The sequence below is a fragment of the Cupriavidus gilardii genome (assembly GCF_013314895.1).
Taxonomy (GTDB): Bacteria; Pseudomonadota; Gammaproteobacteria; order Burkholderiales; family Burkholderiaceae; genus Cupriavidus; species Cupriavidus gilardii_C.
The window spans coordinates 172382-284899 of sequence record NZ_JABTYE010000003.1 but is presented as its reverse complement, the minus strand read 5'-3'; the positions used below and the strand labels follow the sequence as shown (position 1 = coordinate 284899).

The 112518-nt window shown below is 67.3% G+C and carries 107 protein-coding genes and 2 tRNA genes (2 of these 109 only partly in view); 49 read left to right on the top strand and 60 right to left on the bottom strand.

What is annotated here, in order from left to right:
- Window positions 1-216 carry the end of a LysR substrate-binding domain-containing protein gene (locus HTY53_RS04640; RefSeq protein ID WP_174105268.1) on the top strand. The gene continues 705 nt to the left of window position 1, outside the view, so 216 of the gene's 921 nt are visible here — the last part of the coding sequence; its start codon lies beyond the left edge, outside the window; the stop codon is at window positions 214-216.
- Window positions 217-260: 44 nt separating this feature from the next.
- On the opposite strand, the gene HTY53_RS04635 is transcribed toward HTY53_RS04640, so the two are convergent.
- Window positions 261-1337, bottom strand: a complete 1077-nt coding sequence (locus HTY53_RS04635) for a porin (protein WP_174105267.1) — start codon at window positions 1335-1337, stop codon at window positions 261-263.
- 276 nt (window positions 1338-1613) lie between these two features.
- Complete coding sequence (locus HTY53_RS04630; RefSeq protein ID WP_174105266.1) at window positions 1614-2537, bottom strand: LysR family transcriptional regulator; 924 nt, start codon at window positions 2535-2537, stop codon at window positions 1614-1616.
- A gap of 214 nt (window positions 2538-2751) precedes the next feature.
- Here HTY53_RS04630 and HTY53_RS04625 point away from each other — a divergent pair, with 214 nt between their 5' ends.
- Together HTY53_RS04625 and HTY53_RS04620 are read left to right on the top strand one after the other, a co-directional pair.
- Window positions 2752-3177 carry an OsmC family protein gene (locus HTY53_RS04625; protein WP_274383336.1) on the top strand — a complete coding sequence of 142 codons (426 nt, stop codon included), beginning with the start codon at window positions 2752-2754 and terminating at the stop codon, window positions 3175-3177.
- Window positions 3178-3320: 143 nt separating this feature from the next.
- A complete protein-coding gene (locus tag HTY53_RS04620) occupies window positions 3321-4058 on the top strand; it encodes a BON domain-containing protein (protein WP_174105264.1) in 738 nt (245 codons plus the stop codon).
- A gap of 46 nt (window positions 4059-4104) precedes the next feature.
- Here HTY53_RS04620 and HTY53_RS24890 read toward each other — a convergent pair whose 3' ends face one another.
- Window positions 4105-4233, bottom strand: coding sequence for a hypothetical protein (locus HTY53_RS24890; protein ID WP_302480468.1), 129 nt, complete (start codon window positions 4231-4233; stop codon window positions 4105-4107).
- A gap of 300 nt (window positions 4234-4533) precedes the next feature.
- Between HTY53_RS24890 and HTY53_RS04615 the strand changes: the two genes are divergently transcribed.
- From HTY53_RS04615 to HTY53_RS04600, 4 genes are all read left to right on the top strand, one after another.
- Window positions 4534-5709 carry a hypothetical protein gene (locus HTY53_RS04615; RefSeq protein ID WP_174105263.1) on the top strand — a complete coding sequence of 392 codons (1176 nt, stop codon included), beginning with the start codon at window positions 4534-4536 and terminating at the stop codon, window positions 5707-5709.
- Window positions 5710-5768: 59 nt separating this feature from the next.
- Window positions 5769-6518, top strand: a complete 750-nt coding sequence (locus HTY53_RS04610; RefSeq protein WP_174105262.1) for a DUF892 family protein — start codon at window positions 5769-5771, stop codon at window positions 6516-6518.
- 91 nt (window positions 6519-6609) lie between these two features.
- Window positions 6610-6930 carry a hypothetical protein gene (locus tag HTY53_RS04605; protein WP_174105261.1) on the top strand — a complete coding sequence of 107 codons (321 nt, stop codon included), beginning with the start codon at window positions 6610-6612 and terminating at the stop codon, window positions 6928-6930.
- A complete protein-coding gene (locus HTY53_RS04600; protein ID WP_174105260.1) occupies window positions 6927-7202 on the top strand; it encodes a DUF2795 domain-containing protein in 276 nt (91 codons plus the stop codon). Before HTY53_RS04605 ends, HTY53_RS04600 begins: the two co-directional genes overlap by 4 nt.
- 147 nt (window positions 7203-7349) lie before the next feature.
- Here HTY53_RS04600 and HTY53_RS04595 read toward each other — a convergent pair whose 3' ends face one another.
- Window positions 7350-8315 carry a LysR family transcriptional regulator gene (locus tag HTY53_RS04595; protein ID WP_174105259.1) on the bottom strand — a complete coding sequence of 322 codons (966 nt, stop codon included), beginning with the start codon at window positions 8313-8315 and terminating at the stop codon, window positions 7350-7352.
- A 316-nt stretch (window positions 8316-8631) separates the two neighbouring features.
- Here HTY53_RS04595 and HTY53_RS04590 point away from each other — a divergent pair, with 316 nt between their 5' ends.
- The 4 genes from HTY53_RS04590 to HTY53_RS04575 all read left to right on the top strand — a co-directional run bounded on the left by HTY53_RS04590 (window position 8632) and on the right by HTY53_RS04575 (window position 16121).
- Window positions 8632-9552, top strand: coding sequence for an alpha/beta hydrolase (locus HTY53_RS04590; protein WP_174105258.1), 921 nt, complete (start codon window positions 8632-8634; stop codon window positions 9550-9552).
- A 194-nt stretch (window positions 9553-9746) separates the two neighbouring features.
- Complete coding sequence (locus HTY53_RS04585; protein ID WP_174105257.1) at window positions 9747-10994, top strand: efflux RND transporter periplasmic adaptor subunit; 1248 nt, start codon at window positions 9747-9749, stop codon at window positions 10992-10994.
- 250 nt (window positions 10995-11244) lie between these two features.
- Complete coding sequence (locus HTY53_RS04580; RefSeq protein WP_174105256.1) at window positions 11245-14445, top strand: efflux RND transporter permease subunit; 3201 nt, start codon at window positions 11245-11247, stop codon at window positions 14443-14445.
- A 188-nt stretch (window positions 14446-14633) separates the two neighbouring features.
- Window positions 14634-16121: an efflux transporter outer membrane subunit gene (locus HTY53_RS04575; RefSeq protein ID WP_174105255.1), complete on the top strand. Its 1488-nt coding sequence runs from the start codon at window positions 14634-14636 to the stop codon at window positions 16119-16121.
- A 128-nt stretch (window positions 16122-16249) separates the two neighbouring features.
- Here HTY53_RS04575 and HTY53_RS04570 read toward each other — a convergent pair whose 3' ends face one another.
- Window positions 16250-17011 carry an SDR family NAD(P)-dependent oxidoreductase gene (locus HTY53_RS04570; RefSeq protein ID WP_217435497.1) on the bottom strand — a complete coding sequence of 254 codons (762 nt, stop codon included), beginning with the start codon at window positions 17009-17011 and terminating at the stop codon, window positions 16250-16252.
- Window positions 17012-17158: 147 nt separating this feature from the next.
- Between HTY53_RS04570 and HTY53_RS04565 the strand changes: the two genes are divergently transcribed.
- Both HTY53_RS04565 and HTY53_RS04560 read left to right on the top strand, forming a co-directional pair.
- On the top strand, window positions 17159-18067 hold the full coding sequence (locus tag HTY53_RS04565) for a LysR family transcriptional regulator (protein WP_174105254.1): 909 nt from the start codon (window positions 17159-17161) through the stop codon (window positions 18065-18067).
- Window positions 18068-18162: 95 nt separating this feature from the next.
- Window positions 18163-19107 (top strand): cation diffusion facilitator family transporter, encoded by a 945-nt coding sequence (locus HTY53_RS04560; RefSeq protein WP_174105253.1) that lies wholly within the window; start codon window positions 18163-18165, stop codon window positions 19105-19107.
- Here HTY53_RS04560 and HTY53_RS04555 read toward each other — a convergent pair.
- Entirely contained in the window at window positions 19104-19316 is a 213-nt protein-coding gene (locus HTY53_RS04555; protein ID WP_006576618.1) for a DUF3820 family protein, read from the bottom strand. The two genes, HTY53_RS04560 and HTY53_RS04555, sit on opposite strands and share 4 nt — an antisense overlap.
- Before the next feature lie 83 nt (window positions 19317-19399).
- Here HTY53_RS04555 and HTY53_RS04550 point away from each other — a divergent pair, with 83 nt between their 5' ends.
- Window positions 19400-19585, top strand: coding sequence for a hypothetical protein (locus HTY53_RS04550; protein ID WP_174105252.1), 186 nt, complete (start codon window positions 19400-19402; stop codon window positions 19583-19585).
- A gap of 34 nt (window positions 19586-19619) precedes the next feature.
- Here HTY53_RS04550 and HTY53_RS04545 read toward each other — a convergent pair whose 3' ends face one another.
- Window positions 19620-20855, bottom strand: coding sequence for an MFS transporter (locus HTY53_RS04545; protein ID WP_238512181.1), 1236 nt, complete (start codon window positions 20853-20855; stop codon window positions 19620-19622).
- 97 nt (window positions 20856-20952) lie between these two features.
- On the opposite strand from HTY53_RS04545, the gene HTY53_RS04540 reads away from it, so the two are divergent.
- Window positions 20953-21876: a LysR family transcriptional regulator gene (locus HTY53_RS04540; protein WP_174105251.1), complete on the top strand. Its 924-nt coding sequence runs from the start codon at window positions 20953-20955 to the stop codon at window positions 21874-21876.
- On the opposite strand, the gene HTY53_RS04535 is transcribed toward HTY53_RS04540, so the two are convergent.
- From HTY53_RS04535 to HTY53_RS04500, 8 genes are all read right to left on the bottom strand, one after another.
- Window positions 21869-22489: an AAA family ATPase gene (locus HTY53_RS04535; RefSeq protein WP_174105250.1), complete on the bottom strand. Its 621-nt coding sequence runs from the start codon at window positions 22487-22489 to the stop codon at window positions 21869-21871. The genes HTY53_RS04540 and HTY53_RS04535 overlap by 8 nt on opposite strands.
- 142 nt (window positions 22490-22631) lie before the next feature.
- On the bottom strand, window positions 22632-23084 hold the full coding sequence (locus tag HTY53_RS04530) for a M23 family metallopeptidase (RefSeq protein WP_254599815.1): 453 nt from the start codon (window positions 23082-23084) through the stop codon (window positions 22632-22634).
- 140 nt (window positions 23085-23224) lie between these two features.
- Window positions 23225-23626 carry an OsmC family protein gene (locus tag HTY53_RS04525; RefSeq protein ID WP_174105249.1) on the bottom strand — a complete coding sequence of 134 codons (402 nt, stop codon included), beginning with the start codon at window positions 23624-23626 and terminating at the stop codon, window positions 23225-23227.
- Between the two features lie 173 nt (window positions 23627-23799).
- Window positions 23800-26016, bottom strand: a complete 2217-nt coding sequence (locus HTY53_RS04520; RefSeq protein ID WP_174105248.1) for an amylo-alpha-1,6-glucosidase — start codon at window positions 26014-26016, stop codon at window positions 23800-23802.
- Between the two features lie 18 nt (window positions 26017-26034).
- On the bottom strand, window positions 26035-27129 hold the full coding sequence (locus HTY53_RS04515; protein WP_174105247.1) for a glycosyltransferase family 4 protein: 1095 nt from the start codon (window positions 27127-27129) through the stop codon (window positions 26035-26037).
- 252 nt (window positions 27130-27381) lie between these two features.
- Window positions 27382-27876, bottom strand: coding sequence for a GFA family protein (locus HTY53_RS04510; protein WP_174105246.1), 495 nt, complete (start codon window positions 27874-27876; stop codon window positions 27382-27384).
- A gap of 152 nt (window positions 27877-28028) precedes the next feature.
- Window positions 28029-28105, bottom strand: a tRNA-Asp gene (locus tag HTY53_RS04505).
- Window positions 28106-28140: 35 nt separating this feature from the next.
- A tRNA-Glu gene (locus HTY53_RS04500) sits at window positions 28141-28216 on the bottom strand.
- 155 nt (window positions 28217-28371) lie between these two features.
- Here HTY53_RS04500 and HTY53_RS04495 point away from each other — a divergent pair.
- The 3 genes from HTY53_RS04495 to HTY53_RS04485 all read left to right on the top strand — a co-directional run bounded on the left by HTY53_RS04495 (window position 28372) and on the right by HTY53_RS04485 (window position 30036).
- A complete protein-coding gene (locus HTY53_RS04495; protein ID WP_217435508.1) occupies window positions 28372-28767 on the top strand; it encodes an NINE protein in 396 nt (131 codons plus the stop codon).
- A 25-nt stretch (window positions 28768-28792) separates the two neighbouring features.
- The gene (locus HTY53_RS04490; RefSeq protein WP_174105245.1) at window positions 28793-29260 is read left to right on the top strand and encodes a DUF2127 domain-containing protein; all 468 of its coding nucleotides are present in this window, start codon (window positions 28793-28795) and stop codon (window positions 29258-29260) included.
- A gap of 179 nt (window positions 29261-29439) precedes the next feature.
- The gene (locus tag HTY53_RS04485; protein ID WP_174105343.1) at window positions 29440-30036 is read left to right on the top strand and encodes a CDP-alcohol phosphatidyltransferase family protein; all 597 of its coding nucleotides are present in this window, start codon (window positions 29440-29442) and stop codon (window positions 30034-30036) included.
- A gap of 35 nt (window positions 30037-30071) precedes the next feature.
- Here the strand turns inward: HTY53_RS04485 and HTY53_RS04480 are convergent, their stop codons facing one another.
- The 4 genes from HTY53_RS04480 to HTY53_RS04465 all read right to left on the bottom strand — a co-directional run bounded on the left by HTY53_RS04480 (window position 30072) and on the right by HTY53_RS04465 (window position 35131).
- The gene (locus tag HTY53_RS04480) at window positions 30072-31565 is read right to left on the bottom strand and encodes an aldehyde dehydrogenase family protein (RefSeq protein WP_174105244.1); all 1494 of its coding nucleotides are present in this window, start codon (window positions 31563-31565) and stop codon (window positions 30072-30074) included.
- A 117-nt stretch (window positions 31566-31682) separates the two neighbouring features.
- Window positions 31683-33527: a hybrid sensor histidine kinase/response regulator gene (locus HTY53_RS04475; RefSeq protein ID WP_174105243.1), complete on the bottom strand. Its 1845-nt coding sequence runs from the start codon at window positions 33525-33527 to the stop codon at window positions 31683-31685.
- Window positions 33524-34168 (bottom strand): response regulator transcription factor, encoded by a 645-nt coding sequence (locus HTY53_RS04470; RefSeq protein WP_174105242.1) that lies wholly within the window; start codon window positions 34166-34168, stop codon window positions 33524-33526. The genes HTY53_RS04475 and HTY53_RS04470 overlap by 4 nt, the downstream gene beginning before the upstream one ends.
- 282 nt (window positions 34169-34450) lie before the next feature.
- A complete protein-coding gene (locus HTY53_RS04465; RefSeq protein WP_174105241.1) occupies window positions 34451-35131 on the bottom strand; it encodes a flavodoxin family protein in 681 nt (226 codons plus the stop codon).
- 133 nt (window positions 35132-35264) lie between these two features.
- Here HTY53_RS04465 and HTY53_RS04460 point away from each other — a divergent pair, with 133 nt between their 5' ends.
- The 5 genes from HTY53_RS04460 (at window position 35265) to HTY53_RS04440 (ending at window position 40557) form a co-directional block, all read left to right on the top strand.
- The gene (locus tag HTY53_RS04460) at window positions 35265-36155 is read left to right on the top strand and encodes a LysR substrate-binding domain-containing protein (protein ID WP_174105240.1); all 891 of its coding nucleotides are present in this window, start codon (window positions 35265-35267) and stop codon (window positions 36153-36155) included.
- 397 nt (window positions 36156-36552) lie between these two features.
- Window positions 36553-37341 carry an alpha/beta hydrolase gene (locus HTY53_RS04455; RefSeq protein ID WP_174105342.1) on the top strand — a complete coding sequence of 263 codons (789 nt, stop codon included), beginning with the start codon at window positions 36553-36555 and terminating at the stop codon, window positions 37339-37341.
- Window positions 37342-37443: 102 nt separating this feature from the next.
- Window positions 37444-37809: a glyoxalase superfamily protein gene (locus tag HTY53_RS04450; protein ID WP_174105239.1), complete on the top strand. Its 366-nt coding sequence runs from the start codon at window positions 37444-37446 to the stop codon at window positions 37807-37809.
- A 124-nt stretch (window positions 37810-37933) separates the two neighbouring features.
- Window positions 37934-38611: a LuxR C-terminal-related transcriptional regulator gene (locus HTY53_RS04445; RefSeq protein ID WP_368040907.1), complete on the top strand. Its 678-nt coding sequence runs from the start codon at window positions 37934-37936 to the stop codon at window positions 38609-38611.
- A complete protein-coding gene (locus tag HTY53_RS04440) occupies window positions 38608-40557 on the top strand; it encodes a hybrid sensor histidine kinase/response regulator (protein WP_368040905.1) in 1950 nt (649 codons plus the stop codon). Before HTY53_RS04445 ends, HTY53_RS04440 begins: the two co-directional genes overlap by 4 nt.
- On the opposite strand, the gene HTY53_RS04435 is transcribed toward HTY53_RS04440, so the two are convergent.
- Window positions 40460-41143 (bottom strand): tetratricopeptide repeat protein, encoded by a 684-nt coding sequence (locus tag HTY53_RS04435; protein WP_174105340.1) that lies wholly within the window; start codon window positions 41141-41143, stop codon window positions 40460-40462. The two genes, HTY53_RS04440 and HTY53_RS04435, sit on opposite strands and share 98 nt — an antisense overlap.
- Window positions 41144-41344: 201 nt before the next feature.
- On the opposite strand from HTY53_RS04435, the gene HTY53_RS04430 reads away from it, so the two are divergent.
- From HTY53_RS04430 to HTY53_RS04420, 3 genes are all read left to right on the top strand, one after another.
- Entirely contained in the window at window positions 41345-41851 is a 507-nt protein-coding gene (locus HTY53_RS04430) for a GNAT family N-acetyltransferase (RefSeq protein WP_174105238.1), read from the top strand.
- Window positions 41852-41923: 72 nt separating this feature from the next.
- Window positions 41924-42214, top strand: coding sequence for a hypothetical protein (locus tag HTY53_RS04425; protein ID WP_174105237.1), 291 nt, complete (start codon window positions 41924-41926; stop codon window positions 42212-42214).
- An 83-nt stretch (window positions 42215-42297) separates the two neighbouring features.
- Window positions 42298-42492 (top strand): hypothetical protein, encoded by a 195-nt coding sequence (locus HTY53_RS04420; protein ID WP_174105236.1) that lies wholly within the window; start codon window positions 42298-42300, stop codon window positions 42490-42492.
- Between the two features lie 118 nt (window positions 42493-42610).
- On the opposite strand, the gene HTY53_RS04415 is transcribed toward HTY53_RS04420, so the two are convergent.
- The 5 genes from HTY53_RS04415 to HTY53_RS04395 form a co-directional block, all read right to left on the bottom strand.
- Complete coding sequence (locus HTY53_RS04415; protein WP_174105235.1) at window positions 42611-43234, bottom strand: hypothetical protein; 624 nt, start codon at window positions 43232-43234, stop codon at window positions 42611-42613.
- Window positions 43235-43389: 155 nt separating this feature from the next.
- Window positions 43390-44292, bottom strand: coding sequence for an NAD(P)/FAD-dependent oxidoreductase (locus HTY53_RS04410; RefSeq protein WP_174105234.1), 903 nt, complete (start codon window positions 44290-44292; stop codon window positions 43390-43392).
- Window positions 44282-44746, bottom strand: coding sequence for an Rrf2 family transcriptional regulator (locus tag HTY53_RS04405; protein ID WP_174105339.1), 465 nt, complete (start codon window positions 44744-44746; stop codon window positions 44282-44284). Before HTY53_RS04405 ends, HTY53_RS04410 begins: the two co-directional genes overlap by 11 nt.
- 61 nt (window positions 44747-44807) lie before the next feature.
- Window positions 44808-45209 (bottom strand): cupin domain-containing protein, encoded by a 402-nt coding sequence (locus HTY53_RS04400; RefSeq protein WP_174105233.1) that lies wholly within the window; start codon window positions 45207-45209, stop codon window positions 44808-44810.
- A 78-nt stretch (window positions 45210-45287) separates the two neighbouring features.
- Window positions 45288-46112, bottom strand: a complete 825-nt coding sequence (locus HTY53_RS04395) for a helix-turn-helix domain-containing protein (RefSeq protein WP_174105232.1) — start codon at window positions 46110-46112, stop codon at window positions 45288-45290.
- A 160-nt stretch (window positions 46113-46272) separates the two neighbouring features.
- On the opposite strand from HTY53_RS04395, the gene HTY53_RS04390 reads away from it, so the two are divergent.
- Window positions 46273-47775 (top strand): argininosuccinate lyase, encoded by a 1503-nt coding sequence (locus tag HTY53_RS04390; RefSeq protein ID WP_174105231.1) that lies wholly within the window; start codon window positions 46273-46275, stop codon window positions 47773-47775.
- Window positions 47776-47809: 34 nt separating this feature from the next.
- Here HTY53_RS04390 and HTY53_RS04385 read toward each other — a convergent pair whose 3' ends face one another.
- Window positions 47810-48682: a DUF72 domain-containing protein gene (locus HTY53_RS04385; RefSeq protein ID WP_174105230.1), complete on the bottom strand. Its 873-nt coding sequence runs from the start codon at window positions 48680-48682 to the stop codon at window positions 47810-47812.
- Window positions 48683-48924: 242 nt separating this feature from the next.
- On the opposite strand from HTY53_RS04385, the gene HTY53_RS04380 reads away from it, so the two are divergent.
- The gene (locus HTY53_RS04380; protein ID WP_006576660.1) at window positions 48925-49095 is read left to right on the top strand and encodes a hypothetical protein; all 171 of its coding nucleotides are present in this window, start codon (window positions 48925-48927) and stop codon (window positions 49093-49095) included.
- Window positions 49096-49111: 16 nt separating this feature from the next.
- Here the strand turns inward: HTY53_RS04380 and HTY53_RS04375 are convergent, their stop codons facing one another.
- A complete protein-coding gene (locus tag HTY53_RS04375) occupies window positions 49112-50044 on the bottom strand; it encodes an EamA family transporter (protein ID WP_174105229.1) in 933 nt (310 codons plus the stop codon).
- A gap of 10 nt (window positions 50045-50054) precedes the next feature.
- A complete protein-coding gene (locus HTY53_RS04370) occupies window positions 50055-50672 on the bottom strand; it encodes a nitroreductase family protein (protein WP_174105228.1) in 618 nt (205 codons plus the stop codon).
- A gap of 150 nt (window positions 50673-50822) precedes the next feature.
- Here HTY53_RS04370 and HTY53_RS04365 point away from each other — a divergent pair, with 150 nt between their 5' ends.
- The 3 genes from HTY53_RS04365 to HTY53_RS04355 all read left to right on the top strand — a co-directional run bounded on the left by HTY53_RS04365 (window position 50823) and on the right by HTY53_RS04355 (window position 53600).
- Window positions 50823-51707, top strand: coding sequence for a LysR family transcriptional regulator (locus tag HTY53_RS04365; RefSeq protein ID WP_174105227.1), 885 nt, complete (start codon window positions 50823-50825; stop codon window positions 51705-51707).
- Window positions 51708-51820: 113 nt separating this feature from the next.
- On the top strand, window positions 51821-52822 hold the full coding sequence (locus HTY53_RS04360; protein WP_174105226.1) for a tripartite tricarboxylate transporter substrate-binding protein: 1002 nt from the start codon (window positions 51821-51823) through the stop codon (window positions 52820-52822).
- Between the two features lie 43 nt (window positions 52823-52865).
- Window positions 52866-53600 carry an aldolase gene (locus HTY53_RS04355; protein ID WP_174105225.1) on the top strand — a complete coding sequence of 245 codons (735 nt, stop codon included), beginning with the start codon at window positions 52866-52868 and terminating at the stop codon, window positions 53598-53600.
- Between the two features lie 6 nt (window positions 53601-53606).
- Here the strand turns inward: HTY53_RS04355 and HTY53_RS04350 are convergent, their stop codons facing one another.
- Window positions 53607-54503, bottom strand: a complete 897-nt coding sequence (locus HTY53_RS04350) for a LysR family transcriptional regulator (RefSeq protein WP_174105224.1) — start codon at window positions 54501-54503, stop codon at window positions 53607-53609.
- A gap of 122 nt (window positions 54504-54625) precedes the next feature.
- Here HTY53_RS04350 and HTY53_RS04345 point away from each other — a divergent pair, with 122 nt between their 5' ends.
- Window positions 54626-55450, top strand: a complete 825-nt coding sequence (locus HTY53_RS04345) for an AraC family transcriptional regulator (RefSeq protein ID WP_174105223.1) — start codon at window positions 54626-54628, stop codon at window positions 55448-55450.
- Between the two features lie 39 nt (window positions 55451-55489).
- Here HTY53_RS04345 and HTY53_RS04340 read toward each other — a convergent pair whose 3' ends face one another.
- Window positions 55490-56128, bottom strand: coding sequence for a LysE family translocator (locus HTY53_RS04340; RefSeq protein ID WP_174105222.1), 639 nt, complete (start codon window positions 56126-56128; stop codon window positions 55490-55492).
- Between the two features lie 238 nt (window positions 56129-56366).
- Between HTY53_RS04340 and HTY53_RS04335 the strand changes: the two genes are divergently transcribed.
- Window positions 56367-57314, top strand: a complete 948-nt coding sequence (locus tag HTY53_RS04335) for a DMT family transporter (RefSeq protein ID WP_174105221.1) — start codon at window positions 56367-56369, stop codon at window positions 57312-57314.
- On the opposite strand, the gene HTY53_RS04330 is transcribed toward HTY53_RS04335, so the two are convergent.
- On the bottom strand, window positions 57297-58055 hold the full coding sequence (locus HTY53_RS04330; protein ID WP_174105220.1) for a helix-turn-helix transcriptional regulator: 759 nt from the start codon (window positions 58053-58055) through the stop codon (window positions 57297-57299). The genes HTY53_RS04335 and HTY53_RS04330 overlap by 18 nt on opposite strands.
- Window positions 58056-58227: 172 nt before the next feature.
- On the opposite strand from HTY53_RS04330, the gene HTY53_RS04325 reads away from it, so the two are divergent.
- Window positions 58228-58491 carry a hypothetical protein gene (locus tag HTY53_RS04325; RefSeq protein WP_174105219.1) on the top strand — a complete coding sequence of 88 codons (264 nt, stop codon included), beginning with the start codon at window positions 58228-58230 and terminating at the stop codon, window positions 58489-58491.
- A 47-nt stretch (window positions 58492-58538) separates the two neighbouring features.
- On the opposite strand, the gene HTY53_RS04320 is transcribed toward HTY53_RS04325, so the two are convergent.
- From HTY53_RS04320 to HTY53_RS04250, 15 genes are all read right to left on the bottom strand, one after another.
- On the bottom strand, window positions 58539-58964 hold the full coding sequence (locus HTY53_RS04320; protein ID WP_149316340.1) for an organic hydroperoxide resistance protein: 426 nt from the start codon (window positions 58962-58964) through the stop codon (window positions 58539-58541).
- Between the two features lie 113 nt (window positions 58965-59077).
- The gene (locus tag HTY53_RS04315) at window positions 59078-59548 is read right to left on the bottom strand and encodes a MarR family winged helix-turn-helix transcriptional regulator (RefSeq protein ID WP_174105218.1); all 471 of its coding nucleotides are present in this window, start codon (window positions 59546-59548) and stop codon (window positions 59078-59080) included.
- 90 nt (window positions 59549-59638) lie between these two features.
- Window positions 59639-61735, bottom strand: a complete 2097-nt coding sequence (locus tag HTY53_RS04310; protein ID WP_174105217.1) for an acetate--CoA ligase family protein — start codon at window positions 61733-61735, stop codon at window positions 59639-59641.
- A gap of 42 nt (window positions 61736-61777) precedes the next feature.
- Window positions 61778-62815, bottom strand: a complete 1038-nt coding sequence (locus HTY53_RS04305) for a tripartite tricarboxylate transporter substrate binding protein (RefSeq protein WP_254599803.1) — start codon at window positions 62813-62815, stop codon at window positions 61778-61780.
- Window positions 62816-62893: 78 nt separating this feature from the next.
- On the bottom strand, window positions 62894-63289 hold the full coding sequence (locus tag HTY53_RS04300; RefSeq protein ID WP_174105216.1) for a Zn-ribbon domain-containing OB-fold protein: 396 nt from the start codon (window positions 63287-63289) through the stop codon (window positions 62894-62896).
- Window positions 63289-64431: a thiolase family protein gene (locus HTY53_RS04295; protein ID WP_174105337.1), complete on the bottom strand. Its 1143-nt coding sequence runs from the start codon at window positions 64429-64431 to the stop codon at window positions 63289-63291. The genes HTY53_RS04300 and HTY53_RS04295 overlap by 1 nt, the downstream gene beginning before the upstream one ends.
- A gap of 57 nt (window positions 64432-64488) precedes the next feature.
- A complete protein-coding gene (locus tag HTY53_RS04290) occupies window positions 64489-65697 on the bottom strand; it encodes an ABC transporter substrate-binding protein (RefSeq protein ID WP_238512223.1) in 1209 nt (402 codons plus the stop codon).
- A gap of 94 nt (window positions 65698-65791) precedes the next feature.
- A complete protein-coding gene (locus HTY53_RS04285; protein ID WP_174105214.1) occupies window positions 65792-66844 on the bottom strand; it encodes a cyclase family protein in 1053 nt (350 codons plus the stop codon).
- Between the two features lie 108 nt (window positions 66845-66952).
- A complete protein-coding gene (locus HTY53_RS04280) occupies window positions 66953-67789 on the bottom strand; it encodes an IclR family transcriptional regulator (RefSeq protein WP_174105213.1) in 837 nt (278 codons plus the stop codon).
- 160 nt (window positions 67790-67949) lie between these two features.
- A complete protein-coding gene (locus tag HTY53_RS04275) occupies window positions 67950-70733 on the bottom strand; it encodes a molybdopterin-dependent oxidoreductase (RefSeq protein ID WP_438820926.1) in 2784 nt (927 codons plus the stop codon).
- A 49-nt stretch (window positions 70734-70782) separates the two neighbouring features.
- Window positions 70783-72012, bottom strand: a complete 1230-nt coding sequence (locus HTY53_RS04270; protein ID WP_174105212.1) for an NAD(P)/FAD-dependent oxidoreductase — start codon at window positions 72010-72012, stop codon at window positions 70783-70785.
- Entirely contained in the window at window positions 72009-72359 is a 351-nt protein-coding gene (nirD, locus tag HTY53_RS04265) for a nitrite reductase small subunit NirD (RefSeq protein WP_174105211.1), read from the bottom strand. Before nirD ends, HTY53_RS04270 begins: the two co-directional genes overlap by 4 nt.
- A gap of 76 nt (window positions 72360-72435) precedes the next feature.
- Window positions 72436-75039: a nitrite reductase large subunit NirB gene (gene nirB / locus HTY53_RS04260; protein ID WP_174105210.1), complete on the bottom strand. Its 2604-nt coding sequence runs from the start codon at window positions 75037-75039 to the stop codon at window positions 72436-72438.
- Window positions 75040-75118: 79 nt separating this feature from the next.
- On the bottom strand, window positions 75119-76471 hold the full coding sequence (locus HTY53_RS04255; protein WP_174105209.1) for an MFS transporter: 1353 nt from the start codon (window positions 76469-76471) through the stop codon (window positions 75119-75121).
- A gap of 294 nt (window positions 76472-76765) precedes the next feature.
- Complete coding sequence (locus tag HTY53_RS04250; protein WP_174105208.1) at window positions 76766-77332, bottom strand: winged helix-turn-helix transcriptional regulator; 567 nt, start codon at window positions 77330-77332, stop codon at window positions 76766-76768.
- 61 nt (window positions 77333-77393) lie between these two features.
- Here HTY53_RS04250 and HTY53_RS04245 point away from each other — a divergent pair, with 61 nt between their 5' ends.
- On the top strand, window positions 77394-78011 hold the full coding sequence (locus HTY53_RS04245; RefSeq protein ID WP_174105207.1) for a GNAT family N-acetyltransferase: 618 nt from the start codon (window positions 77394-77396) through the stop codon (window positions 78009-78011).
- 28 nt (window positions 78012-78039) lie between these two features.
- Here the strand turns inward: HTY53_RS04245 and HTY53_RS04240 are convergent, their stop codons facing one another.
- Complete coding sequence (locus HTY53_RS04240) at window positions 78040-78711, bottom strand: DsbA family oxidoreductase (protein WP_174105206.1); 672 nt, start codon at window positions 78709-78711, stop codon at window positions 78040-78042.
- A 348-nt stretch (window positions 78712-79059) separates the two neighbouring features.
- Window positions 79060-79515 carry a DUF6932 family protein gene (locus tag HTY53_RS04235; protein ID WP_174105205.1) on the bottom strand — a complete coding sequence of 152 codons (456 nt, stop codon included), beginning with the start codon at window positions 79513-79515 and terminating at the stop codon, window positions 79060-79062.
- A gap of 253 nt (window positions 79516-79768) precedes the next feature.
- Between HTY53_RS04235 and HTY53_RS04230 the strand changes: the two genes are divergently transcribed.
- From HTY53_RS04230 to HTY53_RS04220, 3 genes are all read left to right on the top strand, one after another.
- Complete coding sequence (locus tag HTY53_RS04230; protein WP_174105204.1) at window positions 79769-80362, top strand: TetR/AcrR family transcriptional regulator; 594 nt, start codon at window positions 79769-79771, stop codon at window positions 80360-80362.
- A gap of 126 nt (window positions 80363-80488) precedes the next feature.
- Window positions 80489-81178 (top strand): type 1 glutamine amidotransferase domain-containing protein, encoded by a 690-nt coding sequence (locus HTY53_RS04225; RefSeq protein ID WP_174105203.1) that lies wholly within the window; start codon window positions 80489-80491, stop codon window positions 81176-81178.
- Window positions 81179-81245: 67 nt separating this feature from the next.
- On the top strand, window positions 81246-82343 hold the full coding sequence (locus HTY53_RS04220) for an NADH:flavin oxidoreductase/NADH oxidase (protein ID WP_174105202.1): 1098 nt from the start codon (window positions 81246-81248) through the stop codon (window positions 82341-82343).
- A 73-nt stretch (window positions 82344-82416) separates the two neighbouring features.
- Here the strand turns inward: HTY53_RS04220 and HTY53_RS04215 are convergent, their stop codons facing one another.
- From HTY53_RS04215 to HTY53_RS04205, 3 genes are all read right to left on the bottom strand, one after another.
- Window positions 82417-83268: an EamA family transporter gene (locus tag HTY53_RS04215; protein WP_174105335.1), complete on the bottom strand. Its 852-nt coding sequence runs from the start codon at window positions 83266-83268 to the stop codon at window positions 82417-82419.
- Window positions 83269-83531: 263 nt separating this feature from the next.
- Window positions 83532-83816 carry a hypothetical protein gene (locus HTY53_RS04210; RefSeq protein WP_174105201.1) on the bottom strand — a complete coding sequence of 95 codons (285 nt, stop codon included), beginning with the start codon at window positions 83814-83816 and terminating at the stop codon, window positions 83532-83534.
- A gap of 135 nt (window positions 83817-83951) precedes the next feature.
- Window positions 83952-84458: a VOC family protein gene (locus HTY53_RS04205; protein WP_254599802.1), complete on the bottom strand. Its 507-nt coding sequence runs from the start codon at window positions 84456-84458 to the stop codon at window positions 83952-83954.
- 428 nt (window positions 84459-84886) lie between these two features.
- On the opposite strand from HTY53_RS04205, the gene HTY53_RS04200 reads away from it, so the two are divergent.
- Window positions 84887-86275 (top strand): FAD-binding oxidoreductase, encoded by a 1389-nt coding sequence (locus HTY53_RS04200; protein WP_174105200.1) that lies wholly within the window; start codon window positions 84887-84889, stop codon window positions 86273-86275.
- 54 nt (window positions 86276-86329) lie between these two features.
- On the opposite strand, the gene HTY53_RS04195 is transcribed toward HTY53_RS04200, so the two are convergent.
- Window positions 86330-87499, bottom strand: a complete 1170-nt coding sequence (locus tag HTY53_RS04195) for an MFS transporter (RefSeq protein WP_238512221.1) — start codon at window positions 87497-87499, stop codon at window positions 86330-86332.
- 311 nt (window positions 87500-87810) lie between these two features.
- Between HTY53_RS04195 and HTY53_RS04190 the strand changes: the two genes are divergently transcribed.
- The 6 genes from HTY53_RS04190 (at window position 87811) to HTY53_RS04165 (ending at window position 96108) form a co-directional block, all read left to right on the top strand.
- Complete coding sequence (locus HTY53_RS04190) at window positions 87811-89466, top strand: RecQ family ATP-dependent DNA helicase (protein WP_174105199.1); 1656 nt, start codon at window positions 87811-87813, stop codon at window positions 89464-89466.
- 162 nt (window positions 89467-89628) lie between these two features.
- Window positions 89629-90804 carry an efflux RND transporter periplasmic adaptor subunit gene (locus HTY53_RS04185; RefSeq protein WP_174105198.1) on the top strand — a complete coding sequence of 392 codons (1176 nt, stop codon included), beginning with the start codon at window positions 89629-89631 and terminating at the stop codon, window positions 90802-90804.
- A 13-nt stretch (window positions 90805-90817) separates the two neighbouring features.
- A complete protein-coding gene (locus tag HTY53_RS04180; RefSeq protein WP_174105197.1) occupies window positions 90818-93961 on the top strand; it encodes an efflux RND transporter permease subunit in 3144 nt (1047 codons plus the stop codon).
- A gap of 194 nt (window positions 93962-94155) precedes the next feature.
- Entirely contained in the window at window positions 94156-94515 is a 360-nt protein-coding gene (locus tag HTY53_RS04175; RefSeq protein ID WP_174105196.1) for a hypothetical protein, read from the top strand.
- A gap of 75 nt (window positions 94516-94590) precedes the next feature.
- Window positions 94591-95115, top strand: a complete 525-nt coding sequence (locus tag HTY53_RS04170; RefSeq protein WP_174105195.1) for a host attachment protein — start codon at window positions 94591-94593, stop codon at window positions 95113-95115.
- Between the two features lie 15 nt (window positions 95116-95130).
- Window positions 95131-96108 carry a YihY/virulence factor BrkB family protein gene (locus tag HTY53_RS04165; protein ID WP_174105194.1) on the top strand — a complete coding sequence of 326 codons (978 nt, stop codon included), beginning with the start codon at window positions 95131-95133 and terminating at the stop codon, window positions 96106-96108.
- A 32-nt stretch (window positions 96109-96140) separates the two neighbouring features.
- Here HTY53_RS04165 and HTY53_RS04160 read toward each other — a convergent pair whose 3' ends face one another.
- From HTY53_RS04160 to HTY53_RS04145, 4 genes are all read right to left on the bottom strand, one after another.
- Window positions 96141-97019, bottom strand: coding sequence for a DUF3626 domain-containing protein (locus tag HTY53_RS04160; RefSeq protein ID WP_174105193.1), 879 nt, complete (start codon window positions 97017-97019; stop codon window positions 96141-96143).
- A gap of 187 nt (window positions 97020-97206) precedes the next feature.
- Complete coding sequence (locus tag HTY53_RS04155; protein WP_254599801.1) at window positions 97207-99498, bottom strand: xanthine dehydrogenase family protein molybdopterin-binding subunit; 2292 nt, start codon at window positions 99496-99498, stop codon at window positions 97207-97209.
- Complete coding sequence (locus HTY53_RS04150) at window positions 99491-100489, bottom strand: FAD binding domain-containing protein (protein ID WP_174105192.1); 999 nt, start codon at window positions 100487-100489, stop codon at window positions 99491-99493. The genes HTY53_RS04155 and HTY53_RS04150 overlap by 8 nt, the downstream gene beginning before the upstream one ends.
- Window positions 100486-101178, bottom strand: coding sequence for a 2Fe-2S iron-sulfur cluster-binding protein (locus HTY53_RS04145; RefSeq protein ID WP_174105191.1), 693 nt, complete (start codon window positions 101176-101178; stop codon window positions 100486-100488). Before HTY53_RS04145 ends, HTY53_RS04150 begins: the two co-directional genes overlap by 4 nt.
- Window positions 101179-101534: 356 nt before the next feature.
- Here HTY53_RS04145 and HTY53_RS04140 point away from each other — a divergent pair, with 356 nt between their 5' ends.
- Window positions 101535-102482, top strand: a complete 948-nt coding sequence (locus HTY53_RS04140; protein WP_174105190.1) for a LysR family transcriptional regulator — start codon at window positions 101535-101537, stop codon at window positions 102480-102482.
- A 178-nt stretch (window positions 102483-102660) separates the two neighbouring features.
- Here the strand turns inward: HTY53_RS04140 and HTY53_RS04135 are convergent, their stop codons facing one another.
- From HTY53_RS04135 to HTY53_RS04125, 3 genes are all read right to left on the bottom strand, one after another.
- Entirely contained in the window at window positions 102661-104097 is a 1437-nt protein-coding gene (locus tag HTY53_RS04135) for an alpha/beta hydrolase family protein (RefSeq protein ID WP_174105189.1), read from the bottom strand.
- Between the two features lie 177 nt (window positions 104098-104274).
- Entirely contained in the window at window positions 104275-104979 is a 705-nt protein-coding gene (locus HTY53_RS04130) for a glutathione binding-like protein (protein WP_174105188.1), read from the bottom strand.
- Between the two features lie 150 nt (window positions 104980-105129).
- Complete coding sequence (locus tag HTY53_RS04125; protein WP_174105187.1) at window positions 105130-106044, bottom strand: DMT family transporter; 915 nt, start codon at window positions 106042-106044, stop codon at window positions 105130-105132.
- Between the two features lie 259 nt (window positions 106045-106303).
- Between HTY53_RS04125 and HTY53_RS04120 the strand changes: the two genes are divergently transcribed.
- Both HTY53_RS04120 and HTY53_RS04115 read left to right on the top strand, forming a co-directional pair.
- Window positions 106304-108937: a penicillin-binding protein 1A gene (locus HTY53_RS04120; protein ID WP_174105186.1), complete on the top strand. Its 2634-nt coding sequence runs from the start codon at window positions 106304-106306 to the stop codon at window positions 108935-108937.
- A 269-nt stretch (window positions 108938-109206) separates the two neighbouring features.
- Window positions 109207-109878 carry a MarC family protein gene (locus HTY53_RS04115; RefSeq protein ID WP_149316305.1) on the top strand — a complete coding sequence of 224 codons (672 nt, stop codon included), beginning with the start codon at window positions 109207-109209 and terminating at the stop codon, window positions 109876-109878.
- A gap of 51 nt (window positions 109879-109929) precedes the next feature.
- Here the strand turns inward: HTY53_RS04115 and HTY53_RS04110 are convergent, their stop codons facing one another.
- Window positions 109930-111363, bottom strand: a complete 1434-nt coding sequence (locus HTY53_RS04110) for a methyl-accepting chemotaxis protein (protein WP_174105185.1) — start codon at window positions 111361-111363, stop codon at window positions 109930-109932.
- Between the two features lie 437 nt (window positions 111364-111800).
- On the opposite strand from HTY53_RS04110, the gene HTY53_RS04105 reads away from it, so the two are divergent.
- Window positions 111801-112518 carry the 5' portion of an SDR family oxidoreductase gene (locus tag HTY53_RS04105; RefSeq protein WP_174105184.1) on the top strand. The gene runs 140 nt beyond the window's last position, so the window shows 718 of its 858 coding nt (coding positions 1-718); the start codon lies at window positions 111801-111803; the stop codon falls past the right edge of the window.

The window sequence follows — 112518 nt, the reverse complement described above, 5'->3', positions numbered from 1 at the left end:
GCCGCGGCGGCGGAAGGGGCGGGCGTGGCGATCGGCCGTACGCCGCTGATCCTGCCGTTGTTGGCCGGCGGCGAATTGCAGGTGGTACTGCCGGACGCGGGAATCGACGGGATGGAATATCAGGTCGTCATGTCGGAGCATGCCCAGGCACGCCCCGCGGTGCACCGCTTCCAGGCCTGGTTGACGCGCGAATTGGCGCGCGACGTCACCGGTTGAGTTCAAGCGCCACGCGCTCGAGCCGAGACCGGCGACGCCGGCCATCAGAATCGATGGCGCACGCCGACCCCGTAGTTGTTGCCGTGCGAAAGCCCGCCGACCTTGTCGTAGTAGTAGGCGACATAGACGTCGGTGCGCTTGGACAGGTTGTAGTCGTAGGCCACCGCCGCGGTATTGCGCTCGACATCGGCCACTTCGTTCTTGACCTTGCCGTAGGCATACGACAGCAGCAGGCTGCCCGCGCCGATGGGCACGGAAGCGCCGACCTGTCCGTTGGTGTGCCGGATGTCGCCAGTCGCACTGTCGATATCCGACTTGATGTACTGGCCCTGCGCGAACAGCTTGACCACCTTGAAGTCGTAGCTGACGCCCGCCTGCACCGCGTTCTGCTTGTTGAAGCCGACCATCGCGGCCGGCGCCGTCACGTCGCCGGGCGTGTTGTTGAACTTGACCTGCTGAAAGGCGACGGTCGCGGCAAACGGACCGTTGAAATACAGCACGTTGCCGCCCCACTTGTTCCTGCCGTTGTCGCCGGCCTGCTCGCCGAAGGCATAGATCGCGTTGAAGCTCAGCCCGCCGAACTTCGGCGACGAATAGACCAGCGAATTGCTCCAGCCCGAATCGCCGATGATGCCCGGGTCGTAGACCGCACCGCCGTTGCTGGTCACATAGGTATGGAAGATCGTCGGCGAGAAGTGGTACGAATCGACCAGCGGATTGAACAGGATCGTCGACAGGAAATAGGGCGTGGTATTGCGGCCCAGGCGGAAGGTGCCCGCGGTATCGCTCTGCAAGCCGACGTAGGCGCTGCGGGTCAACATGCCGTCCGCATCGAAACGGCCCGCACGGCCATTGTCGGCGCGATAGAAGCCATTCAGATCGAAGATCGCCTTCAGGCCATTGCCCAGGTCCTCGGTGCCCTTGATGCCCCAGTACGACGTCTGCATGCCGCCGGCGCCGAGCACATAGGCACGATCCCCACCGACCGCCTTGTTGCTGCCGACGTAGGTGTCGACCTGCCCGTACAGCGTCACGCTGGACTGCGCCAGCGCGCCCCCGCTTGCCAATGCCGTCATGGCGGCCGCCAGCGCGCGCGCCGGCTTGAACGTCGTTGTTGTCATGCGAACCTCCTTCGTTGACCCTGATTTCTCTCGTGCTTCTTTTTGATGGCGTTGTTGTTGTCCTGACGTCGTCGCGATCGCGCGCGTCGATCCCGGGCGGCTGGCTCGGCCGTTTGCCGGGGCGTTCGAAAGCAGTGTGCGGAAATCGGGCGATACCGACCACCATCATTTTTCGCGCGACGCGAGCACAAAATGTGTGCGGTGGCGGTGCGGATGCACGGGTGGAGCGGCACGCGATCGGTGCCGGGATCGGCTCTCCCTATCGACGTCCGTCCGCTACGCGGCCAGCGTCAACGGCGGATGCAGCGCCCCGATGGCGGTCTTCAAATGCTCCGCGAATGCGGCCGCCGCCGGCGGCAGCGCGCGGCCCTTGCGCGCGGCCAGAACCAGCCGGCCCAGCGCCAGTTCGGGATCGCTCAGCGGCACCGCCGTCAGCGTGCCCTCCCGCGTTTCGCGCAGCGTGCCGGCATGGAACTGGAAGCAGATCGCGTCGGTCTGGCGGACGAAGCCCTTCAGCGTCTCGACCGTGGTCGCTTCGAGCATTACGGACAGATGCAGGCGATTGCGCGCGGCGATGGCCTCGACCAACCGCCGGCTGGCGAACGTCGCGGGGCCGAGGGCGACCGGGAAGGCCGCGCAATCGGCCAGCCGCAGTGTCCGCCGGCCGGCAAGCGGATGGTCGGGCCGCATCATCGCGCAGAACGGCTGTGGCGCGGCCGCGAGCTGCTGCAGCAGCGGACTGGCGGGCGGATCGTGCGCCAGCAGCAGGTCGGCGTCGTCCTGCTTCAGCGCATCCATCAATTGATCGGTGCCGCCGATCGCGACATGAAATTGCACGCCGCGATGGCGCGTCTGATAGCGGCCGATCGCATCAGGCAGGAAATCGTTCGCTACCGATTCGGCCGCGGCGATCCGCACCGAGCCGCGTACCAGTCCGCGCAATTGCGCCATCTGCGCGGCAGCCGCGTCCAGATCGGCCAGGCTGCGCCGTATCGTCGCCACCAGGACCTCGCCAGCCGATGTCAGCCGGACGCCGCGCGGCAGCCGTTCGAACAGCGGCGTGCCGATCTGCTGTTCCACTTCGAGAATCTTGCGGTTCAGCGCGGTCGAGGCGACATGCAGCTGCTCGGCCGCCTTGCGGATCGAGCCGCAGCGGGCCACGGTGTCGAGATACAGATAGACGCGGGGAGGGTGAAGCATCGGCTTGGGGCACGGCGCAGCGGCAGGAATCGGAACGATCACCTACCTAGCAAAGATCGTGCGCGGCTGCCCGCGGGCTGCATACGGGGGGGGCATTGCCGCCCCTGCGCTGGCCGATCGCCTATTCGCATCCTATTGTGGGACGTGGTTGGGTCGGTCCGGACGTGGTGCGGCCGGCCCGCAATTTGTGACAACACCGACGGAGCGCATGACCATGCAGAAGATTGGATCGGCAAGATGGCAAGGCGGCATCAAGGATGGCGGCGGCACGATTTCGACCCAGAGCGGCGTGCTGAAGGATGCGCCATACGGCTTCAAGGCCCGCTTCGAGGGCGGCCCGGGCACCAATCCGGAGGAACTGATCGGCGCCGCGCATGCCGGCTGCTTCTCGATGGCCCTGTCGCTGATCCTCGGCGAGGCGGGCATGGTGCCGGAGAGCATCGACACCAAGGCCACCGTGACGCTGGAAAAGGAAGGCGGCGGCTTCAGTATCACGGCTGTCCATCTCGACGTGGCGGTGCGCATCCCCGGCGCGGACCAGGCCGCCTTCGACAAGTGCGCGCAGACCGCCAAGGAGAATTGCCCGGTGTCCAAGCTGCTGAAGGCACCGATCACGATGAATGCCACCCTGAATGCCTGAGGCCGGGTCCGCCGCCGTGCCGCGCCAAAACGGTCCGGCGGCGAGATTGGCGGGAACCGGGCGCGAAACGCGCTTTCTATAATGGACAGGGCGCAGCGCCCCGCCATCCGGCGCTGCCGCCCGCCACCTCAGGAGGCAACATCATGCAGAGCAGCGAAGCGGTGCTCACGCAGGCCCGCGCGGCGCTGGCCAATCTGCCGTTCCACGGCCAGCATCTCCATCCCACCATCAACTTGCGCCTGTCCGACGGCGCACTGATCCTCGAAGGCGACGTACCGGATATCGTTGCCAAGACCCGGGCAGCGGCCCGGATGCGCAAGATCGACGGCGTATCGTGCGTGATCGACCATCTGCGCGTGGCCAACGGCGCCGCGCCCGCCGGCGATGGCGAACTGCGCAACGCGGTTTGCGAGCGGCTGCTGCAGGCGGTGGATTTCCGCAGTTGCAAGATCTGCGTGCATGCCAAGGGCCGGCTGGAAACGCTGCGCGAGGCAGTCGGCGAGCGCAGCGGCTGGATCGAGATCAATACGGTCGATGGCATCGTGACCCTGCGCGGACAGGTGATCAGCCTGTCCCATATGCGGCTGGCCGGCGTGCTGGCCTGGTGGTCGCCCGGCTGCCAGTGCGTGGTCAATGAGCTGGAGATCGCGCCGGCCGAGAGGGACAACGACGAGGAGATCACCGAGGCGCTGCGTCTGGTGCTCGAGTCCGATCCGCTGGTGAATGCCGATCAGATCGTCATCCGCACCGAGAACCGCGTGGTCACGCTGGAGGGCTATGCGGGCGAGGGCGCACGCCGCCAGGCCGAACGCGATGCCTGGTATCTGCATGGCGTCGAGGACGTGATCAACCGGATCGAACGCCGGCCCGATAGCGTCTGAAACCGCGGCCCAGCGCTGCCGAAGGAAGAGTCATGACGCCGGCCGCTCAGGCCGGCTGTCCTTCGCGCAGCGCGTCCTCCACGTGCCAATAACGACGTCGCGCCCGCAACGCGTAGCGGGCGCGATAGGGCGACGTCGACTCGATCGTGCCGCGCTTGTATCTGATGACGCGCATGTTGCAGGAAATCGGCCGGCAATAGCACGGACGCATTTAAAAAAATAGCGCGCGACAAGACACGTCGCCGCCTTGAAACGCGCCCGCCGGTGAATTCCGGCCGGCGCGTTTTTTGTTGCGCAATGCGGCAATTGCCGCCAGCGCAAGTTTTGCAAGGCGTGCAGGGATTGTCTGTCGGATTCACAACGTGGGCCGCGTGCAGGCGCGCAACGCGATCGGCACGGCCGTTGCTACAGCTAGAAACGCGTCGCCGGCGGCTCGCCGCACGGCGTCTTTCGCTCACCCCACAATGGAGCTTTCATGGACACCTTGACCGATCTGCTGGATGCCAAGGGCTGCCCGCTGGGCCAGCAACATTTCACTTGGAAGGACCTGGTCCAGGCGCCGATCAGCAAGCTGGACGACGACGCATTCACGCGCGTCCGCATCATCCTGATGAATGGCATCGAATCCGATGCGCTGCGGCTCAAGCACATCATGTCGCGCTGCAATCGGGAATTGCGCATTCCGCTGGCGCAAATCCGCCGCGTCGAACATCACCAGGCGACGATGATCAATTGGCTGATCGGGGCCGACCATTCCCCGCTGGAAACCACGATCGCCTACGAGCAGGTAGCCATCGAGGTCACCGCGGCGGTCGCTCAGACCGAGCCGGATCCGTACCAGGCGCAGGCCTATCGCTTCGGTCTGCTGGAGGATTTCGACCACCTGTACCGCTATAGCGCGCTGCTCGACCGCCTCGAAGGCAAGGACGCGAATTCGATCACGCAGGGCCATACCGACATCGTGCCGGGCCGCTCGACCTGGGTCGAACACCGCGCGCCGCAGGACGATGTGCGCGAGAGCTACGACCGTGCCAACGCCGCGCTGATCACCAAGATCCACGCCGCGATGATTACCGCGGCCGAGTACCAGACCCACGACTACTACATGAACATCGGGCCGCTGTTCACCGACCCGCTGGCGCGCCAGCTGTACGCGGAGATCGCCTCCATCGAGGAACAGCACGTGACCCAGTACGGTTCGCTGATGGATCCCGACGAAAGCATGATCGAGAAGTGGGTGATCCACGAAGCGATGGAGGCCTACAACTATTACAGCTGCGTGCAGCAGGAGAGCAACCCGCGCATCAAGGCAATCTGGGAACGCTTCCTCGATTACGAACTGGGGCATCTGCATGTCGCCTGCGAAATGCTGAAGCGCCACGAGAATCGCGACCCGGCCGAGATTCTTGCCGGACCGCTGCCCAAGCCGATCGATTTCGCCAGCCAGCGCGACTTCGTGCGCAAGGTGCTCGCCGACGAGGTGGACCTGCGCGCCAACGGTACCGAGTTCGTGTCGCTCGACAAGGACAGCCCCGCCTCGATCGAATACCGCCGCGTGATGAATGCCGATGGCTCGCCGTCGCAGCTGGTCTCTGCCGGCTATGTGTGGTCGCCCGGCACCGAACTGGCGCGGATGCACACCGCCGCCTGAGGCGAACGGTGAAGCCACCGCGGCCAATTACGCTGGACAACCGAAACTGGAGAGAACGCATGGAACAGACCACCCAGATGGGCGTCAACCGAACCGGGGCGCAGATGTCGCCGATCGACACCGAGGCCATGGAGCGTTATGCCGAAAACATGGGGCCCGATAGCGGTATCGACGACATGAACGTGCCGGCCGAATCGCAGCCCGCCGCCGACATGCGCGCCCAATATATCGACGAGGCAGCGGCAGTCGGCTCCGTGCCGCTGCCCGGTACGCTCAAGGGCGCGATGAGCACGACCATGGACAAGCTGACCGGCAATCGCCCCGAGGTGCTGATCGACAAGCTCGGCGAGCGCCTGGCCTTCGAGCGTACCGGTACGCGCCTGTACGAACTGATGATCGCGAAATGCAAGGAAATGGATACCAGCGCGGTCGACCCCGACGTGCTCGGCACGCTGATGCATTTCCACGATGAGGAGGCCGAGCACTTCGCGATGGTCGACGAGGTCATGCGCGCGATCGGCGCGGACCCGACCGCGGTCACGCCGTGTGCCGACGTGGCTGGCGTCACCGCGATGGGCGTACTGCAAACCATTGCCGACCCTCGCACCAACTTCGCGCAATGCCTGAACGCGCTGCTGACGGCGGAGATGACCGATAACGCCGGTTGGGAGCTGCTGATCAAGCTCGCGACCGAGACCGGTCATACCGAGATGGCGCAGCGTTTCCAGCAGGCGCTGACGGAAGAAGAGCAGCACATGGCCACGATCCGGCAGTGGCTGGAGCGAGCCGTCATCACCGAAGCGTCGTAGCGTCGTCGGTTCGGACCGGCCAGGAGACCAGGGCCGGATCGCTGCGGTGGCGCTGCGCGCGCCGCAGCGCCGCCCGCCCGAAGGAGCGTGCATGAAGGAAATGTTCTATCGCGATCATCTGATCGCCGCCCACGCGGTGCCGGTCGGCGCCAGCGCGGGCGTGCGCTACGGCTACCAGGGCGAGATCCTGCCGGCGGGCGAGCGTGCCGCCACGGCGCAGGACCCGCCGACATCCTTTGCCTCCGATGTCGAAACGGCATTCGACAACGCCGCCACGGCGATCGAGGCCTGCCTGCTCGAAGGCCGGCGGCTGATCGATGCCCGGCTCGACGGCGCCGACACGCCGGCGGCATCTTCCGACCCGACCCGAGCCCCTGGCTCGGGCAACAGCAATCAGAGGAGCATGCAATGACCCAGAAGCAAAGCGACCAAGGCAAGAGCGGATCGAGCGGCAAGGGCGCCGAGCAGGGCGGCAAGGGCGGAGGCGGACGCGAGGAGCCCAGCCCGATCGATGTGCAGAAGTCCCTGAAGGGCATCGACTTTCCCGCCACCAAGGACGATATCCTGTCCCGCGCCCGTGACGGCGGCGCCAGCGAAGAGGTGATGGCGGAACTGGAGCAATTGCCGGAGCGCGACTACGATTCCCCGGCGGAGATCTCGCGGGAGTTGGGCAAGCTGCATTGATGGCCGGTGCGTCCGCGCGCGGCCATGGCCGGGCGCGGGCAAGCAGTGTGTCCCGCTGTGTGTGCGACGTTTCGCAAAAGCGCGCCGTAGACTTGCGGGGCGTTGGTACCTAATGGAAGGGGGAATTTCAAGCGCGGGCCGATTCTCTCAGGACACCGCCTCCAACACCGGCGCTACCACCGGCCGCGGTCCCGGGAACGACTCGCGATATCCCATCTCCGGATCGCGTGCGAATATCTCCGCGGCCCAATCGACGAATACGCGCACCTTGGCCGACAGATTCCGGTTCTGCGGATACATGGCCGAGATCGGCATGACTTCTTCCTGCCAGTCGCCCATGACTTCGATCAGCCGGCCGCTTTCGAGATAAGGTTGCGCCATTACGCGCGAGATAACGGCAATGCCGTGTCCCTCCAGCGCGCAGCCGATATAAACCTCGGGATCGTTGGTCGAGATTGCCGATGGCAGCAGCAATTCATGGCGCTCGTCGCCGCGCGTCAGAATCCATGGCATCTCGCGTCCGGTGCGCGTCGACAGGTAATTGATCGCCCGATGCTGCATCAGCTCTTCCGGCGTGGTCGGCGTGCCGTGTTGCTTCAGATAAATGGGCGAGGCATAGAAAGCCAGCCGCAATTGGCCGATGCGGCGGGCCACCATCGTATCGTCGACGATATCGCCGACGCGGATCACCACGTCGACGCCTTCCTTGACCAGATCGATTGGCTTGCCGTTGATCGTCAGTTCGACCTTCAGATCCGGATAGCGCGCGAAGAATTCGTGCAGATTGGGCACGAGCGCCAGGCGTGCCAGCCCGCCGACGGTATCGACGCGGAGCGTGCCGCGCGGCGTCTGGTTCTGGTGGGTCAGCGATTGCTCGGCTTCGTCGACATCGGCCAGGATCCGGACGCATCGTTCGTAATAGGCGGCGCCTTCGGAGGTGACGCTGATCCGGCGGGTGGTCCGGTGCAACAGCTTGACGCCCAGATGCGTTTCCAGATTCTGGATCAGCCGCGTCAACGTGGCCTTGGGCAGATTCAGCGATTCGGCCGCGCGGGCGAAGCTGCCGATATCCACGACGCGGGTAAAGGCTTGCATTGAGACGAAGCGGTCCATGGCGGCTGTCCAATTAGAAGCCATCGCGTGCGGACGGTGCCGCGCGGCTGGCGAGGGCGAATCTTACTCACTCTGCGGGTCGTATGCACGGTAGGGTTTTTCGTTGGCATAACCGCAACAGTGGAGCGGTTATTTATCCCCGGGGGACGATCCAGCGGAACAGACGCCAGCCCGACGCGATTATTCCATCCGCAGAATAGTGCGTTGGCAAACTGCGCCTTTATCCCGTCCACGTCAATCACCATAATTCGGTGCAACGCAACATGCAAACCAGGCGCCGAGCGGTTTTCTCCGGCGGGCGCCACGGGACCAGACCATGACCAAACTGACGCAAGGTACCGCATCCCAGGCCGCCAAGGCCGGCGCCGCGGCGCGCGTGGTGCGGCATGAAATTGCCAGCGGCGAGCGCACCATTGCTGTGCACGTGTGCTATCCCGCCGGATATCCGACCGCGTGGGCGTCGTCGCCGCTGCCGTGGCTGCTGTATCTGCACGCCGGCGGTTTTGTCGATGGCGGCATCGAGAAGGCCGCCCATCTGACCCGCCAGTTGGCCGGCGCGGTGCCGGCGGTGGTGGTGGCGCCCGAATATTCGCTGGCCCCGGATCATCCGTTCCCCGCCGCGCCGGAGGACGCCTTCAATACCGCCGAATGGGTATTGCGCCAGGCGCGCCGGCTCAAGGTCGACAAGATGCGTTTCTCGCTGGTCGGCGAGGAGGCCGGTGGCAACCTGGCGATTGCGGTGGCGCAGATGCTGCGCGATCGCGGCCTGCCTGCGCCGCGTGCGCAATGGCTGATCCGCCCGGTCACCGACCCTTGCCTGCAGCATGCGTCCTGCGTCGGCCAGGCCCACGTGCCGCTGGAAACGCTGCAGCGCATGGCCGTTTGCTATCGCGATTACCTGCCGACGCCCGCGGCGTCGGTCCATCCCTACGCCGCGCCGGCGCATGCCATGCGCCTGGCGGGCCTGCCGCCGACGCTGATCCAGGTGGCCGAACTCGATGCGCTGCGGCCCGAAGGCGAGGCCTTCGGCCGCAAGCTGCTCGACCGCGGCGTGGCGGCGGAAACCCGAATCATGCCCGGCGCCTGTGGCGCCGGTGTCGAAGCATCCCACGACCGATGTCAGGTATGGGTCGATGAAGGCGCGCGCTTTCTGCGAGAACGTTTCGCGGACAGCGACGAAGCCTCGCCACAGGCCGAACGCCGGCCGGCAGCCAAGCCTTCCGGTTGGGCGCCGTGACGTGCCTGCGGTCGCGCCGGTGTTTGCCACACTGACGCAGACCGCCATTCGAGAAGTCAGCCGCGTGTGAATGTCTCCGGACCCCGCGTCGGTGCCCCAAGGTGGATTCACCCGAAAGGCGTCGAACGGGCCCGGCGGGCGGCGTTCGTCCTTTTGCTTTTCCGGTTGAAGAAATCCCGAAACGGAGTGAAGAAATGAAGCTGCAATCCCGACGTAGCCTGATCGCCGTCGCCATCGTCATCGTGCTGGGCACGGGCCTGGCGACCTCGATCCTGCGCCCCTGGCATGCCGGCGAGGCGCAAGCCGTGCCGACGCCGACCGCCACCGCCCCGGCGGTCGACGTGGCCGCCGCCATCGGCAAGACCATCACCGAGTGGGACGAATTCTCGGGCCGGCTCGAGGCAATCGACCGCGTCGAGGTGCGACCGCGCGTCGGCGGCACCATCGACGCGGTGCACTTCCGCGAAGGCGAGATGGTCAAGAAGGGCGATCTGCTGTTCACCATCGATCCGCGTCCGTACGCGGCCGAGGTGGCACGTGCGGAAGCCGCGCTGGCCGCCGCGCAGGTGCGCGCCAGCCATGCGCAGAGCGAGCAGGTGCGGGCGCAGCGGCTGCTGGACGACAACGCGATCTCGCGTCGCGAATTCGACGAGCGCATCCACGCGGCGCGCGAAGCCAGCGCCAACGTGCGCGCGGCGCAGGCGGCGCTGGACTCGGCCAGGCTGAACCTGGCCTACACCCGCATCACCTCGCCGGTGACCGGCCGCGTCTCGCGCGCCGAGATCACGGTGGGCAATCTGGTTGCCCCGGGCGCGAATGCCCCGGCGCTGACGACGGTGGTGTCGGTGTCGCCGGTGTATGCCAGCTTCGAGATCGACGAGCAGAGCTATCTGCGCTACACCGCGCCTGGCGCCGCCGGCGGGTCCAACGGCAAGGGCATGGCGGTGTATCTCGGACTGGCGAACGAGGAAGGCCATCCGCACGAGGGCCGCATCCAGTCGGTCGACAACCGGCTCGATCCGCGCAGCGGCACGATCCGCGTACGGGCCGTATTCGACAACCCGGACGGACGCCTGCTGCCGGGCCTGTACGCCAAGGTCAAGCTCGGCGGCAACGCGCCGCACGACGCGGTGCTGATCAACGACCGTGCGATCGGCACCGACCAGGGCAAGAAGTTCGTGCTGGTGGTCGACAAGGACAACAAGCTGAACTATCGCGAAGTGCAGATGGGGCCTAACTACGACGGCCTGCGCGTGATCCGGTCCGGCCTGAAGGCGGGCGAGGTGATCGTGGTCAATGGGCTGCAGCGCGTGCGGCCGGGCGACACGGTCGCGCCGACGCCGGTGCGCATGGCGCTCAAGCGTGAGCTCGAACGTGGCAATGCCGCCGAAAAGAGCGCGGACAACCAGCCCGAGCAGGCGAAGAGGGAGACGGTCGGATGATAGAGAACTTGCCCGCCACCGGCGCCTGACGATCCGGTACTCCCCTCTCCCGCTTGCGGGAGAGGGGTTGGGGAGAGGGCAGGGCGGTCGATGAACCGACCGCGTCATTGCCAGCGCAAGACCTCTCCCCGGCCCTCTCCCGCGAGCGGGAGAGGGAGAACACCGATCGCCCGCCATTTCATCGCCCAAATGCTTTTCCATGGCGTCCACACGGACCGCCAGGGGGCTCCCTTTTTTATCGAGACCCGTCATGAACCTCTCGAAATTCTTTATCGACCGGCCAATCTTTGCCGGCGTGCTATCGGTGCTGATCTTCCTGGTCGGCGCGATCGCCATGTTCAAGCTGCCGATTTCGGAATACCCGGAAGTCGTGCCGCCGTCCGTCGTGGTGCGGGCGCAGTATCCGGGCGCCAACCCGAAGGTGATCGCCGAAACCGTGGCGTCGCCGCTGGAAGAGCAGATCAACGGCGTGGAGGACATGCTGTACATGTCCTCGCAGTCCAACAGCGACGGCCTGCTGACGCTGACGGTGACCTTCAAGCTGGGCACCGACCCGGACAAGGCCCAGCAGCTCGTGCAGAACCGCGTGTCGCAGGCCGAGCCGCGCCTGCCCGAGGACGTGCGCCGGCTCGGCATCACGACCGTCAAGAGCTCGCCCGACCTGACCATGGTGGTCCACCTGGTCTCGCCGAACGATCGCTATGACATGACCTACCTGCGCAACTACGCGGTGATCAACGTCAAGGATCGTCTGGCCCGCATCCAGGGCGTGGGCCAGGTGCAGCTGTTCGGCTCGGGCGACTACGCGATGCGCGTGTGGCTCGATCCGGAGAAGATGGCCGAGCGCCAGCTCGCCGCCAGCGATGTGGTGCGCGCGATCCGCGAGCAGAACGTGCAGGTGGCCGCCGGCGTGATCGGCGCCTCGCCGTCGCTGCCGGGCACCGACCTGCAGCTGTCGGTCAACGCGCAGGGCCGCCTGAACACCGAGGAAGAGTTCGGCGGCATCATCGTCCGCACTTCGCCGGACGGCGGCGTGACCTATCTGCGCGATGTCGCCCGTATCGAACTGGGCGCGTCCGAGTACGCGCTGCGCTCGCTGCTCGACAACAAGCCCGCAGTGGCGATTCCGATCTTCCAGGCGCCGGGCTCGAACGCGATCCAGATCTCGGACGACGTGCGCAAGACCATGGAAGAGCTCAAGGAGAACTTCCCGGACGGCGTCGACTACAGCATCGTCTACGACCCGACGCAGTTCGTGCGGCACAGTATCGAGGCGGTCACGCACACGCTGTTCGAGGCGATCGCGCTGGTGGTGCTGGTCGTGATCCTGTTCCTGCAGACCTGGCGCGCATCGATCATCCCGCTGCTGGCGGTGCCGGTGTCGATCGTCGGTACGTTCGGCCTGATGTACGCGTTCGGCTTCTCGATCAACGCGCTGTCGCTGTTTGGCCTGGTGCTGGCGATCGGTATCGTGGTCGACGATGCGATCGTGGTCGTCGAGAACGTCGAGCGCAACATCGAGCAGGGCCTGTCGCCGAAGGAAGCCACCTACCAGGCCATGCGCGAAGTCAGCGGCCCGATCATCGCGATCGCGCTGGTGCTGTGCGCCGTGTTCGTGCCGCTGGCCTTCATGACGGGCCTGACCGGACAGTTCTACAAGCAGTTCGCGCTGACGATCTCGATCTCGACGATCATTTCGGCGTTCAACTCGCTGACGCTGTCGCCCGCACTGTCGGCGCTGCTGCTGCGCAGCCATGATGCACCGAAGGACTGGCTGTCCCGCGCGATGGACCGCGTGCTTGGCGGCTTCTTCAAGCGCTTCAACCGCTTCTTCGGGGCCAGTTCCGAGCGCTACGGCAAGGGCGTCAAGGGCGTGGTGCGCCGCAAGGGCGCGGTGTTCGGCGTCTATGCCGTGATGCTGGCGCTGACCTGGGGCATCTTCCAGCTGGTGCCTAAGGGCTTCGTGCCGGCACAGGACAAGCAGTACCTGGTCAGCTTCGCCAAGCTGCCCGATGGTGCGACGCTGGACCGCACCGAGGACGTGATCCGCCGTATGTCGGAGATCGCGCTGAAGCATCCTGGCGTCGAATCGGCGGTGGCCTTCCCGGGCCTGTCGATCAACGGCTTCACCAACAGCCCGAGCGCCGGCATCGTGTTTGCCACGCTCAAGCCGTTCGACGAGCGCAAGTCGGACGACCTGAGCGGCAATGCCATCGCGGCGCAGCTGAACCAGCAGTACGCGGCCATCCAGGACGCCTTTATCGCGGTGTTCCCACCGCCTCCGGTGCAGGGTCTGGGCACGATCGGCGGCTTCAAGCTGATGATCGAGGACCGCGCCGCGCTCGGCTACGACGCGCTGTTCGCGGCGACCAACGCGTTCGCCACCAAGGCGCGCGCGACGCCGGAACTGGCGGGGATCTTCAGCAACTACCAGGTCAACGTGCCGCAGCTCGACGTGCAGCTCGACCGCGTCAAGGCCAAGCAGCTGGGCGTGCCGGTGACGGACGTGTTCGACACGCTGCAGACCTATCTCGGTTCGGCCTACGTCAACGACTTCAACAAGTTCGGCCGTACCTATCAGGTCAAGGTGCAGGCCGATGCCAGCTACCGTCAGCATGCCGAGGACATCCTGCAGCTGAAGACGCGCAACGCCGCCGGCGAGATGGTGCCGCTGTCGTCGCTGGTGCAGGTCAAGCAGGGCTTCGGTCCGGACAGCGTGGTGCGCTACAACGGCTTTACCGCCGCCGACATGAACGGCGGACCGGCGCCGGGCTTCTCGTCGGGCCAGGCGCAGGCCGCGGCCGAGCGCATCGCCGCCGAGACGCTGCCCAAGGGCATCAAGTTCGAGTGGACCGAGCTGACCTATCAGGACATCCTGGCCGGCAACGCGGGCGTGTGGATCTTCCCGCTGTGCGTGCTGCTGGTGTTCCTGGTGCTGGCCGCGCAGTACGAAAGCCTGACGCTGCCGCTGGCGGTGATCCTGATCGTGCCGCTGTCGCTGCTGGCCGCGCTGACCGGTGTGTGGCTCACGCGTGGGGACAACAACATCTTCACGCAGATCGGCTTCATCGTGCTGGTGGGGCTGTCGGCGAAGAACTCGATCCTGATCGTGGAGTTCGCCCGCGAGCTGGAGCATCAGGGCCGCACCATCGTGCAGGCCGCGATCGAAGCGAGCCGCCTGCGTCTGCGCCCGATCCTGATGACCTCGTTCGCTTTCATCATGGGCGTGGTGCCGCTGGTGGTGTCGACCGGCGCCGGCGCGGAGATGCGCCAGGCGATGGGCGTGGCGGTGTTCGCCGGCATGCTGGGCGTGACGTTCTTCGGCCTGTTCCTGACGCCGGTGTTCTACGTGGCACTGCGCAAGCTGGCCACGCGCGGCAAGGCCGAGCCCGAGCCGGCGCCGGAAGCGCAGCCCGACAACACCGTCGCATTGGCTGAACCGCAACATTGAGGATGGACTGTCGGCGTGCTCCCCTCTCCCGCCCAGCGGGAGAGGGGCTGGGGGAGAGGGCAGCAGCAGTCGATGAACGACAACGCAACGACGAGCGCCGCTTTCCCTCTCGCCAACCCTCTCCCGCACGCGGGACAGGGATAGCACCGCAGGCACATGCCAACGATATCGAATCAAGGAACAACGACATGACAGCAAACCTGCAATCGTGGATGCCGCGGCTGGCCACGCTGGCCGCCGCGCTGGTGCTGGCAGGCTGCTCGCTGGCGCCGACCTACAAGGTGCCGGAAACCGCGACCGTGCCGGCCTTCAAGGAAGCCGAGGCCGCGCAGGCCGAAGGCGCGCAATGGAAAGTGGCCACGCCGGCCGAGGGTGCCGAACGCGGCCAGTGGTGGAAGCTGTTCGGCGATGCGGAACTGGATCGGTTGATCGAGGCCGCCAACAGCAACAACCAGGACCTGGCCGCCGCCGCCGCGCGGGTCAAGCAGGCACGCGCGTTTACCGGCGTGGTCGAGGCCGACCAGTATCCGCAACTGAGCGTGGGCCTCGATCCGACCCGCACGCAACCGTCGGCGGCCTCGCTCGGCTTGCCCGATGGCACGCCGGTATCGCCCCGTACGGTGCTGCGCGCGCGCGCCATCGCGAGCTACGAGGTCGATCTGTTCGGCCGCGTGGCCGACAGCGTCCGCGCCGCACGGGCCGAGGGCGAGGCGGCCGAGGACCTGTTCCGGTCGGTGCAGCTGACCCTGCAGGCCGATGTCGCGCAGGCCTACTTCACGCTGCGCACGCTCGATGCGGAGCGCCAGCTGCTGCGCGCCACCATCGCGCTGCGTGAGGACGCCGTGCGGCTGCTCAAGCGCCGTTTCGATGCGGGCGAGACCACCGACCTGGATCCGGCGCGTGCCGAAGCCGAACTCGGTACCGCGCGTGCCGACCTGGCCGATGTCGAGCGCCGCCGCGCCAATCAGGAGCATGCGCTGGCGGTGCTGACCGGCGTGCCGCCGGCGCAGTTCGCGCTGGCCGAGCGCCCCTTCGACGCCGCGCCTGTCGCGATTCCGGCGGGGTTGCCGTCGGAACTGCTCGAGCGCCGGCCCGATATCGCGCAGGCCGAACGCCTGATGGCAGCGGCCAACGCGCGTATCGGCGTGGCCAAGTCGGCGTTCTTCCCGCGTATTTCGTTGACCGGCGTGTTCGGCTTCGAGTCCAGCGAGCTGTCCAATCTGTTCCGCTGGTCCTCGCGCGCCTGGATGCTGGGTCCGCTGATCGGCTCGACCATCGCGGCGCCGATCTTCGATGGCGGGCGCAATCGTGCCAATCTGGCGGCGGCGCGCGCGCAGCATGAGGAAGCGGTGGCTGCGTATCGGCAGACCGTGCTGGTCGCTTTCCGCGAGGTCGAAGATGGACTGGCCGATGTCCGCTGGCTGTCGCAGCAGGCGAACGCGCTCGACAGTGCGCTGGCCGGTGCCCGCCGCGCGCAGCGCATCTCGCGCAGCCGCTACGATGCGGGCGCGGTGGACTATCTGACCGTGATCGATGCGGACCGCACCGTGCTGCAATCGCAGCGCGCGGCCAATCAGGTGGCCGGCCTGCGCGCCGCGGCTACCGTTGCGCTGGTGCGCAGCCTGGGGGGCGGTTGGGGTCCGGTGCAGGCACCGAGCGACGCCGCGGCCCGCTGATCGGGCCCATCCTGTCGTTCCCGCGAAAGCGGGGATCCAGCGTCTTTTGAAGTCACTGGGCCCCCGCATTCGCGGGGACGACGACGTTCTGCAGAAACCGAGGCCGGCGTGACCGGCCTCTTTCCTTATCAAAGCAGCATGCCGCCCGAGGCCTCGACGCGTTGCGCGTTGATCCAGCCGGTGCCCGGTGCGAACAGCGCAGCCACAACCGGGCCGATATCGTCCGGCTTGCCCGGACGACCCAATGCGGTCACGGAGGCGACGAAGGCATTGACCTCGTCGTTGTCGCGTACGACGCCACCGCTGAAATCGGTCTCGATCGCCCCGGGTGCCAGCGTGTTGACGCTGATCCCGCGTTCGCCCAATTCCTTCGCCAGATAGCGTGTCAGCACTTCGACGCCGCCCTTCATCATGGCGTAGGCCGAGTAGCCCGGCAGCGCAAAGCGAGCCAGGCCGGTCGATACATTGAGAATGCGTCCGCCATCGGCGATCAGCCCGAGCAAGGCTTGCGTCAGGAAGAACGGCGCCTTCAGGTGAATGCGCATCAGTTGAACGAACTGTTCCTCGGTGGTCTCGGCAAAGCCCGCATGCAAACCGATGCCGGCGTTGTTCAGCAGAAAATCGAAGCGGTCGCGGCCCCAGCCGGCGAGCACCGACTGAACCTGCGCCGCGAAACCGCTGAAGGTGCGGCTGTCCGACACGTCAAGCTGCAGCGCGGCGGCGCGCCGGCCCAGCCGTTCGATCTCCGCGAGCGCGCTCTCGGCGTCGGCCCGCTGGCTCCGGTAGGTCAGGATCACGTCGGTGCCCTGGCGAGCCAGATGGATTGCGGCATTGCGGCCCAGACCGCGGCTGCCGCCGGTGATCACGGCGATGGTGGAAGGGGAGGTCATCAGATCGACTCCTGTCGAGGTGGATAGGCAGTTGGAATGCGGCCGAGCCGCACGAATGCACTTTATTGATTCGACCGCGCCGCATAAACTGCTGCGATATGACCGCTATGTTTGCGGCACGTAAACAATCGCTCTCGAATCCATCTTATGGACTCCCTTGACGCACTGCGCATCGTGGTCCGTGTCGCCGAATTCGGCGGCTTCGCGCGCGCGGCCGACAGCCTCGATCTGTCGAAAGCCGCGGTCTCGATCGCGGTGCAGCGGCTCGAAGCCAGCCTGGGCACTCAGCTGTTTCATCGGACCACGCGTCGCGTGCAGCTGACCGCCGACGGGCAGGCGTTCTACGAGCGTGCGCGGGATCTGCTCGACGACATGGACGAGCTGCACGGGATGTTCCAGGGCGACGGCGGCGCGCTGAAGGGCCGCCTGCGCGTCGACATGCCGGCGGGCATGGCTTCGATGTTCGTGATTCCGCAGCTGCCCGAATTCCTCGGCAGGCATCCCGATCTCTCCATCGAGATCAGCGGCACTGACCGTCGTGTCGATGTCGTGCGCGAAGGCTTCGACTGCGTGGTGCGCGTCGGCACGCTGGAAGACAGCAGTCTGGTGGCGCGGCCGTTGGGTGCCATCCGGCTGATCAACTGCGCCAGTCCCGACTATCTCCGTCGCCATGGCATCCCGCACACCGTCGAGGATCTTCGCCATCATCGGCTGGTGCACTACGCCGGCACGCTCGGGCAGCGTCCGAGCGGGTTCGAGTACCCGGATGGCCAAGGTCATGCGGCAGTGCCGATGGCCGGCAGCGTCACCGTCAACAACGGTGCCGCTTACGAAGCGGCGGCCGTCGCCGGGCTGGGCATCATCCAGGTGCCCGCCATGGCAATGCAGGCAAGGCTCGCGGCCGGCGAGCTGGTCGAAGTCCTGCCGGACTTTTCGCCGCCGCCGATGCCGGTCACGCTGCTCTATGCGCAGCGGCGCAATCTGCCACGGCGGGTGCGCGTGTTCATGGACTGGATCGCACAGGTCCTGGAACCCCATCTCGAACGGGTGTCGTAAGGCGGGCGCCGGGCCTTGTGGGGAAGCTCGGGGCATGACGCGCGAAGGCTGCCGGCGACGTGAATTGCCCACGCTGCTGCGGTACAGTCGAGGCCATGAGCAAGCCCCGTCCCACTGAGCCAACCCACGATCATGGCGATGCCGCGCTGCGGCAGCGCGCCGCGCGCCGCAGCACCATGGTCAGCGTGGCGGCCAATCTGGTGCTGACCATCGCCCAGGCCGTCACCGGCCTGCTGGCCGGCTCGCAGGCGCTGCTGGCCGATGCCGTCCATTCGCTGTCGGACATGCTGTCCGACTTCATCGTGCTGTTCGCCGGCATCCACAGCGGCAAGGGGCCAGACGAAGACCATCAGTACGGCCACCAACGCTTCGAGAACGCGGCATCGCTGGCGCTTGGCGTGCTGCTGCTGGCGGTTGGCGCCGGCATGCTGTGGTCGGCGGCAGGCAAGGTCGATGCCGCGGCCGACACGCCGCCGGTCGGCATGGTGGCGCTGTGGGTCGCGCTTGGCACGCTGGTGCTGAAGGAATCGCTGTTTCGCTATCTGCTGTCGGTGGCGCAGCGCGTGCGCTCCAGCATGTTGGCCGCCAACGCCTGGCATTCGCGTTCGGATGCCGCTTCCTCGCTGGTCGTCGCGCTCGGCATCGGCGGCAGCCTGCTCGGCTATCGCTGGCTCGATCCTGTGGCGGCGATGGTGGTCGGCCTGATGATCCTGCGCATGGGCTGGCGCTTTGGCTGGAACGCGATGCAGGACCTGATGGATCGCGGCGCCGACGCGCACACCGTCGAGGCGATCCGGCACAGCCTGCTATCGACGCCCGGCGTGCTCGGGGTGCACGACCTGCGCACGCGCAAGATGGGCGACCTGATCCTGGTCGACGTGCATCTGGAGATGGAGGCGATGCTGACCGTGGAGCAGGGCCATGCGATCGCGATGGAGGCTCGCCGGCGCGCGATGGAGAATCGCGACGTGCTGGACGTGATGACCCACATGGATCCGGTCCGCCGCGGCGGCGCTACGGCCGACCGCGCCCCCGGCTAGCGTTTGCGCAGCGGCGCGAGCAGATGCGACAGGCCGTTGTGGTCGAGCTCCTGCATCAACGCCAGCAGCCGCCCGATTTCCCCCGGCGGAAACCCTTCGCGCGCAAACCAGTTCAGATAGTTGCCCGGCAGATCGGCGATCAGCCTGCCCTTGTATTTGCCGAACGGCATGGTGCGGGTAACGAGGAGTTGGAGGTCTTCGGGTTGCATGGCGGCTGCGAGCAATTCGGCTTGGATGTCGACGCTTGTCGAACTGTTCGGGTTGGTCGGCGAGAACTACAATCGTAGCCGACATGGTTGGCCTGCCCGTCGAACGACTGATCGTGCTGGACACCTTGCGCAAGCAGCGCAATGCCACGGACTACTCGGGAGACACGTTGCCGCCCGGGCTCGTGGTCGAATGCACTGAGGCCGGCACAGCGCTGCTCGCTGATGTCCTGCGCTGGTTGCAGGCAGAAAAGGCGGAGCTGCTCGCCTAGGCCATCACGGCCAGCGGCGAGCCTGCACCGTCGATCAGCCCGCCTCTGCCCCCGCCGCGGCGGCCGGCAGCGACGGACGTGCCCGCTCCAGTCGCACACTCCACGCCGCAACCGCCAAGGCCGACAGCGGTGCCAGTGCGGCAACCCAGGGCAGGGCGGTCAGGCCCGGGCCGTGGTCGATCACCACGCCGCCGAGCCAGGCGCCCAGCGCGTTGCCGAGGTTGAAGGCGGCGATATTGAAGCTCGATGCCAGGTTCTGGCCCGGTCCGCGCGCGTGCCGCAGCACGCGCAGCTGCAGAGGCGATACCGTGGCGAAGGCCGCGATGCCGAGGATGCCGACGAAGGCGACGACTGCGATCTGGTTGTGAATGGCGAAGGTCATCAGCGCCAGCACGCAGGCCAGCGAGGTCAGCGTCGCGAGCACCGCGGCGACCGGTCTGCGGTCGGCCAGCCTGCCACCGAGCAGATTGCCGACGATCATGCCGGCGCCGAACAGCAGCAGGATCGGCGACACCGCCGCCTCGCCATAGCCGGCCACCTTTGTCAGCAGCGGCTGCACATAGGTGATCACCGCAAAGATGCCGATGGCCTGCAGGATCGTCATCGCCAGACCCAGTACCACCTGCGGCCGCACCATGGTCGCCAGTTCTTCCTTTAGCGAGGCCGGGGCGCTGTGGTCGCGGCCGGCCTTGACCAGCATGCCGATCACGACCAGCGATACCAGTCCGATCAGCGTCATCGCCCAGAACGTCGAACGCCAGCCCAGATGCAGACCGAGCCAGGCGCCGGCAGGCATGCCGAGCAGGGTGGCGAGCGTCAGGCCGGAGAACATCACGGAGATCGCCGAGGCGCGGCGGTCTTCCGGCACCAGGCCGGTTGCCACAACGGCACCGACGCCGAAGAAGGTCCCATGCGTCAGCGAGGTGATCACGCGGGCGATCATCAGCGTGGTGTAGTCCGGCGCCAGCGCGCAGGCCGCGTTGCCGACGGTGTAGATCACCATCAGCGCCAGCAGCACCGCCTTGCGCGGCATCCGGCGGGTCAGCAGCGTCAGGATCGGCGCGCCAGCGGCAACGCCGAAGGCGTAGCCGGACACCAGCATGCCGGCCGAGGCGATCGACACGTGGAGGTCGGCGCTGACCTGCAGCAGCAGGCCCATGATGACGAATTCGGCGCAGCCGATGCCGAAGGAGCCTGCGGTCAGGGCGTAGAGCGCCAGCGGCATGCCGGCGCGCGCGGGCCGAGTGGTTGAGGTAGGCGGGGAGGACATGACAATTCTCCTATTGGAAGGCCCGCAGTCTGCCCGCTCCCATCTTTTGGAAAAACCGGCGGTATCATGAATCAGTTTCAATATTCGATTGATAGTCATGGACCGCATCGGCGATATCGCCTTGTTTCTGCGCGTGCTGGATCTCGGCTCGATCAGCGCCGCCGCACGCAGTCTCGATCTGTCGGTCGCTGTGGCCAGCCAGCGCCTGAAGCGGCTGGAACAGGATCTGGGCGTACGCCTGCTGCACCGGACCACGCGCCGCCTGCATGCGACGCCGGAAGGCGCGGCGCTGGCAGAGCAGGGGCGAGGTCTGGTCGAGGAACTGGAGGCGCTCGGCAGTTCGTTGCGCCGTGCCGGCGGCGAGGTCACCGGCACCTTGCGTGTAACCACCGCGTCGTCGTTCGGCCGGCAGTACCTGTCGCCGCTGTTGCCAGAATTCATGGCCCGGCATCCGCAACTGCGGCTCAACATCCATCTGGACGATCGCGTGGTGGATCTCGTCAGCGCCGGCTTCGATCTGGCGGTACGCATCGGCGCGCTCGACGACTCGACGCTGGTCGCGCGCAAGCTGACCAACAACCGGCGGTTGTTGTGCGCCTCGCCTGACTATCTGCGCCGGCACGGCACCCCGCGCACGCCGGAGGACCTGGCGCGGCACGACTGCCTGGTGCTGGTGGGCAGCCAGGGGCGGCAGGATCTATGGCGACTGGAAGACCGCGACGGACGCGAGATCGCCGTGCGGGTACGCGGCCGGATCGAGGCCAATACCGGGGAATTGCTGTCGGACGCCGCGCTGGGCGGTCTGGGCATCGCGCTGCATTCGTACTGGCACGTGTGCCATATGCTGCGCGCCGGTACCCTGGTCCAGGTGTTGTCCGATTACCAGATTCCCGACACCGGCATCTATGCGGTGATGCCGCAGCGGCGCCTGGTTCCGCCGCGAGTGCGTGCGCTGGTCGATTTCCTGGCCGAGCGCCTGGGGGACAACCCGCCGTGGGAGCGCGACGACACCGTCAGGTGATCGCGCCAGGGCCGCCGATGTGCTCGATCACGAAGCGCGCACGCGCCGCCACGTCGGCACGCGGCAGTTCGATCAGGGCATAGTCGCAATCGCGATACGCCTGCGCAACGGCATCGAAGGTCCGTTCGGCCTCGTCCAGCGTCTGCTTGCGCTCGGCGTCCTGCCGATAGATCGCTGGCCACGGCGGCGCGATGAAGACCTGCGGCCGGTAGCGGAAGGCGGCCGCCGCGCGAAACAGGTGGTCGGGCACCGGCAGCTCGCATAGCCGCAGGTAACCGATGACGTCCGGCACGCCACGGTCGAACAGCACCGGACCCGGATGCCGCTGCGCCAGCCGGTAGGAACGCAGTTCCCAGCCGAGCATCGCTTCGGCGAAGGCCTGCCGGTCGCGCCACGGCAGCGCCGGACCGTCGATTGCAATCTGGTCCTGGATGATGGCGCGGCCGGCCTCCTGCGAGCGCGCGTAGCCTTGCTGTTCGAGCGCATCGATCAGCGTGCTTTTGCCCGAGCCGGGGCCGCCGGTGAAGACGATCAATCGGTCGTGCGTGTGATGACCGTTCGATCCGCCGGGCGCGGCATGGCCTTTTGTTAACCAGTTGTTCGGTACGGACATTTCCTTCCTCCACGAGGATTGCAGTGATCGCGCACGGGGGAATACCACGCGCGGACGCCAACATCGCATCGCTGCGCAGTTGGCGTAGAGCCATTGCTGAATGGGGGAACAAGCCGCTTGGGCTGTGGCTGCCGGCGCCGCCTTATTTCGACGTGGCGATCTTCGCGGTCAGCAGCGGATAGGGATTGATCGCGCCGGTGGGCGTATAGATGCCGTAGTGCAGATGCGGCGGCGTGCCGCGCGCATTGCCGGTATTGCCGACATAGCCGAGCACGGTGCCGGGCGTGACCCGATCGCCGGGCGCGATATCGCCATAGCGGTCGAGGTGGGCGTAGTAGTGCATCTGCCGGCCCGGTCCCATGACCCAGACGACCTGGCCGCCGAGATTGTTGGTGCCGACGCGGGACACGATGCCTTCGGTGGCCGACACCACTTCGCGTCCGCGCGGCGCGAAGATGTCGATGCCCTGATGCTGCCGACCGCCGGAGCGCGCGGCGTTCCAGGTATCGCGCAAGGCGTTGGCCGATACGCCGGCAACCGGCACAGGCAGCGTCTTCGGCGTCGGCATCGCAGCGAGGCGCATGCCGTAGAACATGCGGTCCAGCGCCGGTTGCACGCGTGGCCAGGCCCACCAGGCGGCCGCCGCGAAGGCGGCCACCCACAGCCACCCGGAACTTCTGCGCAGGAACGACACCGCAGTCAGCCTGTCGAGGCGATCGTGAAATCGCGCGCGGCTCAGGCCGCCCTGGTGGTAGCGATCGACACGCCGGCCTGCAGGGTCCGGGTGACCGGCGTCTTGCCGGCGATCTCCATCAAGCGTTCCCATTGCTCGTCGCTCAGCGAAGCCGAGGCGTGCAGCGTGCGTTCGATCCGCGTATCGCCGTCACGGTTCTTCAGCAAGGTAAGCTCGACGCGAAGCTCGCCCAGGTCCCAGCCCTTGCGGTCGGCATACATGCGCAGCGTGATCGCGGTGCAGGCACCGAGGCCGGTCAACACGTAATCGTAGGGTGCCGGCCCGGCATCCTGCCCGCCGGCCTTGACCGGCTCGTCGGCAACCAGCTGATGCGTGCCGGTGGTGATCTCGTGCCGGTAGTTCGGTCCGGCGGCGCGGACGCTGGCGTGGGAAACCGGGGTCATGACGGGCGGCTCCTTGGAGGGAAAGCGACAACAACGATGGGGCGGTACCGGCAATGCCGACAGACGGGCCGGGGCCGGGCCGGGCCGGGCCGGGGTCCGGCCGGAGCGGCTCACACTATCACTTCGGCGCTCGGACGTACAGCCAGCCGCGGCAGCCCGGCCCTGCCTTGCCCTCAGTTCGTCGTCAACACCCGGACCGGCCCGCGCCGCTCCAGCATGTCGACGACCACGTGCCGGCCGGAACGCCGCAGTGCGACGTCGGCCGAGCCGCCGCCGACCGCCAGATTGCGGAAGACCACCTCGTCGAGGAAGGCGGGCAGCGCCGGTTCGTCGAAGGTGATATGCACGCGCTCGGTATCGAAGCCGAGCCCCAGGCTGGCCTGCAGCATGTACAGCGGTGCGGCCGCGGCCCAGGCCTGGGGGGTGCAGGCGACCGGATAGAAAGTCGGGCCCTGCGTGCCCTGGCGCGGGAAGCCGCAGAACAGTTCCGGCAGCCGGCGCAGGTCGATATAGGTGGACGCGGCGAACAGGCCCTCGAAGATGCGTGCCGCTTCGCGATGGAAGCCGTAGCGCGCCATGCCGCCGGCGATCAGTGCATTGTCGTGCGGCCAGACCGAGCCGTTGTGATAGCTCATCGGGTTGTAGCGCGCCTCGGTCGACGCCACTGTGCGCACGCCCCATCCGCAGAACGACGTACCGGACATCAGTGTGCGCACCACCGCGGGCGCCCGCTCGGGCAGCGCGATGCCGGTCAGCAGCGCATGACCGGCGTTGGAGGTGCGCACGCGGCAGGGGCGCTTGTCGCCGTCGAGCGCCAGCACATAAGTGCCGAGTGCCGCGTCGAAGAACGCCGCATCGAAGGCCGCGCGCAGCGCCTCGGCGCGCGCGGCGCACTGCGTGGCACGCTCCGTCATGCCCAGTTGCGCGGCGATATCGGCGCCGGCCTGCCAGGCGCCGTAGACGTAGGCCTGTACCTCGGCCAGCGCGATGGGACCCTTGGCAAGCGTGCCGTCGGCATGGAAGACCGAATCGTGGCTGTCCTTCCAGCCCTGATTGACCAGCCCTTCGGTGGTCCGCCTGCCGTACTCGACAAAGCCGTCGCCATCGCGATCTCCATAACGCTCGATCCATTGCAGCGCGGCCTCGATGCTGGGCCACAGCCGCTGCAGCGTGCCGAGGTCGCCGGTGCGTTGCAGATAGGCGCCGGCCAGCATCACGAACAGCGGCGTCGAATCGATGCTGCCGTAGTAGCGGCGGAACGGCACCTCACCGAGTTCGGCCATCTCGCCGTGCCGCACCTCGTGCAGGATCTTGCCGGGCTCGGCATCGGCGGCCGCGTCGTTCCCGGTGGCCTGATTGGCGGCCAGATAGCCGAGCACGCCGCGCGCGATATTGGGGTCCAGCCACAGCGTCTCGAGCGCGGTGATCAGCGCATCGCGGCCGAACACGGTGCTGAACCACGGAATGCCGGCGTAAGGATAGGGGCCCTCCGGCGTATCGGTGATCAGCATGTACAGGTCCGACACGCTGCGCCGGACCGCTTCGTTGAAGATCTCGTTCGACGTCACGATCGAGGCGGCGCGCGAGGCCGACGTGCGCAGCGCCCGCCGGGCATCGCGCAGCGCGCTGAAGAACGCGCAGCGGGTCTGCTGCGGAATTTCGCCGATGCCGCAGCGGATCTCGACGAACAGCAGCCGCGCTTCCTTCGGCTGCAGATCCATGGTGAAGCGCGCGCAGTTGCCGGTCAGCCGGGTCGGCGCGGGATCGAACAGCAGCGCGGTGTGCCGGCTCTGCTGATCGAGTCCGGTGTAGCTGAGGATGATCCGATTGCTGCTGATGCGCGGCGGGTGATGTTCGCCGCGGCGCTCGCGGCGCGAGCCGCGGACTTCGAACAGGTCGGCGAAGTCCGCGGCGAACGCGAGTTCGAGCGTGATGCTGCGCGGCTTCTCGTCGAAGTTGCGTATCACCAGCCGCTCGTAGCAGGTCGCATTCCACAGGAAGCGGGAGCGGCGCAGATGCAGCAGGTCGTGTTCGATCTTCAACTGGCCTTCGCCGTCGAACAGATCGGGATTGGTGAGGTCGCAGGTCAGCGTCGCGTTGTCGTCGCGCAGCGTCGACGACAGCAGCATAGGCCGCGCGCCGTCGATGGACAGGAACAGGTGCGACAGGTGGCGCGTGTCCCGATGGAATACGCCTTCGGGACTGCCGGGGCCGGACAGCGCATCGCCATTGTGGTCGAACACCGCAAAGGTGTCGCCATGCTTGAGCGTGCGGGGTCTGCGCTCCTGCAGCGACGCGGCAGCGGGGATGAAGAACTGGGCGAGCTGTGGACCGCCGGGCCCGGTGGGCGCCGGCGCATGAGGGGCGGCAACAGTGCTGGCGGTTTGCATCGTCGCGATCCCTTTGGTTCAGGCCAGGGCGTGCAGGCCGACGCGGTCGCCGCCCATCGCACGGCGCAACAGCGCGCCCGTGCTGATCTCTGCCAGGCTCCGATAGATCTCGACATACTGTTGCGCCATTCGTTCCACCGTAAAGCGCTGCTCGAAGGTCGCGCGAATCCGGCCGCGGTCCAGTTCTTCGATCCGTCCCACCGCTTCCGTAGCCTGCTCGATGTCGTCGACGATAAAGCCGGTCACGCCTTGATCGATGACCTCGGGCACCGAGCCGCAGCGGTAGGCAATCACCGGCGTGCCGCAGGCCATTGCCTCGATCATCACCAGGCCGAACGGCTCCGGCCAATCGATCGGGAACAGCAGCGCGCGCGCGTTGCCCAGGAATTCGGCCTTCTGATGCTCGTTGATCTCGCCGATGAACTTGACCTTCGGATGCGCTGCAATCATTGGCGCGATGACTTCATCCCAATAGGCCTGGTCGGCCTTGTCGATCTTGGCGGCGATTTTCAGCGGCATGCCGGTGCGCGCCGCGATCTCGATCGCGCGGTCGGGACGCTTCTCCGGCGAGATGCGGCCGAGGAAGGCCAGATAGCCGCCCTTCGGCTCCTCGGTGAAAGGCAGCAGGTCGCTCGGCAGGCCATGATGGACCGTGCCGACCCAGTTGACGGGCGGCATCGGCCGGCGCTGGTCGTCGGAGATCGACACCAGCGGAAATTCGGGAAAGGCTTGATAGAAGGGTTTGAGGTCCGGCAGATCGAGCCGGCCGTGCAGCGTGGTGACGGTGCGCTCGGCAATATCGCGGATCAGCGGGAAATGCAGCAGGTCGATGTGGAAGTGCAGCACGTCGAAGTCGTCGGCGCGCCGACGTACCTCGTCCAGCATGATGATGTGATAGGGAATCGGGTCTTTCACCCTGGGATCGAGCCGTAGCGCGATATCGGAGCCGCGCACCAGCCTGGCGGCGGTTTTGGAGTCGCCGCTGGCGAACAGGGTCACGTCGTGGCCCTGACGGACAAGCTCTTCGGTCAGATAGGACACGATGCGCTCGGTGCCCCCGTAGAGCTTGGGCGGGCAACGCTCGGCAAGCGGGGCGATCTGGGCAATCTTCATCAGCAAACCTCCTCGTTCAAGCGAAGTTGACTGTCCGGAAGCCGCGCGGCCGCGATGGCCGACGCGGCGTGGGTGCCGTTCCAGAGAAGACGGGCCGACGCCAACATAAGGGCGGCCGTGTGACCTTCAAGATCCCGCCCGGCAAAAATTTTTTGGGCGGCGCGAGCCGGCGCCGCCCTTTCACCTAGTTATATGCGATGCCGAACCCGTGTGAAGAAGGGGCCGCACCATGGCCCTTGCCGACGAAGGGTGTCAGCGCTCGCCGTCGCCCACGCCATGCCGTGCATGCCATTGCGCCAGCGATTCCTCCGGCCACTGGCGGCAATGGACATGGCCCTTGCCGCGCGGCACGTCGACCCAGGGCGCGGCATAGTCCAGCGCCGCCTCGACGACCTCGGGCGGCCGCGGCAGCGGTGTGTCGATGGCGGACGCATGGGGATGGACCAGCTCCGGCCAGCGGGGGTCCCACAGCCACAGCGGGCTGCCGCATTGCAGGCAGAAATGGCGCGACGCCGGCGAGCGGGTCGCGCGCTTGCCCGGTTCGCGCATCACGGCGTGATAGATGCCCAGATGCTTGCGGCCCCGTACGCGCAGCGTGTTGGCGTCGGCGCCGAGATTGATCGCATAGCCGCCCGAGCCCGCCGTTTTGCGGCAGATCGAGCAATGGCAATGCATGAACGGGTAATACGAAGACGACTCGACGCTGAAACGCACCGCGCCGCAATGACAGGAGCCTTCCAGATGCATGGCGACCTCATGTTCCAGGAGTGGTGGATCGAGGTTCCTATTGTGGAAGCTGGCTGGCGGAATACAAATTCGCTTGCCGGGCGGAATGGAAGGCGCCGTGCCAAAACAAAAAGCCCGCCGATCTTGCGATCGGCGGGCTTTCTGCTTGTTGCTGGCGGAGTGGACGGGACTCGAACCCGCGACCCCCGGCGTGACAGGCCGGTATTCTAACCGACTGAACTACCACTCCTTGTCGGCATCCGGATGCAAGGCATCCGGTCAAGCTGGCGTCCCCTAGGGGATTCGAACCCCTGTACTCACCGTGAAAGGGTGATGTCCTAGGCCTCTAGACGAAGGGGACTGGAACTGTTTCGCTGACGCTGTGTTTTGCGTCGCGAGGGGCGCAAGTATAACGCCGTTTTTTTAGCGTGTGAAGCCTCTTCGATGCAGATGGCGAATCGGCAGGTTCGACAGATGCCTATGGCATCATTCCGGCACGACAAATTGAGGATGGACATGATTCAGGACACGCACAGCAAGCTGATCGGTTATTTGCTTTGGATCTTCGGTTTCACCGGATCGCACCGTTTCTACTATGGCAAACCGGTGACCGGGACGATCTGGTTCCTGACGCTCGGCCTGTTCGGCATCGGCTGGCTGATCGACCTGTTCCTGATTCCCGGCATGGACCGGGCCGCCGACCGCCGCTTTACCTCGGGCCGCGTCGATTTCAATATCGCCTGGATTCTGCTGACCTTCCTCGGCATCTTCGGCGTGCATCGGATGTATATGGGCAAATGGCTGACCGGCCTGCTGTATCTGGTGACCGGCGGCTTCTTCCTGATCGGCGTGCTGTACGACTTCTGGACGCTTAATGACCAGGTGTCCGACAAGAACCGCGTGTTCTCCTGAGCGATTCGCCACAGAGCGCTGAACCATGGCGGGCGGGCAAGGCACCCTCGGTCTGAAAGGCATCGCGCTGCTGGAGGCGACCAAGGGCGCGCTCGTGGTGCTGGCCGGCATCGGCCTGGCGGCGCTGCTGCATCGCGACGCGCAGGCGCTGGCCGAGGCCATCGTCGCGCGGCTGCACCTCAATCCCGGCAGCCGCTATCCGACGATTTTCCTGTCGCTGGCCGCGCATCCCGACGATCCGCGCCTGTGGGCCATTGGCGCGTCGGCGGCGATCTATGCCGCGATGCGCTTTGCCGAGGCCTATGGCCTGTGGCACGAGCGGGCCTGGGCCCAATGGCTGGGCGTCTGGTCCGGTGCGATCTATATTCCGGTGGAACTTTACGAAGCGGTGCGGCATCCGACCTGGATACACATTGGCGTGGCCGTGGCCAACGTGGCGATCGTCGCCTATCTGGCCGCGAGCCTGGCCCGCCGTCGCGGTACGTCGCGATGACGGACGCCTGATGCCGGCACGGCTTGTGCATCGGGGCGGACAGGGGAATCGCCAGGGATCGGGGGACCAGAAGACCAGGGGACGTCGAAGACTGACTACGCGAGGAGCCCGATATGCCTGAATCGAACGATCCGACCCGATCATCGGCCGACCCTTCCGCACGGCCGCGGCATTTCTCGATGATTCGCGAACTGGCGCTGGCCGATGTCTTCACGCTGGCCAACGCGGCCTGCGGCATGGCGTCGGTGTTCTTCGCGATGTTCTACATCGACAGCCAGTCGCTGCGGCATTTCCTGATTGCGGCGGCCTTCGCGCCCGCCGCCTTCTTCTTCGACGTGATCGACGGCCGCGTCGCGCGCTGGCGTCATGCCCATTCGGCGCTTGGTCGCGAACTCGATTCGCTGGCCGACATCATCTCGTTCGGCGTCGGTCCCGCGACCCTGGCCTTTGCCGCCGGCATGCGCGGCGGCTGGGATCTGCTGGCGCTGATCTATTTCGTCTGCTGCGGCGTCAGCCGGCTTGCGCGCTTCAATGTCACTGCCGAATCGCTGTCCGGGGCGAGCGGCAAGGTGTCCTATTTCGAGGGCACGCCGATCCCGACCAGCGTGGTGCTGACCGGCGTGCTCGCGCTGTGCGCCTGGCAGGGACGCATCGGCGATGCGTTGTTCGGCGGCGCCTGGACGCTCGGTCCCGCGGTGCTGCATCCGCTGGCGCTGCTGTTCGTGCTGTCCGGCTCGCTGATGATCAGCAAGACGCTGCGGATTCCGAAGTTCTGAGGGCCCTGGCGCGACAGGGCGTTTGCGCTCTTGTACTACCGCAGCGACAGCCACACCGTTTTCGGCTCGGTGAAGTTCTGCAGCGCGGCGTCGCCATGCTCTCGGCCCAGCCCCGAATCGCCGGCGCCGCCCCACGGGAGCCGGACATCGGTATAGCCATAGGTATTGATCCAGACCGTGCCGGCCTTCAATTCGCCGGCGACCCGGTGCACGCGGCCGATGTCCGCGCTCCATACGCCGGCCGCCAGACTGAAGGCGGTACCGTTGGCAATGCGGATCGCGTCCGCCTCGTCGTCGAACGGAATCACGCTGGCCACCGGACCGAAGATTTCCTCCTGCGAAATGCGCATTTCGTGCGCAACGTTGGCGAATACCGTAGGCGCGACGAAGTAGCCGCGCTCTCCGATCCGCACGCCACCGGCCACCGCGGACGCGCCTTCCTGTCTGCCGATCTCGATATAGTCCAGCACCGTCTTCAGCTGCGCAGCCGACACCAGCGGCCCCATCGTCGTATCGGGCAAGCCCGGATCCCCGACGCGGATCGCCCTCGCACGTTCGGCCAGTCGCTCGACCACCTCGTCGTAGATGGCCCGTTGCGCGAGGATGCGCGATCCCGCCGAGCAGACCTGGCCGGCGTTGAAGAAGATGCCCGATGCTGCGGCCCGGACCGCCGCGTCGAGATCCGCGTCGGCAAAGATCAGATTGGCCGATTTGCCGCCGAGCTCGAGCGTGACACGCTTGAAGTTGCCGGCCGCGCCCTGCATGATGCCGCGGCCCACGCCGGGCGAGCCGGTGAAGGTCACCTTGTCGACGCCGGGATGCCCGACCAGGGCGTCGCCGACCACGCTGCCCTTGCCGGTGACGATATTGAGCACGCCGGGCGGCAGGCCGGCCTCCAGCGCCAGTTCGCCCGCCCGCAGCGCGGACAGCGGCGTGATTTCCGCGGGCTTGACGATCACGGTGCAGCCGCATGCCAGCGCCGGCGCGATCTTCCACATGCCGATCATCAGCGGGAAGTTCCACGGCACGATCGCGGCCACCACGCCAACCGGCTCGCGCACGGTATAGGTCAGCGCGTCCGGGCGGGCCGGTATCACGTCGCCATGAATCTTGTCGGCCCAGCCCGCGTAGTAGCGCACGGTATCGATCACCGCCGGCATGTCCTGCCGTCGCACGGCGGCCAGCGGCTTGCCGGCGTCGAGGCTTTCCAGCGCGATCAACTCGTCGCGATGGGCGTCCAGCAGGTCGGCGAAGCGGTGCAGGATGCGGCCGCGTTCGGCGGCGCGCATGCGGCTCCAGCCCTTGAGGGCGCGGCGCGCGGTCTGGACTGCCAGATCGACCTCGGCCGGGCCGCCCTGTGCGACCAGCGCGATCGGGGCCTCGGTGGCGGGATCGATGTCGGTCGAATATCCGCCGGAGACGGGTGCCACGCGCTCGGCCCCAATCAGCAGGTCGTGCCGCGGCAGGCGGGAAGAGTTGGGCCAGATCGGCGAAGTCGGTGAAGTTGGCGATGGCAGAGACGACGGCATGATGGCTCCTCACGGGATCGACCCGAGGCAGTGTCGATTCAGTGTCCGCAAGGGAGGGCCCAAAGTCCAATTAATAGATCGGATCGATTTATCCGAAAACTTTATTTATTCGGCTCGTCAGGCCATCGTCTCTCCGCCGGCCGCATCGCCCGGTTCTCTCTCGGCATCAGGGATCAAGGCGGCGATCGCCGCATGCAGCTCCGCTGCCACCACCGGCTTGTGCAGCAGCACCGTGCCGCTCGCATGCACGCTGCGCAGCCGGTCCGCCGCGGTGTCGCCGGTGATGACGATTGCCGGTACCGCTTCCTTCAGCTGCTTGCGCAGCGCCGCCATCGCCTGCAAGCCGTCGCGGTTGCCGCGCAAGCGATAGTCCGCGACGATCAGGTTGGGCGGGAACGACGACAGGCAGGCCAGCGCCTCGCGCTCGGACTCCGCTGCCCGACATTCGCATTGCCACCCCGACAGCAGTTCGGTCATCGCCAGCCGGATATGCGGATCGTCGTCGATGACCAGCGCGCGCACGTCGGGCAGCGCCTTGAGCGGCGCCGGCGCGTCGGTCGGCCGGCGATGCACCAGCGCATCGATGCCGGCCGGCGGCAGCCAGACCCAGGGCAGCGCGATGCGGAACACCGAGCCGCGCTGCGGTGTCGAGGCCAGCGTAACCTCGGTCGACATCGTCCGGGCAAGGCCGCTGGCGATCGACAGACCCAGCCCCAGGCCCTTGCGCTGATCGCGCTCGGGATTGCCGAGCTGATGAAACTCCTGAAAGATCGCCGCGTGCTGCGACGCCGGGATGCCGATCCCCGTATCCCATACCTCGATCACCGCGTGTTCGCCGCGCCGGCGGCAACCGACCAGCACACCGCCGCGCTCGGTATAGCGGATCGCATTGGCGATCAGATTGCGCAGCACCAGCTCGACCAACGCCGGATCGGCGAACACCGCGCAGGTCGTCTCGCGCGTCCGGTAGACCAGGCCGCGTGCTTCCGCCAGCGGCGCAAACTCGTTCTCGAGCCGATAGAGCAGCGGCTGCAGGCGAAATGCCATCGGGCGGGCCTGCACCACGCCGGCTTCGAGCTTGGAAAAGTCCAGCAGCGTGTTCAGCATCTCGCGCGCGGCATCCGAGGCCGCCTCGATATGCGTCAGCAGCTGGCGCTGCTTGTCGTCGAGCGCGGTGCGGCTCAGCGAGACCAGAAACAGCCCCAGCGCATGCAGCGGCTGGCGCAGATCGTGGCTGGCGGAGGCGAGGAACACCGATTTCGCGCGGCTGGCCTGCTCGGCCTCGCGCTGGGCCGATTCGGCGCGCGCGGTCTGTTCGCGCAGCTGACCGATCAGTTCGATATTCTCGAAGCGCAGCGCGATCGAATGGCGCGCCACGCGCGCGTAGTTGCGCGCGAAGATGATCAGCACGATCAGGTAGAGCGGCGTCGCCAGGAACATCGGCAGATAGTCGGCGTCGCCGGTGGCCAGGAAGCTGATCCATACCGGCAGGATCGCCGGCACGAAGAAACCGACGGCGACCGGAAGGCAGGCTGAGAACACCGCAAGCGCAGCGGCGCTCATGCCCGCGATCAGGCACAGCACCGAAATGACGATGGGCGGCTCACGGACATCCAGATAGAGCAGCGCGATCAATCCCCACAGCGAGCCGATGCAGGTCAGCAGCATCGTCATCCAGCGCGCGTAGTACGGCGCGGCGTCCTCGATGGTGCGCGCCGGCATGCGTTGCCGGCCGAGCACGCCGTAGGCACAGGCCAGCGTCATCGCGGCGACCCATGGCCATGCCAGCGGACGATCGCCGGACAGCACCAGTCCGGCCGTCAGGAACCAGGATGCCAGCGCGCATCCGACCATGGCAACGTTAAAGCTCTGGTCCAGCAGCTCCATCTGAGCGGCGAGCAGCCGGCCCTCGTCGAAGCGCGGCAGCAATGGCAGCCGTCGACGGCCGCTGGCAGGCTTCACCGCGCGGCCTGTATCAGACCGCGCCGCTGCGCCTCGATGATGGCCTCGACGCGGCTGACCACGCTCAGGTGATCGAGGATGGCGGCGACATGTACCCGCACCGTGTTTTCCGACAGGCCGAGATGGTGCGCGATGATCTTGTTGGAACGCCCCAGCGCCAGCTGGCCCAGCACCTCGAGCTGGCGTGGCGTCAACGGGCTGGGCCGATAGCGCGCCGCGGCCATGCCGGATTGGCCCGCCATCGCGTCATCGGCCGCGCAGAAGTAGCGGCCGCCCTGCAGGCAATGGGCAATGGCCTGCTCGATCTGCGTGGCGTCCGCCGATTTGGGCAGAAAGCCGGCCACGTCCTTCAGCACGTCGGCGGGAATCGCTTCGCGGCCCGAGGTGCCGGAGACGATCAGGATGCGTGCGGCGGGGAAATGCCGGCGCAGCACGCGCACGCCCTCGATGCCGTTCAGCCCGGGCAACTGGATATCGAGCAGGATGATGTCGACCGCTGCGCCCGCATGAAGCTGCACCGCCTCCATCACCGTGCCGGCCTCGACGATTGCACAGACGCTGGCGCTGTCGGCCAGCAGCAGCCGCAGCCCGGTGCGAAACAGCGTATGGTCGTCGATCAGCAGCAGGCGGGCGTCGGGCATGGCGGTCGATATCGGCAGTCGTCGGCAAACATCGCCAGTGCTGGATTGGAATCGATTCCCGCTCGCTTGTCCATGCCTCCCGGCGGGGGGCGCCTAGTCCGGATGGATTATTGGCGTGGCGGCCGCGTAGTGCGACGATGCGCCGTGAGCGGAACCGCGACACGCTCATACCACTTTGAAGTACCCGCATCCTCCCGGCTGCGGGTATTTTTTTGCGCAATCGCCGCGCATCAAGATGGGCGCCATCGATGGCAGTCATTCACCGCCATGATGGCGCGGCGATCATGCCGCCTGGTCCAGCGGCCATACCCGCGTATCGCGCGGCGTATCGAAGCGGTAGTCGCTGTACGGCCGCGCGAACAACTCGGCGCCGAGCCGCTCGGCCTGCGCGATGGCATCGGTCGGATCGCGTACCACCTCGCCGCGGCGGTTGCCGGTACCACGCACCACGCCAGCCAATTGCGAATCGGTATAGCGCGCATATTCCTGGAATTGATGCATGATGCCGAGCGCCGCTCCGGCATAGCTTTCCTCGGATGCCAGCACCAGGCCGAGGCGCTTGCGGGCCAGCTTCGGCATCACGGTGGCGGAATCCGGATGGGAGGCGGCGTAATAGCAGAACATCCGGTCGAAGAAGGCCTTGGTCTGCGCCGACATGCCATACCAATAGATCGGCGAGCAGAACACCACGCCGGCCGCGGGCAGAAAGTCCTGCAGCAATAGTTCGCGATAGCCGTCGTCTATGCCGCAGCTGCCATCGGCGCGCCGGCATTGCCGACAGTCGCGCAGCAGCCCGCCGATATGGTCGTCGAGAAAGCGCAATTTGACCGGATGGCCGGCGCGCTCGGCGCCGCGCTGCACCGCCTGCGCCATCACGGCAGAATTGCCGTCGCGCCGAGGGCTGCCGACGAGGATCAATACCGGCCCGGAAGGAATGGCCTGAGAGAAAGTCGTGTCCGTCATGTGTTCCTTGCATTCGGTGGTAGGGACACGGCGACTGTAGGATGGCGGCTGCGGCGCGACAAACGAGCAATTCTCGCGTCGGACAAACTGGACTCACCTGTCGTTTCCCTGCGCATTTTTTGGAGCGCAATGCATGTTCGCTTCCTTGCCGATCACCGCCTTGCGGGTATTCGAATCCGCCGCGCGGCATCTGAGCTTCAAGGCCGCGGCGGCCGAACTGTCGGTAACGCCCGCTGCCGTCTCGCATCAGGTGCGCGCACTGGAGTCCTGCCTTGGCGTGGCCCTCTTCACCCGCTTGCCGCGCGGCGTGGCGCTGACGGTCGAAGGCGAGCGGCTGTTCCATCGGATGCATGGCGCGCTGCTCGACGTGGCACAAGCCATCGACGAACTGCTCCCGCAGCCGGCGGCCGGGTCGCTGACCGTCACCACGACCATGTCGTTCGCTGCGCTATGGCTGGTTCCGCGGCTAGGGCGCTTCTATCAGGCGCACCCGGATGTACATGTGCGGATCGACAGCGATGGCGCCCCGGTCGATCTGCACCAGGACGCGCGCATCGACGTGGCAATCCGCTATGGCACCAGTGCCTGGCCCGCGCTGCTGAACGCATGCCGTCTCGGCGAGACCTTCGGCGTCTACGGTTCGCCGGCGCGGATCGCCGCGGCCGGAGAGGGAACGCCGGAATTGATCACCGTGCGCTGGACCGATTCCACGCTGTATGACGATGGCTGGCAGGCGTGGTGCGAGGCGGCCGGCGTGCAGTGGCTACAGGACGGGGCCACGATGCGCGCCTACGACGAGGAAAGCTATGCGCTGCAGGCGGCGGTCGCAGGACAGGGGCTGGTGCTCGCCAGCTCGATCATGGTGTCCGACAGCGTGCGCAATGGGCTGCTGCTGCCATATCGGCCCGATATCACGGTAGCGGGCGCCGCCTATACCGCGCTGTGCGTGCCGGGGCGCGAGCGCCATCCGCCGGTGCGGGCGTTTCTCGCGTGGCTGGCTCGCGAGTGGGCTGAAGGTGCGTGAAGGTGCGTGAAGGTGCGGTGAAGGTGCGGGTACCGCCCATGCCGCTCACTGGGCGGAGCACAGGCAGCGCCTTGGCGTCGTTCGCGGGGACGGCGGAAGCGGCCGCAGCCGAAGCCGGGCCCGTATGGCCGGCGGCGCGACGCATATCGCGGCAAGGGCAAGGGCGTGCCTGCCTCGGGCCTGTCGCTCCGGGGGAGTGGTCCGGTCCATGGTCCCACGCATGGCGCGACGCAGCATGGCGACTCCTCCTGCCGTCCGGCGATTCGCGTTGCATATTATTCAGATCGTGGCGGTTCCGCCAGCGGCCGAAGGGGAGAAAAGCATGCCGATCGCCATCCGACATCGATGTCCCTTTGCTCCCTGCATTGCCCGGCTCGCCAGCATCGCCGCCTTCGGCATGGCGTGTGTCGCCGCCATGGTGCCGACGGCAACCCTGGCGGCATTGCAGGACCACTTCCTGTACTTCCCAGGCAAGGCCCCGCTGGCCGCGCTGGTGTCCGACGATTTACGCGCCTGGCCTGGGGAAGACGACTTCATGGGCTTGCTCGCCGAACCCGAGCGGCCGGCGCATGCCACCGCGATCGTGTTTCATGGCAACGCGGGCCATGCCGGCCATCGCCAGGTGTATGCGACCGCTCTGGTCCAGCAGGGCGTGCGAGTCATCCTGGCCGAATATCCGGGCTACGGTCCGCGCGATGGCAAGGTCGGCGAGGAGAGCCTGGTCGCCGATGCGAAGCGGACCATCGAATTGGCCCATGCGCGCTTCGGCGCGCCGCTGCTGCTGATCGGCGAATCGCTCGGTGCCGGCGTAGTCGCCGCGGCCGCGGCGCAGCAGCGCGACCGGATCGCCGGCCTGATGCTGATCACGCCGTGGGACCGGCTGACCCATATCGCGGCCCATCACTATGCATGGCTGCCAACCTCGTGGTTGCTGCGCGACCGCTATGACAGCGTCGCCAATCTGGCTGCGTTCGATCGCCCGGTATTGGTGGTAGTGGCCGAACGCGATCGAATCGTGCCGGCGCGCTTTGGCCGCGCGCTCTACGACGCGCTGCCCGCGCGGCGGCAGTTGCGCATCGTGCCGGGGGCGGATCACAACGACTGGTTCCATCGCGTCGATGGAGAGTGGTGGCGGCAAGCGCTGGCATTCCTGCTGGAATCCGGACCAAAAGCCGGCGCTCCCTGAGAACGGTCGCCGACATCCACTGTAATTGCATTAATGTTGGAACTTAGTGATTTGGCGAAGTATTCGTTATGCTTGTGTCATTGCATTGATTGAACCAATCCGATGAAGCTGTCTCCTGCCATTCCAATTCTGCGTATCTTCTCGGTGGACAAGGCCAAGGAGTTCTATCTCGATTACCTTGGATTTTCGCTCGACTGGGAGCATCGGTTCGAAGAAAGCCTGCCGCTGTACATGCAGATATCGCGCTCGGAATTGCTGCTGCATCTGAGCGAGCATCACGGCGACGGCACGCCCGGCAGCGCAATATTCCTGCGGGTGGACGATATCGACGCGCTGCAGCGAGAGCTGGCCGCCAAACCGTACCGATATGCCCGCCCCGCTGTCCAGGCCCAGGACTGGGGCAAGGAAATGCCGATTGCCGATCCCTTCGGCAATTCGCTTCGATTTTGTCAGCTCATTGACGATTAATTAAATTTCAGACCCCTACCGTCGTAGGGGAGGCGCAGCGCCACGCCAATTCCGTTGTGCGAAATCAATTACACTGGCGCAAAAAATAAGCTTTATTTCGGCAGGGGTCAGGAGCCAAAGCTTGGTGAAGAGTCGAATTGCGTCGGGCATGGCCCCGGCGCGCCAGTCGTATGCCATCGTCGTCGACGACCATCCGCTGGTGGCGCGCGGTATTGCGGGATATCTGACAACGCATTGCGACTACGCGGTGGCGCACTATGCCGCGAATGCGCAGGAGTGCTTTCAACGGATCGATAGCGACGGTCCGCCCAGCCTGCTGGTGGTCGATTTCTGGTTGCCGGACGGCACCGCGCTGGCGCTGCTGCGGGAGGCCGCTGCAAAGCTGCCGTCGTGCCGCCTGCTCGTGATGAGCGGCGACGAGGATGCGCGCGTGCAGATCAAGGCCATGGAGGCCGGCGCGCATGGCTTTCTGCGCAAGAGCGAGGCGCCGGAAACGTTTGCCCAGGCGGTGGCCACGCTGCGCCAGGGGGGAACCTGGTTCCCCGCCTTGCCGGCCGCGGAGTTGACGCCGGCCTTGCGCCGCGAGCTGCCGCTGAGCGCGCGCGATCTGGGGCTGACGGACCGGCAGGGGCAGGTGCTTGCCTTGATGCTGCGCGGCCTGCCCAACAAGCAAATTGCCAAGGAACTGGCGATTTCCGAGCAGACCACCAAGGAACATGTGACGGCCATCCTGGGCAAGCTCGGCGTCAGCAATCGCGTCGAAGCCATCACGCTGCTGCACGGACGCCGGCTCGAACCGTGAGCGAGCCGTTCTGGCAACGGCTGGGCTTGTGTCCTGCCGCCGATGAAGGCAGCGTGAGTCCGCGCGCTCGTGCGCGCCTGCTCGACATGACGTTCCGGCGGCTGGTCTTCAGCGTCAATGCGATTCCGTTCGTCGGTCTGCCATTCGTCGCCTGGCTTCATGCGACAGGCAAGGACGCGCGTTCGCTGCTGGTCTGGACGCTCGCTTATTGTCTTGCCGCAGGCTGGATGCAGCTCGAGCGGCGGCACTATCAGCGCGAACGCGCGCAGTCCGACGATGCCGTGATGGCCGAGCGGTGGGTGCCGGTGGTTCGGCGCATCGCGCTGGTTCATGGCCTCTGTCTGTCGATGGCGACGGTGCTGACCGCGGGCCAGGTGGCGTTCGACTTCGCGCTGCTGCTGCATATCAGCCTCGCCGCCATTCTGGCTGCCAATGCCACGCATCAGACGCCGATACTGGGCGCCTTCCAGCGCTTCTTCTTTGCGTGCTGGGGCGTGGTGACGGTCAACGTGCCGTGGAGTTTTCCGGATCACTGGCAGGTGGTGCTGCCGCTGACGCTGCTGTATGCGGTGGCGATCTATCGGCACGCCTTGATCGCGAATCAATTCTTCCGCCAGCAGGTTCGGCTCGAAGACGACGGCATCCGGCTCGCGGAAAGCTATCGTCTTGCCAAGGAGGAGGCCGAGGACGCGCTGCGCGCCAAGAATCTGTTCCTGACCACCGCGAGCCACGACTTGCGTCAGCCCGTTCATGCGATGGGATTCCTGATCGAAGCCATCGCGCAGCGCAATCGCGATCCTGCGCTGAATCCACCGCTGGAGGACCTGCGGCGCAGCGTGCGATCGGTCCATCTGATGTTCAACTCGCTGCTCGACCTGTCGAAGATCGAGCACGGCATGGCCATGCCGCGCAGCGCGCCGGTGGCAATCGCACCGATCATGGAGGAAGTCGCCGCGCTGTTCCGCGAGGAGGCGCATAGCCGCGATCTCGAACTGCGCGTGCGCGTGCCGAAGCAGGCCGCCGCGGTGCTGGCCGATGCCTCGCTGCTGCGCCAGTCGCTGGTCAATCTGGTCCACAATGCGCTGCGCTATACGCAGCGCGGCGGCGTGCTGCTGTCCGCGCGGCGTCGCGAAGCCGACTGGCTGCTCGAAGTCTGGGATACCGGTATCGGCGTGGCCAACGAGGACAAGAGCCGGATCTATTCGCCGTACTATCGCAACGAATATGCGTGGCGCATCGATAGCGCCGGTCATGGACTGGGGCTGGCCGTGGTGGCCCGCTGCGCGACCTTGATGGGTGCGGCCTATGGACTGGACTCGGTGGAACGCCGGGGTTCGCGATTCTGGCTGCGTTTCCCGGCCGCCGACCCGGCACAGGCCCATGTGCATGCGATGGCAGCCGAATCCCAGGCGTGGCCCACCAGCGCGCTGCCGCCGCTGTCCGGCTGCTGCCTGATCGTCGAGGACGATCCCGTGGTGGTCAGGGCGTGGAGGAGCCTGATGCAGGCATGGGGCGTCGATGCGCGCTGCGCGGCATCGTCGACCGACGCATTCGCCTTGCTCGACGCCGGCCTGCGCCCGCAGGCGATTCTGTGCGACCAGCGTCTGCGCTCGGGGGAGAGCGGCTTTGCGTTGCTGAAGGATCTGCTGGAGCGCTGCCCCGGTGCCGGCGGCGCGATGGTCAGCGGCGAGTTCGATTCGCCGGCCTTGCTGCAAGCCGAACGCGAGGGTTATCTGGTGCTGCGCAAGCCGGTAGAGCCGGCGCAGCTGCATGCGGTGCTGTATCAGTGGCTGCAGCCATGGGAGCGACAGCATCGTGCGGACGGCGACATCGCGTCAACGCGATCTGTCACTGATGGCGATAGCGATAGGCACTCCATTGCCACGCACCCTGATCCCAGTAACCGCGATACGGATAACCGCGAGACCAGTCGTCGTAGTAGCTAGAGCGTCCGTCGCGCTTCCATTTCGATTCATCCCGGCTGGATTCGTCCCGGTGCGCCGGTTTGCCGGCCTTGGCTGCGATCAGCAGCTTGCGTGATTCCTGATCGCCCTGGCTGGTTGCCAACTGCAGCCAGCGCTCTGCTTCGCGTGGATCGGCGCCCGTCTCCTCGAGCCCGAACAGATAGAAACCGCCCAGTGCCTTCTGTGCCGGCAGATCGCCCCGTTCCGCCGCTCTGCGCATCCATGCCAGCGCCAGATTGCGGTCCTGCCGCACGCCGTCCCCTCGGAAATAGCGCAGGCCGAGATCATAGGCGGCCCGCGGCTCCGTTTCGGCCGCAGCTTTCAGTGCGGCGATCCTTGGATCGGTGGCATCGTTGCGCAAACGTTGGACGTCGAGGCTCACATCATCATCGGCCCGCACGGCCCCACTGCTGGGCTGCGCGTCGAAGGCGTGTACGGTGTCGTTCGCCGTGGGAGCCGGCGTGGCGCAAGCAGTCAGCCACGCCACGGCACCACAGGCCAGCACGCGGATCGGCGCCCGCCGTTTTGCAGTTGCCACGATTTGCTCGGGCGCCACCGGAATTGACATCGCGATTGGAACGGCGGAAATGATGAAGCCGTAAAAGTATTGATCGGCAGAGGGGCCTGCAATGCTACGGGCGTAGGGGAATGCGGCCATGTTTCGGCTCGCATCACGCATCAGCGGCGAGCCTTGATGCCTTAACGCGGGCCGTGATCCGGTGCTAGCATCGCAATCCAATCCAACACAATCCAGTTGCAGGCGGCCAATATGCCAGTCCAGATTCGTGACGAAGTACCGAACGATATTCCGGCGATCGCATCCGTCGTGTCGGAGGCATTCCGCAGTGCCGCGCATGCCAGCGGTACGGAGCCGCTGATCGTCAATGCGCTGCGCGAGCGAGGCCGACTGTCGATTTCGCTGGTGGCGATGGAAGGGAATCAAGTGGTGGGCCATGTCGCGGTATCTCCGGTCGAGATTTCCGATGGGAGCGAGGGCTGGTTCGGCCTTGGACCGATTGCGGTGCTGCCCGCCTGGCAGGGCAAGGGCGTCGGCTCCCTGCTGATGAACGCGGCACTGGACGCGCTGCGTCGGCAGCGCGCACGAGGCTGCGTGGTGCTGGGCGAACCGGGCTACTACGGGCGCTTCGGCTTCGTTTCCCGCGCGGACCTTGTATTGCCCGATGTGCCGCAGGAATATTTCCAGGCCGTGCGCTTCGACGGCGAGTGGCCGGCAGGAACGGTGCAATATGACGAGGCGTTCTGGGTGACCGGGTAGGGGCTTGAAAGCTGGTGGCTACCTGACAAACTTCAGTTCGCGGATGGCTTCCTTTTTCGAAGCTGCCAACGCATGGACGTGATCACGTTTTCTATCGCCGGTTGTACCGCTGTGTGGCTTTTCCGAAGTACTTCCAAAGATCTCCGCGACAAGGAGCGTCTGCGTGAGCAACGCATATTGCAGGTGCTCGCCCATGCCGAGGCGTACGTCGGGCAGGACGAGGCAAAGCTCTTTGAAGCCCTCGGGTCGCCGAGCCAATCCGGCGGCCTGGACTTTGGCCTGGTCTCTCACTGTTGGGAGACGCGAAATGTGAGGGTCTGCGCGTACACGCGCAATGGGCGTTGTGAGGCGTTGGGCGACTGATCGGCATCCAACGCCCTTCAACACGTCGCCGGTCGCCTTCCTGCCAGCAATTCTCCGTACAATGCCGGCTCTCTACTATTGGGATGATGCCCGTGAAAAAGACTGACCTCGAAAAAAACAAAGGCCTGAAGATCGCGAACAGCATGAAGCAGGCAGGCGCCAAGCGCGGCGGCCCGGCGCCGAAGACCGAGCGCCGCGGAGCGGCCGGCAAGAGTGGCAATGGTTTGCTGGGAAAGCTGCTTGGCAAGGCAGTGCCGCCGGAAAAGGGTCAAGACTGAAGGGCACCGCCACGACGCCGCGACGCCCATGTCGTCGTGCGTGTGGAACGGTTCCGCAATCTGTGCGCCTCGAGAATGACCCCGCCAACAACCTATGGCCAAAGCAGCGCCCACATCGTCAGCGTGTTGCCACTGGGCCGGTGCTCTGAGCGGTTTCAGGCGCCTTGCCCGACACCGGCCGGTTGCGCGTCCAGTTAATGAAGCCGTTCAGCATCGGGTGGAACAGCGGATCGTCCAGGCCAGCCATATTGAGGGCCGAATTTTCGATCTGTAGCACCGTTTTCCCGGTCCTGGCGTCAATGGCCTTGAGCGTGCCGTCGAAGCGGTAGCCGCCCTTGAAGATGGCATTCGGCTCGACGATCAGGAAGGGACCAATTTCCTTGCTGAGACTGTTCAGGCCCACCAGATCGGACACGCTTGGCACCTTGCTGCCCAGATCGCGCTCTATGATGATCTTTTCCAGGTCGCTCTTGGTAACGACCTTGTCGAAGGTCCGCATGTCTTTGAAGGCGGATTCAAAGAACTCCTGAAAGCGCGGATTGGGGGTTTCGGCGTTGATCTTCAGGTACAACATCTTCCTGTAGGCCGGGTCGAACTTTTCCTCCACGCGCACCTCTTCGGGCTTCAGTGTGGTGGAGGTTGCGTACATGCCGGTGGTGGCATCGGGCTTCTTGATCTGCAGCGTGGTGTTGCAGCCGGCGAGCAGCGCGGCAAAGAGCAGGGGTATGGCAATACGAAACATCGATCCCTCGCGAGATATAGTGGAATCGATAGTATCGGCAGCTCGTTGGCTCACTTTAGCCGTATTGGGCCATGCTTTCGAGGGGTTGCAACCCGCGAGGCGGACGACCCAATGTACGCTCCGATTTGCAGACCGCCATCCGAATCTGGCTCCGCTCATTCCGCTCCAAACACCAGTGACCGATGTACGGCCACTCCGGCCATCACCCCATCAGAACAGGCCCAGGTTACGCTATGGGCGCCTCGGGTGATATCGCCCGCGGCATAGACGCCTTCCACATTGGTCATCTTCAACTCGTCGGTCCGGATGACCGATCCGAAAGGCGTGTGTTCCAGCGCGCAACCGAGCTGTTGGGCAATGTCGCTGTTCAAGTGGTTACGTGGCCCGATAAAGAGCGCATCGATTTCCTTCGTGCGGCCGTCCGAAAACACGATTGCCGACAGCGCTGCGCCTTCGCCATGCAACGCCTTGATCGTTGCTCGTTCGATCTTCACGCCACGCTGTTCCAACGCCGCGAGCGCGGTTTCATCTGCGTCGGCTTCACCATTCAGATACAGCGTGGTCGGTCCCCACTCGGCAATCAGCATGGCCTGATGGACCGACATCGGCGACATGTTCAGCACGCCCAGGCGTTGATCGCTGAATTCGAAACCATGGCAGTACGGGCAGTGCAGCACGGACTTGCCCCAGCGTTCCTTCAGTCCTGGCAGGTCAGGCAGCTCGTCCGAGATGCCGTACGCCAGCACCAGCCTGGCGCCCTCCACCACTTCTGCGCTCTCCAGTCTCACTGTGAAGGCGCCCAAATCTCCGGTCGCGCTGATGGCCTTGCCTTCCATGAACGTCGTCGTCGGATACGTTGCGACCTGCTGTCGCGCGGTCGCGAGCATGGCGGCGGGATTGCTGCCGTCCTGCGCCAGGAAGCCGTGCGAATGCGTGGCAAAGCGATTGCGCGGGGCGCCCGCGTCGATGATGCAGACCGACCGCCTTGCTCGTGCGATATACGTTGCTGCCGACAGGCCGGCGAAGCTTCCGCCAATCACGATGGCGTCATAGCGCATGGACGTGCTCCAGGTCATGGCGGCCGCCGCGGGCGACCATTCGTTTGTGGAAATCGGCGCTCAGCATGGCGAGCGTGACCTCGCCCAGGCGCGCCAGCAATAGCGCTTCCGCGTCGTCGAAGGCCTGATCGAGCGCGGCGTTGACGGCCTGCTCGACCAGGCAACCGGGCGATTCCGTGCGGTTGCCGATGGCAAGCAGCGAGGGGCAGCCCAGCGCGGTGTAGACGTCGCGCAGCGTGATCCTGGACAGGTCGCAGGCGAGCGTCCAGCCGCCGCCATGTCCCTTTTCCGAGCGGACGTAGCCTTGATCGCGCAGTCCCGCCATGACGCGGCGGATGACTACGGGGTTCGTCTCCATCGCCTTGGCGAGGACCTCGGAGGTGACCGGGCCATCGTGCTCGGCCATATGCAACAGGACGTGGAGCACGCCCGACAGTCTGCTATCGCGTTTCATGGAACTTATGATGTTACATGAAACGCCGAATGTCAAGGCGGCCCGCCGCGATGGCGGCCAATCAGATCCAGATATCGTTCTGCACGGTGCGCTCGCCGCCTTGTTCGCCGGTATTGGGTACCCCGCGCGGCTCGATCAGCAGCAATTTGACTTCTTCGGCCGCAAAGGGCTTGTGTTCGACGCCCTTGGGCACGACCGCCATTTGGCCGGCTCGCAGCACGATGGCGCCATCGCGAAGGTCGATCCGCAATTCGCCGTCGAGCACGATGAAGGTCTCGTCGGTATCGGCGTGCGTATGCCAGATGAAATCGCCTTTGAGCTTGACGACCTTGAACTGGTAGTCATTCATTTCGGCAACGACACGGGGCTGCCAGTGGTCCTCGATCCGGCCGATCTTCGCTATCAAATCGATGGCGACGCCCTGGCCGCGCGAGGCGGGGGCCGCTTGTCTGGTGGCTTGCATGTGGTCTCTCCATGGATGCTGGAGAGGGCAGCGTATGCCGACGCAGGCGCGCCGTCTTGAACGATTGTGCGAGCCGATTCAGCGGCCGTTGGCGGTCCGCACCATGCGCAGCCACCTGGCAGGAGGAATCCCGTACGCCTTGGTGAAGTGCCGCGTCATATGGCTCTGATCCGCAAAACCGGCAGCGGTCGCGCATTCCGCCAGCCCAACGCCGTTCTGCATCAGCCGGCGGGCCGCCTCCAGGCGCCGCATCGTCAGGTAGTGGTAGGGACTGGTGCCGTAGAACGTGCGGAAGTCGCGCGACAGGCTCCAGCGGTCGCGCCCGCAGGCGGCCGCCAGCTCCTCCAGCGTGACGGTGCGATGCGACGCGGCATGTAGATAATCGCGCGCCAGCTGGGCCGCCCGGAAGTCGCAGGAGGGCCGCAGCGGTCTTGCCCCCGACGCGGCGTCGAGCGCGAGGGCAAGCTCCACCATGCCGTCGTCCTGTTCCAGCGGATCCAGCCGGGTACCGGGCTGCTGTAGCAGCGCCTGGGCGGCCGCAAACAGACGCGGATCGTCGGTGATGCCGCCTTCGATGAACGGCAGCGCCTTGCCGCCGAGCACCGCCTGGAATACCGCCGGCTCGACATAGAGCATTCGGTAGTGAAAGCCTTCATCGGTGCCGGCCTGACCATCGTGCGGCTCGTCAGGATGCAGCACGATGGTTTTGCCGGGCAGGCTGGCGCGCAGGCTGCGCCGATACTGGAAGCACTGCACGCCGGCGAGCGTACGGCCGATGGCATAGGTATCGTGCCGATGCATTGCATAGGCGTTGCCGGCGAAGAAGGCCTCGATACGCTCGACGCCTTGCGACGGCTCGGCGCGATGCACCCAATCGGGGCGTTCACCACGACGTCTTGTCATGATCGAGCAGGGCCGTTGCGGGAATGAAGCGTATCAAAGCGTGTCATTGTCTGCAGAATGTATAGCCTTGCGCCTGCTCCCGCAATCCGCTGTAATCCCGGGGCGCGTCCTGCGCCGCGTCGCCGAACAATAACCGAATAACGAGACAAGCGAATCCCCCGTGTTGAAAACCCGAATTGGCATTCTTGCCCTGGCGATTTCCGCCCATGCTGTTCCCGCCTTTGCGCAATCCGCAGTGAACCGCGACGAGTTCTATTGGCTCGGCGAAATCAACAAGGCCACGACCGTTATCAACACGGATGAAGGGCTATTGGACAAGGCGCTCGCCCCGCGCATCGCGTCGGGCATCGCCAAGGTGCTGGAAGACGGCAATCGACCGGGTGGCAAGCGACCTTCCACGGTGATCACCTTCGAGCCGTTGCTGATTCAGGCAGCCGGCGTCGAGGTGACATTGCTGCATGCGGGACGATCCAGCCAGGACATGCACGCAACCTACCGGGCCGCGATCCTGCGGGACAATCTGCTGAGCCTGGCCGATCAGTTGAACAAGACCAGCCGTTCGCTGGTGTCGCTGGCGGAAAAGCATGCCAATACCATCGTGCCGAATTACACCAATGGCGTGGCGGCGCAGCCGAACAGCCTTGGCCACTATCTGCTCGGCCATGCCGCGGGCCTCGAGCGCGACGCCCAGCGAATTCGCGAGGCCTATGCTCGCATCGACCGCTCGCCGATGGGGACCACGGTATTGAACGGCACCAGCTGGCCGCTGAATCGCGCGCGGATGGCGGACTATCTCGGCTTCTCCGCGATCGTCGACAACGCCTACGATGCCGCGCAGATTTCCTCGACCGAGCAGCCCGTCGAGGTTGGCGCGATCGTGACCGGCATTGCGCTGCACGCGGGCAATTTCATCGAAGACGTGATGACGCAGTATGCACAGTCGCGTCCGTGGATGCTGCTGCAGGAAGGCGGCAGCAATACCTATGTCTCCAGCGCGATGCCGCAGAAGCGCAATCCCGGCCTGCTGAACACGACGCGCCGGCACGCCTCGACCGCGGTCACGCTGGCGATGGGACCGGTGATTCAGGCGCACAACATCACGCCCGGAATGGGCGACGCCAAGGAGGTCAAGCCCAACAGCGAAATGGTGCAGAGCGCGATCCGCGTGCTGCAAGGCTGGGACAAGATCCTCAACGCGCTGGTGATCAGCCCCGAGCGCGCGCTGGAGGAACTGAACAGCGACTGGACCGCTTCGCAGGAGCTGGCCGATGTGCTGATGCGCAAATACAAGCTGCCGTTCCGCGTGGGCCATCATTTCGCATCGGAAATCGTCGATTACGCGAAAGCAAACAATATCCGGCCCAGCGAATTTCCGTATGCGCAGGCGCAGCGCATCTATGCGGAGGCGGTCAAGGGCCAGGGGCCGGCGCAATTGCCGATGAGCGAAGCGGAATTCCGCGCGACCCTCGATCCGGTGGCGATCGTCCGTCATCGCGCCACCGTTGGCGGTCCGCAGCCTGCCGAGATGGAGCGGATGTTGAAGGCGGCAAAACAGACGCTCGCGCAGCAGGACGCCTGGATCAAGGAAAAGCGTGGCCGGATCGATGCCTCGCTGGCGCGGCTGGATCGGGATTTCAGCAAGCTGGCGAAATCCGGTAACTGACAAGGCCGGCAACTGAAAAGCCCGCGGCGCGATGTCAGCCCTGTGATATCCGGTCGATCAGCCGCTGCGCATCGAATGGCGCCTTGACCTTCTGATCGTTATCAAAGTAGCAATAGACATCGCGTCGCGCCGCCTTGCGTGCCTGGATCGGCGAGATCCGCCTGGCGTCGTCCGGCTCTCCGCCGGCACCCCATGCGGTCAGACGCTCGGCCCAGCGATCGAGCGCGGGGTCCGAATACGCACCACCGTACAAGGTCTCCGTGCCGTGCAGCCGCAGATAGACGAAATCCGCGGTCACGTCCTCGACGTAGGGCCAGTCGGCCACCGCATCGGAGACCACCAGCGCGACACGATGCTTGCGCAGCAGCGCAGGGAATTCGGGCGTGCAGAAGCTGGCGTGACGGATCTCGATGGCGTGGCGCAGACGACGATTGCGCGTCGCCTCGAACCACGGCTGCTTGACGCGGCCGTCATGCTGGCTGGCCAACTCCCGGGCCTCGTCGGTGGTACGGGGCAGCAACGCCAGGAAGCGTTCCAGCCGTTCGGGCTTGAAGCTGAAATTCGGCGGGAATTGCCACAGGAACGGCCCCAGCTTTTCCTGCAGCGCCAGCACGCCTGAGGCAAAGAAATTCGCGATCGCGGGCCGCGCCTTTTCATCGCGGAAGCGCAGCATGTGGGTCAGATAGCGCGGCCCCTTGACGCTGAAGACAAAGCCGGGCGGCGTGGCCTCATACCAGGCCCGATAGCTGCCGATGGTCTGCAGCGAATAGTGAGAGCCATTGATTTCGATCGTATCGACGGCACGCGCCGCGAATTCGAGTTCGCGCGCCTGGGCCAGTCCCTTCGGATAGAAGACGCCACGCCAGCCTTCGTAACGCCATCCCGAGATGCCGATTCGAATAGTCATCGGATTGCGCCGGCGACGGGCCATCCGCATCGGGCGGTGCCGTTGGCCTTGCCGGGCGTCGAATGATCGATACGGCCGATCATACGTCGATCACGGGCGAATAACAGGTGCCGCGACGTCCACGGCGCACGTAGGAACCGGCCTACGCCAGTCTCCGCTGCGCACCGATCCCTGCCGCCCGGTATGGCCCCTACATTGCACTTAAGCCGCAGCCGATCGCGGCAATTGCCAGGAGCCGGGTTATGTCGTTTGCGCTATTCCTGATTGGACTGTTGATTCTTGTCGGCGGCATTGCATGGGGCCTGATTACGGCCGGCGTGCCGGAGACCTACGTCGCCATCGCCTGTGTGATCGTGCTGGGCCTTGGCATCATGGGCGCGGTGTCGCGCACCCGTACCAAGGACCCGTCATAACGGACTCGGGCCGCAGTCACGCACGCGGCGAATCGGGCGAAGGAGCCGAAGGCGGCGATGGCGGCGATGGCGGCGGTGGCTGTAGCGGTGCCGCCACCGTCCGGATCGCCGCGGCGCGCTGGCTCAGCCACATGCTGGCCAACACCAGCACCATGCCCGCCAATTGCGGCGCGCTGAGCCACTGATCCAGCAAGCCCCATCCCAACAGCACCGCGCTCAGCGGGCTCAGAAAGCCCAACGATGCCACCACGGACGGCTCGAGCCGCGCGATGCCGCGAAACCACAGCACGTAGGTCAGCGCGGCGCCGATCAATCCCAGATAGAGAAAGCCGAGCACATTGGCCTGCGTCACCTGGCCGAGCGGCGGTTCGATCCACAGCGCGACGGGCAGCAGAAGGATGCCGCCCGCCACCAGTTGCCACGCGGTAAAGGTCAGCGCGGACACCGGCGGTTGCCAGCGCCGCGTCAGCACCGTGCCGAGCGCCATCGAGGCGGCGCCCAGCAGCCCCGCGGCCACACCGGCGACATCGAGCGCGGCCTTGGGCGTCAATACCAGCAGGGCCACGCCGACCATGCCGCCAATCGCGGCAATGACGGCGGCCGGCCGGATCGCGCTGCCCAGCAGCAGCCGGGAAAACAGGATCACGATCAGCGGCTGCACCGCGCCCAGCGTGGCCGCGACGCCGCCCGGCAAACGGTAGGCGGCGACGAACAGCATCGCCCAGAACACCGAGAAATTCAGCGCCCCGAGCACGAATACGCGCAGCCACCAGCCGCGCTGGGGCAACTGGCGGACCCACAGCAACAGCAGCAGACCGGCGGGCAGCGCGCGCAGCATCGCCACCGTCAGCGGATAACCATCGGGCAGCAGGCCGGTGGTGACGACATAGGTGCTGCCCCAGATCGCCGGGGCCAGGCCGGTCAGCAGCAGATCGGTGGCGCGGTTCATGATGTGCGCCTCAGGCGAAATCGAGCACTTCGGCCAGCGGGCGGCGCGGCTTCTGCGGCCAGTTGCCCGGCGCCGCATGGCCGACCGCTACCAGGATGGCGGGAACCTCGTCCGGCCGCAGCCCGAACTCTCGCGCTACGCCTTGCGGATCGAAGCCGGTCATCGGGCCCGTTGCGAGGCCCATGCCCTGCGCCGCCAGCATCAAGGTGGCTGCGCCCAGCGACGCGGTGCGAATGGCCTCGTCGCGCCGGCTCTGCGGCTGCTCCAGATATTGGCCGCGGGCCGCATCGACCCAGGCCTGCACCATGCCGGCTGGCATCAACCCGGCTTCGACCGACGGCTGAAGGCGCTGCGCCAGCGTGGCGGGATCGGCCAGCACGCCGCAAACGATAAAGACCACCGCTGCGTCCGTGACCTTGGGCTGGTTCCACGCGACCGCGCGAAGGCGTGTCTTGGCTTGCGTGGTCCGGACCGCGATAAAGCGCCAGTTCTGCAGGTTGTAGGCAGTCGGTGCCCTGGTCGCGAGGGCGGTCAGCGCTTCGATCTGCGCATCGGACAGCGGGCGCGAAGCGTCGAAGAAATTGGCGGAGATGCGTTGTTCGATGGCGTCGAGGACGGGACGGTTCATGGCGTTCTGGCTCCGGAGGATGTGGTCAGGTTCAATTCGGCGCGACGACGGGATGGCTCGCGTTTGTTCACGATCCAAGATTAATGGCCGTTCTCGCGCGTTGAAATATGCGATATGCTCACCACAATATTTACTGCCAGTGAATAATCTGTGGACCATTTGACGGCGCTGCGTGTATTCCGGGAAGTCGTCGAGCGCAATGGCTTTGCCGCGGCGGCGCGGCGTCTTTGCCTGTCGCCGGCGGCGGTCAGCAAGAATATCGGCGAGCTGGAGGCGCATCTGTCCACGCGGCTGCTCAATCGCACCACGCGGCGGCTGAGCCTGACCGAAGCGGGCCAGCAGTACTACACGCAGATCGCGCAGATCCTCGACGATCTGGACGAGGCCGACCGCGCGCTGGGACCGATGCAGAGCGAGCCGACCGGCACGCTGCGCGTCAGCGCGCCGATGTCGCTGACATTGACGCAATTGGCCGATGCCATTCCGCAGTTTCTGTGCCGCTATCCGCAACTATCGCTCGATCTGCGCCTGGACGATCGCCGCGTCGACCTCGTCAAGGAGGGCTTCGACGTGGCCATTCGCGGCAGTGACAAGCTGGAAGATTCGAGCCTGGTTGCGCGCAAGCTGATGTCGATGACACATGTGTTGTGCGGTGCCCCGGCGTATTTCTCGCGTCACGGCATGCCGGATTCGCCGGAAGCGCTGCGCCAGCACGAATGCGTGCAGTTCAGTTTGTCCGGGCACGCGAAGCTATGGAGCTTCCGAAAGAACGATGTGCAGGTCGATGTGCCGATCGACGGCCGCTACAAGGTCACGTCGAGCCTGGCGGTGCGCGAGGCGCTGCTGGCGGGCTTCGGCATCAGCCTGATTCCGCTGATCTATGTCCGCGAGGATATCGAGCGCGGGCGTCTGGTGACCGCGCTGGACGACTGGTCCACGGTCGAGACGCATGTCTATGCGGTCTATCCGTCCCGGCGATACCTCAATTCGAAGGTCCGCGCGTTCGTCGATTTTCTGATCGAGACGTTGGCCTGAGCGTTCAGTCGAGCCTTAACCTGCGTTCAAGGCAGCCATGCGGTGCGGGGAGGGCAAGCCGTCCTAGACTGGCTTCGTCCTGTCCGACCCACACCAAAAAAAGGCTGCGCCCCATGATCCGTGTTCTTTCCTTGCGCCGGCTTTGCGCCTGCCTGACGCTGGCCGTTGCGACGCCGCTGGCCTTCGCGCAGTCCGCTTCTTCGTCGAGCGGCGGCTACCCGGAGCGTCCTATCCGCATGCTGATCGGACAAGCCGCCGGCGGCGCCGTCGACACGATCGCCCGCATGCTGGCCGAACGTCTGGGCGCCGCGCTGCGGCAGCCTGTGGTGGTGGAGAACCGGCCCGGCGCCGGCGCGATGATCGCGGCGGAAGCGGTGGCGCGCGCACCGGCGGATGGCTACACGCTGGCCCTGCTGGACGAGGGGGCGCTGACCGTCAATCCGGTGCTGCAGAAAAAGATCGCCTACGACGTCCTCAAGGATTTCAGTTATCTCGGCACCGTTGCGCGCATCCCGCTGGTGATGGTGGCGCATCCCTCGCTGAACGTGGCGACGCCCGACGAATTGACGCGCTACAGCAAGGCGCATCCGGCGGCGCTGAGCTACGCATCGGCGGGCGTCGGCAGTCCGCCGCATCTCGCCTTCGAGGCCTACAAACAGCAGTCCGGCGCGATCGTCGCGCATTTGCCTTATCGCGGCGGCGCGCCGGCGCTGGCCGATGTGGTGGCCGGCCACGTGCATCTGACCTTTATCGACACCAACCTGGGCAGCCAGTATGCGAAGAGCGGTCGCATCAAGCCAATCGCGGTGTCCACGCGTCAGCGCAGCCCCTTGCTGCCCGCCGTGCCGACGTTCGAAGAGGCTGGCCTGAAGGGCTTCGAGTTTGCGCCGTGGGTCGGCCTGGTGGGACCGGCCGGATTGCCGGCCGCGGTCGTCGAGCGCATGACCAACGCGCTGCAGACTGTGCTGGCAGACCGCGACCTGCTGGCGCGCCTGCGCGGCAGCGGCTTCGAACCCTTCGCCACCGGTGGCGCCGCATTCGCCGCGCTGATTCGGCAGGATCTCGACGCCCGACGCACCTTGATCCGCGAACGCAATATCCGGCTCGAGAACTGAGCCGATCGCCCCGCCTTCCGCCAAACCTTCATCGCTTTCCGCCATGACCAAAACCTTGTTGCTCGATGCCGTACCCGGCGCCAATGTCGGCGCCGACCGCGACACCTTCGTCGATGCCTGTCTGATTCTTGCCGCGCAGGGCCATGCCGCGGGGCTGGCCGGACAGATCACGATGCGGGATCCCGATTCGGGCGGCATGGTCACGCTAGCGCTCGGTACGGGCATGGAAGAGGCCAGCGCTGCGACCGTGCTGGTGGTCGATGCCGAGCTGAACACGCTGATGGGCAAGGGCAGGGCCAATCCCGGTGTGCGGTTTCATGGCTGGATCTATCGCCACCATCCGCAGGTCAAGGCGATCGTGCATACGCACCCTCCTGCGCTGTCGGCGCTGTCGATGCTCGGCATCCCGATGCCGGTCGCGCATATGGATGCGGCGATGTTCCACGACGATTGCGGCTTTCTGGCGCACTGGCCTGGGGTGCCAACCGGGGACGATGAGGGCGCACTGATCTCCAGCGCGCTGGCCGGGCGGCGTACCGCCTTCCTCGTCAATCACGGCGCCGTCTGTACCGGCGCGACCTTGCAGGAGGCGGTCTATTTGAACGTGTTCGCCGAGCGCAACGCCCGCATGTGTCTGGATGCGCTGGCGGCCGGCGCGCTGCAGCCGGTCGATCCGGAGGCGGCACGCGAGGCGCACGACTTCCTGCTGCAGCCGGCGATCGTCGACGCGACCTTCGCGTACTGGGCGCGCCAGGCGCGCGCCGCCCTGTGTCGTTGATGCGGGCTATCGCGTCCCGATTCGCGCCGCGGCGGATTCGACCGCACGGATGGCGCGGCTGACCGCCTGGCTCGGGCTCGCGCCGCTGCGGTGGATCAGCACCACGTGGCGGTCCAGGTTTGCCCCTTCGATGGTGAGCCGATGCAGCCCGCGCGAGGCGATAGCGCTATCCGGCAGATCGCGCGGCAGGATGGTGGTGCCGACTCCGTGCATCGCCAGGTCGAGCGACATGCTGACCGAGTTGCTCTCCACCGCGATCGACAAGGGCGCCGGCAGCTCGCGTTCGATCACGCGGCGCAACGCGTAAGGCCGGGGCGGCACGATCAGCGGGCGCTGCGCCAGCGCCGCGACGCTCACCGTATCGGACGCAGCATCGCCAGGCTCGCGGCTATAGGCGGCGACATGCTCGATGCACAGCCGCCGCAGCGTGACCGCGTCGGTATCGACGGCCAGGTCGTAGACCAGCCCGATGTCGGCGAGGCCGCGCTCCACCCGCTCCACCACATCGGGTGAGCTGGCGTTGAATACGCCGAGCGTGATGCGCGGATGCGCTGCGCGCAGCGAGGCGACGACCTGCGGGATCAGATAGGCTGCCAGCGTATTGACGGTGGCGATGGTGACGCGCCCATAGCCGCCGGCCGACGCCTGCCGCGCGACGTCGAGCGCGCTGTCGACCATGCCGAATCCCTGATCGATGTCGCCGACCAGACGTTCCCCTAGCGGCGTCGGCCGCATGCCGCGCCCGTGGCGATCGAACAGGGGCGCACCGAGGAACGCTTCGAGCGCCGCGACCTGCTTGCTGACCGCGGCCTGCGTGATGCCCAGCGAAGTCGAGGCGGCACGCAGCGATCCGGCACGGGCGACGGCGAGAAAGGTGCGAAGCAGGCGGTCTTTGTCTTGCATCGAGTGGGCGCTGGAGAGTATCCGACGGAGCACGCGCTTCGCCGCGTCAGCATTGGAATCGATTCGACCGGCGCTGTCCATCCGGACGCATGCTATGGTTGCAACAGCGTTCCATCGAACCCATGCCCGCCGCCCAATTCCAGCTTCTTCCCTGTGCGCTGCCCGGTGTGCTCGCCGTCAAGGCCAGCTCGCGGCACCGCTTCGCGCGCCATACGCACGAGCAATTCGGCATTGGCGTGCTCGAGCGCGGCGCGCAGCGCTCGGCCAGCGGGCGCGGCGAGGTCGAGGCGGTGGCCGGGGATATCATCACCGTCAATCCCGGCGAGGTGCACGACGGCATGCCGCTGGACGAGGCCGGGCGTGCATGGCGCATCCTGTATTTCAATCCCGAGATCGTTGCGCCGGTCTGTCACGATGTCAGCGAAGGGGCGGCCAGCCTCGGGGAATTCCTGTTGCCGGTGATCAGCGATCGCGCTTCGGCGACGGTCTTCGCGCAATTGTTCGAGGCGATGACAGGTGGCGACTCGCCCGATGCCACCCTGCGTCGCGACAGCCTGTTGCTGATGCTGCTGGCGCGCACGATGGATTGCCGGCGCAGCCCGCTCGAGGGCAACGGCACGCCCGCGGCCGTTGCGCATGCCCTGGCGCGCATCGACGACGATCCGTCGATGCCGGTGTCGCTGGACGATCTTGCCAACGCCAGTGGGCTGAGCCGCTTCCAGGTGCTGCGCGCCTTTACCCGGGCCACCGGGCTGACGCCGCATGCCTACCTGGTACAGCGTCGGATCGACCTGGCGCGTCGCCTGATCGCGCGCGGCGAGCCGCTGGCCGATGCGGCGATCGGCAGCGGGTTTGCCGATCAGAGCCATATGACGCGCATCTTCGTGCGGAAATACGGCCTGTCACCCAGCGCCTATGCCGCGGTCATAGGGCGGCATAGGCGCTGAACGGGAGACGCCTCGGCCCGCCCCGAGGCGCCGATTCGCCTAGCGGTCCGCCGCGGCAACGCGTATGCCCATACCCACCAGCGCGACACCGGCGATGCCGTCCAGCGAACGCCGTACGGGAGCGCGGCGCAGCGCGGCACCGGCGACGCCGATGAACGCCGAGTACGCGGTCAGCCATAGAAAAGTCATCAATGCGAACACCATTCCAAGCATGACGAAGTGCATCAGCGCGCCGTGCCCGTGTGGGGCGAACTGCGGCAGCACGCTGGCAAAGAACACCGCCATCTTGGGATTGGCCAGATCGTTGATCACGCCCTGACGGAACGCTGCGACGGTGCTGAGCGGGCGGCCCGCACCGGACAGCGCTCCGGCCGCGCCGGTCTCGTCGCCCCGCAGGCTGGCGCGCAGCGATTGCACGCCAAGATAGACGAGATATCCTGCGCCGAGCCAGCGGAGCGCCTGGAACACCGGCTCCGAAGCGATCAGGATGGCGACCAGCCCCAGGCCTGTCGCCGTCGCCCACACCAGCTGGCCGGCAGCGATGCCGGCCCCGGTCGCGATCCCCGCGGCCCGGCCGCCGGCGATCGCATTGCGGATAGTCAGTGCGGTATCCGGGCCCGGTGTGACGATCACCAGAACCGAGATCGCGAGAAACGACAAGAACGAGGCGCTGTCCATATTGGCTCCTGTGGCAGGTCCGGCTCGACAGCCGTGCAGTGCGAGCCGATGCCGCCGTCGCGGCGATCGGCAGAGTTTGCCAGCAGTCCGCCACCTTTGGGGGCAGTAAGGTTTTCGGCAGCGGCGAAATCCCTTTGCCGACATACGTAAGGCACGGTAGAACGCCGCTGCAATTTCGTTCAAGACGCCTGCCACGCCGCGGCCTAGCCTGAGGCATCCAACGATGCGGAGGCAGGCCATGTCCAACAAGACCGAAGGTTATTTCTATCTGGCGCTGGCCATGATCCTGGTCGGCAGTACCGTCATTGCCAGCAAGGTCATCGCCGCGGGGATCCCGCCGTTTACCGCGACGGCGCTGCGCTTTGCCATCGCGTTGCCCGGCTTCCTGCTGCTGATGAAGCTGACCGGCACGCGGCTGCCGACCATCGGCCGTGGCGATGGGCTGCTGCTCGTACTGCAGGCGGTAGCGGGCAGCGTCGGCTATACCACCTTGCTGATCTCGGGCCTGCGGATGACCTCGGCCGCGGATGCCGGCGTGATCATCGGCACGCTGCCGGTGGTGTCGGCGCTGGTGTCGATCGTCGTGCTGAAGGAGCGCCCGGGCGTCGCCCTGCTGCTCGCCATCGGGCTGGCGACGGCCGGCGTGCTGGCGGTGGCGGTACCGGGAGAGGGTGCCGATGGCGGTCGGGGGACGTGGCTTGGCAACGCCTTGGTGATGGGCGCGGTGGTTTGCGAGAGCCTGTTCATTCTGCTGAACAAGCGGCTGCGCCAACCGCTGCAGCCGCTGGCTTTGTCGACCGTGATGACGGCGATCGGCCTGGCGGCGTCGATCGTTCCGGCACTGCTGTTCGAGGCGCCATGGCGGCATGGGCTGCCAAGCGGCGCGCTGACGGCCGTGCTGTACTACGCGCTGGTGCCGACCGTGGCGGGCTTCGTGCTCTGGTATGCGGGCTCGGCGCGCACCACTGGCAGCGAGGCATCGCTGTTCACGGCACTGGCGCCGATATCGGCCGTGGCGATGGCCTTTCTGCTGCTGGGTGAATCGGTCACCACAGGTCAGCTCGTCGGCATTGGCTGCGTGGTGGTCGCCGTGCTGAGCCTGGTGTTGGTCGGGAACCGGAACCCTGGCCGACTGCGCAAGAGCGGATGTGGCAAGGGCGCGTGCGAGTTAGCGAAGCGATCCTGAGCGCTCGGCGCCGGCCGGGGGCAGATACGCTCGCGGCGTCGTGCCGAGATAGCGCCGGAACACCGCGATAAAGCTGCTGACGCTGGCATAGCCAAGATCGAGTGCGATGGCCGTGACGCTGTGGCCGGCGGCGAGCCGCTCCATCGCCGCAAGCAGGCGCATCTGCTGGCGCCACTGGCCGACGGTCCATCCGGTCTCGACCTGGAAGCGCCGGGTCAGCGTGCGGCGGCTCATGCCGATGCGCGATGCCCAGCCGTCGAGATCGGTATTGTCGTCCGGCGCTGCCAGCATTCGCGTCGCCATCCGTACCAGCCGGGGCTCGCGCGGCATCGGCAGGAACAGCGTCTGCCCCGGCGCGCGCGCGAACGCATCGGCAAACACGGCGAGGTAGTGATCGAGGGCCGTGCCGGTCGGCGGCGCGTCGCCGGTCAGCGCGACGAGCAGCGCCTCCAGCAGCGGCGACAGCCTTGCCACCTTGACCGTGTCCGGCATGGCGGTGCGGCTCCACGCGCCGTCGAAATACAGGCTGGTACCGGCCATGCCGCCTTGCACGCTGGCGCCATGCACCATGCCGGGCGGGATCCAGGCGATGCAGCCGGTGGGCATGACCCAACGGCCACCGTCGGCTTCGATGACGACCACGCCGGCCTGTATCGTGAAGAGCTGTCCATCGTCATGACGATGTGGACGGCGCTCGCGGATGCCGGCGTGCGACAGCCGGCGGGTTTGCTTCAGCGACACGATCGTTGGAATGCTTGGCCCGATTGAATTATCGACTGGCATTCTAGCGTTAGCGGGCAAGGTGGGCTCTCCCTAGACTGCCTGCATCGCCCGATACCGGATATCAAGGAGGCCATTCGATGACACGTGTCACCCCATCCCAACCGTTTGTCGAGACCCGCGGAGAGCGCGCATGAAGCCCGAAACCATGCTCCCGGACGATCTCGATGCCGTTCAGGCCAACGGCATCACCGTACGCAAGGGCAGTGTCGGCGCATTCCTCGCGAGCTGGCGCGTGCTGTCCAATCCGGCGCAGTCCGACGAGAGCCGTGCCGCGGCGAAAGACGACCTGATCGCGCTGATTCCGGCGCTGACCGCGCTGGGTCTGTTCGATGTGCTCGAACCGCGCGATCCGCAACTGCGCGAGCTGATGGCACAAGGCCGCGGCGGCGCCTGAGCGCTCGCCGCGGCCACGTGCCGCCTTGAACCCGATACGGGTGCGGATCAGACCAGCGTCAGCCGCACGTCGATATTGCCGCGCGTCGCGTTCGAATACGGGCAGACGACGTGGGCCTTGTCGACCAGCGCCTGCGCGGTTTCACGCGCCACGCCGGGAATCGAGATCTGCAGCTCGACCTCGATGCCGAAGCCGGTCGGGATCTGGCCGATGCCGACGTTGCCGGTGATCGTAGTCTCGGCGGGCAGGGCGACCTTCTCGCGGCCGGCGACGAACTTCAGCGCGCCCAGGAAGCAGGCGGAGTAGCCGGCGGCGAACAGTTGCTCCGGGTTGGTGCCGGGCCCGCCGGCGCCGCCCAGTTCGCGCGGCGTGCTGAGCTTGACCTCGAGCGCGCCATCGGACGAGACGGCGCGGCCATCCCGGCCTCCGGTGGCTTGAGCCTGGGCGCGGTACAGGACTTTTTCGATCGACATGGTTGGCTCCTTCAAGTTTGTTGGCCAGATTACTACTGCAAGATAGGGCGCTATTGCATAGCGCGCTATATAAATCGGTAAAAAGGCCGGGCGAGGCCGCGCTCCGGCGCGGCTCAGTCGCCCGTGCTGTCGGCGATCTTCGCCGTCACGCTATCGAGCTTGCGCTTCAGGCTGGTCAGTTCCTCGACGCTGCAGGCGGACGCGCACAACACCGAGTCGGGGACCCTGGCGGCCTGCGCCTTCAACGCGCGGCCGGCCTTGGTCAGGCTGACGATGACCTGCCGCTCGTCCGCCGCCGCACGGGCGCGCGACACCAGCTCCTGGGTCTCCAGGCGCTTGAGCAACGGCGTCAGCGTGGCCGAGTCCAGATTGAGCCGGGCACCGATTTCCGACACCGTCAGGCCGTCCTGTTCCCACAGCACCATCATCACCAGGTATTGCGGGTAGGTCAGGCCCAGCGGGCGCAGCAGCTTGCGGTACAGCTTGTTCAGCGCCAGCGAGGCCGAATAGACCGAGAAACAGAACTGCCGATCCAGCAGCAGCGCAGTGGCAGGGTCGATCCGGGGGTTCGATGCAGCGTTCATGGAGCAAAATATAGATCGTGCACGATTGAATAGCAAGAAATTTATTTGCCAGGTGACGGGATGCGCTCGCAAATCCCGTCACCCCGCCATTCAGGCCGCCACCTCCATCAACGCATCCACTACCACCACGCCGTCGGGACTCGCCATCACCGGGTTCAGGTCCACCGACCGGACCGCGCCGCCCGCGGCGTGCACCATCCTGCCGACCGCCACCGCGGTGCGGCACAGCGCGGCCATGTCCACGGCCGCTTCGCCACGCACACCGGCCAGCAGCGGGGCGATGCGCAGCGTCCGCAGCGCACGGGCGACATCGTCTTCCTCGCAGGTCGCCAGCAGTACTGCGGTGTCGCGCAGCACCTCGACATACTTGCCGCCGTCGCCGACCACCAACACGGCGCCGAATACCGGGTCCCAGTGTGCGCCGATCATGCATTCGCGCTGGCCGCGCACCATCGCCGCGACGATGACGCCCTCGGCCTCGACGCCCATGCCCGCCAGCGTTCCCATCTGTCGCTCGAATGCCGCGACGATCGAATCGGCGTCGTTGCAGCCGAGCGCGACCAGGCCGTGTTCGCTCTTGTGCGGCACCGCAGCCGCGCAGGCCTTGACGGCTACCGGTCCACCGAGCGCACGCCAGGCCGCCACCGCCTCATCGGCGCTGCGGCACAGGCGATGGGCGACGACCGGAACGCCGGCCTCGGCCAAGCGTGCGAGGCTGGCCGCTTCGCTCAGCGTCGCCGAGGGCGACGAGACGTCGGGCGCAACCGCCGCGGGCGGTGCCGGTGGACGCGCGAACAGCTCCGCCAGCCGCAGCCGATGCGCGCGCCACTGGCTCAGCGCCGGCAGCGCTTCACCGGCATTGGCGTAGACCGGTACCCCGCGCTGCCGGAACGGTGCGGCCACGCTCTGCTGCCACGCGGCGACCGCGATCGGCTTGCCGCTGGTATCGGCAAAAGTCGCGGCATCGGTGGCAAAGCGCTCGATGTCGTAGCCCATGCCGGCCACCGGGATATCGAGCAGCACCATATCGGCGGCCGCATCGCGCGCGATCACCGGCAGCACTTCGCCGAACAATGCGCTGTTGGTCAGCAGGGCCGCGGTGACATCGACAGGATTGGCGGTCGCGGCAAAGCCGGGCAGGCGTTCGGCCAGCGCGGACTGGGTCTGCGCCGCCAGCGGCGCCATCGACAGTCCGCACGATTCGGCGGCGTCGGCGGCCATCACGCAGCTCGCGCCGGAATTGCTGACCACCACGAGGCCGCAGCCCTGCGGCTGCCAGTCGCGCAGATACAGCGGTGCGCAGCGCGCCAAGGCATGGGCGTCGTCGACGCGCCAGATGCCGTGATGCGCGAGGAAGGCATCGACAGCACGGTCCTCATTGGCCAGCGCCCCGGTGTGCGAAGCGGCCGCGCGCTGGCCCGCGCTGGTGCGCCCGGCCTTGACCGCGACGATCGGCACGCCGCGTGCGCGCGCCACCGCGCCCGCCTGCGCCAACGTGGCCGGATCGTTCAGCGTTTCGAGATACAGCAGCATCAGCTGCACGTCGTGATCGTGCGCGACGGCCAGCGCCAGGTCGCTGACCGTGACATCCGCCTGATTGCCGGTCGCATGCATGTGGCGCACGCCGATGCCCTGATGGCGCAGCAGGCCGTAGACCATCGCCCCCATGCCGCCGCTCTGGCTGATCACCGCGACCGGGCCATCCTGCGGCGGTACTTCGATGAACATCGTCGAGAAGCTGGCGATCGCGCCGCTGCCGAAATTGGCCAGACCCTGGCTGTTCGGGCCGACCATGCGCAGGCCCGCCGCACGTGCGATGTCCACCATCTTCTGCTGCTGGCGCCGGCCTTCCTCGCCCGCTTCGCCGAAGCCCGAGGCGATCACGATGGCTGCCGCCACGCCGAGCCGCGCGCAATCGCTGACGGCCTGCACGGCGGCCTCGCCGGCGACCACGACGATGGCCAGCTCCGGCGCTTCGGGCAGCGCGTCGAGCGAGGCGTAGCTGCGCAGGCCCTGGATCGTGTCGCGCTGCGGATTGATCGGATACAGCGTGCCGCGGTACCCATGCTGCTGCATGTAGTGGATGGGCCGGCCGCCGATCTTGTGGATGTGGTCCGATGCGCCGATCACCGCGATCGAGCGCGGCGTCAGCAGGGCCTGCAGGCCACGGGGGAGAGAAGCTGGCATTATCGTTGTCCTGTGAGTCGATGCGTTCCGTGAAGGCGAAGGTCAGTCGATGGTCGCGCCAGAGGTCTTGACCACGCCGGCCCATTTGTCGATCTCGGCGCCGAGAAAACGGCCGGTGGCATCGGGCGAAGTCCACTCGGCACCGAAGCCCTGCGTGGCGAAGCGGGAGCGGACCTCGGCATCGTCGAGCACGGCGCGCAGCGCCTGGCTCAGCGTGTCGATCGCCGGGGCCGGCGTGCCGGCCGGCGCCAGCAGCGCGTTCCATGCGGTGGCCTCGTAGCCCGCCAGTCCGGCCTCGGCGATGGTCGGCACATCCGGCGCGGCCGGCGAACGCCTGGCGCTGGTCACTGCCAAGGCCTTGAGCTTGCCGTCGCGCACGAACGGCATCGCCGACAGCATGGTGTCGAACATCACGGTGGCCTGGCCGCCGATCACATCGGTCAGGGCGGGCGCGCTGCCCTTGTACGGCACGTGCGTCATGCGCACGCCGGCCATCGCGTTGAACAGTTCGGCCGACAGATGGGTCGACTGGCCATTGCCCGAGCTGGCGAAGGTGACCTGCCCAGGCTTGGTTTTGGCCAGCGCGATCAGCTCGGCGACATTGCGCGCCGGCGTCGACGGCGCGGTGACGAGCACCAGCGGCCCGCGCGTCAGCAGGCTGACCGGCGCGAAGTCGCGCCGCGTGTCGTAACCGGGCTTGCGGAACAGCGTCATGTTGATCGCGTGGGCGGTGGTTGCCACCAGCAGGGTGTAGCCGTCGGGCGCTGCCTTTGCGACGGCCTCTGCGCCGATATTGCCGCCGGCACCTGGCCGGTTCTCGACCACCACGGGTTGCCCGAGCCGTTCGCCGAGCTTCTGCCCGACCACGCGCGCGACGATGTCGGTGGGACCGCCGGGCGGATAGGGCACCACCATGCGGATCGGGCGAGCGGGCCAGGTTTCGGCATGGCCGGGCCGCGGCAGCAGCGCGCACAGCGCGCCGAGCGCCAGCGCGGCAAGCAGTGTGCGGCGGGCATGCCGCTGCAATACGGATAACGAAGGGGCGAGCGCGGCCCGCCGATACGGATGGTTCGGCTGCATCTGTGTCTCCATGTGTGGTTGTCTTCGTGTGCGGGCCGGCCTTTGATGCCGGCCGACCGGTGGCGAGGCGCGCCGACGCTATTCCCGCTGAAATCGCAGCAGCGTGCGCTCGCCATGGCGGAAGAAGCCGACGCGGACGCGATCGCCGATCGCGACGCCCGGCTCGGCATGGCCCATTACGCGCGGCCCTTCGTCGAGCGTGGCCAGCACCAGCGTGTAGGGCACCAGTGCACGAAAGCTGTCGTCCGGCGCGCGCGCGACCTCCGTCACGGCGTAGACGGTGGCGCCGCCGGCGGCATCGCGCCAACCGAGCCGGACGCTGCCGCAGCGCTGGCAGGCATGGCGCTCCAGCGACTGCGCCGCGCCACAGTCGCCGCACGACTGATAGCGGACGCGGCCCGCTGCGAGACCCTCGGCATAGGGATGAAGCCCTTCGGCAAGGGCGCAATCAGCGGAATTGGCTGAGATCGGCATTACAGGGCCTCCAGCACCAGGCTGACATGGGACGACAGCACGCCGCCGTCGGCATGAAACAGTGCGCGTCGACGTGGGCCGAGCTGACGGTCGCCGGCACGGCCTGCGAGCTGCCGCGTCGCCTCGGCCAGATGCATCAGGCCGCCGGCGACGCCCGAATGGCCGAACGCCAGCAGCCCGCCATGCGTGTTGAGCGGCAGCGCGCCATCGACGCCGAAGTCGCCGGCCAGCAGGCGCGCATGGGCGCCGCCGCGCGGCGCCAGCCCGATTTCTTCGAGCAGCATCAGCAGCGTGATGGTGAACGAGTCGTAGATCGCCAGATAATCGAGCGCATCGACACCGATGCCGGCCTCGCCCAGCGCTCGCGTTGCGGCTTCGCCGGCTCCGGTCGACATCACGCTGTCGATCGCGCACAGATGCTGATGGCGATGCGCCTGTCCCGCGCCGGCGATGCGCACCGGCCGGCCAGGCCCCGGCTCCGCCGACACCACCAGCGCGACCGCGCCATCGGAGATCGGACAGCAGTCGGACAGCAGCAGCGGCGTCGCCACCGGCTTGGCGGCGCAAGCGGCCGCGGCGTTCAGTGGTTCGCGCAGATGCGCGTCGGGATGCGTGCCCGCATGCTGGCGCATCAGCACCGCGAAATCCGCCAGTGCGTCGCGCGCAAGACCGGTCTCCATCAGGTAGCGTGAGGCCAGCAGCGCGTAGTACGCCGGCACCGACGCGCCGTTGGGCACTTCGACCTGCGGCTCGCCGACCTGGGCCAGCGTCTGCACCGACTGGTCGCGGCTTTGTCCGCTGAGGCGGTTTTCGCCGGCCACCACCAGCACATGGCGGCAACGGCCGGCACGCACCAGCTCGCGGGCCAGCATCGCCATCGCGCCGCCGGTTGCGCCACCGGCCGCCATGCCGTGCGCGTAGGCGGGCCTGAGCGACGCGTATTCGCAGAAGCGGTCGGCCAGCATCAGGTGCGGCAGCGTGGTCGCGTAGCCGCACAGTACGCCGTCGATATCGCCGCGCGACAGCTCGGCCTCGGCCAGCGCCGCGTCGGCGGCCTGCGCCATCAGCGTCAGCGGCGTGCTGCCCGGCAGGCGTCCGAAGCGTGTATTGCCGGCGCCGCGCAGCCACGCGGCGCGTTGCATGAAGTCGCTCATATCACGCTCATATCAGGCTCATGTCAGGCTCATGTCAGGCTCATGTCAGCGCTTCAGCAGCGGACACTTCGACTGGGACGGCGGAATGAACGCCTGATCGCCGGGAACCGTGGCCAGCACCTTGTAGTAGTCCCACGGATACTTCGATTCGGCCGGGGATTTCACCTCGAACAGGTACATGTCGTGGACCATGCGCCCGTCCTCGCGGATGCGGCCATTGGCGGTGAAGAAGTCCTGGATGGGCATGGCCTTCATCTGCTTCATCACCGCGGCGGTCTCGTCGGTGCCGGCCGCCTGCACGGCCTTCAGATAGTGCATCACCGAGGAATAGACGCCGGCCTGGCTCATGTTGGGCATCTTCTTGAGCTTGTCGAAGTAGCGGCGCGACCATTTCCGCGTGGCGTCGTTCATGTCCCAATAGAAGGCCTCGGTCAGCACCAGGCCGGATGCGGTCTTCAGGCCGATCGCGTGAATGTCGTTGATATAGAGCAGCAGGCCGGCGAGTTTCTGCTTGTTGTCGCGCGTCAGGCCGAACTCGTGCGCGGCCTTGATCGCGTTGACCGAGTCGCCGCCGGCGTTGGCCAGACCCACGACCTGCGCCTTGCTGGCCTGCGCCTGCAGCAGATACGAGGCGAAGTCGCTGGCGCCGATCGGATGGCGCGCGGCGCCGAGCACCTTGCCGCCAGCCTCGGTGACCACGGTCGTGGCCGAGTCCTGCAGCGTATGCCCGAAGGCGTAGTCGGCGGTCAGGAAATACCAGCTCTTGCCGCCGCGCTGGACCATCGCGCGTGCAGTGGTATTGGCCAGCGCGTAAGTGTCGTAGGCGTAGTGCACCGAGATTGGCGTGCACAAGTCGTTGGTCAGCCGTTCGGTGCCGGGACCGGAGAACACCACGATGCGGTTCTTCTGCTTGGCGACTTCGAGCACCGCCAGCGCCGGGGCCGACGCGGCCACATCGAGAATCGCGTCGACGCGGTCGGTGTCGAACCATTCGCGCGCCTTGTTGGCGGCGATGTCAGCCTTGTTCTGATGATCGGCGACCACCAGCTCGATCTTGCGGCCGAGCACCTTGCCGCCGAAATCGTCGATCGCCATCTGCGCCGCGGTCGCGCTGCCGCGGCCGGTCACATCGGCATAGAGGCCGCTCATGTCGAGGATCAGGCCGACCTTGACCAGATCGTCCGACAGCGTAGCCTTCGGCTGGGCCTGTGCGTGTGCCGTGCCGCCAAGCGCCAGAGCGCAGGTACCGATCATGCCGGCGAGCAGGCGAGGAACAAGGCCGGCGGTGCGCCGGCGTGCAGGGAATGGCTTCATATCGCGGGTCTCCTCCGGATCGTTGTGTCGCCGCTCAGACGGTGGCGATCGGCGTGGTGGGCGAACCGACCGCCCCTGGCAGGCGCAGCGGCGGCGCCGTCAGCATGAAGCGGGTGCGGCGGTTCTCGCGCAGCCATTGGGCCAGTTCGCGCAGATACCAGAGTTCGCCCAGCGGCAGGCCCAGCTTGAACAGGCAGTGGTGGTGCAGCGGCAGCAGCGGATGTGGGCCCGGCCCGTTGGCGGGCCGCGCGGGATAGCGCTCGACCGCGTAGTTGTCGGCGATCAGCGCGGCGATGCCGGCGTCGGTGATCCACTGCAGCAGCTTGTCGTCGCGTCCGTCGAGCGCGCTGCAGCTGTGGTGCAGCACGTTCTCGTCGGGCTCGCGCTGCATCGACAGCACCACCTCGGCAAAGCCGGTGCGCAGCAACAGCATGTCGCCGCGCTCGACCTCGACCCGGTCCGCTTCCATTGCGCGCATCAGCTCGTCGTAGCCGATATCGCGGAAATCGGTGCCGTAGCAGTGCGCCAGATCGACCAGCACGCCCCGGCCCTGGATGCCCTTGACGGCAAAGTTTTCGATGCCGAGCGCGCGGGCCTCGCTGTGCTCGTGGTTGCAGCCGTGCGCGGCAAAGTGATCGTCCTCGGCGTAGTCGACCGGCCCGACGATATGTTCGTTGGCGCGATAGCCGTTGTAGTAGACGCGCTCGGCGCGGCCGTCGCCGTCGGCATCGAACAGCGCGCCCACATGGGCCAGCGAGTCCCATTGCGTCGAGTATTGCAGCGACAGCAGCACCTGATCGTCGCTGATCACATCGGTCGCGGCGGCATCCACCTTGGCCAGCGGGAAATTGACATAGGGCAGATCGTCGCGGAAGGTCGGACGCAGAGCCGGCGGATGGCGGCGCGGGTTGAGCTTGTTGCCGCCGGGGTAGTCGAGCGGCAGCGACAGGCAGAAGCTCAGGCCCGCCTGGATCTCCTGCGCGCCCTTGCGGACCTGTTCGGGGCCGATCAGATTGAGTCGCCCGATCTGGTCGTCGGGACCGAAGTCGCCCCAGGTCGAGCCCTCGGGGCGTTGTTTCCAGCGCATGCCTGATGTCTCCATGTCGGTGGTCCTCCTTTGTTGTTGTTCGGGATGTCGTTCAGCGTGGATCGACGTCTGTGGCGGCAGCCGTAGCCATTGCCGCGTGCGGTGCAATTACGGTGTACCGGCTGCCGACAGCGCAGCGCCTCCCGTGCGGGCAGCGGCGCCACGATGTGGCCAGCGATCGGGCAGCGACGCCTCGATGGCGCCCAGGTTGGCAACGATGCCGTCGGACTCGCGCCGCAGCGCCCTGGCCATGGCGGCTTCCCGCTCGGTGATGCGCTCGTTCAGCGCGGCGATGCTGAGCGCGCCCAGCGGATAGCCGTCCGGGCCCGGCAACGCGATCGCGATGCCGCCCATGCGCTCGACGACCACATCGAGCAGCACCGCATAGCCCCGCTCGCGGGTCGCCTCGACATGGCGCAGCAGCGCGGCCGTGCTCAGCCGCGGGTAGCGCTTCAGCGCGGGCGCCACGCAGCGCAGCACGGCTTCGACCTCGTCGTCGGGAAGGGCGGCCAGCAAGGCCAGGCTGCCGGCGCCCACGCCGAGCGGGCGGCGGCTGCCGATATCGAGATAGTTGGCGCGGATCGGGAAATTGCCGAAGCGCAGTTCGGTGCAGACCGATTCCCAGCCGCTGGGCACCGACAGGATGGCGGTGTCCTCGAACGTGCAGGCCAGGCGGATCAACGCAGGGCGGGCAAGAGGCCGCATATCGAGGCGCCGCAGCGCGGCCGCCCGCAGCACCAGCCATTCGGGGCCGGGGCTGAACGCCTTGGTGGCGGGGTCGCGCGAGACCAACCCCTCGGCGGCCAGCGTGTCGAGCAGCCGCAGCGCCGACGCCTTGTCGACGCCCGACGCCTGCGCCAGGTCGGTCAGCCGCGTATTACGCGGATCCGACAGCGCTCGTAGCAGCTGGCAAGCCTTGCGCAGCGACGATCCCTGCGTCGTCATCCGGCCGTCTCCCTGTTCTGGTCATTTTGCGGAATGAAACCGCAGATGCCGTTATAGGGCGGCTGCAGGGCTGCGTCATTTTGCGACGCATCAAAGTTTTGCCGGATGAAACTTGCGAGAAAAGGGCCAGTCCTGCGGCGAGCACCGCAAGAGAGGGAAGCTACCCGGCAAACACCGGCTCGTCCCGATCCACCTTCGCCGCGGCCAGCAGCGCGTTCAGCTCGGGCACGCACGAACCGCAATTGCCGCCGGCCTTGACGCAGGCCGTAATCTCCGCCGCGCTGCGCAGGCCGTGCTCGCGGATCGCGTCGCAGATGGTGTTGCGGCCCACGCCAAAGCATGAGCATACGGTCGGGCCGGCATCGATGCCGGGTTCGGCGGCCTGGCCGATCAGCAGGCCGATGCGGTCGGCGTCGTCGAGGCTGGCCTTCGCGAACAGGCTGCCTGGCCAGGCTCGTGCCGGCAGGTCCGGCCGCGTCGACACATAGACGCAGGCCTGAAGCCGGTCTTCGACGACCAGGGCGGCGTGGTAGACGCCAGCGGAACGGTCCTCGTACTCGATCCAGTCGGCGTCCGGGTCCGCTGCGCCGAGCAGCTGGCGTGCCCATGCGGCGCGGTCAGCGATGGACTCGCGGCCGGCGAATTCGTAGCGCTGGAATTGCCGGCCCGTCACGCGGGTCCACCAGGTCAGCGCGCTGCAGTCCAGCCTGTCGCGCGCCAGCGCGAAGCCGTGCCACGAAACCGGAAAGGGATCGACGCGGACCGGCGTGTGCTTGAACTCCGGCTCGCCGGACACCGGATCGACTACCGGATTGACCAGCGCGCCGACGCGCGCATCGGAACTGAACTGGCCATTCCAGTGGATCGGCACAAAGACGCTGCCGCGCGCAATGCCGCCGCCATGGCGCACGCGCGCGACCATCGCACCCCAGCGCGTCGATATCCGCGCCAGCCGGCCTTCGCCGACGCCGCACAGCAGTGCGTCCTGCGGATGCATGTCGACGAAGGGTTCCGGCAGATGTTCGGCCAGCCGGGCCGATTTGCCGGTGCGGGTCATCGTGTGCCACTGGTCCCGCACGCGGCCGGTGTTCAACACGAGCGGATAGTCCTCGTCGGTGGCGTGCACCGGTGCGCGCGGCGCCGTGGCGACGAAACGGGCGCGTCGATCCGGATGCGAGAAGCCGCCGTCCGCGAACAGTCGCGCCGTGCCGGCACTGTCCGCGCGCACCGGCCATTGCACCGGCTGCAGCGTGTCGTAGGCGCGGGCGTCGAGGCCCACCAGGCCGCTCAGATCGAAGGCGCGCGGGACCGCGTCATCGCTGTCTGCGGCGCCATGATTCCGGTAAGCCGACAGACGCGCATGCTCATCGAATATTTCGCGCGGCGAACCATAGTCGAAGCCGGCAAAGCCCATCCGGCGCGCGACCTGGCAGACGATCCACCAGTCGGCGCGGGCCTCGCCCGGCGCGGGCAGGAAGGCGCGCTGGCGCGAGATGCGCCGCTCCGAATTGGTCACGGTGCCGTCCTTCTCGCCCCAGCCCAGAGCCGGCAGCAGGATATGCGCGCTGTCGTTGGTATCGGTGCGCGTGACGATATCCGATGCAATCACCAGCTCGCAGCGCTGCAGCGCGCGGCGGGCCTGATCCGCATCGGGCAGGCTGACGACCGGATTGGTGGCCATCACCCAGACCGCCTTGATCCGGCCCTGCTCGATCGCCTCGAACAGTTCGACCGCTTTCAGGCCGGGCCGGTCGGCGATGGCCGGCGCGTCCCAGAAGGTCTGCACCAGTTCGCGATGGCGCGGCTCGGTCAGCTCCAGATGGGCGGCCAGCATGTTCGCCAGGCCGCCGACCTCGCGCCCGCCCATCGCGTTCGGCTGTCCGGTCAGCGAGAACGGGCCCATGCCCGGCTTGCCGATGCGGCCGGTCAGCAGGTGGCAATTGATGATGCTGTTGACCTTGTCGGTACCCGCCGACGATTGGTTGACGCCCTGGGAGAACGCGGTGACCACGCGCGGCGTGGCGGCGAACCATTGGTAAAAGGTCAGCAGATCGGCGGGATCGAGCTTGCAGGCCCGCGCGACCGTGGCGAGATCGGCCTCGCCGGCGGCGGCCTCCAACGCGGCAGGCAGCGCGGCTTCGCCATCGGTATGGGCGCGCACGAACTCTGCATCCACAACGCCTTCGCGGTGCAGATGATGCAGCAGTCCGTTGAACAGCCAGACATCGGTGCCTGGCCGCACCGGCAGATGCAGATCGGCGATATCGCAGGTCGCCGTGCGGCGCGGGTCGACCACCACCAGCTTCATCTGGGGTCGTTCGGCCTTGGCCCTGGCGAGCCGCTGGAACAGGATCGGGTGGCACCAGGCGGCGTTCGATCCGACCAGCACGACCAGGTCGGCCAGTTCGAGATCCTCGTAGCAACCCGGCACGATGTCCTCGCCGAAGGCGCGCTTGTGGCCGGCGACCGCCGACGACATGCACAGCCGCGAGTTGGTATCGATATTGGCCGTGCCGATGAAGCCCTTCATCAGCTTGTTGGCGACGTAGTAGTCCTCGGTCAGCAGTTGCCCGGAAACGTAGAGCGCCACCGACTGCGGGCCGTGGCGCGCGATGATGTCGCGCAGTCCGGAGGCGGCACGGTCCAGCGCCTCGTCCCAGGAGGCGCGGCGCAGCGCGCCGTCGGTGTCGCGCAATTGCGGATGCAGCAGCCGCTCGTTCAGGTCGACGGTCTCCGCGAGGGCCGAGCCCTTGACGCACAGGCGTCCCGCATTGGCCGGATGCGAAGGGTCGCCGGCGACGTCGACGGTGCCGTCGGCATGCCGTTCGGCGCGCACACCGCAGCCGACGCCGCAGTAGGGGCAGGTGGTCTGCACAGCGGCCACGGGTGCGGAGCGTGTGGCGGCGTCTTGCGCCAGCGTCACGGGAATATCGGAGAGTTTCAAAGCTTGCCCCTTGCTACCTTGCTGCCTTGCTGCCTTGATCGGAGGAACGTCACGCCGCCAGCGCTTCGCACTGCGCCTTGCCGAACAGCAGCCGGTTGCGCATCGCGCCGATCGGCGTGCCGTTCTGGATCAGCTCGAAATACCACGGACCGTCCTGCACGTCGCCATAAAGCACGGCGCCGGCCAGCTGCCCATGCTGCAGCACCAGACGCTTGTAGATGCCGCGGCGCGGATCGCGCAGCACCAGGTCCTCGCTGTCCTCGCCGCCGACGATATCGCCGGCCGAGTACAGCTCGACGCCGCTGACCTTCAGCCGCGTCGCCGTGGCCTGCTGGATATAGCGGCGGTGTCCCGCGCCGGCCAGATGCGCCGCGCAGACGCGCGCCTGGTCCCAGATCGGCGCCACCAGCCCGAAGGTGGCCTGGCGGTGCTGCACGCATTCGCCCACGGCATAGATGCGGGGGTCGTAGGTCTGCAGCGTGTCGTCGACGACGATGGCGCGCTCGCAATGCAGCCCTGCCGCGCGAGCAAGTTCCGCATTGGGTCGCACGCCCGCGGCCATCACCACCAGATCGGCGCGAATCTGCGACCCGTCGGCAAGGCGAACCCCGCTGACGCGCGTATCGCCGAGAATTTCGCTGGTATTGGCCCCGAGCAGAATGCGCAGGCCGCGCCGTTCCAGCGTGCGCTTGAGCAGGGCGGCGGCATTGGCATCGAGCTGGCGGTCCATCAGCGCATCGCCCAGATGCACCACGGTGACGTCCATGCCCTGGCGCAGCAGGCCGTTGGCCGCCTCCAGCCCGAGCAGGCCGCCGCCGATCACCACGGCATGGCGATGCGCACGGGCAGCGGCCAGCATGGTCTCGACGTCCTGGATGTCGCGGAACGCGATCACGCCGTCGAGCTGGTGCCCGGGCACCGGGACGATGAAGGGGCGCGAGCCCGTCGCCAGCAGCAGCCTGTCGTAGCGGACCGCCGTGCCGGACTGCGAACGCACCAGCCGGCGCGCCCGGTCGATTTCGACGACCGGATCGCCGGCCAGCAGCGTGATGCCATGACGGGCATACCACTCGCGCGGATTCAGCATGATGTCGTCGACCGTCTTCTCGCCGGCCAGCACCGGCGAGAGCAGGATGCGGTTGTAGTTGCCGTGCGGCTCGGCGCCGAACACGGTGATGTCGTAGAGGTCGGGCGCCAGCGCCAGCAGCTCCTCGACGGTGCGCATGCCGGCCATGCCATTGCCGACCACCACCAGGCGCGGCTTGTCGGTGTGGGTCATGCCGCCACCCATACCTTGCCGTCGTAGACGCGGGCCGGATAGGCGTGCACCGAGTGCTCGGGCGCTTCGAGGCATTCGCCGGTGCGCAGGTCGAAATGATGCTTGTAGATCGGCGAGGCGACGACCAGCCGATCGCCCAGATTGCCGACCAGTCCGCGCGACAGCACCGCGGCGTCGGCATTCGGATCGTAGTTGCCGATCGCGAAGACCTCGTTGTTCGGGCCGACGCGGAACACCGCGATCTGCTGATGGCCGACCAGCGCGCAGACGCCGGTGTTGGGCACGATGTCGCGGAGCGCGCAGACCGCGGTCCACTGTTCGGACGTGTGGTTGGCAAGCTGGCTCATGATGATTTCCTCGGCTGCATACGACATGGCGGCGGACTGGGTTCGGTGTGGGGCAGAGCGCGACGTTGGCTTCGGCTCAGGCGACCGGGTCGGCTTCGACGACCCGATCCATGCGCACCAGCGGCACCGCCGCGGGGCGCTGCGCCGGCATGCCGCCGCCCACGCGTTGCAAGTTCCGTTCCTCGGGCGTCGCCGGACGGATCTGGCCGCGCTCCTGCACGAACACGACATGCTCGTCCCCTCGCTCGCTGTTGACGAAATGGTGGAAGCGTTGGCGCGTCTGCGGATCGGTGACGGCCTTCTTCCATTCGCATTCATAGGTATCGACCACCAGCTGCATCTGCGCCTCCAGTTCGGCGGCGATGCCGAGGCTGTCGTCGAGGACCACAGCCTTCAGATAGTCGAGGCCGCCTTCGAGGTTGTCGCGCCAGACGCTGGTGCGCTGCAGGCGGTCGGCGGTGCGGACGTAGAACATCAGCACGCGGTCGATATAACGGATCAGCGTATCGTGGTCGAGATCGCTGGCCAGCAGCTCGGCATGGCGCGGCTTCATGCCGCCGTTGCCGCAGACGTACAGGTTCCAGCCCTTGTCGGTGGCGATCACGCCGATGTCCTTGCCCTGCGCTTCCGCGCATTCGCGCGTGCAGCCGGACACGCCGAACTTGATCTTGTGGGGCGCGCGCAGGCCCTTGTAGCGGTTCTCCAGCTCGATCGCGAGGCCCACCGAATCGCCGACGCCGTACCGGCACCAGGTCGAGCCGACGCACGACTTCACCGTGCGCAGCGACTTGCCGTAGGCATGGCCCGATTCGAAGCCGGCCGCGATCAGCTCTTCCCAGATCAGCGGCAGCTGTTCGACGCGCGCGCCGAACAGGTCCACGCGCTGGCCGCCGGTGATCTTGGTGTAGAGGCCGTATTTCTTCGCCACGCGGCCGACGGCGATCAGCCCATCGGGCGTGACCTCGCCGCCGGGCATGCGGGGCACCACCGAATAGGTGCCGTCCTTCTGGATATTGGCCAGGAAATAGTCGTTGGAATCCTGCAGGCTGGCGTGCTCGGGCTTGAGCACGAATTCGTTCCAGCACGAAGCCAGGATGCTGGCGACGGTCGGTTTGCAGATATCGCAGCCGTGGCCCTTGCCGTGCGCGGCCAGCAGCGTGTCGAAGGTGCGGAAGCCGCCGACGCGGACGAGGTGATAGAGCTCTTGCCGCGAGTAGGCGAAGTGTTCGCACAGGTGGTTGTTGACCGCCAGGCCCTGCTTCTTCATCTCCGCCTTCATCAGCTGCGTGACCAGCGGCACGCAGCCGCCGCACGCGGTGCCGGCCTTGGTGCAAGACTTCAGCGCGCCAATGCTGGTGGCGCCGTCGCCGACCGCGGCGCAGATCTGGCCCTTGGAGACGTTGTTGCACGAGCAGATCTGCGCGGTGTCGGGCAGGGCGTCGACGCCGAGGCCAGGCTTGGCCTTGCCATCCGAGGCCGGCAGGATCAGGAATTCGGGCGACTCCGGCAGCGGCATGCGGTTGAGCATCATCTGCAGCAGCGTGCCGTATTCGGCCGCATCACCGACCAGCACGCCGCCCAGCAGGTACCTGCCGCATTCGGACACCACCAGCTTCTTGTAGACCTCCTTGCGCTCGTCGGCGAACTGGTACACGCGTGCGCCCGGGGTATGGCCGTGCGGGTCGCCGAGGCTGGCCACGTCGACGCCCATCAGCTTGAGCTTGGTGCTCATGTCGGCGCCGGTGAAGGCCGCCTCGTCGCCGAGCAGCTGGCTCGCGGTCACGCGCGCCATGTCGTAGCCGGGCGCGACCAGCCCGAAGATCTTGCCCTGCCACAGCGCGCATTCCCCGATCGCATGGATGTCCGGATCGGAGGTGCGGCACTGGTCGTCGATCACGATGCCGCCGCGCTCGCCGATCGCCAGGCCGGCAGCGCGCGCCAGCTCGTCGCGCGGACGGATGCCGGCGGAGAACACGATCATGTCGGTGTCCAGATGCGTGCCATCGGCAAAGCGCATCCGGTGCGTGCCGGTCTCGCCGTCGACGATTTCGACGGTGTTCTTGCCGGTATGCGCGGTGACGCCCAGCGCCGCGATCTTCCGCCGCAGCATCTGGCCGCCGCCATCGTCGACTTGCACCGCCATCAGGCGCGGCGCGAATTCGACCACATGCGCTTCCAGGCCCATGTCGCGCAGCGCCTTGGCGCATTCCAGACCGAGCAGGCCGCCGCCGACGACCACGCCGGTGCGCGAGCGGGCGCCGCATTCGCGCATCGCTTCGAGGTCCTCGATGGTGCGGTAGACGAAGCAGTCGGCGCGATCGCGGCCGGGCACCGGGGGCACGAACGGGTAGGAACCGGTCGCCAGCACCAGCTTGTCGTAGTGCAGCGTCTCGCCGGTCGACGCGGTGACCGTGCGGGCGGCGCGGTCGATCGCGGTGGCGCGCGCGTTCAGCCGCAGCGCGAAGCCGCATTGCTCGAAGAAGCCGGGCGTGACCAGCGACAGATCCTCGGCGCTCTTGCCCGAGAAAAATTCCGACAGGTGCACGCGGTCATAGGCGGGGCGCGGTTCCTCGCACAGCACGGTGACCTGCAGGTCGGCGCCACGTTCTTCGCGCGCCTGTGCCAGGCATTCGAGCAGTTTGTGGCCGACCATGCCGTGGCCGATGATGACGAGCTTCATGATGCGTTCCTTGTTCGTGGGCGCCTGGGTGGGCATCGCGGTGGGCGTTCTTGTCAGGAGTGGAGGCGTACGGGATGGCTCAGCTGGCCAGCGCGTTCTCGAGCAGTGCCTGTTCGCGCGCCTTGTGTTCGGCCGAGAAGCGCACCGCCACCGCGCACAGTGCCGACAGCACCACCAGCACGCCGAGCACCATCAGGGTCTGCTGCAGGCTGCCCAGGCCCTTCATCAGCAGGCCCGCGGCCACCGCGCCGACGTTTCCGCCCGCGCCGATGATTCCGGACACGCCGCCGAGCGCCTTGCGGTCGATGAAGGGCACCAGCGCATAGGTCGCGCCGCACGCCATGTGGGTGAACAGGCCGAAGGCCAGCATCGCGATCACGGCCAGCGCGACCGAGGTCGATTGCGAGAACCACAGCAGGCCCAGGCCCTCGCCGAGCATCAGCACGAACAGCAGCATGGTGCGGGCGCTCAGGCCATGGGTGCGCGCGACCTTGTCGGACACCCAGCCGCCCAGCGCGCGAGCGAACAGCGCCAGCAGGCCGAAGCTCGCGGCGGCCAGACCCGCGGCCTTCAGCGACAGCTCGAAGCGGTCGACGAAATACATCGCGGCCACGTTGTGGATGAAGATCTCGACGCCGAAGCAGGCGCCGTAGGTCACGAACAGCAGCCAGACGCGGTAGTTGGCGCCGGCGGCGACGAAGCTGGCCCAGCCGCCTTTCTTGCCGCCGTCGATGGCGATACCCTGCGCGCGCAGCTCGGCGTAGTTGCCCTGCGGGCAGTCCTGCGTGAAGCGCCAGTACAGTGCAGCCATCACCAGCATGGCGACGCCCGGTACCAGCAGCGCGACGCGCCAGCCGATCGTCTCGCTGACGCCCAGCATCAGCACGCCGGCCACCAGCAACGGCATCAGCCCCTGCGCAGCGCCGCCGCCGGCATTGCCCCATCCGGCCGATGCCGCATTGGCGGTGCCGACCACGTTCGGCGCGAACATCACCGAGGTGTGGTACTGCGTGATGACGAAGCTCGCGCCGATCGCGCCGATCAGCAGCCGGAAGAACAGGAAGGCCTCGTAGGTCTGCGCCATCGCCACGCCCAGCACCGGAATCGCGCCGAGCACCAGCAGGCCCGTATAGGTCTTGCGCGGGCCATAGCGGTCGCACAGCGGGCCGATGATCAGGCGCACCAGGATCGTGACCGCGACGGCCGCGATATTGATGTTGGCCACCTGATCGGGCGTCAGGCCGAACTCGCCGCGCAGCATCGGCATCAGCGGCGCGCAGGCGAACCAGGCGAAGAAGCAGACGAAGAACGCCATCCACGTCATATGGAAGGCGCGCATCTGTGGCGTGCGGAAGGTGAACAGCGCGATGCGGGTCGCTTTGCTCGCGGCGCCTGCGTTCACGCTGGCATTCGGGCTGGGGGTCGCTGCCATGCTGGCTCCAAGAAAACAAAAGGCGTCCCGAGAGCCGATGCAGTCGATGCGATCGGTTCAGGGGACGCCGTTGTCCTGACGCCGACGGTGAAGACCGCCGACGCCTGTGTATCTGGAGCGGGCCGCCGTTGGTCCGCTCGCGTCACAAATCAGCAAGCGGCATGCCAGCGGATTTTGTGATGTCGGATGCGGAAAGTGCGCTGTCGCAGCGCGGCGGGCGGGAGTCGATGCGCCCCGATGGGGCGGGGCGGCACGACGATGGTGCGCCGCAATGCGCGGCGGCGGTGCGCGGGCTCAGTCCGCGCTGGCGGTGCTTGGCGCGCTGGGGGCGGCGCCGGGTTCCGAGGAGGGCAGCGACGCGTCATTCTGTTGTGACTGTGCCGGCATCGGGTGACGCGATCGCACCATCTTCAACTCGTTCAAGGGCACCTCCTGTCCGGCTTCGTCGATCAGCGCGGCATGGACCTTGAGACCGCTGGTGGCCGAGCGGACCTCCATCAATCCGCAGCCACCCTTCAGATGCCGATCGCCCCACTGCATCAGGCCGATCAGCACGGGCAGCAGTTCGACTGCCGCCCGCGTGGGCCGATAGGCAAAACGCTCCCGGGCACCGGGCTCGCGGTAGCTGACCCGGCGCAGCAGGCCCGCTTCGGTCAACGTTTTCAGGCGGGCGGACAGCACGGCGGGCGAGCATTGCAGCCGCGCCAGGAAGTCGTCGAACCGGCTGACGCCGCTGAGGACGTCGCGCAGGATCAGCATCGACCACTTTTCGCCGATCAGGCTCAGCGTGCCGGCGATCGAACAATGACGGAGGTCTTCTGGGGTCGGGTCCATGGTCGGAGCATAGCAGGCTGACTTCATTTGCAAAAGTCAGGATCTGGCCTATACTCTGACTACGACAAATGAAGTCAGGATGCCAGCCATGCCCGCCGTACTGCGAGCCGCCGAAATCGCCCCCTTCTTGTTTGCCAGGCCGCTGGTCTTCGGCGACTTTCCGCAGACCTGGACCGTCAAGGGCGGACAAACGTTGACGGCGCGCGCCGTACGGCTCGATGACTTTGTCCGCCAGCGCGCCTTCGTCGATCGCCTGTCGCGCGAGAGCCGCTATTACCGCTTCCTGACCGGTGGGCAGGTATCCGACGATCTGATCGGGCAATTCGTCCGCAGCCGTTGCGCGCTGGTGTTGACGGTCCGCGGCGATGGCGACGGCGAGGAAAGCATCGTCGCCAATGGGGAATACGTGGTCGGGGAAGAGGGCGTGGCCGAACTGGCCGTCGTCGTGGCCGACCGTTGGCAGGGCCGCGGCATCGGCCGCCGGCTGGTGCAGACACTGGTGCAGGGCGCGCGGACGCAACGCCTGCGGGGTTTGCGTGGGGAGGTCCTGAGCGAGAACCGCCGCATGCTGGCGATCCTGCGCGAGCATGGATTTTCCGTGCGGCTGCATCCGGGCGATGCGTTGCTGCACGAGGCCACCCTGATGCTGACGCCGGCCCGACAAGCCACCGAGTGGCTGCCGGAGGACTGGTTCGCGATGCGGTGAGCCGCGCGGGCGTACGGCTAACGCGGCACTACAGCGGAGCCGATGCGCCGGATTGGCCGGCCGATTCGGCGAGGATCTCCCGGATCACCCGTTCGAAGGCCTCGGCCGGTTGTCCGCCGGTGATAAGGTACCGATCGTTGAAGATGATCGACGGCACCGAGTGGATGCCCATCGACTGGTATTCCCGTTCCTCCGCGCGAACCTCGTCGGCATAGTCGCCGCTGTCCAGCACGCGCCGCGCCGCGGCACCATCGAGGCCAGCCGACTTCGCGGCCTCGATCAGCACCTCGTGATCGCTCGGATCCTTGCCCTCGCCGTGATAAGCCCGCAGCAACGCCAGCTTCAGCGGCACCTGCCTGCCCTCGAGCCGCGCCCAATGCAGCAGCCGATGCGCATCGAAGGTGTTGTACACGCGTTCGCGCGGACCGAACGAAAAGCCGACGTCGGCACCGCGCTCGCGAATCGTCGCCTGCGTCTCGGCAATCTGCGCCGGCGTGCGGCCGTACTTCTTGCCCAGATAATCGACGATGGCCTCGCCGTCAGGTCCCATATCCGGGTTCAGCTCGAACGGGTGCAGCACCACCTCGGCATCGACCTCGTCGCCAAGACGGGACAGCGCCAGCTGCAGCGAGGACAGGCCAATCGCACACCAGGGGCAGGCGATGTCGGAGACGAAATCGATCTTGATGGGCGGGGGCATATGGGATTCCTCAGAGATTGGTGCGTGCGACCGTGGGATATGGCTGCAATCGAGCCCAACAGGGTAGCTTGAATAGCCCGTTTCTGCAGGGGAGCGCCGATGGAGCCATTCAGGTGCTGCTCAAACGTTGAGTCTCCGCGCGAGGCGCAGTAACCCGCAACTCCAATGATTCATGCGCCTCTGCTGCCCGTGCGATGGCAAGCTCACGCGACGCTTTAGCAATGGCCTGGTACTGTGCCTTTAGCGCTGCCGCGCACCAGAAGTCCTGAGGATTCCTCCGTAGCTGTTCCTCTGTTTCTCTGGCGAACGCTGTCAAAGCCTTCAGATGCTGTTCGAGAAATTTGGCACTCACAATGCGATCTCCACGAATCCCTTCGCTGTAACTCGGTCGTGGCAAAAACCAAAAACGCCAGACCAGTAAGCCTCCCGTTGGAAGCGGTCGCCGCTCCAGGGTCCCTCTATAAAAAAATCCAAGCCAAATTCACGGTCTACATGATCCTTGTCAATCAGCGGACCGAGGCCCTGCTTTGTGGCCTCGGTCATGTCGCCGTCTACGCGCGGATTCCACAGAATGCAGTCGATGTCATTTGGACCCGGCTTTTCCGTCGTGAACGAACCATCGAGCCAGAGTGTTGCTTTTACGCCGAGGGACTGAAGCCGCTTTATCCAAGCTTCCAACCGCAGATACAACTCTCGCCGCCGCCCATCGTGCGGAAACCGCTCCACTGCGACAGCGCGAAAGTCCCTGAGCGAAATCCTGTGACGCCCGGGAGGCCACAAAGAGGGGTAGTCCGGCTTACGCAAGGTTCGATTCCTCACTAGCGTCGGTACGAGAAGTGCGCCTGATTTGAACGCGTAGATTGTCCAGTGACGCTGCCAGCGCACACCCTTATGGAGGCAAGGCAGGCCATGAATATACCTGTACATCCATACAGTATTGCGGCGCTTTGGAGCAAAAGCGCACGAGCATGCCGATTCTCGAAAGTGCTGGCGCCCTAGTCCGGCAAGCCTATAACGACACTAGACGACCGGTCTAATTCTGCTATCATCCCGTTCCATGGCACCTACCACCACCGCTGACGTCCGCCAGCACATCCTCGACACGGCCAAGCCCATCATGCTGCGCAAGGGGTTCTCGGCCGTCGGGCTGAACGAGATTCTGCAGGCGGCGGGGGTGCCGAAGGGCTCGTTCTATCACTATTTCGGCTCCAAGGAGGCGTTCGGCGAGGCGCTGCTGGAATCGTATTTCGCCGACTACCTGGCGCACCTCGAGCAGATGCTGGTGCGCGGGCAGGGCGATCATGGTCAGCGGCTTTTGCGCTACTGGACCGAGTGGCAGAACGCGCAGAACGCCGACGATCCCGAGGGCAAGTGCCTGGCGGTCAAGCTTGGAGCCGAGGTGTGCGACCTGTCACAGGCGATGCGCGCGGTGTTGGAGCGCGGTACCGGGCAGATCGTGCAGCGGCTGGCCGCCTGCATCGAGGCGGGCGTGCGCGACGGTTCGCTGCGAGACATCGGCGACCCGCACGCGCTGGCCACGACGCTGTACCAGTTGTGGCTCGGGGCCACGCTGCTGGGGAAATTCCGGCAGGACGGCAAGCCGTTCGCGTTGGCGATGACCGCGACGCGGCAATTGCTGCAGTTGTCGTAGAAGAGCAGGGCCGGCGGACAGACCGCCGGTGGCGACGCGCCATCGCGTCGTTTTTTTGATCTTGGTACTAGACGACCGGTCTAATTCGGTTGTCTCTGATTTACCGAACCGACAAGGATTCGTCTCATGAAACTGCTGATCGTATTGACCTCGCACGACCGCCTCGGCGACACCGGCAAAAAGACCGGCTTCTGGCTCGAGGAGCTGGCGGCGCCGTACTACGTGTTCCGCGACCAGGGCGTGCAGATCACGCTGGCCTCGCCGCTGGGCGGGCAGCCGCCGCTCGATCCGAAGAGTAGCGACCCCGCTTCGCAGACCGACGCGACCCGTCGCTTCGAGGCCGACGCCGAGGCGCGCGCCGCGCTGGCGTCGACGCGCAAGCTGGCCGAAGTGTCGATCGACGATTTCGACGCCGTGTTCTATCCCGGCGGCCACGGCCCGCTGTGGGATCTGGCCGAAGACCGGCACTCGATCTCGCTGATCGAACGCGCCATCGCCGCCGGCAAGCCGGTCGCGGCGGTATGCCACGCGCCCGGCGTGCTGCGCCACGTCAAAGGGCCCGACGGCAAGCCGCTGGTGCAGGGCAAGGCTGTGACCGGCTTTGCGAACACGGAAGAAGCGGCGGTCGGCTTGACCGACGTGGTGCCATTTATGGTCGAGGACATGCTGAAGGCCAACGGCGGCCGCTACGAAAAGGCGTCGGACTGGCAGCCGCATGCGGTCACCGACGGGCTGCTGATCACCGGCCAGAATCCGGCCTCGTCCGAATCGGTCGCGCACGCGCTGCTGGCCAGCCTCGGCGCACGCGGCCGTTGATTACCTCGCGTCCCGCTTTTTGACGCGCTGTTGCTCTGCATTGATCTCACTGAAGGAAAACAAATAGATGTCCGCGCTGTTCCAACCGTTCCAACTGAAAGATGTCACGCTGCGCAACCGCATCGCGGTGCCGCCGATGTGCCAGTACGTCGCCGAGGAAGGCGTCATCAATGACTGGCACAAGGTCCATCTGGCCGGCATCGCGCGCGGTGGTGCCGGGCTGGTGATTGCCGAGGCCACCGCCGTTTCGCCGGAAGGCCGCATTACGCCGGGATGCGCCGGCCTGTGGAACGACAAGCAGGCCGAGGCCTTCGCCCCCGTGGTCGGTGCCATCAAGGCGGCCGGCGCGGTGCCCGGCATCCAGATCGGCCATGCCGGGCGCAAGGCCAGTGCCAACCGCCCTTGGGAAGGCGACGACCATATTCCCGAAGGCGATCCGCGCGGCTGGCAGACCATCGCGCCCTCGGCGATCCCGTTCGGTGCCGGCCTGCCGAAGGTTCCGCGCGCGATGACGCTCGACGATATCGCCCGCGTACGCGCCGACTTCGTCGCCGCCGCCGTACGGGCACGCGACCTCGGCTTCGAATGGCTGGAGTTGCATTTCGCGCATGGCTACCTGGCGCAGAGCTTCTTCTCGCCGCACTCCAACCAGCGCGATGACATCTACGGCGGCTCTGCGGAGAATCGGGGCCGCTTCCTGGTCGAGACGCTGGCGGCGGTGCGCAAGGTCTGGCCGGAGCACTTGCCGCTGACCGCGCGCTTTGGCGTGATCGAGTACGACGGGCGCGACGAGGAAACGCTGAACGAATCGATCGCGCTGACGCAGCGATTGAAGCAGGAAGGACTGGATATGCTGAGCGTCAGCGTGGGTTTTTCGACGCCGGAGGCGAACATTCCGTGGGGCCCCGCGTTCCTCGCGCCGGTGGCCGAGCGCGTGCGCCGCGAGACCGGGCTGCCGGTGGCATCGGCCTGGGGCATCGATACGCCGCAGCTCGCCGAACGCGTCGTGGCGCAGCAGCAGCTTGACCTGGTGATGGTCGGCCGCGCGCATCTGGCCGATCCGCACTGGCCGTACCACGCGGCAAAGGTGCTCGGCGTCGAGCGCCCCTCGTGGACGCTGCCCGCGCCGTACGCACACTGGCTCGAGCGCTACAAGGTTGCGTGATCGCGATGCACGCCCCGCTACGGCGGGGCGTTGAACGTCATCATCGGCCCGTCATCCGGCGATCGCCGGCCCATCATCCCGCGGTGCCGGTGCCGCGTGCCTGGGCTTCGGGGGAGCGTCGCCCACCGGCGGTGATCGTGCAGCCAATCGAGGCGACGATGATGCAGCCGATCGCCAGCCACTGCGTCGCGCTCAGCTGCTCGTGCAGCATCACCAGACCGGCCAGTGCGCCCATCGCCGGCTCCATGCTGAGCAGAATGCCGAAGGTCCGTCGCGGCAGCCGCTTGAGCGCGACCATCTCGAGCGAATAGGGGATCGCGCTCGACAGGATGCCCACCGCCAGCCCGGCCAGCAGCAACGGCGGGCTGAACAGCGCCGTGCCCGCGTGGGCGAGCCCGAACGGGAAGACCACCAGCGACGCCATCAGCAGGCCCAGCGACGTCGCCTGACCGCCGTGGGCATTGCCGGCGCGCTGGCCAAAGATGATATAGAGCGCCCAGCCGACGCCCGCGGCGAGTGCGTAACCGATGCCGACCGGATCCAGATTGTCCGCGTGCTCCCGCAGCGGCAGCAGCAACAGCAAGCCCACCACCGCACAGGCGATCCAGACGAAATCGATCGCGCGGCGCGACGAGGCGATCGCCACCGCCAGCGGCCCCGTGAACTCGATCGCAATCGCCAGCCCGAGCGGCACCGTCCGCAGCGACATATAGAACATCAGATTGGTCGCGCCCAGCGCCGCGCCGTACAGCGCGATGGCACGCGCATCGGCTCCCTTCAGCGGCCACCGCCACGGCCGCCACGCGGTCAGCAGGATCAACGCGGAGAACCCGACCCGCAGCGCGGTGGTGCCCTGCGCGCCAACTGCGTCGAACAGGCTCTTGGCAAACGAAGTGCCGACGCACAGCGACGCCATCGAGCCCATCAGGGCGAGCACGGCGAGCAGCGTGGAACGGTCTTGGGAAGCGGGAGAGGACACGGTTTCTTGTTTTTTTGATCCGGTCGGCGAGCCGATCGAAACCGCGCGGCGCGATGCCGGCGCGCAGGGAACGAAGCCGCAAGTGTAGTGGAAGGTGGCGCGTGTAGGGCAGCCGCTCGAAGCCGGCGGGACACCGTTTGGCGAGACCCCGCTTCCGTGGAACAACGCCGATCCGCGATCGGGGCATTTCACTTTGGAGGGAACGGCCGTTACTGCGCCTCCGCACTTCCCGCCGGCCCTGCCTGCGTTCCCCCATCCTGTTCGACCTGCTTTGCCTTGCGCATCCCGCGCAAATTCAGCGCGGCCAGCGCGAATTGCAGCACCACCAGCGCATAGGCGCTGGTGTGCAGGCCCCAGATGACCCACAGCGCGTTGCTGAGCAGGAAGATCCAGAAGCCGACCTTGCGGCGCGTGGCGACTCGCGAACCGATCAGCCAGGTGGCCGCGACGGTGATGGCCATCGCGGGCCATTGCAGCATGTCGATCCAGTCCATCGCCTCTCCCGTTGCGTGCCGGCCCATGCAGGCCGAACGCCGCCAGCATAGGCCGGGGCGGTTACCGCAGGACACCGGCGTCGGGCCGCATCGGCTGTCAGCCGATTCCGACAGCGGCCCTTGCAGCAGCGGGGTTCAACTCGCGAAGGTGACGTAGCCCTCGGGCGAGATGGGCCAGGCGGGGTTGTGGGCGACCTCCCACAAGTGCCCGTCCGGATCGGCGAAATAGCCGGAATAGCCGCCCCATGGCAGAGCGCGCGCCGGAGATACCAGCGTCGCGCCGCTCGCCACCGCCTGTGCCATCAGCCGGTCGACTTCCTCGGGAGACTCGACGTTATGGCCGAGCGCCGAACCGCGCGCACCGGTGTTCGACGGGCCATGGATCTCTGCTTCGAACGAGCTCTTGTTCCACAGCCCGACCACAAAGCCATTGAACTGGAAGAACGCAATGTCGCCGTTGTCGAACACCGGCGACCAGCCCAGTCCACTGCAATAGAAGGCCTTGGCGCGATCCAGGTCGGCGACGGGCAGGGTAACGACGGAGATGCTTTGTTTCATGATGGCCTCGCTGATAGGCGGAACGGCATGCCAATGCGGCAGCCGGACCAGCGTTGAACGAAAGGCTTCGCCGAAACCGGGCATGGATCGAGGGCGGAGGCGATATGGACGCGCGCGGCCCTGCCCACTCCAGCGGCGGGCGAAGGTCGCGGGTCGGCGCGGGCCGACAGAACCCCTGAAATCGGGGCGGGCGGACTAACCGATACCGCCGCTGTCTTTTTCGACGGTGCGATTTTATCTCGTGCGGCGGCAACACCGACACCGGCAAATCCGGCTTGCCTTTGTCTGCAATGTCCGGCCCCCGGCGCGGCTTTACATTTGCCGACCCCGTGCCTTAAATGTTCCGCACCAGCGCCCTCCGCCGATCCCGCCTTCCTACCCTCATCCTCCCAGGTCGCAGACCGATCGATCCGGGCATGCACACCACGTGATGGCCATCACCCCGCCACCGCGCGGCCTCGGGCCGGACAGCCTGTCGAGGACGCTGCGTCAAAAGTAAGACGAGGTGCGCCATGACCAGTGTGACCAGGGAAACCATCGACCAATGGAAATCGGGTATGCGCGGAGCGGTGTTGCAGGCCGACGATCCGGGTTATGAAGAAGCGAGGAAGGTGTGGAACGCCACGGTGGATTGCCGGCCGACGGCGATCGCACGCTGCGCCGGCGCCGCCGACGTGATCAACGCGATCCGCTTTGCCACCCGGCACGGCATGCGCGCCGCGGTGCGAGGCGGCGGCCACAATATTGCCGGCACCGCGGTCTGCGACGAAGGGCTGGTGCTGGATCTGTCGACCATGCGTTCCGTGGCGGTCGATCCGCAGGCGCGGGTGGCCTGGGTGGATCCGGGCGCTACCCTCGGCGATTTCGATCATGAGGCGCAGGCCTTCGGGCTCGCGACGCCGACCGGCATCAATTCGACTACCGGCGTCGCCGGGCTGACGCTGGGCGGCGGCTTCGGCTGGATCAGCCGCAAGTACGGCACCACGGTCGACAATCTGCTCGGCGCGCATATCGTCACGGCCGACGGGACCTTCCGCCGCGTCGACGCCGACAACGAACCCGAACTGTTCTGGGCCATTCGCGGCGGCGGCGGCAATTTCGGCGTGGTCACGCTGTTCGAGTTCGAGCTGCATCCGGTCGGCCCGGAGATCTACGGCGGACTGGTGGTCTATCCGTTCGAACAGGCCGCACAGGTATTTCCGCGCTATCGGGACTTCATGGAGTCCGCGCCGGACGAGGTGACGGTATGGGCGGTGTTCCGCCTCGCGCCGCCGCTGCCTTTCCTGCCGCCCGAGGTGCACGGCAAGCCGGTGATGGCGCTGGCGGCCTGTCATATCGGCCCGTCGGCGGACGGCCCCGACGCGATCGCGCCGATTCGCGAGTTCGGCCAGCCCTATGGCGAACATCTGGGACCGATGCCCTATACCGCCTGGCAGAAGGCCTTCGATCCGCTGCTGACGCCGGGCGCACGCAACTACTGGAAGTCGCACAATTTCGCGCGCCTCGACGACGGCATGCTGGCCGTGCTGAACGACGGCCTTGCGACGTTGCCCTCGCCGGAATGCGAGATCTTCATCGGCGCGCTGGGCGGCCACGTCGGCCGTGTGCCGGTGGACGCCACGGCCTATGCGCATCGCGACGCCAACTTCGTGATGAACATCCATGGCCGCTGGCAACAGGCCGCCGACGATCAGCGCTGCATCCAATGGACGCGCGGCCTGTTCAATGCGCTGACGCCGTTCGCGCTGGGCAGCGTCTACGTGAACTTCCTCACGCAGGACGAGACCACCCGCGTCGATGCCGCCTATGGCGCCAACTATGCGCGGCTGGCGCAGATCAAGCGCGAATACGATCCCGATAATCTGTTCCGCGGCAATCAGAACATCCGCCCGGCGCAATAACGGACATCAGGCAGACGCGCCGTTTCGTCTGGTACCGCCGCCCGGCGGCGCGGCCTACGCCGTCGCCACCTGCGGCGGCCGCGGCCGCGTCACCACGGCAAACGCAATCTGCGCGAGGCCCGCGGCCAGGCCCAGCGATACGCCGACCTGCCACGCCAGCGTGTAGGAGCCGAGCGCGTCGAACAGCAGTCCGCCGCCGAAGGCGCCGACGAAGCTGCCGATCTGGTGGCTGAAGAAGGCCACGCCACCCAGCATCGCTTGCCAGCGCAGGCCGAAGGTCTCGGCGATCCAGCCCGCCACCAGCGGCGCCACGCCGAGCCACAGAAAGCCCATCACCGCGGCGAACACCAGCGTGCTCTCCGGCGTCGGCGCCGACGAGAAGTACCAGATCAGCGCCAGCGAGCGCAGCGTGTAGATGCCGCCGAGCAACAGCAGCTTGTTGACGCGGCCGCCGGCCCAGCCAAAGAACAGACTGCCCAGCACATTGAAACCGCCGATCACGCCGAGCGCCTGCGCGCTCAACATCGCGTCCATGCCGCAGATATCGAGATAGGACGGCAGATGCGTGGTCAGGAAGACCAGCTGCATGCCGCAGACGAAATACGCCAGCGCCATCACGAGGAAGGGCGCATGGCGCAGCGCCGTGCCCAGCGCCTCGCGCGCGTTCTGCTCGATTCCGCTCGCCGACACCGGCGCGGGCAGGCGGTCGACGCGGCCGGCGAACCACGCGGCCGGCAGCATTGCCAGCGCGAGCACGACGAAGGCCACCATGCCGACGCGCCAGCCGTAGCCCTGCGCGACCACCTGACCGATCGGCGCGGCAATCAGCGCGCCCAGCGATCCCGCCGCCGATACGATGCCGAGCACCGTGCTGCGCAGCGTCGCCGAGATGGGGCGGGCCGCGACCGCCATCGCGATCGCGCTGCCGGTGCATGCCATCGAGGCGCCGATCGCGACACCGGCACCGAGCGTGACGCCGATCATCCCTTGCGCCCCGGCCAGCAGCGCCAGCCCCAGCACGTAGAGCGCGGCACCGCTCATCATCAGCGGCCGGAAGCCGACCCGCACCGCCCAGGCGCCGGCGATCGGCTGCAGCAGTCCCCACGCCAGGTTCTGCACCGCGATCGCGGCGGTGAAGTCGGAAACCGAGATGCCGATGTCGCGCGTCAGCGGCGGCATGAAGATGCCCAGGCTTTGCCGCAGGCCCATGGCAAGGCTCAGCATCACGGAAGCGCCGATCAGGATCGGCAGGGCGGGTCGCAGCTCGCTCAGCAGCGAGGGATTCGGGCGTGAAGAAGGCACGGCGCGGCTGTCTCGGAGGGAGTTGTCGTTATCGGTATGGTGGTACTGCGGTGCCCGGAAGGGCGTGCGGCGCGGCGGCCGAAGGCGGCGTGCGGGGCATGTCCAGGGACGACCGAGCGTAAGTCCGTCCGCTCGGGGGTGTCAATTTTTCTCAAAGACGGACCGCTGCGGCGCGATCGTGGCGCCAGCGCCGCCGCCGCGTGCGGCACGGAAATTGCAGCCGCCGCTTCGACATGACGACCACGCTGCCCGACCCGATCCAGCGCCTGCTGCGCGAGCGCTTCGACATCCAGCAGCTGCGCCCCGGACAGGCCGAAGTCATCGACAGCGTGCTGAAGGGCCACGACACGCTGGCGGTGATGCCGACCGGCAGCGGCAAATCGCTGTGCTTTCAGGTGCCCGCGATGTACCTCGATGGCCTGACGGTGGTGGTATCGCCGCTGATCTCGCTGATGCAGGACCAGGCCGAGAAGCTGGACGAACTGCGCATGGACCCGGCCGTCGTCAACAGCGCCGTCGGCGACGCCGCGGCCGATGCCGCGCTCGACAGCCTGGCCCGCCGTGACGAGCGAATCGTGCTGACCACGCCGGAGCAATTGCAGGACCCGGACGTCATCGCGTCGATCCGGCGCAACCGCGTCGCCTTGCTGGTGGTCGACGAAGCGCACTGCATCTCGCAATGGGGTCATGATTTCCGTCCCGCCTATCTCGGCATTCCCGATGCGGTGCGCGCGCTCGGACGGCCGCCGGTGCTGGCGCTGACCGCCACCGCCACCGACACGCTGATCCACGATATCGCCGCGCAGCTCGATCTGCAGTCGCTGTGCGTGGTCAAGGCGGGGCTGTACCGGCCCAATCTGGTCTACGCGGTCCAGCATGTCGCCGGCGACGACGAGCGGCTGGCGCAGGTGCGCAGCCTGGCCGCGCGCGAAGACGGCGCGGGCATCGTCTACGCGGCCACGGTGCGCGAAGCCGAGCGCCTGCATGCAGGACTGAAGGAGGCGGGCCTGGACGTGGCCCTGTATCACGGCCGCTGCACCGCCGCGCAACGCCGCGACAGCCAGACGGCGTTCATGTCGGGCGAGTGCCGCGTGATGGTCGCCACCAATGCCTTCGGCATGGGCATCGACAAGCCGGACGTTCGCTTCATCGTGCACGCCCAGTTGCCGGGCAGCCTCGATGCCTATTACCAGGAAACCGGCCGCGCCGGCCGCGATGGCGAGCCGGCACGCTGCACGCTGCTGCATGACGAACGCGACAAGCGGGTGCAGCAGTTCTTTCTGTCGAACCGCTATCCCAGCGCCGAGTCGCTCGAACAGATCGTGGCGACGATGCGGGAGCGCGATGCCGCGGCGCCGCTGTCGCTCGACGCGCTGCACGAGCAGCTGCCGAACGTCGCAAGGCGCAAGCTGCAGGTCGCGCTGACGATGCTGTGCGAGGCCGACATCGTTCGGCGCCACAAGGACGGCAGCTACAGCCGGCAGCCGGGCAAGAACGATGCCGAGGCGGTGCGGGCCATCGCGGCGCAGTACGCCGAGCGCAGCGACAAGGATCGCGCGACGCTCGAAGCCATGCTGCACTATGCGCGCAGCGGCCGCTGCCGATGGGCGATGCTGCTGGAGTACTACGGCGAGGATGGCGGCCCCGAACGCTGCGGCACCTGCGACAGTTGTGTGCGAGCCGCCGAGGCCGCTCGCCATCCGGTCGAGCCGCTTCCCGAAGCGAAAGGCCCCGCCACCGCACCGCGCTTCGCCGAAGGGGACAAGGTGCGGGCCCGCCGCCATGGCGTCGGCACCGTCGTCGCGACGACGCGCGAACGCGTCGATGTGCGCTTCCCGGACGGCGCGATCCGCCGCTTCGTGCCGCGCTATCTGAAGCGCGAGGCCTAGCCGCGAAGCACAGGCCCGGCCGGATCGGCTGCCGGCGAGCGTGCGGAAACGCGCTTGCGCCGCGCACGTTCCAATACATGACAAAACCGTCAGCCTCCTGCCAGCAGCCTGACCGGCATGGACGGATAGCATCGGTGCCGCCCGATGTTCTTCGATGCCGCCATGCCTCTCCGTCCAGCCTTCCCCGCCTTCCGCTCGTTTCCCCATCGGCCAGTCACTGGCTTGATCCTGTTGCCGGCATTGGTTCTTGCCGGTTGCGGCAAGCAGGACGCCCCCGCCGCCGCGCGGACTCCCGAGGTCGCCTATGTCACGCTGCGACACCAGCCGGTGGCGCTCAGCACCGAACTGCCGGGCCGTACGGTGGCCTACCGCGTCGCCGAGGTTCGGCCGCAGGTCGACGGCATCATCTTGCGCCGGCTGTTCAAGGAGGGCAGCGAGGTCCGGCAGGGCCAGCAGCTGTACCAGATCGATCCGTCCACCTACCAGGCCGCGCCCGCCAGCGCGGCGGCCACGCTGGAGTCCGCCCGGCAGACCGCGCAGCGCTACGAGCGGCTCGCGCGCGATCGGGCGGTGAGCCAGCAGGAATACGAGCAGGCGCGCGCGGCCTGGCTGACGGCGCAGGCGGCGGTGGACCGCGCCGCGATCGACTTGCGCTACACCAGGGTGCTCGCCCCGATCTCGGGGCGCATCGGCCGCTCCTTCGCCAGCGAGGGCGCGCTCGCCACCAACGGGCAGGCCAACGCGCTGGCCACCGTGCAGCAGCTCGATCCGATCTATGTCGACGTCACGCAGCCGTCGTCCGCGCTGCTCGGGCTGCGCCGCGATCTTGCGGCGGGTCGCCTGGAAGCGGCAGGGGAGAACGCGGCGCGCGTGCGGTTGATCCTCGAGGACGGCAGCGAGTATGCCGAGCCGGGCCGGCTCGAATTCACCGAGGTGGCGGTGGACACCGGCACCGGCTCGGTGACGCTGCGCGCGGTGTTTCCCAATCCGCGCCACGAGCTGCTGCCCGGCATGTTCGTGCGGGCCCGGATGCAGCAGGGCGTGCGGCCGGCGGCCATCCTGGCGCCGCAGCGCGGCGTCACGCGCGACGCGAAGGGGCAGGCCACCGCGCTGCTGGTCAATCAAAACGACGAGGTCGAACTGCGGCGGATCGAGGCCGAACGCGTGATCGGCGACAACTGGCTGGTCAGCGCGGGCCTGCAGCCGGGCGAACGGTTGATCGTCGAGGGGCTGCAGTTCGTCCGGCCTGGCATCAAGGTCCGTCCGCTGCCGCTGACGGCGGCCGCACCGGCAAACGGCGCAATCCCCGCCAGCGCCGCTGCCGTCTCACAGCGTTGAACGGAGCGCGTCGATGTCCCGATTCTTTATCGAACGTCCCATCTTCGCATGGGTCATCGCGCTGGTGATCATGCTGGCGGGCGCGCTGTCGATCGGCGCGCTGCCGGTGAGCCAGTATCCCGCCATCGCGCCGCCGACGATTGCGATCCAGGTCAACTACCCCGGCGCGTCGGCGCAGACGGTGCAGGACACCGTGGTGCAGGTCATCGAGCAGCAGCTCAACGGCCTGGACCGTCTTCGCTATATCTCGTCCGAGAGCAACGGCGATGGCAACATGACCATCACCGTCACCTTCGAGCAGGGCACCAATCCGGACATCGCGCAGGTGCAGGTCCAGAACAAGCTGCAGCTGGCGACGCCGCTGCTGCCGCAGGAGGTGCAGCAGCAAGGCATCCGCGTGACCAAGTCCGTGCGCAACTTCCTGATGATCGTCGGCGTGGTGTCGAGCGACGGCAGCATGACGCGCGAGGATCTCGCCAACTACATCGTCTCGAACATCCAGGACCCGCTGTCGCGCACGCCGGGCGTGGGCGACTTCCAGGTATTCGGCGCGCAGTACGCGATGCGGATCTGGCTCGATCCGGCCAGGCTGACCGCGTTTCAGCTGACGCCGTCGGATGTCAGGACGGCGATCCAGGCGCAGAACGTGCAGGTCGCATCGGGCCAACTGGGTGGCCTGCCGTCGGTCGCCGGCCAGCAGCTGAACGCGACGGTGGTGGGCAAGACGCGGTTGCAGACGCCCGAGCAGTTCCGCGAGATCCTGCTCAAGGTCAATGGCGACGGCTCGCAAGTGCGATTGAAGGACGTGGCCGAGGTGGGGCTCGGCGGCCAGGACTACAACATCAATGCGCAGTACAACGGCCGCCCGGCCTCCGGCATCGCGATCCGGCTCGCCAGCGGCGCCAACGCGCTCGATACCGCCAAGGCGATCCGCACGACGCTGGGCGAGCTCGAACCGTTCTTCCCGCCGGGCATGCAGGTGGTCTATCCGTACGACACCACGCCGGTGATCTCCGCGTCGATCGAGGGCGTCGTGCGCACGCTGCTCGAGGCCGTGGTGCTGGTGTTTCTGGTGATGTATCTGTTCCTGCAGAACGTGCGCGCGACGCTGATTCCTACCATTGCGGTGCCGGTGGTGCTGCTCGGCACCTTCGGCGTGCTGGCGGCGTTCGGCTATTCGATCAATACGCTGACGATGTTCGGCATGGTGCTGGCGATCGGGCTGCTGGTCGACGACGCCATCGTGGTGGTCGAGAACGTCGAGCGCCTGATGGCCGAGGAGGGCCTGTCGCCGGAGGAAGCGGCCCGCCGCTCGATGGGGCAGATCCAGGGCGCGCTGATCGGCATTGCGCTGGTGCTGTCCGCGGTGTTCCTGCCGATGGCCTTCTTCGGCGGCTCGACCGGCGTCATCTACCGGCAGTTCTCGATCACCATCGTGTCGGCGATGGTGCTGTCCGTGCTGGTTGCGCTGGTGCTGACGCCGGCGTTGTGCGCGACCATGCTGCGGCCGTTGCCGCCGCACGGGCATGGCGCGCCGAAACGGGGCCCGCTGGGCTGGTTCAACCGCAGCTTCGAGGCGGCCACGCGCGGCTACGAGCGCGGCGTGGTGGCGGTGCTCAGACGGCGTGGCCGCTATGCTGCCGTGTACCTGTTGATCCTGGCGCTGGCGGCGTGGATGTTCACGCGGATCCCGACCTCGTTCCTGCCCGACGAGGACCAGGGGGTGCTGTTTGCCCAGGTGCAGACGCCTCCCGGCGCGTCGGCGCAGCGCACGCAGCAGGTACTCGATCGGCTGCGCGAGTACCTGCTGCAGGAAGAGGGCGGCGTGGTGCAGTCGCTGTTCACCGTCAACGGCTTCAATTTCGCCGGCCGCGGTCAAAGTTCCGGCTTCGCCTTCGTGCTGCTCAAGCCGTGGCACGAGCGCATCGGCGAGGCGACCAGCGTGTTCGACCTCGCCCGGCGCGCGCAGGCCCGGTTTCGCGACATGCGCGATGCGATGGCGTTCGCCTTCGTGCCGCCGGCCGTGATGGAGCTGGGGAACGCGACCGGTTTCGACGTCTATCTGCAGGACCGTGCCGGCGTCGGTCGCGACGTACTGATGCAGGCGCGCGACCGCTTCCTGCAGCTCGCCGCCCAACGTCCGGAACTGCAGCGCGTGCGGATGAACGGCCTGAACGACGAGCCGCAATACCGGCTGGAGATCGACGACGAGAAGGCGCGCGCGCTGGGCGTGTCGCTGGCGGAAATCAACAGCACCGTGTCGATCGCCTGGGGTTCGAGCTACGTCAACGACTTCATCGACCAGGGCAGGGTCAAGCGGGTCTATCTGCAGGGCAGGCCGGACGCGCGGATGAACCCGGACGATCTGGCCAAATGGTTCGTGCGCAACGATCGCGGCGCGATGGTCCCGTTTACAGCGTTTGCCAGCGGCAGCTGGGGTTATGGCTCGCCGAAGCTGCAGCGCTACAACGGCGTGGCCGCGATCCAGATTCTTGGCGAGCCGGCGCCCGGTCACAGTTCCGGCGAAGCGATGGCGGCGGTCGAGCAGGTCATGGCGCAGCTGCCGGCCGGGGTCGGCTATTCGTGGAGCGGGCTGTCGTTCGAAGAACGGTTGTCCGGCGCGCAGGCCCCGGCCCTGTACGCGCTGTCGCTGCTGGTGGTGTTCCTGTGCCTGGCTGCGCTGTACGAGAGCTGGACCATTCCGATCTCGGTGATGCTGGTGGTGCCGCTGGGGATCGTCGGCGCGCTGGCCGCGACGCTGCTGCGCGGCCTGCCCAACGACGTGTTCTTCCAGGTGGGGCTGCTGACCACGATGGGGTTGTCGGCCAAGAACGCGATCCTGATCGTCGAATTCGCCAAGGCGCTGCACGATCAGGGCAAGGGCATTGTCGAAGCCGCGATCGAGGCAAGTCGGATGCGGCTGCGGCCGATCGTGATGACCTCACTGGCCTTCGTGCTGGGCGTGGTGCCGCTCGCCACGTCGGTGGGCGCCGGCTCGGGCAGCCAGCATGCGATCGGCACGGGCGTGATCGGCGGCATGATCACAGCGACGGTGCTGGCGATCTTCTGGGTGCCGCTGTTCTATGTCGCGGTGCACCGCTGGTTCGGCGGCCGGCGCGGCACGCCGGCCAGCGAAATTTCGACAAAGACCGCGTGAAGAACCTTACCGCCCGCGTATTTGTTACGCACGGGCCCGGCGCGCACGCCTGGCGCCGTTCCTTTCGCGGACCGCCGCTCACGGCCCCACGCGCGCGCTGACGCGGTATTGCGGCCCCGGCTGCGCATGCGCACCTGCCAATGGCAGGCTTCTTGCAGCTTGGCCTCCAGACATCGTGACGTATGGAGGACACCATGGCACAGCAACCGCAGGGTGGACAGGGCGGTCAAGGCGGTCAAGGCGGTCAGGGCGCACAAGGCGGCAGCGCAACACCGCAGAACGCCGCCACCGATCCGGCGCAACGACCCGATCCCGAGGGCGCCAACACCGATGAAACCGTGCAGGCCGAGGAGCGCGCCGCGGGCGGCGTGTCCGGCAGCGGCAACACGCTGGGCGACGGCATGACTGCTGGCGGAGCGGAGAACGTCGAGGAACGCAAGGTCCTGCAGCAGCCCGAGGACAAGGACAAGAAGGGCGAAAAGGAACAGCAGGGCCCGGTGAAGATTGCCGTCGCGGGCGAAGAACACGGAGACGAAGACGCGACCAGCCAGTAGCGCCGCGTCGTATCGGCAGGGTTCATGACGTCGTCGGCGTCGGGACGCCGGGCGTCAACAGCAGAGGAGCATCCGATGAAAACCACCTGGGTCCTGGTGGCCGACGAGGCCATCGCCCGCATTCTCGAAGGACACAAGCCGGGCCAGGAGCTGGCCTGCATCGATGAACTGACCGACGCCGGCGCGCATGCGGATGCGGCGGATCTGCGTCGCGACGCGTACGGACGTCGCGCCGGCGCCGGGGCCGGTCCGGGTGCCGGCCCCGCGGTGGGCGGCGGTACGGGACGCCAGCGCGCGCCATCGAGCGTCACGTCGTCGGCCGGGGAAGACGAACTGCACCTGGAAGCCGAGGGGTTTGCCCGTCGCGTTGCCGAGCATCTGGCCGACGCGCTGCAGAAGCAGCGCTACGACGAGCTGCGCATCGCGGCCGCGCCGCGTTTTCTCGGCCTGCTGCGCAAGCACCTGCCCGCGCAGGTGGCCAATGTTGTCACCGAGGAAGTCGACAAGGACCTGGTGCATCTGCCCGAGCGCGAATTGCGCGAACGGCTGTTTGCCGCGAAATTCGGCGGCGATCGGCCCGGCGGCCAGGCGGCGGGCTAAGCGCGAGAGGCCGCCATGCCCCGCCGCGCGGTGCACGCGCTTCGTAACCTGTATGGACTGCTGAAGGACACCGTCAGCGCCTGGATCGACGACTACGCGCCCAGCATGGGCGCGGCAATCGCCTACTACACGGTGTTCTCCGTGGCGCCGCTGCTGCTGATCGTCATTTCCGTGGCGGGCATCGTATTCGGCGCCGACGCCGCGCGCGGGGCCATCGTCACCGAACTGCAGGGCTTCATCGGCACCGAAGGCGCGAAGGCGATCGAGGACATGCTGGCGGCGGTCAGCGAACCGGCAACCAGCACGCTGACGACACTGGCGGGCCTGGTCACGCTGCTGATCGGTGCGACCACCGTGTTTGCCGAACTGCAGAGCGCGCTCGACCGCATCTGGCGCGTGCCCGAGCGGCAGAAGAGCTCGGGGCTGTGGGGCCTGCTGCGGGCGCGCGTGCTGTCGTTCGGCATGATCCTCGGCATCGGCTTCCTGCTGATCGTGTCGCTGCTGGCCAGCGCCGCGCTGGCGGCACTGTCGCGCGGGTGGGCGCCGCTGTTCGGCGAAGAGGAGGCTCTGGCCCATGCCGTCGATTTCCTCTTCAGCCTGACGGTGATCACCACGGTTTTCGCGATGATCTACAAGATCATGCCGCGTGCCCGCGTGCGCTGGCCCGACGTCTGGCTTGGCGCGCTGGTGACCGCGTTGCTGTTTTCGATCGGCAAGTTCCTGATCGGCCTGTACATCGGCAAGACCGGCGTGGCGTCGGGCTACGGCGCGGCCGGTTCGCTGGTGGTGCTGCTGGTGTGGGTCTACTACTCCGCGCAGATCTTCCTGCTGGGCGCGGAATTTACCTGGCTGTATGCGCATCGCTTCGGTTCGCTGCGTGGCCAGCAGCCGGACGAGCGGACCGTGTCGGTGAAACCGGGACGCTACGTCGAGCCGCAGCAGCTGGGAGATCGGCGGCCGGGACAGGGGCAGGGCACACACCAGGGTCCGTGAATCCGGCAGGCAGTGCAGGGGCCCGGCGCAGTTCAGCGGGGCTCGGCGAGATCCCCGAAGCGCGCCAGGTAGTGCCACACCTTCTTCAAGTCCTGCGAGTCGAAGCGGCCGCCGCGGGCTGCATCGCCGATCATCGCCGGCGTCAGCCAGCCGTCGCGTGCCAGCACGCAGCCCAGTTCGACGTAGCGTGCACCGCGATAGTGGGGGTGGCGACGTAGCGCTTGCGCCGACAGCCGGAATCCGGGGTGCCATTCCAGCGCGCAAGGCAGCGCGCGCGCCATCGCCTCGATCTCGGTGCCGCGGTAGCAGGGATCCAGCACCAGCGCCTCGACATCGCGTGCCAGTACCACGGGTCCGTGTACCTGCGCCTCGATATAGTCGTCGAGCGGATCGGGCTGGGGCGTCGCGGCCAGCGCGATCAGCCCCATCCGCTCGGCCACGCCGAACGCGGCGGGATCGTAGACGCTGTCGGGATAGCAGAACGTCGTGCGTGCCAGCACGGCGCCACGCAAGCGAAGGTGCGCCGAGCCGAAGCGCGGCGAGCCGCCGGTCGCGCGGCAGCGGAAATTGAGCGCGCCGTATTTCGGGCGTTCGGCCGGCGCAGCGTCATCGTAGGCACCGCCGAACAGCCGGCTTTCCCACTGCCAGCGGTCGCCGCCCGGATGCGCGGTCAGGCCGCCATTGCTGGTGCCGGTCTCGAACTGCGAACGATAGACGCCGTCTTCGCCAAGCGCCCGCAGGAAGGGCACGCCTGCATGCACGCGATCGGGATGGAAATTAAGCGTGACGCGCAGCGTCGGATCGATCGGCTCGCCCAGGCTGCGTGCGGCGACATGGGCGAGGGCGCGGGCCTGGGGGGAATCCGGAGGCGGTACCCATGAATCCCCGATATCGATGGCGTGGACAGGCATGACGGTCGGCTGGCGTTCGGCTTGCTGCGGGACGCACCGTGAGGGCTCGCTGCGGGCTCATGGCGGGCTCATGGCGGCTCATGGCGGCTCATGGCCGGCTCACTGCGCGGCTTGCATTCTAACGTCGCCGATGCCGGAGCGCGTGCCCTGCCTGTCCTTCGCTTCGCTTCGCTTCGCGCCGCTTCCGTCAAGCCCGCATGCCGTCCAGCACCTTGTCCAGCGTCAGCGGATAACTGCGCAGCCGGATGCCGGTCGCGTTGAACACGGCATTGGCCAGCGACGCCCCCGCCCCGCAGATGCCGAGCTCGCCGACGCCCTTGGCGCCGAGCGGATTGGCCTTGTCGTCGTATTCTTCGAGGAAGACCGCGTCGATCGCCGGGATGTCCGCATGTGCGGGCACGTGGTAGCCGGCGAGATCGCGATTGACGAAGGCGCCGTAGCGCGGGTCGACCATGGTTTCTTCCATCAGCGCCGCGCCGACGCCCCAGATCATGCCGCCGATCATCTGGGAACGCGCCGTCTTCGGGTTCAGGATGCGGCCGGCGGCGAATACACCGAGCATGCGCCGCAGGCGGATTTCGCCGGTGTCGACATCGACGCCAACCTCGGCGAAATGCGCGCCGTAGGCGTGCTGTGAATACGTTTGATATTCCGGGCCGCGTTGCACCTCGCCGGTCACGCTGAGCCCGTCCGGCATCGCACGCGCGAGCAGGGCGCTCACCGGCTCGGATTTGCCGCCGGCGTGCAAGCGTCCGTCCGCGAAGCGCGCCTGCGCCGGGTCGGTGCCGAACAGCGGCGAGGCGCGATCGGCGGCGGCGACTTCCGCCAGCCGGCGGCACAGCGCCGCGCAGGTATTGAACACCGCGGAGCCGGTACTGGCCGCGCCCCAGGAACCGCCCGAGCCGGGCGTCGGCGGAAAGTCGCTGTCGCCCATCTCGACCTGCACCGCCTGCATCGGCAGGCCCAGCGATTGGGCCGCGATCTGCGTCAGGATCGTGTAGCTGCCGGTGCCGATATCGGTCATCGACAGCCGCACGCGGGCCGTGGCGTCGCGATACAGCGTGACCTCGGCCTTCGATGCCTGCAGATAGTTGGGCCGGATCGCCGCCGACATCCCATAGCCGATCAGCCAGCGTCCGTCCCGCATATTGCCCGGCGTCGACGGCCGGCGCGACCAGCCGAAGCGTTCGGCGCCTTCCCGCATGCATGCCACCAGCCCGCGCGTGGAGAAGGGCACGTTGCGCTCGGGATCGACGCGCGGCTCGTTGCGGATGCGCAGTTCGATCGGGTCCATCCGCAGCGCATGGGCCAGCTCGTCGACCGCGCATTCCAGCGCCAGCGCGCCCGGGGCCTCGCCCGGGGCACGCATGATGTCCGATGGCGGCAGATCGAGCCGGACCAGCCGGTGGCTGGTGCGACGGTTCGGCGCGGCATACAGCGAGCGGGTGAAGGCCGCGGTCTGCTCGGCGAATTCGTCGTACATCGCGGTCTGCTCGATGACGTCGTGCGCGAGCGCGGTCATGCGGCCATCGCGGCCGGCGGCCAGCCGGATGCGCTGGCGCGTCTCGGTGCGATGGTTGGTGTTGGCGAACATCTGCTGCCGCGTCAGCGCGACCTTGACCGGCCGCCCTGTCATGCGCGCGCCGATCGCCGCGAGGATGGCGTCGGCATGGGTCGGCACCTTGGAGCCGAAGCCGCCGCCGACATGCTTGCAGACCACGCGCACGTTCTCGGTCGGCAGATTCAGCGTGCGCGACACGGCGATCTGGCAGGTATCGACCATCTGCGTCGAGGTATGGATCAGCAGCCGGTCGCCGGACCACTGCGCGACGGTGCCGTGCGGCTCCATCGGGTTCACGTGCTCGTACGGGGTCGTGTAGGTCGCGTCGATGCGCACCGGCGCCGCGGCAAACGCCGCATCGAAGTCGCCGACCGCGGTGTCGTGCGGCATGCCCGCGTTGATGCCGTCGGGCTCGTAGGCGTTGCGCAGCTCCGCCGTCATGTCGAATTTCGCGCCCCATTCCGGCGTGTAACGGACCTGTACGCGCGCCGCCGCGTCGCGGGCGGCTTCGAACGAGTCGGCGATCACTAGCGCGACCGGCTGGCCATAGTGGCGCACGCGGTCGCTGTCGAGCATCGGCTTGGGCCGCTCGAAGCGGCGCGCCACCTTGGGAGGACCATAGGGCGATTGCGCGGGCGCGTTGCGGTGGGTGACGATCAGGATCACGCCGGGCATCTGTGCGGCGGTCTCGGTATCGATCGCGACGATGCGGCCGCGCGCGATCGTGCTTTCGACCAGATAGCCGTAGGCGAGCGGGCCGTTCGGCACGTGATCGCAGGCGTAGACCGCGCGCCCCGTGACCTTGAGGCGCCCCTCGACCCGGTCGACAGGCGCGCCGATCCATTGCTGGCCGCTGTTTTCGCCCATGCTTTGGCCCATGCTTTGGCCGGTGCGCTGGCGCTGCTGAAGTTCATCCATGGTGCGCTCCGTCGCGTTGCGATGCCTGCGTCAGGCTGGCCTGCAGCACCTGCCTGGCCAGCGGAATCTTGAAGTCGTTGCCGCCGAAGCCGCGTGCGCCGGCCAGCGCCGCGTCCGCGGCCCGGCCGAACAGCTGCGCCGATGGGACCTTGCCGGTCAGCATGGCTTCCGCCTCCGGCACGCGCCACGGCTGATGTGCGATGCCGCCGAAGGCCGCCCGCACGTTCCGCATGCGGCCGCCCTCGACGTCCGCGACCAGCGCCACCGACACCAGCGCGAAGGCGAACGAGGCGCGATCGCGCACCTTGCGATAGGACTGCACGCCGGGCGGGGGCGGTGGCAGCACCACGGCGCCGATCAGTTCGCCCGGCGCCAGATTGGTCTCCAGGTGCGGCGTCTGGCCCGGCGCGCGGTAGAGCTGCTGGATCGGGATCACGCGCAGGCGACCATCGGGCTGCACGGTTTCGATCCGCGCATCGAGCGCGCTCAGCGCGACCGCCATATCCGAGGGATGCACCGCGATGCAGGCATCGCTGTAGCCGACCACGGCATGCATGCGGTTGATGCCGCGCAGCGCCGAACAACCCGAGCCTGGCGTACGCTTGTTGCACGGCATCGCGGTGTCGTAGAAGTAGGGGCAGCGCGTGCGTTGCAGCAGATTGCCGGCGGTGGTGGCCTTGTTGCGGATCTGCGCGGAGGCGCCGGACAGCAGCGCCCGCGTCAGCAGCGGATAGCGCTCGCGCACCAGCGGGTGGGCCGCCAGATCGCTGTTGCGCACGGTGGCACCGATGCGCAGCGTGCCGTCGGCGTTGGCCTCGATGCCTTGCAGCGGCAGCGCGTTGACGTCGATCAGCCGCGTGGGCCGCTCGATCTGCAGCTTCATCAGGTCGAGCAGATTGGTGCCGCCGGCGATGAAGCGGGCGTCGGGCTGGGCCGCGGACGCGACCGCCTCCCTGAGCGCAGCCGGGCGCTCGTAGGTGAATGGCATCATCGCTGGCTCCCGGCCGCGCTGCGAATGGCGGCGACGATATTGGGATAGGCGCTGCAGCGGCACAGGTTGCCGCTCATGCGCTCGCGCACCTCCGCCTCGCTCAGGTCCTGCAGCGATACCGTGCGGGCGCCGCTCAGATCGGCGCTGGCATGGCTGGGCACGCCGTCGGCGACCTCGCGCAGCATGCCGACCGCGGAGCAGATCTGGCCGGGCGTGCAGAAGCCGCACTGAAAGCCGTCGTGCGCGATGAAGGCCGCCTGCACCGGATGCAGCTGCCCGTTGCGCTCCAGCCCCTCGATGGTGGTGATCTCGTCCTGCTGGTGCATCACGGCGAGCGTCAGGCACGAGTTGATGCGGCGGCCGTTCAACAGCACCGTGCAGGCGCCGCACTGCCCGTGGTCGCAGCCCTTCTTGGTGCCGGTCAGATGCAGCGTCTCGCGCAGCGCGTCGAGCAGCGAGGTGCGGACATCCAGCGCGAGCCGGTGGCGTTTGCCGTTGACCGTCAGCGTGACCGGTGCGTTCGGTGCGCCAGCGGTGGCCTGCACCGGCTCGCTCGGGGCGGCGCCCGCCGTCTGTGCGAGCGCCGAGGTCGCGGGCAGCACCGTGATGCCCCCGGCGGCCACCGTGGTGCCGAGAAACGCGCGCCGGCTGAGACGCGGCGTGCCTGTGTCGTCGTTGCGATCGCCCATGTTGGTGCTCCCGAGTCGAGGTGGTTGGGCCGGCGCTGCCGAGGTTTGGCCGATACGGCAGACAGCGCGATGCGGCGCAGTTTGCGCAATCGCTTTAGCGGGTGGTAGCCTCGGCGTGGTTGAAACCCCTTCAACCGAATGGAAGGGAACGAGGCGGGGCCTGGCTTTGGCGGCCGCGCCGTCAGCGCATCGTCACGGCGCTGTCAGCGTGGTGACAGTTTCGGGTCAGCGGCTTGTCAGCGCATTGCCGCGATACTGGCGCCAGCATGCCGCCTGGGGGCGATCGTTCGATCGCGGCGACCGGCCAGGCGTCCCCCATGTTCCCAACTTCGCAACCCACGGACCAGGATCGCGCGATGGATCGCTTGCGAGCGCTGACGGTATTCGTACGCGTGGCCCAGGCCCGCAGCTTCAGCCAGGGCGCGCGCGAACTGGGCATGACGCCGCAGGCGGCGAGCAAGCAGGTCATGCTGCTCGAACGGATGCTCGGCGTGCGGCTGCTGCACCGTACCACGCAGAAGGTCGGACTGACTCGCGAGGGGGAGCAACTGCTGGCGCAGTGCCAGCGCCCGGTCGAATCGCTGGAGCTGTCGCTGCGCCATATCGACGGCGACCGCGAGCAGGTGGCCGGCGTGGTCCGGGTCGCGTCGCCGTGTTCGCTGGCACGCAGCTATGTCGCGCCGGCAATCGGCGAATTCGTGCAGGCGTACCCCGATGTCGCCGTCGAACTGATGGTCGGCGATCAGCTGACCGACGTGATCGAGCAGGGCATCGATATCGGTCTGCGCACCGGCAGCCTGCCCGACAGTTCGCTGGTGGCGCGCCGCATCGCGCCGCTGCAGTTGATCGTCTGCGCGGCGCCGGCCTACCTGGAGCGGCATGGCGTGCCGCGGTCCATCGCCGAGCTAGAGCGGCACCGCTGCACCAGCTTTCTGCATCCGCGTACCGGCAAGGTCTTCCCGTGGGAGTTCCTGGTCGACGGCGAGATCGAGACGCGCACCTTTGCGCCGTTTGTCGCCACCAACGATGTCGATGCCGAAGTGGAGACGGTCGCAAGCGGCGCAGCGATCGGGCAGTTCTTCAACTATGCGGTGGCGGGGCACCTGCGGGCCGGACGGCTGGTGACGGTGCTGCCAGAGCACGCGACCGAGCGCTACGGGGTGTTCCTGTACATGCCGGCACGCGCGCATGTGCCGCGGCGCAACCGCTTGCTGGCGGATTTTCTGGTGGAGACGCTGGCCGGGCATCCGGACTTCGCACGCGTATCGCTGGAGGCGGTACGGCCAGTCAAGCGACGGGCATGAGGCCGCGGTCTGCGAGCGCTGTTTGCCCTCTCCCCCCGACCCCTCTCCCGCACGCGGGAGAGGGGAGAAAAGCGGGCTGCGAAGACACTGGTAAACCGCGATTCGGCTCCCCTCTCCCGCGAGCGGGAAAGGGGCTGGGGGAGAGGGACAAGCGCCAATCAGCGCGACATCGCTCGCCTTACGACGCCGGACACGGCAACGCCGCGGCGATCTGCGGCCGCCCCTGCGCGACCGCAGGCGAATCGTCGGCCGTCACCGTGTTGTTGGTGAACCGGCAGCCGTAGTCGGGCCGCGCCACCGTGGCGGCGTCGAGCACGTTGTCGCCCTCGGGCCTGGGTCCGCCCTGTTCCCACTGCACCATCGCATCGAACGCCGCGGTCTGCTCGGCCACGGTGAAATCGCAATGGCTGACGCCTCGGATCGCGCGCTGCACCAGCCATTGCGCGGTGCCACGCGCATCGGCCCGCCGCTTGTAGATCTGCTGCATGCTGAAGGGCACGTACATATCGCCGAGCGTATGCAGCGTGACCACCGGCACGTTGATGCGCGCGTTGGTCTTCGGGATCCACCGCAGGCCATCGCGCCGCAGGCGATTGGCCTCGGGGTCTGCCTTCGCTCGCAGGATCGTGCCGTTCAGCGTGGTTTCCTCCGCCGACAGCGCGGGGTCGCCGTCGAGCTGATAGACGATGTCGGTGGTCGACACCCCGTTGCGGTTCAGGATGCCGTTGATGGTGCCGTCGCCGCCGAAGGTGCCCCATACCGTGTTCTGCACCGGGCCGGCGAAGCCCTGATCGAACATGGGCCGCGCGCCGCCAGTGAGGTTCTGCACGATCGCCTTGACCTTGTCGCCCTGTGCGGTGGTCGCGCTCGGGAAGGTGGTGAACAGCGCGTCGCGCACCGCCGGCGCGATCTCTGCCCAGTTGGTCACCGGCCAGGCGGTGGCGGGACGGCCCGCATACTGCTGCGCCGCCAGCTGATAGGCCGCGAAGTAGTCGAACAGTTCGGAGTCGCCGAGCACCCCGCACATCGGCACGGCGCCGTGATAGCGGACCTTGTTGTTGGCCGTCTCCAGCGTTTCCTGATCGACAGCCGCGGCCGCGATATGGCCGCCCATCGAATGGCCGACGATGTAGACGCGGCTGGGCGGCGCGAGCGGGCGCCGGTTTTGCGCGGCGATCTGCACGAAGGCCAGCGCCAGCGCATTGGTGTCCTCGACGCCGGCGCGCACGTCGTAATAGTTCTTGCTGTAGCTCGATGCCGCCCACGCGTAGCCGGCCTCCAGCAGATGGCGGCGGATCGACGGCGTGGTCACGTTCAGTGCCTCGCCGGTGCCGGCATAGCCGTGCGCGTACATCACGAGCTTGCCGTTCCACTGCTTGGGGACCTCGATGCGATAGCCCGAGCCCTTCAGCGTGCCGGTCCAGCGGTCGGTCTCCGGCGCGCCGGCCAGCGCGGGGAAAGCCAGTGCCGCTTCGTTGACGGTGAAGGTGCGGCTGTCCTGGGCGCGGGTCTCTTCCGGCTGGCGCGGCGGATCGTCGTCGTCGCCGCCGCAGGCGGCCAGCGGCAATGCGGCGGCAAGCGCCAACGCCAGGGCGGCGCGCGTGGTGAGCTGCATGGTTTGTCTCCTCGTTTTATCGAATGGGGGCCATTCGTCTTCATGCCGCACTGCCACATCGCCTCGTCACGAAAACGAACGACCGTGCACGAAGTCTAAAGACGAGGAGACGAAAAGTAAAAGAAAAGCCCCGCGGCGTTTCGCGTGGCGAAATGCGCGGGCAGCAGCGCATGAAACTCAGCCGCGCTTGGGAATCTCCAGCCCGCGGATCACCGCCGGCCGCGCGACAAAGACGTTCAGCACGCGCTGCACCTGCGGAAAATCGTCGAAGCCGACCAGTTCCCGGGCCTCGTAGAAGCCGATCAGGTTGCGGATCCAGGGGAAGGTGGCGACATCGGCGATGGTGTATTGGTCGCCCATGATCCAGTCGCGACCCGCCAGGTGTTTCTCCAGTACGCCGAGCAGGCGCCGCGATTCGGCGACATAGCGGTCGCGCGGGCGTTTGTCCTCGTATGCCTTGCCGGCGAACTTGTGGAAGAAGCCGAGCTGGCCGAACATCGGGCCCACGCCGCCCATCTGGAACATCACCCACTGAATGGTTTGATAGCGCGCGGCCGGATCCGAAGGGATCAGCTTGCCGGTCTTTTCGGCCAGGTACAGCAGGATCGCGCCGGATTCGAACAGCGCCAGCGGCTTGCCGCCCGGGCCGTTCGGATCGAGGATCGCCGGAATCTTGTTGTTCGGATTCAGCGACAGGAATTCGGGCGACAGCTGGTCGTCGGTGTCGAAACGGACCAGGTGCGGTTCATAAGGCAGCCCGATTTCCTCGAGCATGATCGATGCCTTGACGCCGTTGGGCGTCGGCAGCGAATAGAGCTGGAGCCGGTCGGGATGTTGGGCGGGCCATTTGCGGGTGATCGGGTACGCGGAAAGATCTGGCATGGTTCCTCGGTCTTGACTGGACGGACGGTCGCCGCACCACCGACCGGGATCCCGTGTCGGGACGGCCCCCTGGCGCATGGTGCGATGGGCTGCGGCGAGCAAACGCGATCATAAGCGGATTGCGGGCGCCGCGCCGGGCACGCAGGGCCGTCATCCGCGCGCGAGCCAGCCCGCCAGCCGCCCGCGCGGCGGTTGCCAGCCCTCCTGCAGCCGCAGATCCGCCAGCACCGATGCGGTGACCAGCAGCACGGCGGCAAAGGTCGGGCCATGCCACCGATAGGCCGGAGACAGGTGCGACAGTCCCAGGGCCATGGCCGGCTGCAGGCCTGTCCACAGCTGCACGGAAAGCGGGTCGGTGCGGCTGATCGCCCGTTGCAGCAGCCACTGCGGCGCCAGCACGCACAGCGCGCCGACTGCCACCAGGGCCAGCAGCAGGCGGGGGTCGGCCGGTATGGCGCTCGGTGCTTCGAGCCAGCTCCACGCCAGCGCCAGGCCCAGCGCGAGATGAAAGCGGTGTGCGACGATGGTCGCCGGGGTCCAGCCAAGTTCCTGCAACCGCTTGCAGACGTGCACGGTCAGTGCCGAACCGATGCCCGAGGCAACGCAGCAGGCCAGCGCCGCCATCGCCAGCACCCAGCCGTGGTCGGCCACCCCCCGATCCTGCGCGGACCATCCGAGCAGCATGCAGCCGGCGGCGATGCCGGCACAGGTCAGCCGACGCGCGCGGGGCGGGCCCCGCCGGTCGCGCGCGCAGGCGAACGCCATGGCGGTCAGCACGGCGACGCCGACTTCGAGGGCACCCACGACTGCCGCCGGCAGATAGCGCAGGGCGAAGAAGAAGCCGATATAGGAGACCGCGGTCAGTGCGTTGGCGAGCGCGAGCCACATCCGGCCGTGCCCCGGCAGCCTGCCGCGCGACCCGGCCAGGCACACCCCTGCGGTCAGCAGCAGGCTGCAGGACACGTAGTGCGCGGCATGCAGGCCCGCAAGATGGCTGGCGAACAGCACTGCCCCGCTCGATTGCAGCAGAAGGGCGGCGAGCGTCATCAGTCGGGCGGAAGGCATCGGAAAACTGGCAAGGTCTGCGGGGGGCGGGGCAAGGGTGTCGGGCACCGTCGGTCCCTGAAAGCCCGCAGCGTAGCGGCGCAGAATGAGACCGGGATGAGCGCGATGGCGGACCGCAGCATGGCTGGCCGGCGCCGCGAAGTGCGAGCACGGCAGGGCGCACGGCCGTTTTGGTACGATGCACGCTTCGCGAATCCGCTGTACTCCGTGTGAAGCGTCTTTCCCTACTCAACGCCGGCCTCGCCGGCGACCGCGCGCCATGATGCGCGAACGTTTGCGCAGCACCCTCGCCGACTGGCGTGCGCGGCTGCGCCGGCCGACCGGCCGCCAGATCGCCTGGGGCGTGGCCGCGGTGCCCGTCCTCTTTCTCGCCTATACGCTGGTGCTGGTGCCGTTCACGCCGGGCATCAGCGATATCCGCAAGGCCAAGTCCGAGCGGCCGGCCCAGGTGCTGTCCGCCGACGGCAAGCTGCTGGCCGAGTTCAAGCGCGCCAACCGCGACTGGGTGCCGCTGGACAAGATTTCGCCGAACGTCGTCGCGGCATTGATCGCCACCGAGGACCACCGCTTTTACGAGCACTTCGGCCTGGACTGGCGGCGCACCGCGGCGGCGGCCTGGTACACGCTGTCGGGCGACCGGCAGGGCGGTTCCACGCTGACCCAGCAGCTGGCGCGCAACCTGTATCCCGAGGAGATCGGCCGCGCCGCCAGCGTGACGCGCAAGATCAAGGAAGCGATCACCGCGCTGAAGATCGAGGCGCTGTATTCGAAGGACGAGATTCTCGAGACCTATCTGAATACGGTGCCGTTCCTGTACAACGCCACCGGCATCGAGATGGCGGCGCGGACGTACTTCGACAAGCCGGCCGATCGGCTCGACGTGCTCGAGAGCGCCACGCTGGTCGGCATGCTCAAGGGCACCAGCTACTACAACCCGGTGCTCAATCCCGAGCGCGCGGTCGAGCGCCGCAACATCGTGCTGGCGCAGATGGTCAAGCGGGGCAAGCTCAAGCCCGCCCAGTTCGAGGCGCTGAAGAAGCGTCCGCTGCGGATCGACTTCGAGCGCCAGACGCCGGAGGAGGGCCCCGCCCCGCATTTCGCGCAGCAGCTGCGCAAATGGCTGATCGACTGGGCCGACCGCAACGACTACAACATCTACACCGACGGCCTGGTGGTCCATACCACCATCGATTCGCGGCTGCAGGCGATGGCCAACCAGGCGGTGGCGCGCCAGGGCGCGCGGCTGCAGGGCATTGCCAATGCCGCGTGGTCGCCGCGGGGCGGCTGGAGCGCGAATCGCGCGCTGGTCGAGGCCTTCATGCGCGAGACCGGCCAGTACCGGGCGGCACGCGACGCCGGGCTCAGCGATGCGGATGCGCTCGCGCAACTGCGCAAGGACGGCGAGGCGATGCGCACGCTGCACGAGCAGAAGACCCGTATCCAGGCCGGCTTTCTGGCGCTCGACCCGCGCAACGGCGAGATCCGCGCGTGGGTCGGCAGCCGCGACTTCGCCGACGATGCCTTCGATCATGTGCAACAGGCGCGCCGCCAGCCCGGCTCGACCTTCAAGCCCTTCGTCTATGGCGCAGCCTTTGCGCAGGGCATCGGCCCCGATACGACCTTGCGCGACGAGGCGGTCGAGATCCGGCTGGCCGGCGGCGAGGTCTGGCGCCCGACCGACGGCGGCCCGCCGAGCGGACGCGATCTGACGCTGCGCGACGGCCTGGTCTATTCGAAGAACACCATCACCGCGCAACTGATGCAGCAGGTGGGCCCCGTGCGCGTGGCCAACCTGGCGCGCGCGATGGGCGTGCGGCAGAGCCGGCTCGATACGGTGCCCTCGCTGGCGCTGGGCACCAGCCCCGTGACGCTGAAGGAAATGGTGGCGGCCTACGGCACCATCGCCAACGGCGGCGCCTATCTGGAGCCGACCATGGTGACCCGCATCGAGGACCGCGACGGCCATGTGCTCGAGTCCTTCCGCCCGGCGTCGCCGGAGCGCGTGTTGCCGCCCGCGGTCGCCTACACGCTGCTCGACGTGATGCGCGATGTGGTCGCCCGCGGCACCGGGGCCAGCATCCGCACCCGCTACGGCATCCATGCCGACGTCGCGGGCAAGACCGGCACCACGCAGGACAACGCCGATGGCTGGTTCATCCTGATGCATCCGCAGCTGGTGGCCGGGGCCTGGGTCGGCTTCAACGACGCCCGCGTGACGCTGCGCAGCGACTATTGGGGCCAGGGCGCGCACAGTGCGCTGCCGATCGTCGGCGACGTCTTCCGCCGCGCTTTGCAGACCCGCGCCATCGATCAGCGCGTGCGCTTCGAGAACCAGCAGCAGCCCGGCATGCTCGATCCTTGGCTCAAGTCGGTGGAAGGCTGGTGGGCGCGCACCTTCGGTCCCGCGTCGGAGCCGGAAGCGGCGGCCGAGGTCCACGTCGCGCCGGCGCCGGCCGCGCGGCACGAGCAGCCGGTCGACAACGGCATGGCTTCCGAGCCCGAGGTGCTCGACGAGGACGAGCCGGTCCCGATGCCGGCCGATCCGCAGGCCTCGGCGCCGTTCGGGGAGCCGGTGCCGGCGCCAGGGCAGGGAGCTTCGGCGGTCGAGCCGGGCGGCACGGCAGTTGGCCCGGGCAACGGAACCATCTCCGCACCGAGCCCCGGCGCATATCAGGCCCCGACCGCCGGCGCGGGCGTCGGCGGCACGGCTCCGGCACCGGCTCCCGTTCCGGTTCCGGTTCCGCCGCCTGCGGTGCCGGGAAATGGGGCGGTGCAGGGGCCGGTGAATGGCGCCACGGGAGGACAGTCGGCCTTGCCAACTGCCCCGGCGGCGCCGCCAGCCGCGCCAGTTCCAACCAGCCCGAGTGCCAGCGCGCCGGGGGCCTATCAATAAGCCTTCGCAAACCAAACCACCCCCTCTCCCCGGCCCTCTCCCCCTGAGGGGGAGAGGGAGAACACCATCGGCATCCACAGTCCGCCGACGCATATCGCCGGCGAGCTCGCGCCAGGTTTTCTCCCCTCTCCCGCTTGCGGGAGAGGGGCCGGGGGAGAGGGAAAGCGGCGCTCGCCATATCACGACATGATCCAACACGACCTCGCCGTCGCCCGCCGCAGTGCCCCATGCGCTATGCTTGCGCGATTTGGTGAGGATAGGCGCGCACAATGGGCATCCTGAGCTTGAGCAATCTGGTGGCGGAGTTCCTGCTCGCGTTCTCCGCGCTGCTCAGTATCATCAACCCGTTCGGCATGGCCTTCGTGCTGTTCGACCGGACCCGTTTCCTGACCGTCGAGGAGCGCCGCAAGCTGAGCCGCCAGGTCGCGATCAATTCGCTGATCGTGCTGCTGGTGACCTTCTTCCTCGGCACCGCCATCCTCGGCTTCTTCGGCATCTCGCTGCAGGCGCTGCGCCTGGCCGGCGGCTTCGTGGTGGCGTTCAGCGGCTGGACCATGCTGAACGCGCCGACGCAGCCCGCCGAGAAACGCATCGAATCGGTCTCGACCGGCGACGTCACGCAGATGGCGTTTTTCCCGCTGACGATCCCGCTGACGACCGGCCCCGGTTCGATCGCTACCGCGATCGCGCTGAACGCCAGCCGCAGCCGCGAATGGCGCGATGCGATCGAATCGGCAGTGGTGTCGGTGACGGTCAGCGTGGCCGTCGCGATCGTCGTCTATGTGGTCTACAGCCGCGCCGAGCTGCTGGCCCGCGTGCTCGGACCGGAAGGCACCAACGTCGTCACGCGGCTGTCGGCCTTCCTGCTGCTGTGCATCGGCGTGCAGATCATGATGACCGGCATCAGCGAATACCTGACGACGCTGCCGGGCCTGGGCTGAGCGCCGCGCCGGCCCGGAGGCGCATCGAAACGTCTGCTTTCCGGCTGCCGGCTAATCCAACCTGAACTGCCCCACCGCGCCGGTCAGCCGCGCGAGCTCCTGCTGCTGGCGCGCGACCTCTTCGGCGGTCTGGTCGACATGGTCCGCGTTCTGGCGCGACGCCGCGTCGATGCCGGCGATATTCCCATCCACCTGATCGATGCCGGCCCTCTGTCCGCCGGTGGCGAGCGCCATCTGGTCGACGATGGCGGCCAGCCGCGCGACGCTGGCCTCGAGCTCGCCCATCGTGTTGCCGGCCGTGCCGACCAGCGCCGAGCCGGCGCGTGCGCGGTCCACCGATTCGCCGATCAGCGCACGGATCTCCTTGGCCGCCGCCGCGCTGCGCTGCGCCAGCGTGCGCACTTCGCCCGCCACCACCGCGAAGCCGCGGCCCTGCTCGCCCGCACGCGCGGCCTCGACCGAGGCGTTCAGCGCGAGGATATTGGTCTGGAACGCGATGCCGTCGATCACGCCGATGATGTCGGCGATCCGTTCGCTCGCTGCATGGATTTCGCCCATCGTGCGGATGACCGAGCCGATCACCTCGCCGCCTTGCGCCGCGACCGCGCGCGAGGTGCCCGCCAGCGTGTGGGCCGCCTGCGCGTGGTCGGCGTTCTCGTGCGCGCTGCGGCGCAGCTCGCTCATCGCCGTGACGATCTCCTCCAGTGCGCGCTGCTGGCTGTGCGTGCGCTCGGCCAGCACGGCATTGCGCTGCAGGATGTCGCCGGAAGCGGCGGCCGCCGCTGCCGCGCTGTCGCGCACCTGCAGCAGCGTGCCCCGCACCGCGTCGAGCGTGGCCTGAAACGAGCGCGCCAGCGCGCTGGCGGGCTGCGGCTCGTCGGCGCGCGCCGGCGTCAGCGTCAGGCGGCCCGGGTCGCGGCCGATGCGCGCGGCCAGCGCCGCCAGTTCGCCGGCGGAGCGCGCGTCGGCCTCCATGCGATGGGCCAGCACCACCAGCACCGCCGTCTGCACGACCACAAAGGCCGCATGCAGCAGCACGATGCCCAGGCCCGGCTCGGTGAAGCAGATCACGCCCCAGCCCCAGCTCTGGAAATAGTTGAAGCTCAGGTGGTGCACGGCGATCAGCGCCGCCGCCAGCAGGATCGGCCGGAAATCGCGATAGGCCAGCAGCACCGACAGCAGCACGAACACGGCGAAGTGATATTCGGCCTGTCCGTGTGCCTGATGGATCAGCAGCCCGACCATCGCCATCGAGATCGCCGCCGTGGCCAGCCGCGTGCCGAGCCTGCCCGGCAGCGCCGCGGCCCACAGCGTGGCCGCGACCGACAGCGGCAGGCCCACCGCCAGGCTCGGCCCGATCATGCCGTAGCGCCAGCCGGCCAGCAGCGAGGACGCCCATAACAGCCAGATCGTGCCGACCAGCAGGCGGTCGGCGCGCCGGTGGACGGCCTCGAGCAGCGTGCCCGCGGGCTGCGCCTGCGGCAATGGTTCATCCGGTCGCGTTGCGGTGTGATTCCCTTCGGCGCGCAAAGCCAGCGTGCTGCTGCCCATTCGATCCCCCTGTCGTTGCAATTGGTTCGCTTTCGTTGTGCATGTTGTTATCGCGGCCGCACGACGGCATGCCGCCGCACCGTCGATATCGGCAGATTCGGCGCGGGTCTTAGGGCGGGCGTCGTCATGGTTTACCCGCACATTACTGGCACGGTACCCGCGCCGGGCGCGTGGGCGGTAAGGATTGCCAGCGCGGTTGTAAGGACGCGCCGGCGGGCCGCGGACGGGCGGACGGCCGCACGGGGCGGGGCCCCGCGCAGGCGGGCAGGAACGCGATATGTCGGCGGCGGCATGAAAGTTGCGGCCCCCGGGGCCAGGTGCCACGCCCAGGGCGTGGCGTTCGCCAACGTTTGCCAGACAGGAGAAAGCCCATGGCCACACCCGAGCAACTCCCGCCGCAGCACCAGGACCGTCAGCCCGGCCTGGAAACCGACATGCACCCGAAGCCCGACAGCGGCGCCGACGACTATGTCGGCAGCGGCCAGCTGACCGGCAAGGTCGCGCTGATCAGCGGGGGCGACAGCGGCATCGGCCGCGCCGTTGCGGTGGCCTTCGCGCGCGAGGGCGCCGACGTTGCGGTGGCCTATCTGAACGAGCACGAGGACGCCAGGGAGACGGCGCGCCTGGTCGAGGAAGCGGGCCGCCGCTGCCTGCTGATGGACGGCGATCTCGGTGACAGCGCCCACGCCGCGCAAGTGGTCGAGCGGACCGTCAGGGAACTGGGCAAGCTTGACATCCTTGTCAACAACGCGGCCGAGCAGCATCCGAAACAGGAGCCCGAGCAGATCGAGGAGGGGCAGGTCGAGGCGACCTTCCGCACCAACGTCTTCGCGATGTTCCACCTGACGCGCGCGGCGCTGCCCCACCTGCAGCCGGGCTCGGCGATCGTCAATACCACCTCGGTCACCGCTTATCGCGGCAGCGCGCACCTGCTCGACTACTCGTCCACCAAGGGCGCGATCGTCTCGTTCACGCGCTCGCTGGCGTTGCAGGTGGTCAAGCGCGGCATCCGCGTCAACGGCGTCGCGCCGGGACCGATCTGGACGCCGCTGATTCCGTCGACCTTCCCGCCGGAGCAGGTCGAGAAGT

Coding starts and splice junctions, on each gene's coding strand:
- HTY53_RS04555 (WP_006576618.1), bottom strand. CDS start 19,316: ATGCAACCCGAAGACCTCCAACTCCTCGTTACCCGCACCATGCCGTTC.
- HTY53_RS04210 (WP_174105201.1), bottom strand. CDS start 83,816: ATGGACTGGATCGACATGCTGCAATGGCCCGCGATGGCCATCACCGTC.
- HTY53_RS04155 (WP_254599801.1), bottom strand. CDS start 99,498: ATGGATGAACTTCAGCAGCGCCAGCGCACCGGCCAAAGCATGGGCCAA.
- HTY53_RS04290 (WP_238512223.1), bottom strand. CDS start 65,697: ATGATCGGTACCTGCGCTCTGGCGCTTGGCGGCACGGCACACGCACAG.
- HTY53_RS04630 (WP_174105266.1), bottom strand. CDS start 2,537: ATGCTTCACCCTCCCCGCGTCTATCTGTATCTCGACACCGTGGCCCGC.
- HTY53_RS04570 (WP_217435497.1), bottom strand. CDS start 17,011: ATGACCTCCCCTTCCACCATCGCCGTGATCACCGGCGGCAGCCGCGGT.
- HTY53_RS04470 (WP_174105242.1), bottom strand. CDS start 34,168: ATGCCCGACGCCCGCCTGCTGCTGATCGACGACCATACGCTGTTTCGC.
- HTY53_RS04350 (WP_174105224.1), bottom strand. CDS start 54,503: ATGCAAGACAAAGACCGCCTGCTTCGCACCTTTCTCGCCGTCGCCCGT.
- HTY53_RS04460 (WP_174105240.1), top strand. CDS start 35,265: ATGTTCGCTTCCTTGCCGATCACCGCCTTGCGGGTATTCGAATCCGCC.
- HTY53_RS04565 (WP_174105254.1), top strand. CDS start 17,159: ATGGACTCCCTTGACGCACTGCGCATCGTGGTCCGTGTCGCCGAATTC.
- HTY53_RS04300 (WP_174105216.1), bottom strand. CDS start 63,289: ATGCCGATCTCAGCCAATTCCGCTGATTGCGCCCTTGCCGAAGGGCTT.
- HTY53_RS04605 (WP_174105261.1), top strand. CDS start 6,610: ATGAAGGAAATGTTCTATCGCGATCATCTGATCGCCGCCCACGCGGTG.
- HTY53_RS04245 (WP_174105207.1), top strand. CDS start 77,394: ATGCCCGCCGTACTGCGAGCCGCCGAAATCGCCCCCTTCTTGTTTGCC.
- HTY53_RS04345 (WP_174105223.1), top strand. CDS start 54,626: ATGCCCGCCGCCCAATTCCAGCTTCTTCCCTGTGCGCTGCCCGGTGTG.
- HTY53_RS04140 (WP_174105190.1), top strand. CDS start 101,535: ATGGATCGCTTGCGAGCGCTGACGGTATTCGTACGCGTGGCCCAGGCC.
- HTY53_RS04580 (WP_174105256.1), top strand. CDS start 11,245: ATGAACCTCTCGAAATTCTTTATCGACCGGCCAATCTTTGCCGGCGTG.
- HTY53_RS04425 (WP_174105237.1), top strand. CDS start 41,924: ATGGACGTGATCACGTTTTCTATCGCCGGTTGTACCGCTGTGTGGCTT.
- HTY53_RS04480 (WP_174105244.1), bottom strand. CDS start 31,565: ATGCCGTCGTCTCTGCCATCGCCAACTTCACCGACTTCGCCGATCTGG.
- HTY53_RS04510 (WP_174105246.1), bottom strand. CDS start 27,876: ATGCATCTGGAAGGCTCCTGTCATTGCGGCGCGGTGCGTTTCAGCGTC.
- HTY53_RS04335 (WP_174105221.1), top strand. CDS start 56,367: ATGTCCAACAAGACCGAAGGTTATTTCTATCTGGCGCTGGCCATGATC.
- HTY53_RS04395 (WP_174105232.1), bottom strand. CDS start 46,112: ATGACAAGACGTCGTGGTGAACGCCCCGATTGGGTGCATCGCGCCGAG.
- nirB (WP_174105210.1), bottom strand. CDS start 75,039: ATGAAGCTCGTCATCATCGGCCACGGCATGGTCGGCCACAAACTGCTC.
- HTY53_RS04130 (WP_174105188.1), bottom strand. CDS start 104,979: ATGCCAGATCTTTCCGCGTACCCGATCACCCGCAAATGGCCCGCCCAA.
- HTY53_RS04450 (WP_174105239.1), top strand. CDS start 37,444: ATGAAGCTGTCTCCTGCCATTCCAATTCTGCGTATCTTCTCGGTGGAC.
- HTY53_RS04240 (WP_174105206.1), bottom strand. CDS start 78,711: ATGCCCCCGCCCATCAAGATCGATTTCGTCTCCGACATCGCCTGCCCC.
- HTY53_RS04180 (WP_174105197.1), top strand. CDS start 90,818: ATGTCCCGATTCTTTATCGAACGTCCCATCTTCGCATGGGTCATCGCG.
- HTY53_RS04490 (WP_174105245.1), top strand. CDS start 28,793: ATGGCGGGCGGGCAAGGCACCCTCGGTCTGAAAGGCATCGCGCTGCTG.
- HTY53_RS04635 (WP_174105267.1), bottom strand. CDS start 1,337: ATGACAACAACGACGTTCAAGCCGGCGCGCGCGCTGGCGGCCGCCATG.
- HTY53_RS04550 (WP_174105252.1), top strand. CDS start 19,400: ATGGTTGGCCTGCCCGTCGAACGACTGATCGTGCTGGACACCTTGCGC.
- HTY53_RS04535 (WP_174105250.1), bottom strand. CDS start 22,489: ATGTCCGTACCGAACAACTGGTTAACAAAAGGCCATGCCGCGCCCGGC.
- HTY53_RS04165 (WP_174105194.1), top strand. CDS start 95,131: ATGCCCCGCCGCGCGGTGCACGCGCTTCGTAACCTGTATGGACTGCTG.
- HTY53_RS04485 (WP_174105343.1), top strand. CDS start 29,440: ATGATTCGCGAACTGGCGCTGGCCGATGTCTTCACGCTGGCCAACGCG.
- HTY53_RS04185 (WP_174105198.1), top strand. CDS start 89,629: ATGCCTCTCCGTCCAGCCTTCCCCGCCTTCCGCTCGTTTCCCCATCGG.
- HTY53_RS04320 (WP_149316340.1), bottom strand. CDS start 58,964: ATGTCGATCGAAAAAGTCCTGTACCGCGCCCAGGCTCAAGCCACCGGA.
- HTY53_RS04160 (WP_174105193.1), bottom strand. CDS start 97,019: ATGCCTGTCCACGCCATCGATATCGGGGATTCATGGGTACCGCCTCCG.
- HTY53_RS04285 (WP_174105214.1), bottom strand. CDS start 66,844: ATGCGCTGGAAACAACGCCCCGAGGGCTCGACCTGGGGCGACTTCGGT.
- HTY53_RS04495 (WP_217435508.1), top strand. CDS start 28,372: ATGATTCAGGACACGCACAGCAAGCTGATCGGTTATTTGCTTTGGATC.
- HTY53_RS04360 (WP_174105226.1), top strand. CDS start 51,821: ATGATCCGTGTTCTTTCCTTGCGCCGGCTTTGCGCCTGCCTGACGCTG.
- HTY53_RS04585 (WP_174105257.1), top strand. CDS start 9,747: ATGAAGCTGCAATCCCGACGTAGCCTGATCGCCGTCGCCATCGTCATC.
- HTY53_RS04515 (WP_174105247.1), bottom strand. CDS start 27,129: ATGAAGATTGCCCAGATCGCCCCGCTTGCCGAGCGTTGCCCGCCCAAG.
- HTY53_RS04195 (WP_238512221.1), bottom strand. CDS start 87,499: ATGCTGAGCCTTGCCATGGGCCTGCGGCAAAGCCTGGGCATCTTCATG.
- HTY53_RS04435 (WP_174105340.1), bottom strand. CDS start 41,143: ATGTCAATTCCGGTGGCGCCCGAGCAAATCGTGGCAACTGCAAAACGG.
- HTY53_RS04525 (WP_174105249.1), bottom strand. CDS start 23,626: ATGACCCCGGTTTCCCACGCCAGCGTCCGCGCCGCCGGACCGAACTAC.
- HTY53_RS04400 (WP_174105233.1), bottom strand. CDS start 45,209: ATGCAAGCCACCAGACAAGCGGCCCCCGCCTCGCGCGGCCAGGGCGTC.
- HTY53_RS04430 (WP_174105238.1), top strand. CDS start 41,345: ATGCCAGTCCAGATTCGTGACGAAGTACCGAACGATATTCCGGCGATC.
- HTY53_RS04270 (WP_174105212.1), bottom strand. CDS start 72,012: ATGACCCACACCGACAAGCCGCGCCTGGTGGTGGTCGGCAATGGCATG.
- HTY53_RS04255 (WP_174105209.1), bottom strand. CDS start 76,471: ATGGCAGCGACCCCCAGCCCGAATGCCAGCGTGAACGCAGGCGCCGCG.
- HTY53_RS04540 (WP_174105251.1), top strand. CDS start 20,953: ATGGACCGCATCGGCGATATCGCCTTGTTTCTGCGCGTGCTGGATCTC.
- HTY53_RS04190 (WP_174105199.1), top strand. CDS start 87,811: ATGACGACCACGCTGCCCGACCCGATCCAGCGCCTGCTGCGCGAGCGC.
- HTY53_RS04310 (WP_174105217.1), bottom strand. CDS start 61,735: ATGCCAGCTTCTCTCCCCCGTGGCCTGCAGGCCCTGCTGACGCCGCGC.
- HTY53_RS04420 (WP_174105236.1), top strand. CDS start 42,298: ATGATGCCCGTGAAAAAGACTGACCTCGAAAAAAACAAAGGCCTGAAG.
- HTY53_RS04520 (WP_174105248.1), bottom strand. CDS start 26,016: ATGCAAACCGCCAGCACTGTTGCCGCCCCTCATGCGCCGGCGCCCACC.
- HTY53_RS04465 (WP_174105241.1), bottom strand. CDS start 35,131: ATGACGGACACGACTTTCTCTCAGGCCATTCCTTCCGGGCCGGTATTG.
- HTY53_RS04315 (WP_174105218.1), bottom strand. CDS start 59,548: ATGAACGCTGCATCGAACCCCCGGATCGACCCTGCCACTGCGCTGCTG.
- HTY53_RS04120 (WP_174105186.1), top strand. CDS start 106,304: ATGATGCGCGAACGTTTGCGCAGCACCCTCGCCGACTGGCGTGCGCGG.
- HTY53_RS04595 (WP_174105259.1), bottom strand. CDS start 8,315: ATGGACCGCTTCGTCTCAATGCAAGCCTTTACCCGCGTCGTGGATATC.
- HTY53_RS04305 (WP_254599803.1), bottom strand. CDS start 62,815: ATGCAGCCGAACCATCCGTATCGGCGGGCCGCGCTCGCCCCTTCGTTA.
- HTY53_RS04560 (WP_174105253.1), top strand. CDS start 18,163: ATGAGCAAGCCCCGTCCCACTGAGCCAACCCACGATCATGGCGATGCC.
- HTY53_RS04220 (WP_174105202.1), top strand. CDS start 81,246: ATGTCCGCGCTGTTCCAACCGTTCCAACTGAAAGATGTCACGCTGCGC.
- HTY53_RS04205 (WP_254599802.1), bottom strand. CDS start 84,458: ATGCCCGGTTTCGGCGAAGCCTTTCGTTCAACGCTGGTCCGGCTGCCG.
- HTY53_RS04375 (WP_174105229.1), bottom strand. CDS start 50,044: ATGAACCGCGCCACCGATCTGCTGCTGACCGGCCTGGCCCCGGCGATC.
- nirD (WP_174105211.1), bottom strand. CDS start 72,359: ATGAGCCAGCTTGCCAACCACACGTCCGAACAGTGGACCGCGGTCTGC.
- HTY53_RS04405 (WP_174105339.1), bottom strand. CDS start 44,746: ATGAAACGCGATAGCAGACTGTCGGGCGTGCTCCACGTCCTGTTGCAT.
- HTY53_RS24890 (WP_302480468.1), bottom strand. CDS start 4,233: ATGCGCGTCATCAGATACAAGCGCGGCACGATCGAGTCGACGTCGCCC.
- HTY53_RS04455 (WP_174105342.1), top strand. CDS start 36,553: ATGGCGTGTGTCGCCGCCATGGTGCCGACGGCAACCCTGGCGGCATTG.
- HTY53_RS04250 (WP_174105208.1), bottom strand. CDS start 77,332: ATGAAGTCAGCCTGCTATGCTCCGACCATGGACCCGACCCCAGAAGAC.
- HTY53_RS04355 (WP_174105225.1), top strand. CDS start 52,866: ATGACCAAAACCTTGTTGCTCGATGCCGTACCCGGCGCCAATGTCGGC.
- HTY53_RS04340 (WP_174105222.1), bottom strand. CDS start 56,128: ATGGACAGCGCCTCGTTCTTGTCGTTTCTCGCGATCTCGGTTCTGGTG.
- HTY53_RS04325 (WP_174105219.1), top strand. CDS start 58,228: ATGAAGCCCGAAACCATGCTCCCGGACGATCTCGATGCCGTTCAGGCC.
- HTY53_RS04620 (WP_174105264.1), top strand. CDS start 3,321: ATGCAGAGCAGCGAAGCGGTGCTCACGCAGGCCCGCGCGGCGCTGGCC.
- HTY53_RS04380 (WP_006576660.1), top strand. CDS start 48,925: ATGTCGTTTGCGCTATTCCTGATTGGACTGTTGATTCTTGTCGGCGGC.
- HTY53_RS04415 (WP_174105235.1), bottom strand. CDS start 43,234: ATGTTTCGTATTGCCATACCCCTGCTCTTTGCCGCGCTGCTCGCCGGC.
- HTY53_RS04530 (WP_254599815.1), bottom strand. CDS start 23,084: ATGTTCTACGGCATGCGCCTCGCTGCGATGCCGACGCCGAAGACGCTG.
- HTY53_RS04135 (WP_174105189.1), bottom strand. CDS start 104,097: ATGCAGCTCACCACGCGCGCCGCCCTGGCGTTGGCGCTTGCCGCCGCA.
- HTY53_RS04170 (WP_174105195.1), top strand. CDS start 94,591: ATGAAAACCACCTGGGTCCTGGTGGCCGACGAGGCCATCGCCCGCATT.
- HTY53_RS04230 (WP_174105204.1), top strand. CDS start 79,769: ATGGCACCTACCACCACCGCTGACGTCCGCCAGCACATCCTCGACACG.
- HTY53_RS04410 (WP_174105234.1), bottom strand. CDS start 44,292: ATGCGCTATGACGCCATCGTGATTGGCGGAAGCTTCGCCGGCCTGTCG.
- HTY53_RS04370 (WP_174105228.1), bottom strand. CDS start 50,672: ATGAACCGTCCCGTCCTCGACGCCATCGAACAACGCATCTCCGCCAAT.
- HTY53_RS04125 (WP_174105187.1), bottom strand. CDS start 106,044: ATGCCTTCCGCCCGACTGATGACGCTCGCCGCCCTTCTGCTGCAATCG.
- HTY53_RS04225 (WP_174105203.1), top strand. CDS start 80,489: ATGAAACTGCTGATCGTATTGACCTCGCACGACCGCCTCGGCGACACC.
- HTY53_RS04215 (WP_174105335.1), bottom strand. CDS start 83,268: ATGGGCTCGATGGCGTCGCTGTGCGTCGGCACTTCGTTTGCCAAGAGC.
- HTY53_RS04115 (WP_149316305.1), top strand. CDS start 109,207: ATGGGCATCCTGAGCTTGAGCAATCTGGTGGCGGAGTTCCTGCTCGCG.
- HTY53_RS04625 (WP_274383336.1), top strand. CDS start 2,752: ATGCAGAAGATTGGATCGGCAAGATGGCAAGGCGGCATCAAGGATGGC.
- HTY53_RS04600 (WP_174105260.1), top strand. CDS start 6,927: ATGACCCAGAAGCAAAGCGACCAAGGCAAGAGCGGATCGAGCGGCAAG.
- HTY53_RS04610 (WP_174105262.1), top strand. CDS start 5,769: ATGGAACAGACCACCCAGATGGGCGTCAACCGAACCGGGGCGCAGATG.
- HTY53_RS04145 (WP_174105191.1), bottom strand. CDS start 101,178: ATGGGCGATCGCAACGACGACACAGGCACGCCGCGTCTCAGCCGGCGC.
- HTY53_RS04280 (WP_174105213.1), bottom strand. CDS start 67,789: ATGACGACGCAGGGATCGTCGCTGCGCAAGGCTTGCCAGCTGCTACGA.
- HTY53_RS04615 (WP_174105263.1), top strand. CDS start 4,534: ATGGACACCTTGACCGATCTGCTGGATGCCAAGGGCTGCCCGCTGGGC.
- HTY53_RS04150 (WP_174105192.1), bottom strand. CDS start 100,489: ATGATGCCATTCACCTACGAGCGCCCGGCTGCGCTCAGGGAGGCGGTC.
- HTY53_RS04175 (WP_174105196.1), top strand. CDS start 94,156: ATGGCACAGCAACCGCAGGGTGGACAGGGCGGTCAAGGCGGTCAAGGC.
- HTY53_RS04590 (WP_174105258.1), top strand. CDS start 8,632: ATGACCAAACTGACGCAAGGTACCGCATCCCAGGCCGCCAAGGCCGGC.
- HTY53_RS04295 (WP_174105337.1), bottom strand. CDS start 64,431: ATGCAACGCGCCGCGTGGCTGCGCGGCGCCGGCAATACACGCTTCGGA.
- HTY53_RS04385 (WP_174105230.1), bottom strand. CDS start 48,682: ATGACTATTCGAATCGGCATCTCGGGATGGCGTTACGAAGGCTGGCGT.
- HTY53_RS04545 (WP_238512181.1), bottom strand. CDS start 20,855: ATGTCCTCCCCGCCTACCTCAACCACTCGGCCCGCGCGCGCCGGCATG.
- HTY53_RS04575 (WP_174105255.1), top strand. CDS start 14,634: ATGACAGCAAACCTGCAATCGTGGATGCCGCGGCTGGCCACGCTGGCC.
- HTY53_RS04200 (WP_174105200.1), top strand. CDS start 84,887: ATGACCAGTGTGACCAGGGAAACCATCGACCAATGGAAATCGGGTATG.